The sequence below is a fragment of the Chitinophaga sp. genome, from assembly GCF_039596155.1.
Classification (GTDB): Bacteria; Bacteroidota; Bacteroidia; order Chitinophagales; family Chitinophagaceae; genus Chitinophaga.
In genome coordinates, this window is record NZ_JBCNKF010000001.1 from 230686 (window position 1) to 346028 (window position 115343).

General features: G+C 45.4%; 95 protein-coding genes (2 of these 95 only partly in view). 56 read left to right on the forward strand and 39 right to left on the reverse strand.

Annotation, left to right across the window (positions count from 1 at the left end; translation table 11 throughout):
- Positions 1-174, reverse strand: the beginning of a protein-coding gene (pyk, locus tag ABDW33_RS00845) for a pyruvate kinase (RefSeq protein ID WP_343688171.1). The gene continues 1266 nt to the left of window position 1, outside the view; 174 of the gene's 1440 nt are visible here — the first part of the coding sequence; the start codon lies at positions 172-174; its stop codon lies beyond the left edge, outside the window.
- A 10-nt stretch (positions 175-184) separates the two neighbouring features.
- Positions 185-1165: a 6-phosphofructokinase gene (gene pfkA / locus ABDW33_RS00850; protein WP_343688172.1), complete on the reverse strand. Its 981-nt coding sequence runs from the start codon at positions 1163-1165 to the stop codon at positions 185-187.
- 384 nt (positions 1166-1549) lie between these two features.
- On the opposite strand from pfkA, the gene ABDW33_RS00855 reads away from it, so the two are divergent.
- Together ABDW33_RS00855 and ABDW33_RS00860 are read left to right on the forward strand one after the other, a co-directional pair.
- The gene (locus tag ABDW33_RS00855; RefSeq protein ID WP_343688173.1) at positions 1550-3634 is read left to right on the forward strand and encodes a prolyl oligopeptidase family serine peptidase; all 2085 of its coding nucleotides are present in this window, start codon (positions 1550-1552) and stop codon (positions 3632-3634) included.
- Positions 3635-3723: 89 nt separating this feature from the next.
- Positions 3724-4617, forward strand: a complete 894-nt coding sequence (locus ABDW33_RS00860) for an SDR family oxidoreductase (protein ID WP_343688174.1) — start codon at positions 3724-3726, stop codon at positions 4615-4617.
- Between the two features lie 4 nt (positions 4618-4621).
- On the opposite strand, the gene ABDW33_RS00865 is transcribed toward ABDW33_RS00860, so the two are convergent.
- The 3 genes from ABDW33_RS00865 to ABDW33_RS00875 form a co-directional block, all read right to left on the reverse strand.
- Positions 4622-5626, reverse strand: a complete 1005-nt coding sequence (locus tag ABDW33_RS00865) for a hypothetical protein (RefSeq protein ID WP_343688175.1) — start codon at positions 5624-5626, stop codon at positions 4622-4624.
- Between the two features lie 111 nt (positions 5627-5737).
- Entirely contained in the window at positions 5738-7372 is a 1635-nt protein-coding gene (locus ABDW33_RS00870) for a hypothetical protein (protein WP_343688176.1), read from the reverse strand.
- Between the two features lie 20 nt (positions 7373-7392).
- Positions 7393-10464 (reverse strand): tetratricopeptide repeat protein, encoded by a 3072-nt coding sequence (locus ABDW33_RS00875; protein ID WP_343688177.1) that lies wholly within the window; start codon positions 10462-10464, stop codon positions 7393-7395.
- Between the two features lie 263 nt (positions 10465-10727).
- Here ABDW33_RS00875 and ABDW33_RS00880 point away from each other — a divergent pair, with 263 nt between their 5' ends.
- The 4 genes from ABDW33_RS00880 (at position 10728) to ABDW33_RS00895 (ending at position 14515) form a co-directional block, all read left to right on the forward strand.
- Entirely contained in the window at positions 10728-11138 is a 411-nt protein-coding gene (locus ABDW33_RS00880) for a DoxX family protein (RefSeq protein ID WP_343688178.1), read from the forward strand.
- Between the two features lie 124 nt (positions 11139-11262).
- The gene (locus ABDW33_RS00885; protein WP_183285876.1) at positions 11263-11673 is read left to right on the forward strand and encodes a thioesterase family protein; all 411 of its coding nucleotides are present in this window, start codon (positions 11263-11265) and stop codon (positions 11671-11673) included.
- A gap of 21 nt (positions 11674-11694) precedes the next feature.
- Positions 11695-12945 carry a CinA family nicotinamide mononucleotide deamidase-related protein gene (locus tag ABDW33_RS00890; protein WP_343688179.1) on the forward strand — a complete coding sequence of 417 codons (1251 nt, stop codon included), beginning with the start codon at positions 11695-11697 and terminating at the stop codon, positions 12943-12945.
- Positions 12946-13117: 172 nt separating this feature from the next.
- Positions 13118-14515 carry a dihydrolipoamide acetyltransferase family protein gene (locus tag ABDW33_RS00895; protein WP_343688180.1) on the forward strand — a complete coding sequence of 466 codons (1398 nt, stop codon included), beginning with the start codon at positions 13118-13120 and terminating at the stop codon, positions 14513-14515.
- Positions 14516-14931: 416 nt separating this feature from the next.
- On the opposite strand, the gene ABDW33_RS00900 is transcribed toward ABDW33_RS00895, so the two are convergent.
- Complete coding sequence (locus tag ABDW33_RS00900) at positions 14932-15261, reverse strand: RNA-binding protein (RefSeq protein ID WP_072361796.1); 330 nt, start codon at positions 15259-15261, stop codon at positions 14932-14934.
- A gap of 206 nt (positions 15262-15467) precedes the next feature.
- Here ABDW33_RS00900 and ABDW33_RS00905 point away from each other — a divergent pair, with 206 nt between their 5' ends.
- Positions 15468-16187 carry a hypothetical protein gene (locus ABDW33_RS00905; RefSeq protein WP_343688181.1) on the forward strand — a complete coding sequence of 240 codons (720 nt, stop codon included), beginning with the start codon at positions 15468-15470 and terminating at the stop codon, positions 16185-16187.
- A gap of 166 nt (positions 16188-16353) precedes the next feature.
- Here ABDW33_RS00905 and ABDW33_RS00910 read toward each other — a convergent pair whose 3' ends face one another.
- A complete protein-coding gene (locus tag ABDW33_RS00910; protein WP_343688182.1) occupies positions 16354-16968 on the reverse strand; it encodes a DUF4230 domain-containing protein in 615 nt (204 codons plus the stop codon).
- Between the two features lie 105 nt (positions 16969-17073).
- On the opposite strand from ABDW33_RS00910, the gene ABDW33_RS00915 reads away from it, so the two are divergent.
- Entirely contained in the window at positions 17074-17406 is a 333-nt protein-coding gene (locus tag ABDW33_RS00915; protein ID WP_343688183.1) for a hypothetical protein, read from the forward strand.
- A gap of 113 nt (positions 17407-17519) precedes the next feature.
- Here ABDW33_RS00915 and ABDW33_RS00920 read toward each other — a convergent pair whose 3' ends face one another.
- The 3 genes from ABDW33_RS00920 to ABDW33_RS00930 all read right to left on the reverse strand — a co-directional run bounded on the left by ABDW33_RS00920 (position 17520) and on the right by ABDW33_RS00930 (position 22086).
- Complete coding sequence (locus tag ABDW33_RS00920) at positions 17520-18038, reverse strand: cupin domain-containing protein (protein WP_343688184.1); 519 nt, start codon at positions 18036-18038, stop codon at positions 17520-17522.
- A gap of 239 nt (positions 18039-18277) precedes the next feature.
- Positions 18278-19084 (reverse strand): DUF6597 domain-containing transcriptional factor, encoded by an 807-nt coding sequence (locus tag ABDW33_RS00925; RefSeq protein ID WP_343688185.1) that lies wholly within the window; start codon positions 19082-19084, stop codon positions 18278-18280.
- A gap of 248 nt (positions 19085-19332) precedes the next feature.
- The gene (locus ABDW33_RS00930) at positions 19333-22086 is read right to left on the reverse strand and encodes a prolyl oligopeptidase family serine peptidase (protein ID WP_343688186.1); all 2754 of its coding nucleotides are present in this window, start codon (positions 22084-22086) and stop codon (positions 19333-19335) included.
- Between the two features lie 419 nt (positions 22087-22505).
- Here ABDW33_RS00930 and ABDW33_RS00935 point away from each other — a divergent pair, with 419 nt between their 5' ends.
- Genes ABDW33_RS00935 through ABDW33_RS00945 form a run of 3 tightly spaced genes read left to right on the forward strand, consistent with a single transcriptional unit; the run spans position 22506 to position 28028 of the window.
- The gene (locus tag ABDW33_RS00935; protein ID WP_343688187.1) at positions 22506-25610 is read left to right on the forward strand and encodes a SusC/RagA family TonB-linked outer membrane protein; all 3105 of its coding nucleotides are present in this window, start codon (positions 22506-22508) and stop codon (positions 25608-25610) included.
- A 16-nt stretch (positions 25611-25626) separates the two neighbouring features.
- Positions 25627-27255 (forward strand): SusD/RagB family nutrient-binding outer membrane lipoprotein, encoded by a 1629-nt coding sequence (locus ABDW33_RS00940; protein ID WP_343688188.1) that lies wholly within the window; start codon positions 25627-25629, stop codon positions 27253-27255.
- An 11-nt stretch (positions 27256-27266) separates the two neighbouring features.
- Entirely contained in the window at positions 27267-28028 is a 762-nt protein-coding gene (locus ABDW33_RS00945) for a DUF4397 domain-containing protein (RefSeq protein ID WP_343688189.1), read from the forward strand.
- A 103-nt stretch (positions 28029-28131) separates the two neighbouring features.
- On the opposite strand, the gene ABDW33_RS00950 is transcribed toward ABDW33_RS00945, so the two are convergent.
- From ABDW33_RS00950 to ABDW33_RS00965, 4 genes are all read right to left on the reverse strand, one after another.
- Positions 28132-28998, reverse strand: coding sequence for a DMT family transporter (locus ABDW33_RS00950; RefSeq protein ID WP_343688190.1), 867 nt, complete (start codon positions 28996-28998; stop codon positions 28132-28134).
- A gap of 53 nt (positions 28999-29051) precedes the next feature.
- Positions 29052-29816 carry a polyprenol monophosphomannose synthase gene (locus ABDW33_RS00955; RefSeq protein WP_343688191.1) on the reverse strand — a complete coding sequence of 255 codons (765 nt, stop codon included), beginning with the start codon at positions 29814-29816 and terminating at the stop codon, positions 29052-29054.
- A gap of 69 nt (positions 29817-29885) precedes the next feature.
- Positions 29886-30659 (reverse strand): 3'-5' exonuclease, encoded by a 774-nt coding sequence (locus ABDW33_RS00960; protein WP_343688192.1) that lies wholly within the window; start codon positions 30657-30659, stop codon positions 29886-29888.
- 9 nt (positions 30660-30668) lie between these two features.
- Positions 30669-32021: a Mur ligase family protein gene (locus tag ABDW33_RS00965; protein ID WP_343688193.1), complete on the reverse strand. Its 1353-nt coding sequence runs from the start codon at positions 32019-32021 to the stop codon at positions 30669-30671.
- Between the two features lie 330 nt (positions 32022-32351).
- Here ABDW33_RS00965 and ytxJ point away from each other — a divergent pair, with 330 nt between their 5' ends.
- From ytxJ to aroQ, 3 genes are all read left to right on the forward strand, one after another.
- Positions 32352-32681 carry a bacillithiol system redox-active protein YtxJ gene (gene ytxJ / locus ABDW33_RS00970; RefSeq protein WP_343688194.1) on the forward strand — a complete coding sequence of 110 codons (330 nt, stop codon included), beginning with the start codon at positions 32352-32354 and terminating at the stop codon, positions 32679-32681.
- A 135-nt stretch (positions 32682-32816) separates the two neighbouring features.
- Entirely contained in the window at positions 32817-33380 is a 564-nt protein-coding gene (locus ABDW33_RS00975) for a UbiX family flavin prenyltransferase (RefSeq protein WP_343688195.1), read from the forward strand.
- 17 nt (positions 33381-33397) lie between these two features.
- Positions 33398-33811, forward strand: a complete 414-nt coding sequence (aroQ, locus tag ABDW33_RS00980) for a type II 3-dehydroquinate dehydratase (RefSeq protein ID WP_343688196.1) — start codon at positions 33398-33400, stop codon at positions 33809-33811.
- 66 nt (positions 33812-33877) lie between these two features.
- Here aroQ and bioB read toward each other — a convergent pair whose 3' ends face one another.
- From bioB to ABDW33_RS01005, 5 genes are all read right to left on the reverse strand, one after another.
- Positions 33878-34870, reverse strand: coding sequence for a biotin synthase BioB (gene bioB, locus ABDW33_RS00985; protein WP_343688197.1), 993 nt, complete (start codon positions 34868-34870; stop codon positions 33878-33880).
- Between the two features lie 90 nt (positions 34871-34960).
- Positions 34961-36061: a M42 family metallopeptidase gene (locus ABDW33_RS00990; RefSeq protein WP_343688198.1), complete on the reverse strand. Its 1101-nt coding sequence runs from the start codon at positions 36059-36061 to the stop codon at positions 34961-34963.
- A 135-nt stretch (positions 36062-36196) separates the two neighbouring features.
- The gene (locus ABDW33_RS00995; RefSeq protein ID WP_343688199.1) at positions 36197-37024 is read right to left on the reverse strand and encodes a UbiA family prenyltransferase; all 828 of its coding nucleotides are present in this window, start codon (positions 37022-37024) and stop codon (positions 36197-36199) included.
- Positions 37025-37121: 97 nt separating this feature from the next.
- The gene (locus tag ABDW33_RS01000) at positions 37122-38660 is read right to left on the reverse strand and encodes an acyl-CoA carboxylase subunit beta (protein WP_343688200.1); all 1539 of its coding nucleotides are present in this window, start codon (positions 38658-38660) and stop codon (positions 37122-37124) included.
- Between the two features lie 115 nt (positions 38661-38775).
- A complete protein-coding gene (locus ABDW33_RS01005; protein ID WP_343688201.1) occupies positions 38776-39216 on the reverse strand; it encodes a hypothetical protein in 441 nt (146 codons plus the stop codon).
- Positions 39217-39443: 227 nt separating this feature from the next.
- Here ABDW33_RS01005 and ABDW33_RS01010 point away from each other — a divergent pair, with 227 nt between their 5' ends.
- Positions 39444-40427, forward strand: a complete 984-nt coding sequence (locus tag ABDW33_RS01010) for an acyl transferase (RefSeq protein WP_343688202.1) — start codon at positions 39444-39446, stop codon at positions 40425-40427.
- On the opposite strand, the gene ABDW33_RS01015 is transcribed toward ABDW33_RS01010, so the two are convergent.
- A complete protein-coding gene (locus tag ABDW33_RS01015; RefSeq protein ID WP_343688203.1) occupies positions 40424-41122 on the reverse strand; it encodes a hypothetical protein in 699 nt (232 codons plus the stop codon). The two genes, ABDW33_RS01010 and ABDW33_RS01015, sit on opposite strands and share 4 nt — an antisense overlap.
- Before the next feature lie 672 nt (positions 41123-41794).
- Between ABDW33_RS01015 and ABDW33_RS01020 the strand changes: the two genes are divergently transcribed.
- Positions 41795-43390 carry a gliding motility-associated C-terminal domain-containing protein gene (locus ABDW33_RS01020; protein ID WP_343688204.1) on the forward strand — a complete coding sequence of 532 codons (1596 nt, stop codon included), beginning with the start codon at positions 41795-41797 and terminating at the stop codon, positions 43388-43390.
- Here ABDW33_RS01020 and ABDW33_RS01025 read toward each other — a convergent pair.
- Together ABDW33_RS01025 and ABDW33_RS01030 are read right to left on the reverse strand one after the other, a co-directional pair.
- Positions 43362-43754 carry a response regulator gene (locus tag ABDW33_RS01025; RefSeq protein WP_343688205.1) on the reverse strand — a complete coding sequence of 131 codons (393 nt, stop codon included), beginning with the start codon at positions 43752-43754 and terminating at the stop codon, positions 43362-43364. The two genes, ABDW33_RS01020 and ABDW33_RS01025, sit on opposite strands and share 29 nt — an antisense overlap.
- A gap of 9 nt (positions 43755-43763) precedes the next feature.
- The gene (locus tag ABDW33_RS01030; protein WP_343688206.1) at positions 43764-44507 is read right to left on the reverse strand and encodes a HAMP domain-containing sensor histidine kinase; all 744 of its coding nucleotides are present in this window, start codon (positions 44505-44507) and stop codon (positions 43764-43766) included.
- 429 nt (positions 44508-44936) lie between these two features.
- Between ABDW33_RS01030 and ABDW33_RS01035 the strand changes: the two genes are divergently transcribed.
- The 24 genes from ABDW33_RS01035 to ABDW33_RS01150 all read left to right on the forward strand — a co-directional run bounded on the left by ABDW33_RS01035 (position 44937) and on the right by ABDW33_RS01150 (position 72084).
- Positions 44937-45626: a response regulator transcription factor gene (locus ABDW33_RS01035; protein ID WP_343688207.1), complete on the forward strand. Its 690-nt coding sequence runs from the start codon at positions 44937-44939 to the stop codon at positions 45624-45626.
- A 220-nt stretch (positions 45627-45846) separates the two neighbouring features.
- Positions 45847-46578: a polysaccharide biosynthesis/export family protein gene (locus ABDW33_RS01040; RefSeq protein WP_343688208.1), complete on the forward strand. Its 732-nt coding sequence runs from the start codon at positions 45847-45849 to the stop codon at positions 46576-46578.
- Positions 46579-46699: 121 nt separating this feature from the next.
- Positions 46700-49072: a polysaccharide biosynthesis tyrosine autokinase gene (locus ABDW33_RS01045; RefSeq protein ID WP_343688209.1), complete on the forward strand. Its 2373-nt coding sequence runs from the start codon at positions 46700-46702 to the stop codon at positions 49070-49072.
- A 184-nt stretch (positions 49073-49256) separates the two neighbouring features.
- On the forward strand, positions 49257-49799 hold the full coding sequence (locus ABDW33_RS01050) for a UpxY family transcription antiterminator (protein ID WP_343688210.1): 543 nt from the start codon (positions 49257-49259) through the stop codon (positions 49797-49799).
- 13 nt (positions 49800-49812) lie between these two features.
- Positions 49813-50832 (forward strand): sugar phosphate nucleotidyltransferase, encoded by a 1020-nt coding sequence (locus tag ABDW33_RS01055; protein ID WP_343688211.1) that lies wholly within the window; start codon positions 49813-49815, stop codon positions 50830-50832.
- Between the two features lie 9 nt (positions 50833-50841).
- On the forward strand, positions 50842-51783 hold the full coding sequence (locus ABDW33_RS01060; RefSeq protein WP_343688212.1) for a GDP-L-fucose synthase: 942 nt from the start codon (positions 50842-50844) through the stop codon (positions 51781-51783).
- A 38-nt stretch (positions 51784-51821) separates the two neighbouring features.
- Positions 51822-53156, forward strand: a complete 1335-nt coding sequence (locus ABDW33_RS01065) for a UDP-glucose/GDP-mannose dehydrogenase family protein (RefSeq protein WP_343688213.1) — start codon at positions 51822-51824, stop codon at positions 53154-53156.
- 58 nt (positions 53157-53214) lie between these two features.
- A complete protein-coding gene (gene gmd, locus ABDW33_RS01070) occupies positions 53215-54312 on the forward strand; it encodes a GDP-mannose 4,6-dehydratase (RefSeq protein WP_343688214.1) in 1098 nt (365 codons plus the stop codon).
- A gap of 342 nt (positions 54313-54654) precedes the next feature.
- A complete protein-coding gene (locus ABDW33_RS01075; RefSeq protein ID WP_343688215.1) occupies positions 54655-55659 on the forward strand; it encodes a polysaccharide pyruvyl transferase family protein in 1005 nt (334 codons plus the stop codon).
- A gap of 2 nt (positions 55660-55661) precedes the next feature.
- Entirely contained in the window at positions 55662-57152 is a 1491-nt protein-coding gene (locus ABDW33_RS01080) for an oligosaccharide flippase family protein (protein ID WP_343688216.1), read from the forward strand.
- 7 nt (positions 57153-57159) lie between these two features.
- Complete coding sequence (locus ABDW33_RS01085; protein ID WP_343688217.1) at positions 57160-58398, forward strand: glycosyltransferase family 4 protein; 1239 nt, start codon at positions 57160-57162, stop codon at positions 58396-58398.
- On the forward strand, positions 58395-59675 hold the full coding sequence (locus tag ABDW33_RS01090) for a hypothetical protein (RefSeq protein ID WP_343688218.1): 1281 nt from the start codon (positions 58395-58397) through the stop codon (positions 59673-59675). Before ABDW33_RS01085 ends, ABDW33_RS01090 begins: the two co-directional genes overlap by 4 nt.
- Positions 59638-60774, forward strand: a complete 1137-nt coding sequence (locus ABDW33_RS01095) for a glycosyltransferase family 4 protein (RefSeq protein ID WP_343688219.1) — start codon at positions 59638-59640, stop codon at positions 60772-60774. The genes ABDW33_RS01090 and ABDW33_RS01095 overlap by 38 nt, the downstream gene beginning before the upstream one ends.
- Positions 60767-62152 carry a hypothetical protein gene (locus ABDW33_RS01100; protein WP_343688220.1) on the forward strand — a complete coding sequence of 462 codons (1386 nt, stop codon included), beginning with the start codon at positions 60767-60769 and terminating at the stop codon, positions 62150-62152. The genes ABDW33_RS01095 and ABDW33_RS01100 overlap by 8 nt, the downstream gene beginning before the upstream one ends.
- 53 nt (positions 62153-62205) lie before the next feature.
- Positions 62206-63312 (forward strand): glycosyltransferase, encoded by a 1107-nt coding sequence (locus tag ABDW33_RS01105; RefSeq protein ID WP_343688221.1) that lies wholly within the window; start codon positions 62206-62208, stop codon positions 63310-63312.
- Positions 63296-64369, forward strand: a complete 1074-nt coding sequence (locus ABDW33_RS01110; protein WP_343688222.1) for an acyltransferase — start codon at positions 63296-63298, stop codon at positions 64367-64369. Before ABDW33_RS01105 ends, ABDW33_RS01110 begins: the two co-directional genes overlap by 17 nt.
- The gene (locus ABDW33_RS01115) at positions 64369-65517 is read left to right on the forward strand and encodes a glycosyltransferase (protein ID WP_343688223.1); all 1149 of its coding nucleotides are present in this window, start codon (positions 64369-64371) and stop codon (positions 65515-65517) included. Before ABDW33_RS01110 ends, ABDW33_RS01115 begins: the two co-directional genes overlap by 1 nt.
- A gap of 1 nt (position 65518) precedes the next feature.
- A complete protein-coding gene (locus ABDW33_RS01120; RefSeq protein WP_343688224.1) occupies positions 65519-66427 on the forward strand; it encodes a glycosyltransferase family 2 protein in 909 nt (302 codons plus the stop codon).
- Between the two features lie 5 nt (positions 66428-66432).
- Positions 66433-66879: a VanZ family protein gene (locus tag ABDW33_RS01125; protein WP_343688225.1), complete on the forward strand. Its 447-nt coding sequence runs from the start codon at positions 66433-66435 to the stop codon at positions 66877-66879.
- Positions 66876-67424, forward strand: a complete 549-nt coding sequence (locus tag ABDW33_RS01130) for a WcaF family extracellular polysaccharide biosynthesis acetyltransferase (protein ID WP_343688226.1) — start codon at positions 66876-66878, stop codon at positions 67422-67424. Before ABDW33_RS01125 ends, ABDW33_RS01130 begins: the two co-directional genes overlap by 4 nt.
- Positions 67425-67426: 2 nt before the next feature.
- Positions 67427-68656 carry a WcaI family glycosyltransferase gene (locus tag ABDW33_RS01135; RefSeq protein WP_343688227.1) on the forward strand — a complete coding sequence of 410 codons (1230 nt, stop codon included), beginning with the start codon at positions 67427-67429 and terminating at the stop codon, positions 68654-68656.
- 11 nt (positions 68657-68667) lie between these two features.
- On the forward strand, positions 68668-70053 hold the full coding sequence (locus ABDW33_RS01140) for an undecaprenyl-phosphate glucose phosphotransferase (RefSeq protein WP_343688228.1): 1386 nt from the start codon (positions 68668-68670) through the stop codon (positions 70051-70053).
- A 208-nt stretch (positions 70054-70261) separates the two neighbouring features.
- Positions 70262-70936 (forward strand): hypothetical protein, encoded by a 675-nt coding sequence (locus ABDW33_RS01145; RefSeq protein ID WP_343688229.1) that lies wholly within the window; start codon positions 70262-70264, stop codon positions 70934-70936.
- A gap of 101 nt (positions 70937-71037) precedes the next feature.
- On the forward strand, positions 71038-72084 hold the full coding sequence (locus tag ABDW33_RS01150) for an acyltransferase family protein (protein ID WP_343688230.1): 1047 nt from the start codon (positions 71038-71040) through the stop codon (positions 72082-72084).
- A gap of 138 nt (positions 72085-72222) precedes the next feature.
- Here ABDW33_RS01150 and ABDW33_RS01155 read toward each other — a convergent pair whose 3' ends face one another.
- The 7 genes from ABDW33_RS01155 to nirB all read right to left on the reverse strand — a co-directional run bounded on the left by ABDW33_RS01155 (position 72223) and on the right by nirB (position 84390).
- The gene (locus tag ABDW33_RS01155) at positions 72223-73737 is read right to left on the reverse strand and encodes a malate:quinone oxidoreductase (RefSeq protein ID WP_343688231.1); all 1515 of its coding nucleotides are present in this window, start codon (positions 73735-73737) and stop codon (positions 72223-72225) included.
- A 163-nt stretch (positions 73738-73900) separates the two neighbouring features.
- Complete coding sequence (locus tag ABDW33_RS01160) at positions 73901-75271, reverse strand: rubredoxin (protein WP_343688232.1); 1371 nt, start codon at positions 75269-75271, stop codon at positions 73901-73903.
- Positions 75265-78753 (reverse strand): molybdopterin-dependent oxidoreductase, encoded by a 3489-nt coding sequence (locus ABDW33_RS01165; RefSeq protein ID WP_343688233.1) that lies wholly within the window; start codon positions 78751-78753, stop codon positions 75265-75267. Before ABDW33_RS01165 ends, ABDW33_RS01160 begins: the two co-directional genes overlap by 7 nt.
- Positions 78714-80012 (reverse strand): MFS transporter, encoded by a 1299-nt coding sequence (locus tag ABDW33_RS01170; RefSeq protein WP_343688234.1) that lies wholly within the window; start codon positions 80010-80012, stop codon positions 78714-78716. Before ABDW33_RS01170 ends, ABDW33_RS01165 begins: the two co-directional genes overlap by 40 nt.
- A gap of 96 nt (positions 80013-80108) precedes the next feature.
- Complete coding sequence (locus ABDW33_RS01175) at positions 80109-81464, reverse strand: alginate export family protein (RefSeq protein WP_343688235.1); 1356 nt, start codon at positions 81462-81464, stop codon at positions 80109-80111.
- 77 nt (positions 81465-81541) lie between these two features.
- On the reverse strand, positions 81542-81913 hold the full coding sequence (gene nirD / locus ABDW33_RS01180; protein WP_343688236.1) for a nitrite reductase small subunit NirD: 372 nt from the start codon (positions 81911-81913) through the stop codon (positions 81542-81544).
- Positions 81904-84390, reverse strand: a complete 2487-nt coding sequence (nirB, locus tag ABDW33_RS01185) for a nitrite reductase large subunit NirB (RefSeq protein WP_343688237.1) — start codon at positions 84388-84390, stop codon at positions 81904-81906. The genes nirD and nirB overlap by 10 nt, the downstream gene beginning before the upstream one ends.
- 182 nt (positions 84391-84572) lie before the next feature.
- On the opposite strand from nirB, the gene cobA reads away from it, so the two are divergent.
- Positions 84573-85337, forward strand: coding sequence for a uroporphyrinogen-III C-methyltransferase (cobA, locus tag ABDW33_RS01190; RefSeq protein WP_343688238.1), 765 nt, complete (start codon positions 84573-84575; stop codon positions 85335-85337).
- Positions 85324-86013, forward strand: a complete 690-nt coding sequence (locus ABDW33_RS01195; RefSeq protein WP_343688239.1) for a Crp/Fnr family transcriptional regulator — start codon at positions 85324-85326, stop codon at positions 86011-86013. The genes cobA and ABDW33_RS01195 overlap by 14 nt, the downstream gene beginning before the upstream one ends.
- Here ABDW33_RS01195 and ABDW33_RS01200 read toward each other — a convergent pair.
- From ABDW33_RS01200 to ABDW33_RS01215, 4 genes are all read right to left on the reverse strand, one after another.
- Complete coding sequence (locus tag ABDW33_RS01200) at positions 86005-86631, reverse strand: response regulator transcription factor (protein WP_343688240.1); 627 nt, start codon at positions 86629-86631, stop codon at positions 86005-86007. The genes ABDW33_RS01195 and ABDW33_RS01200 overlap by 9 nt on opposite strands.
- Complete coding sequence (locus ABDW33_RS01205) at positions 86628-88673, reverse strand: sensor histidine kinase (protein ID WP_343688241.1); 2046 nt, start codon at positions 88671-88673, stop codon at positions 86628-86630. The genes ABDW33_RS01200 and ABDW33_RS01205 overlap by 4 nt, the downstream gene beginning before the upstream one ends.
- Positions 88674-89049: 376 nt before the next feature.
- Positions 89050-89475 carry a DUF983 domain-containing protein gene (locus tag ABDW33_RS01210; RefSeq protein WP_343688242.1) on the reverse strand — a complete coding sequence of 142 codons (426 nt, stop codon included), beginning with the start codon at positions 89473-89475 and terminating at the stop codon, positions 89050-89052.
- A gap of 1 nt (position 89476) precedes the next feature.
- The gene (locus ABDW33_RS01215) at positions 89477-90361 is read right to left on the reverse strand and encodes a helix-turn-helix transcriptional regulator (protein WP_343688243.1); all 885 of its coding nucleotides are present in this window, start codon (positions 90359-90361) and stop codon (positions 89477-89479) included.
- Between the two features lie 224 nt (positions 90362-90585).
- On the opposite strand from ABDW33_RS01215, the gene ABDW33_RS01220 reads away from it, so the two are divergent.
- From ABDW33_RS01220 to ABDW33_RS01230, 3 genes are all read left to right on the forward strand, one after another.
- The gene (locus ABDW33_RS01220) at positions 90586-93810 is read left to right on the forward strand and encodes an AsmA-like C-terminal region-containing protein (RefSeq protein ID WP_343688244.1); all 3225 of its coding nucleotides are present in this window, start codon (positions 90586-90588) and stop codon (positions 93808-93810) included.
- 2 nt (positions 93811-93812) lie between these two features.
- Positions 93813-94535 carry a ThuA domain-containing protein gene (locus ABDW33_RS01225; RefSeq protein ID WP_343688245.1) on the forward strand — a complete coding sequence of 241 codons (723 nt, stop codon included), beginning with the start codon at positions 93813-93815 and terminating at the stop codon, positions 94533-94535.
- Positions 94536-94600: 65 nt separating this feature from the next.
- Complete coding sequence (locus tag ABDW33_RS01230) at positions 94601-95173, forward strand: GNAT family N-acetyltransferase (RefSeq protein WP_343688246.1); 573 nt, start codon at positions 94601-94603, stop codon at positions 95171-95173.
- A gap of 41 nt (positions 95174-95214) precedes the next feature.
- Here ABDW33_RS01230 and ABDW33_RS01235 read toward each other — a convergent pair whose 3' ends face one another.
- On the reverse strand, positions 95215-96330 hold the full coding sequence (locus ABDW33_RS01235; protein ID WP_343688247.1) for a hypothetical protein: 1116 nt from the start codon (positions 96328-96330) through the stop codon (positions 95215-95217).
- A 580-nt stretch (positions 96331-96910) separates the two neighbouring features.
- Here ABDW33_RS01235 and ABDW33_RS01240 point away from each other — a divergent pair.
- Genes ABDW33_RS01240 through ABDW33_RS01285 form a run of 10 tightly spaced genes read left to right on the forward strand, consistent with a single transcriptional unit; the run spans position 96911 to position 108002 of the window.
- Complete coding sequence (locus ABDW33_RS01240; RefSeq protein WP_343688248.1) at positions 96911-98137, forward strand: aminotransferase class I/II-fold pyridoxal phosphate-dependent enzyme; 1227 nt, start codon at positions 96911-96913, stop codon at positions 98135-98137.
- A 26-nt stretch (positions 98138-98163) separates the two neighbouring features.
- Positions 98164-99342 carry a hypothetical protein gene (locus ABDW33_RS01245; RefSeq protein WP_343688249.1) on the forward strand — a complete coding sequence of 393 codons (1179 nt, stop codon included), beginning with the start codon at positions 98164-98166 and terminating at the stop codon, positions 99340-99342.
- Positions 99339-100319: an NAD(P)-dependent oxidoreductase gene (locus ABDW33_RS01250; protein ID WP_343688250.1), complete on the forward strand. Its 981-nt coding sequence runs from the start codon at positions 99339-99341 to the stop codon at positions 100317-100319. Before ABDW33_RS01245 ends, ABDW33_RS01250 begins: the two co-directional genes overlap by 4 nt.
- A 41-nt stretch (positions 100320-100360) precedes the next feature.
- Positions 100361-101686 (forward strand): inositol-3-phosphate synthase, encoded by a 1326-nt coding sequence (locus tag ABDW33_RS01255; RefSeq protein ID WP_343688251.1) that lies wholly within the window; start codon positions 100361-100363, stop codon positions 101684-101686.
- Entirely contained in the window at positions 101683-102135 is a 453-nt protein-coding gene (locus ABDW33_RS01260; protein ID WP_343688252.1) for a phosphatidylglycerophosphatase A, read from the forward strand. Before ABDW33_RS01255 ends, ABDW33_RS01260 begins: the two co-directional genes overlap by 4 nt.
- A gap of 37 nt (positions 102136-102172) precedes the next feature.
- Positions 102173-102541: a GtrA family protein gene (locus ABDW33_RS01265; protein ID WP_343688253.1), complete on the forward strand. Its 369-nt coding sequence runs from the start codon at positions 102173-102175 to the stop codon at positions 102539-102541.
- A 9-nt stretch (positions 102542-102550) separates the two neighbouring features.
- The gene (locus ABDW33_RS01270; protein ID WP_343688254.1) at positions 102551-105106 is read left to right on the forward strand and encodes a DUF5686 family protein; all 2556 of its coding nucleotides are present in this window, start codon (positions 102551-102553) and stop codon (positions 105104-105106) included.
- 23 nt (positions 105107-105129) lie between these two features.
- Positions 105130-106392 carry a DUF4833 domain-containing protein gene (locus tag ABDW33_RS01275; protein WP_343688255.1) on the forward strand — a complete coding sequence of 421 codons (1263 nt, stop codon included), beginning with the start codon at positions 105130-105132 and terminating at the stop codon, positions 106390-106392.
- Between the two features lie 36 nt (positions 106393-106428).
- A complete protein-coding gene (locus ABDW33_RS01280) occupies positions 106429-107061 on the forward strand; it encodes a sterol desaturase family protein (protein ID WP_343688256.1) in 633 nt (210 codons plus the stop codon).
- 5 nt (positions 107062-107066) lie between these two features.
- Complete coding sequence (locus ABDW33_RS01285) at positions 107067-108002, forward strand: phosphatase PAP2 family protein (protein ID WP_343688257.1); 936 nt, start codon at positions 107067-107069, stop codon at positions 108000-108002.
- Here ABDW33_RS01285 and ABDW33_RS01290 read toward each other — a convergent pair.
- The 5 genes from ABDW33_RS01290 to ABDW33_RS01310 all read right to left on the reverse strand — a co-directional run bounded on the left by ABDW33_RS01290 (position 107979) and on the right by ABDW33_RS01310 (position 114886).
- Positions 107979-109175 carry a tetratricopeptide repeat protein gene (locus ABDW33_RS01290; protein WP_343688258.1) on the reverse strand — a complete coding sequence of 399 codons (1197 nt, stop codon included), beginning with the start codon at positions 109173-109175 and terminating at the stop codon, positions 107979-107981. The genes ABDW33_RS01285 and ABDW33_RS01290 overlap by 24 nt on opposite strands.
- A 58-nt stretch (positions 109176-109233) precedes the next feature.
- Positions 109234-111426 carry a B12-binding domain-containing radical SAM protein gene (locus tag ABDW33_RS01295; RefSeq protein ID WP_343688259.1) on the reverse strand — a complete coding sequence of 731 codons (2193 nt, stop codon included), beginning with the start codon at positions 111424-111426 and terminating at the stop codon, positions 109234-109236.
- Between the two features lie 68 nt (positions 111427-111494).
- On the reverse strand, positions 111495-112409 hold the full coding sequence (locus ABDW33_RS01300; protein ID WP_343688260.1) for a hypothetical protein: 915 nt from the start codon (positions 112407-112409) through the stop codon (positions 111495-111497).
- Positions 112410-112577: 168 nt separating this feature from the next.
- Positions 112578-113942: a DNA/RNA non-specific endonuclease gene (locus ABDW33_RS01305; protein WP_343688261.1), complete on the reverse strand. Its 1365-nt coding sequence runs from the start codon at positions 113940-113942 to the stop codon at positions 112578-112580.
- 104 nt (positions 113943-114046) lie between these two features.
- Complete coding sequence (locus ABDW33_RS01310; RefSeq protein ID WP_343688262.1) at positions 114047-114886, reverse strand: SDR family oxidoreductase; 840 nt, start codon at positions 114884-114886, stop codon at positions 114047-114049.
- Between the two features lie 140 nt (positions 114887-115026).
- Here ABDW33_RS01310 and ABDW33_RS01315 point away from each other — a divergent pair, with 140 nt between their 5' ends.
- A protein-coding gene (locus ABDW33_RS01315) for a serine hydrolase domain-containing protein (RefSeq protein ID WP_343688263.1) crosses the window boundary here: on the forward strand, positions 115027-115343 show its 5' end (the start). The gene runs 718 nt beyond the window's last position; the window shows 317 of its 1035 coding nt (coding positions 1-317); the start codon lies at positions 115027-115029; the stop codon falls past the right edge of the window.

Genomic DNA, 115343 nt, shown 5'->3' on the forward strand with positions numbered 1-115343 from the left:
ACGAATGTGCTCAATAATGCGCAGCTTGTCTTCGTGAGAGCCATGTGAAAAGTTCAGGCGGAACACATTTACGCCGGCTTTTACCAAGGCCAGTAATTTTTCGTAAGTGTCGCATGCCGGTCCTACTGTGGCAACTATCTTCGTTTTGTGTTTAGATATATCTTGTGTACTCATAGCTCTTATTTTAACTCGCAAGTATTTTTACAATTTTAAACCATTCTGGATCGATATGTTCTTTGGCTTTGATGGCCTGTTCCAGAGGTGTATAATGGATTTTGTTGTTTACAATTCCTACCATAACATTGGAAGTGCCAGTCAACAGCGCATCTACAGCTGCGTAACCCATACGGCTGGCCAGGATACGGTCCTGACAGCTAGGGGTACCACCACGCTGGATGTGTCCGAGAATGGTTACGCGGGTATCCAGTTGAGGGCATTGTTCCTTAATCTGGCGTGCCACGGCTTCTGCACCACCTGCAGCAGATCCTTCTGCTACTACGATGATATTAACTAATTTCTTGCGGCGTTCATTTGCCTGCAGATCCAAGATAATGTCCTGCACATCAATAGTGTGCTCAGGAGTCATAATGTGCTCAGCACCAGTAGCAATACCACTGTGAAGGGCTATATAACCAGCATCACGGCCCATTACTTCTATAATAAATAAACGGTCATGCGCATCAGCTGTATCACGGATCTTGTCAATCGCGTCTACTGCAGTGTTCACAGCCGTATCAAATCCAATAGTAAAGTCAGATCCAGCAATGTCTTTATCAATTGTACCAGGTAAACCAATACAAGGGATATCAAACTCCTGGCTCAATTTGCAGGCTCCATTGAAAGAACCGTCGCCTCCGATCACCACTATACCGTCAATGTTGTGCTTCTTTAAATTCTCGTAAGCTTTTTTGCGGCCTTCGGCTTCGTAAAACTCTTTACAACGGGCTGTCTTTAAGATAGTTCCACCCCGCTGTATGATGTTGGCAACAGATTTAGACTCCAAAGGAAAGATTTCGTTCTTCAACATTCCCCTGTAACCATACATGACGCCAAAAACATTCAGCTGATTGTAAATTCCCGCTCTTACAACCGCACGAACGGCAGCATTCATGCCCGGCGCGTCTCCGCCTGATGTAAGGACCGCAATGTTGTTAACTTTTTTCATAGTTATGTTATATTTCCCTCTCTACGTTGTTTTATGTGGGAATTTCCCGACGTTGAATCTGTGATGCCCGGTTTATACCCCAAATGTGTCATAGTGGTATACCCCGAAATTCTAACAATCTCTTTCCGCATGTCCGCTTCTTTTCCTGATTATCACATTCCTTATGCATAAATTGCCGGAAAAATATTTAATTGGCGCACAAAAATAACATTTTGGATATTCTTTCTAATAGTATTCTGATGAATTAAAGAAAATTTTCAATTTCAGTTAACCAATACAGTATTTTTTTAAAAAAATATACATATGTATAATTTAAATGCAATAATGCGACGTCTACCTGCTTTAATCTTTACTTTTATTAATTCCTCATTGCTTCTTACCACTATGTCTACAGCGCAAGCGCAATCCAAACAGCCCGGCATTACTTATCCGCAAACACGGAAGACCGAAATCACTGATAATTACCATGGCACCACCATTGCCGACCCATACCGCTGGCTGGAGGACGATAATAGTCCCGAAACCAAAGCATGGGTAAAGGAGCAAAATGCAGTTACCCAGAATTATCTTGCAAAGATACCTTTCCGCGACTCCATAAAAAATCGTCTGGAAGTGTTATGGAATTATCCAAAAACCAGTGCACCGGATCGTAGAGGTAACTATTTATACTTCTATAAAAACGATGGCTTACAGAACCAGGCTGTACTGTACAGGCAGTCCACCTCCCCCGGTGCCACCCCCGAAGTATTCATCGACCCGAACAAATTGTCCGCCGATGGTACTACCGCTTTAGGCTCCGTGCAGTTCTCAAAAGACGGGAAATATGCTGCTTATCTGATTGCTAAGGCTGGTTCTGACTGGCAGCAGGCCTTCGTGATGGACGTTGCTACCAAAACTTTGCTCCCCGACAGCCTGAACTGGCTCAAATTCACAGGTCTTTCCTGGAGAGGCGACGGATTTTACTATAGCCGCTATGATGCACCTACCGAAGCCACCAAACTCTCCAAAAAGAACGAATTCCATAAAGTTTACTACCACAAGGTAGGCACTTCTCAGGATAAGGATGTACTGATTCACGCTGATTCAGATCACCCACTTCGCAATTTTTCAGCAAGTGTGACCGAGGATGAACGTTTCGTGCTCCTGGACGCATCAGAAGGGACTTCCGGCAATGAGATCTGGTTCTGGGACATGAAAAATCCTGACCAAAAGGAGTTTAAATTACTGATCAAAGGGTTCGATTATGAGCCAAACGTAATAGACAATGACGGCGATAAGCTGCTCGTGATCACCAACGAAGGCGCTCCGAACTATAAGGTTGAACTGATCGATACCAAAAATCCACAGGGACCCCGCACACTCATCATTCCTGAACGCAAGGAGACCCTCGTTCATGTGAATAATGGTGGCGGCAAACTGTTTGCCGTTTACCTGCAGGATGCCGCTAACCGCGTTTACCAGCTGGACTACACCGGTCACCTGGAAAGGGAGATCAAACTGCCAGGTATCGGCACCGCAGCAGGATTTGGGGGTAAAAAAGAAGACAAGGAATTCTATTACACCTTTAATTCCTACGTGACGCCGGCAATGGTATATAAATATGACATCAACTCCGGTAAGTCCTCCCTCTACTTTAAACCCGAACTGAAATTCGATCCTACCCAGTACGAAACCAAACAGGTCTTCTTTAATAGTAAAGATGGTACCCGCATCCCCATGTTCCTTTCATATAAGAAAGGTATCAAACTGAATGGCAACAACCCGGTATTCCTGTATGGATATGGTGGATTCAATATTCCGCTCACCCCTTCATTCAGCGTATCTAACCTGTTCTTCATGGAGCAGGGCGGCATCTTTGCCCAGGTAACCCTGCGTGGCGGTGCGGAGTATGGCGAAGAATGGCACAAAGCCGGTATGTTTGAAAAGAAACAGAATGTATTCGATGACTTTATCGGCGCCGCAGAATACCTCATTAAGGAGAAATATACCAATACTTCCAAATTGGCAATACACGGCCGTTCCAATGGTGGCCTGCTCATAGGCGCCGTAATGACCCAGCGCCCGGACCTGTTCAAGGTAGCAATACCTACCGTTGGCGTATTGGATATGCTACGCTACCAGCACTTTACCATCGGGTGGGCATGGGGCGTGGAATATGGCACCAGCGACAAGGAAGACCAGTTCAGATACCTGATCAAATACTCACCATTGCATAATCTGAAGCCAGGTACCTCTTATCCTGCAACCATGGTTACTACAGGTGATCATGATGACAGGGTTGTACCCGCACACTCATTCAAATTTGCCGCTACATTGCAGGCAGATAATGCCGGGCCTAACCCAACGCTTATACGTATCGACACCCAGGCCGGCCACGGAGCCGGTAAGCCAACAGGCAAGCTGATAGAAGAATCAGCAGACATCTGGGCCTTCGTAATGTATAACCTGGGCATGCATTTTAAAAACTAAAAACCCATAAAAAAACGCTGATGCCACAGGCGTCAGCGTTTTTTTTAAACCAAACTCTTTTCTTCGTAATTTTAGCAAAAGGCATAATTATGAAGGTATTAATCACAGGCAGTAACGGATTATTGGGCCAGCACCTCATCCCCATCTTCTTACAGGATTCCCGCTACGAAGTCATCGCTACCGGCAGAGGAGCCAATCGCCTCCCCAACCAGGATGGCTACCTCTACGAGGCGGCAAACCTGAGAGACTCCTCCAGCGTAAATCAGTTACTACAGAAGCATCAGCCAGATATCGTTATCCACGCGGCCGCCATGACCCAGGTAGACGACTGCGAAAGAAACAAAGATGCCTGTTGGGACTGTAATGTCAATGCGACCCGTTACCTCCTTCAGGCCGCAGAAAAAAGCAAGAGCTTTTTCATCTTCCTCTCTACAGACTTCGTATTCGATGGCTTACAGGGCCCTTATGCCGAAGAAGATGCTGTCAACCCACTTAGCTACTATGGTGCTACCAAAGTAGCGGCAGAAAGGCTTGTCCAGAATAGCCATTTATCCTGGTCTATTGTACGTACTGTATTGGTATACGGCATAGCCGCAGATCCCAAACGCAGCAATATCATTACCTGGGTAAAAACCAACCTGGAACAGGGTAAGAAATTAAAAGTCGTAGATGATCAATGGCGTACTCCCACACTGGTGCAGGACCTCGCCGCAGGTTGTAAACTGGTAGCCGATAAAAAGGCAACAGGTATTTTCCACATCTCAGGTAGTGAAACATTAACCCCTTATCAGATGGCCGTTCAGACAGCCGGCTACTTCCAGTTAAACCCTCAGTTATTAGAGAAAGTAGATGCGAAAACTTTTACTCAGCCGGCAAAACGCCCTGCCAGAACAGGTTTCGTTATCAGCAAAGCAGTACAGGAACTGGGCTATCAACCGCACAGTTTTGCAGAAGGATTACAGATAGTGGCAAAAGAAATATAGGCCCTTAGAATACAATGTGACGTTTGGGCACTCCAAAGAACTTTTGAATCGAATCGTTTGCCTTAGTCGTATCAGCCAATGGGGCCGTGACAGGAACTAACAATCGATAAAAGCTGGTATCAGTCGCATCTGCTCGCAGCGTTACGTACTCCCGCCCGTTTTTATGATGAAAGTTTAGCTTTTTAGTCGCATCCTTGCGGTTGTGATATTCACCAACCACTACATAATAGGTTTTATCGCCAGGTACAGTGGCAGATGCCGCTGCCTGTTGCAGGCTGGTGTCTGAACGGGTAGTGGAATCCTGCACTTTCATGGTATCAGCTACGGCAGGTGCACTTCTGTCCGCACTGATCACAGGCTCCTGATTATTACGCTGCTGGTTGGAGATCAGCCACCATACCAACCCGGCTGCCATTACAGCGGCTACAGGTACTGCTACCCACCACCAGCGGAAGGAAGATCCCTGCTCCTCCGGATAAGGAGGATAGTCTGTAGTGGTTGTATATTCTGCATTGGGCTTCGCATTTTCTGAAGAAGCAGACAGATGGTTGACTACCTGGTTATTCACAAACTCTTTATCACCAATGGTCACCCGGTGACTGACGTCTGTCCTGATCACAGGCTGTACCATCAAGGTTTCCAGCTCAATTGGCAGGTATTCTGCAATAAACGTGACCTGCCCGGCAATATCGGCTTTCAGTTGCCCTACACCGGGAATGCTAAAGGTCTGACCCGACTTAAGCAGTGTATGTACTTCTTCCACATATTTCTCCATCTTCATCCGGGCAATGTTATCGACCAGATGCTCCCGCTGGGAAATCCATTTCACCAGTTGCTCCTCATCCCCCCACGTATCCTCAAACCGGATCACCTCCTGCGGAGGCTCCAGTGTTTTGGTAGTCACATTATAACGCGCTGGAATATGTTGCACCGTAAAGATGCCAATTTTGGGGAGAATACAAGGTTCCTTCCGGAACAAAGTGTCCTGTATGTATTGCTGTAGTACCAATGTTTATATAAAATATACCTTAGTAAAATGACTCTCTATCAATAAATATGCCTGTGTTTGCTATCCTTCCCATGTGAGAAGGATAGCCTCACAGAATGCAATGGTACGATTTTAAAATTTAACCATTACGCCACCTACTACATTGAAACCGTACGTGTTGTAACCATACCAGCGCTGATAGCGGGTATTGAAGATATTATTCGCGTTCACCCACAGGTTGAAGTTCTTGCCGATATCATAGCTGGCGCCCGCATTCAGGTCCCAGCCACTCTTCGTCTTCCGGAAATCGCCGTTTGCCAGGTAATAACTGCTGCCCAGGAAGAATGCGTTCGCATTCAGGTGCAGTTTTTTAGCCAGTGTGTAAGTGGCAAAGGCTTCGGTTTGGAATGGCACCAGTCCCCATGGTTTCACTTCTGTTTTCTGTTTGGTATAATTGAACCAGTCTACCGTAAAGCGCAACTGGAACTTTTCTTCCTGTATGTAACCTACTTCCCCATGCAGGTTGAAAGCACGCAGCTCCGCTTCATTCCGGGTGTAGAAGGTCTTACCATCCAGGCTATCATTTACGAACAGTGGCATGTTGTACCAGGTCACTGCTGCAAACTTGGTGTTGTAGTTGAAATGGCTACCCAGGGTACCTTTGATACCAGTGTACTTCTCTTCTACACGGGTATTCAGTATACCACTGCCATAGCTGGTGAAGAACGGATTCGTGTTGGTCATGGCGCGGAAGCTGTTCTTATTGATATAAGAGATCCAGCCACTGCTCAGGATGACTTTCTTGTAAATAATGTGTGATTCGTTCACGATGTCTGGCAACAGGTAGAACTTACTGTTGGTCCAGGTGGGGTTCACGCCGGCATGCAATACAAACCTTGGTTTGATGATCTCCAGTGCCGGGTGGATCGCTACTACATTGTTATTAAACTGTGCGCTATCTTTTGCTTTGAAAGAAGAGAGGTCGAAGTTACCTTCCACACGGAGGAAGATGTCTTCAAACAACTGCTTGCTCACAGGTGCTTTCAGGATCACGGTCGGCTCCTTCCGGTTGTAAGCATCGCTATAGTAAATAAACTTCGCAGAAGGCTGGAACATAAAGGCCCAGTCATTCTGAGGCCTGTTCTTTACACCCACCTGTGCGGTGAACTGGTTGAAAGCCTGCTTTACATCTCCTTTGCTATAGTCATACAGATTATGGTCGTAACCGTAATAGTGCAGCTGGTTACGGTCATATCCTACACTACCATTGATCTCCAGGATCGGGGAGAGGTAAGTACCGGATGCCAGTACATTGAGTGTACTATAATCCTGGTTCTTGATGTTCCCTTTGGAAGACGTGTAGTTACCATAGATCCCGAAGTTGTACTTATCCTGCCTGCCACTACCAAACCCTGCCTGGATGAGCGGTGTGCTCAGGTTACCATAACCGGCTTTGATAAAGTTGTTCTGCAGGGTTTGCAAGGTATCCTTACCCAGGGCCAGTGGTTTCAGGGGCACTGGTTGATAGAGGAATGAAAGGTTCAGCGCAGGTACCTGGTACTGGTATTTAGGACGGGTGGTATCAGAAGCCGGCAGCGAAGCTGTCAGGTTCAGTTTGGCCGCATCCCGCAGTTTCGGGCGGTAATTTGAGATGATATCAATCGTTTCCTGTTTCAGGTTTTTGTCCTGGGCAATACCCTGCTGTGCCAGCATTACTGCTCCTGTAACTGTTAAAACCCGTTGAATATGTTTGATATATGCGTTCATGCTATGGTCGTAGTTCGTAATTATTTATTGGATTTGATCTTTGATGCAGCTTTCTCTTCCGCCTCCGTCTTTGCCAGCTTATCTTTTGCTTCTGCTTTCAGCTCAGCGATAGAGCTGTTTTCAGCAATACTCTGGTAGGTCGCCTTGGCATTGAAATAGTCTTTCTGACGGGCATAGATATCACCCAGCAGAATGTAGGATTTAGCTACCCACATCTCGTAACCCGGTGTATTTTTAATTACATCAAAACCTGCTTTTTCAGCAGCCGCCAGGTCGTTCCTTGCAAACAGGCAAACCGCAATATTATACCTCGCTTCCGCACCGGTTTCTGATTTGGTCAGACCAGCAGCGATTTTCAGTTCTTTTATAGCTTCGTCGTACTGCCCCTGTTCCTGCTGAGATCTACCCAGGTAAAAGTGACCGATGATCTGGTCATCAGTACTGATATTGGAGCTGGACAATAATACTTCGGAATAGTTACCAACTTCATCCCAGTGTTTTAGCTGGTAGTTGGTGCGAATCAACCCTCTTGTAGCAGTAAAGGTATTTTCCTTGGTAGTAGAGAGGTCCTGGAGCTGCAGGTAGTAAGTACGTGCCTTCTCATAGTTTTTTGACTGGTAGTAGTTGATGTTGGCAGCCTGCAGTGCAGCACGTTCTGCATAAAGGCTCGCATTTTTAGACAATACAAACTCATAACCAGGCAGTGCACCGGCGTAGTCCTTATTGTTATAAGCACATTCTGATTTGAAGAACTGAGCAGGCAGAATGAACTGACCGTCAGGATAACGCTGAATGTAGCTGTTGAAAGCAGCAGTGGCACCGGTGCAATCGCCGGTGCTGAACTTAGCTTCGGCAGCGGCATATGCCAGGGAGTCTTCTGCATTGGTAGAAATGGTACGACCGGTTGATTTCAGTAAGGCAATGTATGCATCGGTTTTACCCTGACCTACATAGATGTCTTTGATAGCAGCCAGTGCGTCACCCGCTTCAGGCGCATTCGGATACTTCTCTACCACCTGGCGGTAATAGGAGAGGGCCTTGTTCTCATCATCCCGGTTAAAGTAGCAGAGACCCAGTTTCAACATCGCTCTGGGGGCATTCGGGCCATTCGGTTGTTTGTTCAGCACATTCTCCAGGTAAGGAATGGCTTCATTATATTTTTCATCCGCCAGGTAAGTATTGGCGATTTCAAGATCAGCATCGTTACCAAAACCAGAAGAAGGGAATTTATCACCCAGTTGTTTCAGCAGGGCCACTTTCTCATTGGCTTTACCCTGGATACCAAGGATGATACTCTTCTGGTAAGTAGCATAGTCAGAACCTGGCTGGTTGCCCGAAATGATGCGGTCATACAATGCCAGTGCTCTTGTATAATCTTTCAGCATGTAGTAACAGTCAGCTGCACGGAGGGCTGCATCGTTGGTGATACGGGCAGCGTTCGGACCACTGGTGCGTTGTGCCGCTTCAAAGTGCTTGAGGGCATTGGTATAATCTTCTCTTTTGAGGAGGGCATAACCCATGTTGTAGCTCGCAGTCTGAGGATTGGCTTCACCGGAAGAAGGAGCACTGCTGGTCAGGTAAGTGTTCAGGTGATTAATAGCGCCATCGATATTGCTTTGACGCATGGCTATTTCTGCTTTCCAGAAGTGCGCCAGTTGAACGGTGTTATTATCGTAAGGATTCTTGATGGCAATGTCCAGCAGTTTGTCTGCATCCTGCAGTTGCTGGTCATTGATCAGTTCTACAGCGCGGCCGTAAGCGATCTTCTGGTACGCTTTCAGCACGGTAGGGTTCTTATCAGGGATCTGATCTACTACCGCCATCGCATCCTTGTAGTTGTTTGTGTTGAGGAAGGCGCTTACCAGTACTTCTCTTGCTTCGTTCCTGTAAGCAGAATTAGGGTAAGTGCTCAGGAAGCTGGTGAGCTCAGAGATCGCTACGTCACCATAACCGAGTTCATAGGAGAGCTTACCATAGTTGAAGCGGGAGATCTCCTGCTGACCAGGGTTGGCACTGTTGCGTGCGCAGAAGGCAAAGGCATTACGTGCATTGGCTTTCTGACCGGTTTTCAGGTAGCAATCACCCAGCAGGTACATAGAGTTCTGTCCCAGGGAGTCTTTCTCGCTGCTCAGTTGTTTGAAACCATTGATCGCTTTTGCATAGTTACCAGTTTGGTAGTAACTGTAAGAAAGCTGATAAATATCTTCTTTGCGTACTTCTTCGGCGTTGTCCTGGTATTCCTGCAGGTAAGGCAGTGCCTTTGCATAGTTACCCTTTTCGAAGTAGGTCTGACCCAGTAATTGTTTCAGTTCTGCTTCGTAGTATTGGCCGCCCTGCTGAATGAGTGGTTCAACATAGGCGATCACCTGGTCAGGTTTACGCTGGAAGTAATATATTTCGGCAATATAATAAGGTACGACAGTACTGTATTTAGGTTCTTTTACTACACGCTGGAAGCTGGTGAGCGCTTCAGCGTACTGGTGGTTGTAATAAGCAATGAATCCGTAGTAGTAATTGGCGGGAATGTAGTATTTGCCAGGCAGTTCCTTGATCGATTGAAACAGGGGTTGTGCCTTTTTGAAATCTTTTACGTTGAAGTAGCAATAGGCCAGTTCAAACTTCGCTTCAGCAATTTCGTTGTTGGACAGGTTCTCGATGCTTGCTTTTTCGTACAGGGGAATGGCTTCCTTCAGTTTGTTCTGGTGAAAGTAGTATTTAGCCAGCTGATAGCTCACCAGTTCTTCCCTGGCGTTGTTATTGTAGGTAGCGAGGTATTCCAGCGCTACTTTTTCTGCGTTGGCGTTGCCCAGTTTAAGGGCGCAAACGGTATAATAGTATTGAGCGTCTGTTTTTACCAGGCTACGGTTGGTCTCCTGGAAATAATTGATGTTATCAAGTGTTTGCTTGAACAATTGCATAGACACCGCGTATTTTTCCTGTTGGAAAAGTTGCTGGGCGTCTTTGAAGACTTTATCCGGCTCTGTGTAGATGCGGGTTTGCTGGGCATTGGCAACCGAAGTAGCCAGGATACAGCAAGTGGCCAGATAGAGAAACAAATGTCCGGGAACAAGAAACTTTTTTATGAATTGCATGCTTTTAACCTGTTATAAACTTTAATATGCGTTTTAAACGAATCCTTTACAGTTATTATTTTCTGTTCAGGATCAATAAATAATGCTTTCAGGGAAACTAAAACAGGGACAAATATAGTTATTGCTTTTAATTAATAAACTGCGCAATCCTCGCAGATTACAACATGGATCGGGTGCTCTCGGATTCTCCTCCCCGCCAAAATCATACACTATCAAAAAATCAAAGATTTATATTTGTGCAAAGATCAAACCATTTTTGACATATGAGCAAACTGTTTTCTTCTAAAGCATCCAATGGTGCAATCAATTTCTCGCTTTTACTACTGCGTATCACCTTTGGCGGCCTGTTATTAATGAACCATGGTCTGGGAAAATTAAAAGGTTTTTCATCCATGAAAGACTCATTTCCTGATCCATTGCACATAGGTCATCCTATCTCCCTGGGCCTGGCAGTATTTGCTGAGGTGTTTTGTGCAGGGTTGATCATACTGGGCCTGGTAACCCGCTTAGCCACTGTACCTGTGATAGTTATGATGGGGGTGGCACTGTTTATGATTCATGGTCATCAGTCATTGAAGGAGCAGGAACCGGCTATATTGTATATGATTCCTTTCCTGGTGATCCTGCTTGCCGGACCGGGAAAAGTGAGTCTGGACAATGCCATTGGGAAATAATAAAAGTTGTTCATTTTCAGCCATTTAAATAGCTGTCAGCCATCGTTAAATAGGAGGTTTACTGCCTGCAAAAAAGGCTTACCTTGCAGCCGGGCATTGTAAATGAGAAAGTTAAAGCAAAGATATGTTCATAGAAACAACACAGATCAGGGTACGATATGGAGAGACAGACCAGATGGGGTACCTTTATTACGGGAATTATGCTTTATATTATGAAGTAGGTCGTGCGGAAGCCATCCGGAAACTGGGTTTTACCTACGCACAACTGGAAAAAGAGGGTGTGATCATGCCGGTGGCAGAACTGAATGTAAAGTACATCCGCCCAGCCTACTATGATGACCTGATAACCGTAAAGACTATACTGAAAGAGATGCCGGTTGATCATAAGATCCGCTTCCACTCAGAATTGTACAATGAAAAAGGGGAGTTACTGAACGTAGGTGTAACGACCCTCGTATTTTTACATGCAGATACCAAACTGAAATATGGCCTGCCTCCGGTAATGCGGGAGGCCTTAGCGCCTTTTTTTGAATAGCCTGAAATAACAATAAATATCATGGAAGGGCAAAAGGTAGTAGCCAGTATCATCACCATTGGCGATGAATTACTGATTGGGCAGACGATAGATACGAATTCTGCATGGATGGCACAGCAACTCAATGCAATGGGTATATGGGTGCACCGCCGCGTGGCGATAGGCGATGTAAAGGAAGCCATCGTTAAGGCATTGGACGATGAAAGTGCCGTGTCGCCCATTATATTGATCACAGGAGGCCTGGGTCCTACAGCAGACGATATTACCAAACCCACGCTGGCGCAATATTTTGGAGGCACGCTGGTAAGGGATGAAGCCACCTTTAAGCAGGTGATGGAGTTTTTTGAAAGCCGTGGCCTGCCGCCATTGCAGCGTAATATGGATCAGGCACTGGTGCCCGATGTTTGTAAAGTGCTGCACAATAAGAGAGGAACCGCACCTGGAATGTGGTTTGAAAAGGACGGAAAAGTGTTTGTGTCCATGCCGGGGGTTCCTTATGAGATGAAAGGGTTGATGGAAGATCATGTGTTGCCACGTTTGAAGGAGTATTTCCAGACGCCGGTGGTCGTACATCAGACACTGATCATAGCAGGTATGGGTGAATCCTTTGTAGCAGAGCGTTTAATTGATTTCGAGGCACAGTTGCCGGCAAATATCAAACTGGCATACCTGCCTTCATTAGGTACCATCAAATTACGACTGACTGCACACGGAAAAGATAAGTTATCAACAGCTGCTTCACTGTCCATGCAGTTCCACCAGCTGAAGGAGATCCTGGCAGACATTGTGGTGGCGGAACACGACCTGCCAATGGCGGAGGTGATTGGTCAGTTGCTGGCAGCAAAAGGCAAAACGGTCGGTACCGCTGAAAGTTGTACCGGTGGGTTCATTGCCCATAGTATCACATTGGTACCGGGTAGTTCGGCATGGTATAGAGGTAGTGTGATCAGCTATGCGAATGAGATCAAGACCCGTATACTGGGTGTGCAACCAGCTACACTGGCGGCACATGGCGCAGTAAGTGAAGCGGTAGTAAAGGAAATGGTCCGTGGTGCGCTGGCTCATCTACAGACGGATTATGTGATAGCGGTATCCGGGATAATGGGACCGGATGGTGGCACACCGGAGAAGCCTGTAGGAACAGTGTGGGTAGGTGTAGGGAGTGCTACGGAGACGGTAGCCGCAAAATTCCAGTTAAGATATGACAGGTATCTGAATATACAGATGACAGCGGCATATGCGATGAATGAGTTACGGAAGATCATCCGGTAACTGCATATGGCGGTTTAGATGTAAAAAACACGATCCTGCAAAATGAATGACCTGCGGAAGATCATTTCAAAAAATGATGTTCATCAGAATGAGTGTAAGCAGCTTCCCTGTTCCTGATTATTAGTATTTAATTCATACTTTTGTTTTCTATCAAATAGTTAAACGCAATCTTATGGCCATTGTAGAACTGGTAATGCCCAAGATGGGAGAAAGTATTATGGAAGCCACCATATTACGCTGGCATAAAAAACCAGGAGATCAGGTGAAATCTGATGAAACTATCCTGGAAATTGCCACAGATAAGGTGGATAGCGAAGTACCTTCTATCGCCGATGGCGAAATTACCGAGATACTCTACGCAGAAAATGATGTAGTTCCGGTAGGTGCAGTAATAGCACGTATCAATACGAATGTGGAAGCAGCAGCAGCTGCCCCTGTGACCGCTCCTGAAGCACCTGTACAGCAACAGCAATCACAGGCAGAAGTGGAGGTGGTAAAGCCACAGGAGGAAGTACATGAGCCGCAGTTTACAACAGCTGCCGGGCCTCGTTTTTATTCTCCGCTGGTGCTGACCATCGCACAACAGGAGGGTATTGGTTTTGCCGAACTGGAGAAAATTCCGGGTACGGGCAACGAGGGGCGTGTGACTAAGAAAGATATACTCAACTACGTTGAATCCAAGGCGAAGGGTTTTGTACATACCGCTACACCAATGCCGGCAAAAGCAGCAGAAGTACCTGTAGCTGCAGAGCAACCAAAGCCACAACCACAGGTACAACCACAACCACAGCCACAGGTGCAGGTAACGGTACAGCCACAAACACAGACCAGTTCGAATGGTCACAGTGTATCCTACACAGGTGCTGCTGAGATTATTGAAATGGATCGGATGCGTAAGCTGATCGCTGACCACATGGTGAGAAGCGTGCAAACCAGCCCGCACGTGACCAGCTTTGCAGAGGCAGATGTAACGAATATAGTAAGATGGAGAGACCAGGAGAAGAAAGTGTTTGAGAAGAGAGAAGGAGAGAAGATCACTTTCACCCCGCTTTTCATTGAAGCATTGGTAAAATGTATCAAGAAGTATCCATTATTGAATAGCTCTCTGGAAGGTGATAAGATCATCATGAAGAAAGATATCAATGTGGGTATGGCGACCGCGCTGCCTACCGGCAACCTGATCGTACCGGTGATCCGCAATGCGGACATGCTGAATCTGGTGGGTTTAACCAAGCAGGTCAACCAGCTGGCGACCGCTGCACGTAACAATAAACTGAAGCCGGATGATACCCAGAATGGAACCATTACACTCACGAACGTGGGCACTTTTGGTAGCCTGGCGGGTACACCTATTATCAACCAGCCGCAGGTAGCCATCCTGGCGGTAGGTACTATAAAGAAGCGTCCGGTAGTGATCGAGACAGAGCATGGAGATACTATTGCGATCAGGCATATGATGTACCTGTCTATGTCTTACGACCACAGGATTATTGATGGCGCATTGGGATCAACTTTCCTGAGTGCCGTGGTACATGAGTTGGAGAACTTTGATATTCACAGAGAGTATTAGCAGATAATCAGATCGCTGTAATACAGCCGATATTAATTGGTTGGCCACGGCTTCAATTGCCCGTCGTTGGCGAACCTTGTTAACAAATAGCGCTTTCACCTGGTGTGGAAGCGCTTTTTTTGTATCATGGTCACTTCCATTGGTAAATACCCGCTTCCCGAATATTCCCGGGGAGAATCAGGGGGCAGTTAGGAGGTCTAATTAATAATAGTTTTGATGCCTAACTAATTTATAATTACCAGGAATAAAGGGCTGGAAGCAGGAAGAACTTTTGTGGCGATCACCTGGTCTGATGGCCAGTACTTTTTGCCGGAAGGAAGGTCAGCTTTTACACAGCAGGGCATAAAAAAAGCCCCCAATTGGAATTGGGAGCCTTTAATTTCTTGACCGAAATAAGCTTTGGGCCAACAGAATAATTAGTAACGGCCACGGCCACCGCCGCCACCATATCCGCCACCACCGCGGTTTCCACCAAATCCACCACCTCTTGAATTATTATTCGGTTGTTTAGGTCTTGCTTCGTTTACCATCAGTTGTTTGCCTTCGATTTCAGTACCGTTCAAACTATCCATAGCCTTGCTACCTTCTTCCTGGTTTGGCATTTCCACAAAACCGAAACCGCGTGAACGGCCAGTCTCATGGTCCTTGATAATTTTTGCAGAAGTTACCTCGCCAAATTCGCTGAATATCTGGTGAAGGTCCGCATCGTTCAACCTGTAGTGCAGGTTGGCTACGTAAATGTTCATGACTAAAAAATTAAAAAAATGAAAAATAATACTGAAGTTAAAGAAATAAGTTCAATAAATACATCCAGCTCAAAAATTATTTCCTGACCGGCTTTTTTGGACCATTATTTAACCCTCAAATCCCCTCGGATAGCACCAAAGTGGAGTATGGAATATGCATTTTTTTTTGTAAATTAAGACTGATAGTCCATTAAATTTTGTTTAATATGAAGAGCCTGAGCGAAACCTGGTTTGCAGACGGTTATATAGATTTTGAGTCGAAAAAGTACTCTTTACTGGCTTATCTGCAACAAATCAACGGTTATTTTAATGAAAACAAGCTGTATCCGCAGCTGGGAGACCTGATCTTTCACTACAACAATCTGGTGTCTTTCCGGGACAACAAGCAGTACCTGCAACAGCAATTCCCGAAAAGACTGACAGCTGTGAATCTGGAGCGTCTCCAATTACTGTACGAGCAGATCATCGCAGACGATGAGCTGATGAAGGAACTGGAAAGTATTATTCAGTTCGCCCTGTTTAAGATGAATACCGCTATCAAAGACGGGACAGAAATTTATGAGTTCGTGGAAGACAGCCTCACAATTTCTCCGGTTGGCCTGATTCCACTGGATTCCCAGGAAGGGTATTTTTTTCTTTGTGACGGAAGGCAAAAAGAAACACTGGTGTATGAGTACCGCTTAAGCATCTTTGAACGGCATGACGAGCGATATAGGGGGATTCATACCGAATACCTGGAGTCTTTCACGAAGGACCTGGTTCATTCCTGTGAGCATATTAAAACGACGTTGATCAGGAAACGGAAGAAACTACCGAACCCCGCCGTGTATCGGGTGGAAACGAAGCTGGCTTTTCCTGTCAATGAAACGTTATTACCGATTGCTAAAAGATCATTGGTAAAATACATAGCTAATCACGCTGCCTAAAACCATTACTATCAAACTACTGTAAAGTACGTAATGTATACCAGGGAGCTTGTTTTGCATGTTGTAAAGCACAAAACCTCTCTCCCACAAAAAAGCCGCGTTTGCCTCAGGCAAACGCGGCTTTTTCACTTTCCCATTTCTTACTTTCGGGCTTTTCGCCAGTTAGTTAGTTAAGCGCCGGTGTTTTCGTACCACCAAACTCCACTACCAATTCATGGTCCTTCAGCCACGGTTTATAATATTCTCTTAAAATCTTCTCTATCTTCTGCCTGCTCTGATTCCTGTACAATACATTTCCTTCCAATTGTCCCCTTGACTCTTTATACAACTTCTTCTGCACATCTGTATAGGTCTCATCATCTGCCGCCAGGAACATACCTTTTTTATTCGCTGTCTCCATCTTATCCACCCTCAATTCATAACTTAATAACTTGGGCTCAGGCAAGCTCACCACTATCTTTTTATCACTGACGGTTAACTTAAAATTCTGACTATCTACATCAATTCCATACTTCGCTACATAAGGGATCGTCACCCAAATAGTATTCTCTATAAATACCTTCTTCATATTGCTCATCCAGGTCCCGTCATTCTCTACATTACTCCTCTTGATTGTCGCATTTCCCTGCACTTCCAAACTTGCCAGCTCCGCAATATCCTTCACGATCAGACTATTCGACAGAATCTCCTGATTCACATTCTTACTTCCGTACTGCTTCCCCAGCCAGAAAAGTAGCAAGGCAAAACCTATTAATATCAAAAACAGTAAAAAATTTTTCATATTGGCAATCATAAATTATTTATTGACAGTCACAATTGCTGGTTAATTCAGTAACATGTCTACCTCTGTTATCTGCTAATTTAGCAATCATCTTTCTCCTGTTATTTGCTCAATCACTTATTCATCATCACGTCAGCAGTTATCCACTCCCTCACTGCTCATCTTCTCACTTATTCATCATCACGTCAGCAGTTATCCACTCCCTCACTGCTCATCTTCTCACTCACCAATCATCACGTCAGTAATTACCCACTCCCTCACTGCTCATCTTCTCACTCACCAATCATCACGTCAGTAATTACCCACTCCCTCACTGCTCATCTGCTCACTCACCAATCATCGCGTCAGCAGTTATCCGCTCCTTCATTAACAATCTCTTCACCTGTTATTTTCTCCCTCCCTCATCATCACATCACCAGTTATCCACTCCCTCACTAACAATCTCTTCCCCTGTTATTGACTCACACACTATCATCCTTTCACCTGTTATCCACTCATTTTAACCACATTACCAATACCAGCTTTCGCCCAATTATCGCCCATTCCTGCAACTATCTCGTCAATTCCGCAATAATCCCACTATGTGCCGGATATTCCTTCTGCAACACACCTCTGTCCCCCAACTCAAAATCCGCAAAATCAAATCCCGGTGCCACCGTACATCCCACCAATGTATACCCATCCTCCACCTCAACCCTCGATGCAAACCAACTCCCCGCCGTAATCACCAGCTGCGGCCTTTCCCCCAGATGCACATGCTTCCCCAACTGATGCACTACCAGCGCTCCTTCCGGCTTAATCTCATAGATCGTCAATGTATACCCATCATAAAAATGCCACATCTCATCCGCGGCAATCCTGTGAAAAGCAGAAAAATCTCCATACTCCAGCAAAAAATAAATCCCGGTAGCCACATTGCGCTCCCCTTTAAAAGCCGAAGGCAATACAGACGTAGGTACTTTCAGTGCCGCCCGGTAGGTTTCCCTGAAAGATCCGCCTTCTACATGTGATGCCAGTTGCAAATGTTCCCGCCAATATTCGGCATTATGGTTCTGCTGGTTGAGTATCATAGAGATCAATATAACTAAGAATGAAACACAAAGATTGCACTACAAAGAAAGCAAAAAAGGTGCCTTGATGAAGACACCTTTTTCATTCTATAGTAAAAATTATCTGCCATGCATATTCCCCCATCACCTCTTCGTCGCTTCCGGCGTAGAGCACCCACTACTTCTCCACACCTTCGTCCTCCGCAAAAGAGCACCCAGTAGCCCTTTTCTCCATTACCCCCTAAAAGCACATGCCACCACTACGCCACCGCCATTGTCTGTGACACCGGCATCCGTGCAATCGTCGACTCCGATCCCTTAAAAAACTGAAAATCCTGGTTAAACAAATCCTGGTTATAACGCTCACTCTTCGTAATAAACGACTGCCACTGCTCCACGTTCATCTGCTGCATATGCCGCATCGCATCTCTGAATCGCAGCATCCTCGCATATAACTGCGGCGTTATGCCCACCACTTCCATAAACTTCCGCTCCAGCGTAGGACGTGAAATCTTAAACTTACGCACCAACCTGTCAATATTCACATGTCCCTGATGACGCAACATATAATCCGCTACCTCATCCATCTGCTTCAATGAATGATCCTGTGTCGACATCATATCCATAAAAGCCTTATCCAGAATTGTATCCAGCTGCATATAATCAGTCGTACCATGAATCGCCTCTACCAAATGCTGCCACTGCCCATTATCCTGCTTCAGCAAATCACGATAATAATTGTTGAACGAAGACATATTCAGCCCGGCCAGTTTATAACAACCATACGCATTCAATTGCACCACTGTCATCTTTACAGGGCCCTGTACCTTAATCGTATGATGGCAGGTAAAATGACCTACAACAGCAGCTTTCGGCAATGTAAATGCAGCATGTTGCTCCGGCTGAAACGTTACCTCACCTTCCTGCAGGAAAACCATATACAGGTCTCCTAAAGAAAATAAATTCTGAGGAAGATGGAGCAAACCATCATTGGCATTCTGTAAATGATAATAATGCTTAACATAAGGGGCAAGCGATGCTGCCGGAGAATAGATACGGAAGTTCATAGGATCAGCATTAGGTGGTTAGTTCGGTTCTTTCACACTCCAATCAGGGTCTCATTCTGATACAAACATAGAGATTAGTAAGTATATAAAAAAAATTAATTTGAGTAGGTTGAGACCCAATACTTTATACACGCAAAATCTGTTCAAATGCAATAAGGGCCGCTATTTGCGACCCTTATTTATGTATGAATCATATCCCTGAATTCAGCCAGTTGCTGTCAAATTCAATAGCTTATCACAAGTAAATATCAGTTCGTCTGCTCCTGATCCCACCCCCAGTTTCTTCCTTTATCTACCGCCGGTACTCCCCTGGATAGCCACTCCGGAGCTGGTGCTCCCTTCAGAAAATGATCAAAGAACTGCTGCTCTCTGCGTGATATATCCTTCCTGTTCTGGCGCTGTATCAGGTTATGCGCTTCATTGTTATAATTCAACATCCACACTCGTTTCCCCAGCCTGCGCATCGCTGTAAACAATTCAATCCCCTGGTACCAGGGCACAGCACCGTCTGCATCATTCGCCATGATCGCCAGTGGTGTCGTCACATTCGGTAAATGGAACAAGGGTGAGTTCTCTATATACAACGCCGGTTGTTCCCACAACGTAGCACCAATACGACTTTGACTTCGCTCATACTGGAACTGCCTGTTCATACCACTTTCCCATCTTATACCCCCATACGCACTCGTCATATTCGCTACCGGTGCTCCTGCCCAGGCTGCACTAAACAATTGAGTAGCAGTGATCAGGTAAGATACCTGGTAACCGCCCCAGCTCTGTCCCTGGATACCCATCTTCGTACTATCTGCCCACGGATGCGCTGCCAATGCCCGCGCACCACTCACCACATAATCATACGCACTCTTGCCCGGATGCCCCCGCTCATAATGAATGTCAGGTACCAATACAAGGTAACCCCTGCTTACAAAATAAGAAATGTTCAACCTGGAAGGCGTCGGCGCAGGTGGAATATACCAGTATAATTGCTCTGACAATTTCTCGTAGAAGTACATCAGCACAGGGTAAGACTTCGTACTATCAAAATCTTCCGGCTTATACAAAATACCTTCAGCAGGCTGACCATTGTAGGCCGTCCATTTGAAGAGTGTAGCCGTACCCCAGTTGTACTGCGCCTGTTGCGGATTGAGATGCGTCAGTTGCACAGCACGCGGAATATCACTACCTCCATATATATCAGGAGATTGCTGATAATTTTCTTTCGAATATAAATAGTAATTCGCAGCAGCTGCCTTTACCAGTTTGGTATAATTGAAACCACCCATCACCACCAATTTCAGCTTGCTCTTTGTACTCTCAGTTGTATAATAACCATTCTCTTTTGTACTATCATTGTATGCCTGCAATACCAGCTCCTGGCCTGCCTTCAGGAAGCGTTCGTCTTTTGCCAGTTTGATATAGCGGAATACCACGTGCTGCTGTCTGCCCATACCACCAGTGATCATAACCGGTGCCTGCTTTCCGGATGGATCTACTTTCCATATATCATAACGATCATAGATATACACTGCTGCGTCATGCTCCAGCCATGCTGCAATACCATAACTACCCGGTAGTTCCGGTTGATCATCCTCCTCATCATACATAGGTACAGCAATGCCGGACGTGATATTGCGGGTAATACCGGTAGCCGTTTCGTAAGTAAAATAATGCTTTTGATGCAGGTCATACCAGATCACATATTTTCCATCAGGAGATATGTAAGAAGTACTATCCAGGTCCTTCATGATTAGCTTACGCGATGCATCTGTTACCCGCAACAAATACGAAGTCTTCAACGTACCGCCTGTCCATTGTACAGCTACTCTCTGGTCTTTATCTGTATAAGCGATGGCGTAGTCACTATTCCCTTCATCTGCTACGCTTACATTATCCACATCCTTATCGGCCAGCTGCAAGACTTTTTTATTACCAGGAAAATAGACTGCAAGAAAATTCTTCTGTAAGTCTTTGTCCAGATTTTTCAACTGCATCGGCTGCAGGTAATCATCAAGGTAATTCCACACATCTACTTTCGCTACTTCGAAATCTACAATATTAGTATCCTTTGCAGGTGGAATAGGTGCTGTACCAAAAAATAACCTTTCACCATTCCGGCTAAACCATACTTTTCCATGCTGGCTCACAGACCAGCCGGCGGGGAAGGCTTTGCTCATTTTGTCTGCCACAATGCTGCCTGTATCCTGGCCCGCTGTATAATAATATAATTCATAAAATTGCTGTAACGCTTTTGCACTGTCCCTGGTATTGACCCAGGCTGCCTGTTTGCCTGATTCATCAAAGGCCAGTTGTGTTCTGTTACCTGCACCTCTGCTCAGCGTGTCTGCTTTTCTGGCCGCAACATCCCAGCGCAGTAAAGCATCGTGCGTAGTTGAATCTTTTTTGTCAGCGACCAGTTCTATCAGTAAATAGTTCCCCGTTTTGCTGATTATATAATCCTGCACATTTTTGACGGTGTCCTGCTGTTGCTTGTTGAGAGACACAATGACAAGGTTGCCACTGGTGGTATCCACCTGTTTTTTCTCCAGCAGATAAGCGAGTACACCACTGCCTTTCTCAGGCGTTTTGAAGCTGCGGATTAACCCGGTTTTGTACACGGTATCTGCACCGGGATATAAAATACCCAGTGAGTCTTTGGGCATTTCCGCAGGCTTTTTCTTTTTGATTTTTGCCTGCCTTACGCTGGCAAAAGGGGGTTTGATCGCGAAGACGACAAATTTATTGTCTTCCGTGATCACGGGCGCATTACCGCGCGGTACCGATAACTGTTTCTTTGATTTTGTGTCATAGATCACCAGCGTAGCATCACCTTCCTGTGGTGTAATAGTGTACGCAACTAATTGCCCATTGTTGCTGATGACTTTGGTGCCAATGCTTTGCCAACCATCGTACACACTTTGATCGAGTGGCTTTTTAGCGGGTTGTTGCGCAAAGGAGAGGAGAGAAAAGCCGCAAAGAACGGCGGTAACCATCATTTTTTTCATAAGAACAGCAAAATACTATTTATCGGTGTGCTGAGTCAGGGGAATTTGATGAAAGGCGTGCTTCTGTGTGCAGTTGGCCTAATATTATTTTCTCATTATTGCTGCTTTATGCATGTATACGCAAACATATTTGCATAAATCATCCAAAAAAATGCGGGAATGTGCGGTTTTTTTAGTTGTTTTATGCTGAAGGGAAAAGAACCCATTTATAAGATTTTTTATCAACCAGCTTTAACTATTGAACTTAATTTTTGCATCTGAGCCGTAGTACAGTTGATCGTAAGCTTTAGCACTATGTAGCTACAGGGTATTCATTTACTGAGGTAACCATTTACCATTCAGTTTATTCTGGTTTGTTAAAACTGCGCGATCCCGCGCAGCAGGGAACCTTTTGCCTATTTATTTCTAAAATCATTGCTATGCGAAAATTTGCCGGAATGATGATAGTCCTGCTCCTATCTTCATTATTACAGTCATTTGGCCAGACAGCACCGGTAACAGGTACCGTATTGGCTGAAGACGGAAAAAGCCCGTTAATCGGGGTGACCGTAGTCAACGCAACGACAAAAAAAGGTACACAGACTGATGCCAGCGGTCACTTTTCCATCGCTGCCGAAAAAGGACAGCAACTCGTTTTCTCTTACATCGGCTATGGCATCGTCAGGGTCAATGCCGGTGACGCATCGAGAGTCGTGATGAAACCCAGCAATGGTGAACTCGGCGAAGTCGTTGTCACCGCTATGGACATCAAGCGCAATGCCCGTGAACTTGGTTACTCCGTTCAGCGTGTGAGTGGTGATGAAATTGCAGCTACCCAACGTGAGAATTTCGTGAACGCCCTGCAGGGCAGGGTAGCAGGTGTTACCATCACACCCACCACTGGTCAGGCAGGCTCCGGTTCCTCTATCGTACTCAGAGGCTTCAATTCCCTCTCATTGAGCAACCAGCCACTGTTCGTCGTAGATGGTATCATCGTAGACAACCAGACACTAAATCAAAGCTCCAATGGCGGTGCCGGTATCGGTCTCGTATCCGACATGGCGAACAAAAACAGTGACTATACCAATCGCGCAGCAGATATTAATCCTGCAGATATCGCAAGCATCACTGTACTCAAAGGCCCTGAAGCCACTGCATTGTATGGTAGCCAGGCCAGCTCCGGTGCTATCGTGATCACCACCAAAAGAAGCAAAGGTAAAGGCATACATGTAAGCTATGACAACAGTTTCCGCACACAGAAAATTACCCGTTTTAATAAAGTGACCAATGCCTACAATACCGGTACCGATGGTGTGTATACTTCCATCTTCCAGTCTGGCAGCGGTACTTTCTTTGGGCCTAAATACAGCGATACCACCAAACTGTATGATAACGTACACAACTTTTTCAGAAACGGTTTCACCCAAAGTCACAACCTTGGTGTAGACTTCGGTTTGAAGAATTCCGGCTTCCGTTTCTCTGCATCCTATATCAACCAGGATGGTGTAATCCCTAACAATAATTATAAAAAGCTCAACCTGCGTTTATCTAATACCACCAAAATCGGGAAGTATGTAGAAATCACGCCCAGCTTTTCTGTGATCAATAGTGTGAATAACAAACCGCTCAGAGGTGCCGGCGGTTACCTGCTGGACTTATACCTCTGGCCTACCGATCATGACATTCATGACTGGCAGGATTCCGTAGGTCGCAAAGCTACACTCGTTGCGGGCAACTCTCCGAATGCTGAAGTAGACAACCCGGTATTCAGTGTACAGCGCAACCTGAGCCAGGATAAAAACAACCGCTATATTGCTACCCTCGGTGTTAATATCAATCCTTTTCCATGGTTGTCAGTGGCAGGCCGGTTTGGTTACGATGCCTATCGCACAGATGGCTACATGTTGTATAACCGCGACTCGTACAATGTAACTGCTGCACAGAATGGCGCACTGGAAAACTACTACCTGAAATACTGGAGCTATAACCACACCATCACTGCTACTGCCACCAAAACCTATAAAAAGTTCAACGGCAGAATTATGATCGGTACCATGTGGCAGGACAATGAAACAGGTATGTATGCTGTAAGAGGAACCAACCTCACCGACCCTATGGGCACTGATAGCAGCAATACGGACCCTGCTACCCGTACCCGTTTGCTCAGGAATGCGAAAGGTGCGTACAACATGAGTATCAACAGGAATATCGCCTACTTTGGCGAAGCAGCCATTGGCTACAGCGATCTCGCATTTGTAAGTTTCACACAACGTTTCGAAACCACAAGCATTATGCCTGCTGCCTCCCGTAACTATAATTACCCCGGCATCAGCGCCAGCTTCATTCCAAGTGAAGTAATTCCGGGTATGAAAACCAGTAAAGTGCTGAGCTATTGGAAGATCCGTGCTTCTATGGCAGCTACCGCACGCCTCTCCGATCCATACGCCAACCAGTCCGTTTTTGTAAATAACCTGGCCAGTGGCGGGGGATATGCATATGGTTATACAAATGCTAATCCGAACCTGAAACCTGAAAGACAAAAGACCTATGAAATAGGTACTGAACTGAGAATGTTTGACGGTAGAATCAATGCGGAAGTATCTTACTACAATACATTGGTGAAGGATCAGATTGCACAGGCCTTCCGCGCCAGTTACGCGACCGGGTTTATCCTCAATACCATGAATGCAGCATCTACCCGCAACAAAGGTATCGAGGCCATGATTACCGCTTCGCCCATTCGCAAAACGGACTTTGGATGGGATCTGTCCCTGAATTTTAATAAGATGTACAATAAGGTACTGGCAATTCCACAGGCCCTTACCGAATACTACATCGGCGATACCTGGATCTATGGCAATGCCAGGGGAGGCCTGCTGCGCGGAGGCTCTACTACAACCATCACAGGCTATCACTATTCACGTAACAACAAGGGAAATATCCTCATTAATCCGCTGACAGGTTTGCCTGTAATTGATGCCACCTTCGGAGTGATCGGAGATCGTAACCCGGATTTTACACTAGGTATTAACAATACCCTGCGCTATAAAAAATGGACATTGAGTTTCCTCTGGGACCTGAAAGTAGGCGGCGATGTGTTTGATGCAACAGATATGTACCTGACCGTACAGGGGAAAGGTATCAGGACTGCTGACAGAGAAACACCCCGTGTAATCAAAGGTGTATTGAATGATGGTTTACAGAATACAGAAAAGCCAACTGAAAATAACATCATCGTGACACCTTATCGCCAGCAGGCATATTATACCAATATGCCGGAAGAAGAATTCATTCAGAAAGATGTAAACTGGTTCCGCCTCAGAGACCTCACCATCGGTTATAACTTCGGCAAGTGGAAAGGCATCAGCAACATCGGTGCATTTGCCACCTTCAATGACCTGGTCCTGATCACCAATTACAGAGGGGCAGACCCGGTGAGCAATGGTAACACTTCGGCCAACAAAGGCGTAGGTGGTTTTGGATTTGACTATGGCAACCTGCCTGCTCCGGTGAGTGCCAACTTTGGTTTAAGGGTTTCATTTTAATTAAAAAACTACAGGTATGATTAAGTATAAATTATTGAAATATGCCTGCTTCGGCGCTATCATCTGTGTGCTGGGAACGGGGTGTAAAAAACTGATTGATGATGCCTACACCAATCCGAATGCGGATGTGGAACAACCTATTGAAACACTGTTGCCAAACCTTATTTCTAATATGGTAAACAGCTATACAGCCAATGGTACGAACTATGGTACCGTGGTAGATAACTATTACATAGGACGTTACATACAATACTGGTGCGCAAATGCCAATGGCAATCAATACGATAAAATGGGAGGTGCTACCGGTTCCAGTGATATCATGGGCAACATGTGGGCTGCTCACTATTATGGTATGGGGCAGAACCTGAACAAGGTCGTACAGTGGGGAATTGAACAGAAGAAATGGGATTACGTTGGTGTTGCCTGGGCACTCCGTGCCTGGGGCTGGCTGAGCCTCACAGATCAATATGGAGAAGTTGTATTGAAAGAAGCTTTCAATACAAGCCGTGATCAGTTTGATTACGATTCACAGGCAGAAGTGTATGATACCGTACGTGCCGTTGCTTTTCGTGCACTGACCTATCTGAATATGACGGGTGATAATGTAAGTGCCACCAATCTCGCCAAAGGAGATGCATACCTGTACAACGGAGATGTGAATAAGTGGAAGAAATTTGTATATGGTGTGCTTGCACGTTCTTATAATCATTTGTCTAACAAAGCTGCATACCAGCCGGATTCTGTGATTAAGTATGCGGACCTGGCCATGAGCAGCAATGAGGATAACGCAGTATACAAGGTGCAAAATGCATCTACCAGTGCCACCAAAAACTACTTTGGTCCATTCCGTGCAAACATCGGTTCATTGGTACAGGGCGAATTTATCGCCAATCTCGAAAGTGGCAACAACACTGTATTCCCGGTTGCTGATCCACGTGCTTACTACCTCATTCGCGAAAACTTCAATGGTACGTTCAAAGGTATCAGGCCTAACTACGGAGCTACCGGCAGCACCGGCCTGGATACTGCTGATCTGCCCCGCAACTACTGGGGTGGTCAGTATAGTTCTTCCAAATCACTAAACCCCCGTTACCTCTATGCGGATGATTCTCCATGGCCGGTGATGACTGCTACTGAAATGCAATTCATGAAAGCAGAAGCAGCTTATCGTAAAGGGGATAAAGCCACTGCTTTACTTGCATATACCAATGCTATTTCTCTCAGTATGGATATGATGTACGATTATCCTAACAATATTCCTGCAGGCAAAGCCATGACTGCTACAGCCAAAGCCACGTATATGTCCAATACAAGCGTAGTGCCTGCCAGCGCGGCCAACCTGACCCTTACACAGATCATGCTGCAGAAGTACATTGCGCTCTATTGCTTTGGGGTGAGTGAAACCTGGGTAGACATGCGCCGTTTCCACTACACCGATCAGGATCCTGCTACGGGTGCACAGGTATACGCAGGATGGACACCACTGAGTGCCGCTGATCTGTACCTCAATAACAACCAGAAGCTGGTGTACCGCTGCCGGCCAAGGTATAATTCAGAGTACCTGTACAACATCCCTGCACTGACTGCACTGGGCGCACTGGAGCTGGATTATCACACGAAGGAATGCTGGTTTTCACAACAATAAAAATATTCGATATGCGTCAATTCATAATAGCAGGAATGGCCCTGATGATGGGGATAACAGCCTGTAAAAAAGAATTCACAATACACTCTACCGAGGAAAGTACTACCGGCAAAGCCTATTTGAAAATAGTACATGCGTCTACTAACCTGGATACGTTCAACTTATATGTAGGAGGTACGAAAGTGAATGGTGCAGCCATCACCTACAACGGGATCTATCCTGTATCGGGTGTTAATTCTTATCTCACTATCGATCCGGGTACACAAACCGTCGAACTGTTTAAGCCAGGTACTTTGGTGGGAGACAGCATTAGTTTACGCAGCTTTAGCGACAACTTCGAAGCCGGTAAATACTATACTTTTATTTTGACCAGTGCAGGACAGATCTTTACCGCAGATGCATTTCCTGTACCTGATACCGGTTCGATCGATATCCGCTTTATCCACACGGTATTGAACGATACCACCGGCAAAACAGTAGATCTCATTTCAGCAAAACATGGTGTCATCGCAGCTGGTTTAAACCCAGGTGAATTGAGTGAATTTACCCGGGTGCCATACAGCGTCAATGTAAAGGATACGCTCTATGTGACCCGTTCGGCAGCTGCTGCCACACCGCTGTCGGGGAGAGTCGTATTTGCGACGATGGCACTGACCACGGGCAATATTGCGAACCTTACTGTTCAGCGCAGTTATACCGTTATTTTTAAAGGTAGTATAACTGTGACCTCAGGCACAAAGGCCCGCGGTATGATCGGGTATGTGCATTATTAACAGAAAGCCGCAGCCGGGATCCAGGTGCATTCCGGCTGCGGTTCCCAATAAAAAAGCCTGTATCTCAATGCAGATACAGGCTTCTCTTATTCTCTTTTTTTCTTTATACTGTCCGCGCCACTCTTCGCATCTGCAAAAACACCGAAAGAATAATACACCCCAATCCTGCATAAAACGCCCAACTCAATTGCTTATTCTCGTGAAACAAAATAAAGGCGATGATAATACTATACACCGGCTCCAGGTTAAAAGTCAGGTTTGTCGTAAATGAACTCACCCTCTTCAACGCCGCCATCAGCAACATATACATACACACCGTACATGCCCAGCTCAGCACCAGTAAGTAAATCAGGTCTGTAGCAGAAGGTAAAAGGAAATGCTGGTTCAGCACACCCAGGTACATGGGCATAAACATCGACAACACCAGGAACCCTACCAGCAACTCATAGAACGTAATCGAAGGAGAATCATACTGCGTTAGCAATTGCTTATTGACAATGGTGAACAACGCGGCAAAAATGGAAGAAATAATGCCCATTACAATGCCAGTGTGATATTGTGAATCGAAATGGAAAATCAAGACAATACCTAATAATGTGATCCCGCTCAAAAACAGCTCTCTCACATCAAACCGCCGCCTGCTGATGATCGGGTCCAATACAGCTGTAAACAAACTCGTCAATGAAAAGCAAACGACCCCAATACTCACATTCGAGTACTTGATGCTCCCATAGAAGAACAGCCAGTGCATGGCAATAGCGACACCATTCAGGCCAATAGGAACCAGTTGTCTAAACGACAGTTTCGACAACATACCCTTCCAGCGAAATAAAATAAAAAGAGAAATAACGGTAAATAATAATCGGTACCAGACAAGCAATCCTTCGTTGAGGGAAATCAGTTTTCCCAGGATGCCCGTAAAACCTGCCAGGAAGACTGACAGGTGTAATTGCAGCAAAGGTTTTTTCATTTTATATCAGTCCGCTGCCAAAAAGGCTGTGACAGCGATAATCAGCATGCTCTCTATTGTTCCTGTTCCTGTAACTGTTCTTTCCGCACTCTTCGCTCATACTTCTTAAACAGGCTCTCCCATTGTATCTTAAGTACTCCTAAAACCCCTTCTTTCACAATACCCTTACTCATCTTGGAGTATCCTTCTTTACGATCTATAAAAGTGATCGGCACTTCTTTTACCTTAAAACCCAGTTTCCAGGCAGTGAACTTCATTTCGATCTGGAATGCATATCCAACAAAGCGGATAGCATCCAGGTTGATGGCTTCCAGTACCTCTCTCTTGTAACATACGAACCCTGCTGTAGCGTCTTTTACACGCATCCAGGTCACGAAACGTACGTATACAGAGGCGCCGTAGGAGAGAACAGCCCTATCCCATGGCCAGTTTTCTGTTCTGCCACCTTTTACATAGCGGGAGCCTACGGCTACATCCCCACCTTCTCTTGCACAGGCATTATAAAGCCTTGGCAGGTCCTTTGGATTATGGGAAAAGTCCGCATCCATCTCGAAAATGTAGCGATATCCTCTTTCCAAAGCCCACTTGAACCCATGAATATAGGCAGTACCCAAGCCTTGTTTGCCGCTTCGCTCCGACAGGAAAAGTTCTCCCGGATGTTGCTGCTGCAAGGACTTTACTATATTCCCGGTTCCATCCGGCGACCCGTCGTCAACGATCAGAACGTGAAAGCCTTCCTGCAGTGAGAATACTGCGTCAATGATCTTTCTTATATTATCCTTCTCGTTGTAGGTCGGAATGATGACAAGCTTTTCCAATCAGCTAAGTGTTGTTTTAGGACTGCGAAATTATAATAATCGGGAAATAACTTCCCTATTTTATAAACATTAAATCTTTTTTAACATCATACTGTGGTAGATGTCTGTGAGTTTCTGCTTGGTATTCAATGGAAAATCAGCTTTCATCATCCAGTCATAATATTGAGGCTCAATCTTCAGCACTTCTCTTACAGCCCTGCCTTTGTATTTACCGAAGTTGAAAGTTTCTACGCCGTTCTGCATGATCATGCGGCGGGCAAAGTCCACATATTCTTCTTCTTTGGTAAATTCTGCCAGGTGTTCTACCTCAGCCTGCAATTGTTCGTAACGACCCAGCTGGGCTTCCAGAATTTCGTAAGTAGCGAGCGCATCGGCTTCTGCGCTGTGTGCATTCTCCAGGTTCTTATCGCAGTAGAATTTGTATGCCGCGCTGAGTGTACGCTTTTCCATCAGGTGGAAGATCTTCTGCACGTCGATGAATTTGCGTCCTTTGACGTCGAATTCCAGCCCGGTACGGAGAAATTCTTCTACCAGCAGCGGTATGTCAAAACGGTTCGAGTTATATCCGGCTATATCGCAATTGTCCATGAACTGTCTCAGTTCATTTGCAGCTTGTTTAAAAGTAGGGCAATCCTTCACATCTTCGTCACTGATGCCATGAATGGCTGTGGTAGCTGGAGGGATCGGCATGCCTGGGTTGATGCGTTTGGTTTTGTGCTGAATGCTCTTGTCGGGCATTACTTTAACAATCGCAATCTCGATAATACGGTCTGTGGCCACGTTGGTACCGGTTGTCTCAAGGTCAATAACGGCCAGGGGCCTTTTAAGTTGCAATGATGGCATGACTTATTTTTATAAATACTTTGTGAGCGAAGGTACGTTCATTCCTTCATAATCTCCTGAACTCATCAGGAGGAGGTTGGCATTCTGGTAGTTTTGTGCATCCAGGAACGCCTGCAGGTGCTCTCTGTTATTAAATACCTGGAGATCATTTCTGCCAAATCCCTGGGCAATGCCTTCCGGCAGCAGGTCAGGCATACGTTTGATTTCCAGTGCGTGACGGCTGTAGAATACAGCAGGAATATCTGCCTTGTCCATAGCACCCTGGTACTGCACCATAAAGGCGGCATTCAGGCTGCTGTAAGTATGTAATTCCAGTACAGCAATGAGTGTACGGTCAGGATATTGCTCCTTCAGGGCTTCGATTGTGGCCTTTACCTTGGAAGGTGCATGGGCAAAATCACGGTAAATGGCACAATGATCATTCTTACCTACCAGTTCCAGGCGTTTCGCTGCGCCCTTAAAGGTAGCGATGGCTGATAGAAACGTGGTGTCATCCACTCCTAATTCATTGCAAACCAGCCGGGCAGCGTGCATGTTCAGCAGGTTGTGGTCGCCAAATACTTCCATGGCCTTCGTTTCGCCGCCAAAAGTGACGCTGGTGATACCATTGCTGATCGTATGTGCAGGTACGCCATAAGGCACCAGTTTCAGGTGACCGCCTTCAGCATTCACCAGTTTTACCAGCTCAGGATCCGTATCGTTATAGATCAGGGTGGCACCCTTCTCCATGGTTTTAATGAAGATGACAAACTGCTCCAGGTAAATCTCGTAGGTAGGGAACACATTAATGTGATCCCAGGCAATACCGGTTAAAACGGCAATTTGCGGATGGAGAAAATGGAACTTGGGCCGTTTTTCAATCACAGAGGCTGGATATTCATCCGCTTCCATGACAATAGTAGGCGCATTGGTGATGTTTACTGACTGTGCAAAACCAGCCAGCCGCGCACCTACCAGGTAGTCAAAATCCTTTCCAGCCTGTTGTAACACATGCATAATCATAGCAGTTGTGGTCGTTTTACCATGACTGCCACCTACTGCAACACGTTTTTTCTGCAGACTTTCCTGGTATATATATTCCGGGAACGAGTAGATCTTAAGGTGCAGGTCCCTGGCTTTCAGGAGCTCAGGATTGTCAGCACGGGCGTGCATACCAAGAATAACAGCGTCCAGATCGGGGGTAATGCGGGAATCATCCCACCCCATAGTAGCAGGTAGTATCCCTGCCTGACGAAGGTTGCTGAGAGCTGGCTCGAAAATCTCGTCGTCGCTCCCGGTCACCTGGTAACCTTTCAACTTCAGCGCAATTGCCAGCTGGTGCATCACGCTACCACCTACAGCAATAAAATGTACTTTTGTCATATGCAATAAAACAGTTGCCGGTATTTTTGCGTTATATTTATGTGAAACGGGAAAAAGGACTGATATTATAGATAAAATTTTTAATATAAATTTTATATTTGCAAAGTAACGTCAAAAAATGGCGATTAAAAAAGTGATATCACCTTTCCCTATGAAATTTCATTTACCACTTAAAAATCCCTTTATGCAAGTATCATTCAAAGTTTTGGGCGGCGCAGCGCTTATTTGTATCTTTGCTACTTTATTTACTTCGTGTGCGTCTCAAAACAAATTAGGCTGTCCGATGAAGATAGGCAAGGTGAGCCATGCGACAAACAGCAAGGATTGTTAATGAACTGGATACCTTTAACTACCGAAGATCAGTTACAAACTATCAAGGAAGCATCTGAAACGAAAACCGTCGTTATTTTTAAGCACAGCACCCGCTGTTCCATCAGTGCGGTAGCCAAGTCAAGGCTCGACAGAGCTGAAGCGCCTGAGAATATGACCTTCTATTATCTGGATCTTATCAAGTATCGGAAAATATCAGATGAAATTGCAGCAACTTATGGTGTAGAACATGAATCTCCCCAGGTGTTGCTGATTAAAAATGGAAAGTGTGTGTATGATGAAAGCCATGGAGGCATATTCATGGATGAGCTGGTATCACATGCAAATTAAAGAAATTAGCTTACAGCTATTTATCCAAAGAAATTAGTACCGGCCTGGTGGCCGGTATTTTTTTTATACAGAAGTGCCAGCGAGCCGGGGGGATACTCTCCTGTGTGACACACTTTTTTACCTAGATTTGCAAACATGAAACACCGTATAGTTGTAGCAGTTACCGGGGCCAGTGGGTCCATTTATGCACGTCAGTTGCTGCAGAAGCTCGAAAAAGCGGCTGCACAGACAGAGCAGGTTGCCATAGTAATGACGGAAAATGCCAGAACGGTGTGGGAAACGGAACTGGGTACGGATGATTACAAGGCCCTGCCATTCAAAACCTATACGCAGCAGGATTTTATGGCACCTTTTGCCAGCGGATCCGGCCGATACGACACCATGGTGATCTGCCCCTGCTCTATGGGCACCCTGGGCCGTATAGCTGGTGGTATCAGCAATGACCTCATTACCCGGGCGGCCGATGTGGTGCTGAAAGAACGCCGCAAACTGATCTGTGTAGTGAGAGAGACACCTTATAATCTCGTCCATATCAGGAATATGCTCACCGTGACAGAGGCCGGTGGAATTATCTGCCCGGCCACGCCCTCTTTTTACAGTGTGCCTAAGAATATGGAGGAAGTGGCAGCGACTGTGGTAGACCGTGTTGTGGACCTGATTGGCATACAGCAGGATACTTATAGATGGGGACAAGAATAAATTAGTAATTTGTGCCAATGAAAATAGCAATCATTAATGGCCCTAACCTGAATTTATTAGGGAAAAGAGAGCCGGGTATCTACGGAAGTGAATCTTTTGAAGATTATTTCTTAAAATTGAAGCAGTTATTTGCGGACGTAGAGCTAGAGTATTTTCAGAATAATTCCGAAGGGAATATCATCGATATTTTACATGAGATAGGATTTACCTACGACGGGATCCTGTTGAATGCAGGTGCATATACACATTATTCAATAGCGATCAGGGATGCCATTGCGGCAATTAAGACACCTGTGCTGGAGATCCATATCAGTAATGTACATGCCCGGGAAGAATTCAGGCATAAGTCAGTTATAGCACCTGTGTGCAAAGGAGTGATTGCCGGCCTGGGAATGAAAGGGTACGCGCTCGGTATTAATTATTTCTTATAAGCCTGCCACAGGCCAAAGCGTGCAAAAAGAATCGCCTCAACCGAAGGTTGAGGCGATTCTTTTTTACTAAAATATTGCTTCCTGAATTTCCTGATTCTTGAATGCCTCTCTTGGCTTCAATCCCAGTAATTCAAACATCATATGATCCTCTTCAAATGACGGATTAGCAGTTGTGAGCAACTTCTCTCCCGTAAAGATAGAATTCGCACCCGCCATAAAACACAGCGCCTGCTCAGACATACTCATCTCCGCACGACCCGCACTCAAACGTACCATTGCCTTCGGCATCAAAATACGTGTAGTTGCAATCATGCGAACCATATCCCAGAACTCCACCTTTGGCATATTCTCCAGCGGCGTTCCTTTCACCCTTGTCAAGGCATTGATAGGCACTGAATCCGGATGCACAGGCAAATTGCTCAGCGTATGTACCATTGCAATACGATCTTCATGACTCTCACCAAGACCGATAATACCTCCACAGCATACACTCACACCCGCCTTACGTACATTATCCAACGTCTTCAGACGATCATCATAAGTTCTGGTCGTAATGATCTGCTCATAATACTCACCAGAAGTATCCAGGTTGTGGTTGTAAGCATACAAGCCTGCATCCGCCAGCTTCTGCGCCTGTTCTTCTGTCAGCATACCGAGCGTACAGCATACTTCCATTCCCATTTCATTTACACCTTTCACCATATCAAGTACGCGATCGAAGTCGCGGTTATCACGTACCTCTCTCCATGCAGCTCCCATACAGAAACGGGTAGAACCAGCTTCACGCGCCTTCTGCGCATAAGCCAGTACCGCATCTTTCTGCATCAGGCCATGTACTTTAATATCGGTATTATAGCGCGCTGCCTGAGGGCAGTAAGCACAGTCTTCGGTACAACCACCGGTTTTGATGGAGAGCAAAGTACATACCTGTACTTCTGCCGTATCCTGCGTCTGCCTGTGAACAGATGCCGCACGGAAAACCAGCTCCAGTAAGGGCGTATTGTAGATCTCTTTTATTTCTTCAATAGACCAGTCGTGACGGATCTGCACATCTTGCATAATAATGTAATTTGAGAAGCAAATCTATACATTTAATCTAAACTGCCAAACTAACGGAGTATGAACAGATTAGGTGTCTAAACACTTAAATTAAAGGTATAGGAAGTTTGTTTTTGGTGTGATATTTAATAATGTGTTGTAAATCAACAGGATAGTATTCTCAATATCGTCTTTCTTCACCATTTCTACGGTCGTGTGCATATAGCGCAGCGGTAAGCTGATCAATGCAGATGGTGTACCATCGTTCGCATACGCAAATGCATCGGTATCAGTACCGGTACTACGGCTTACAGCATGCAGCTGATGCGGGATATCATTCTTCTTCGCCGTCTTGATGATCAGGTCACGCAGAATGTTGTGTACCGCAGGACCATAAGTGATGCTTGGACCCGCCCCACACCTGATCTCTCCTTCTATGTTCTTGTTGATCATAGGAGTGGTGGTATCGTGTGTAACGTCTGTAATGATGGCAACATTCGGCTTGATGCGCTTTGCAATCATCTCAGCACCTCTCAGCCCTACTTCTTCCTGTACTGCATTCACGATATACAATCCGAAAGGCAGCTCCTGCTTCTTTTCTTTCAGCATACGTGCTACTTCTGCGATCATAAATCCACCAATACGATTGTCGATCGCACGACATACATAGTAATCATGTGACAGCTCTTCGAAACCGTCTTCGAAAGTGACTACACAACCTACGTGAATACCCAGTTCTTCCACTTCTTTACGGCTACGCGCACCGCAATCCAGGAAGATGTTGTCTACCTTTGGTTGTGGCTCTTTCCCTTCCGTACTACGCATGCGGGTATGAATAGCCGGCCATCCGAACACGGCCTTTACCGGGCCATTTTCTGTATGAATATTTACCCGCTTGGAAGGAGCGATCTGCTGATCGGAACCCCCATTACGGATCACATAGATCAATCCTTCAGGAGAAATGTAATTTACAAACCAGGAAATTTCGTCGGCATGTGCTTCAATCACCACTTTGAACGGTGCTTTGGGATTGATCACTCCCACCGCAGAACCATATGCATCTACAAAGTGTTCATCAATGTAAGGCTTCAGATATTCCAGCCACAGTTTCTGTCCTTCCTTCTCAAAACCAGTAGGGGAGGGATTATTCAGGTAATTCCGCAGGAACGTAAGCGCGTCCTTGCTCAATACGGACTTTTGCTTTTTTGACATGCTGTTAAGGTAATTTATGGGACAAAAGTAATGAAAAGCTATTAGGTGTAAAGACCATAATTACCAGGCAACCACGGCTATATGTAATGCTCAGTTTGTATTTTATGTAGGATGGCTGGGGGCCGGCTTCAAAAATTAAATCTGCGCTACATAATGTAAGAAAGCCGACAACATCACCAGCCCATCCAGTACAAAATAATAATAATAGTCTGACCTGGTGTGAAGGGTATATTTAGTAAGTATGCCTGTAATTGCAATAGGAATGATCAGGTAAAAGGTAACCAGGTCCCTGCTTACCAGGCATGCAAACACAGTTGACAATATCAAAGAACAGAAGTATAACCGCATGAGCGCTGGCTTACTCAGCCAGGTGATCAGCGAACGGATACCTTCCTTCTTATCTGACTCCAGATCCCGGTGATCAAAAAGTATACATAATGCATAAATGATAAAGAACCTGTGCAGGATGTAAAATATAGCCTGTGACGTAAACGGTGTGCCACTCAGAAAGATGGGCAGTACATTCGTGACGTATACCCACACCGCGGTCAGGAAAATAGTTTTACCAATCGCGATTTTGCGTAGCCAGGTGAAAGGTGCAACAGGGATCTTGGGTGCTGAATACAGGAAGGTCAGAAAGGCGGCGCCACTGAGTTCCAGCCAGTAGGCTTTCAGGTCCAGGAAGTAAATCATCGCGCCCAGGGCACCGGCGATTGTGAAGACAAGTTGCAGGTTTTTATGTCTTACTCCCCATTGCAACCGGGGTGAACCAGCATATGCGGCAGGTGTAAGGTACCAGTGAAAATTATAACTGCAGATGGTCGAGAAGAATGCAAACTTATAATAGTCGAAATTGACCGGATGTATATTCAATAAAGTGTTTGTTTGCCATATGAGTAATATGGCACAGAGCGAGACGTATATCGACGAGAATAATAAGAAATTTGTAAATGCCCTGAACATAGTGAGGTGCAATTTACAGGAATAGTTTGCTTTTGCCTACGCGGAAGCAAACTATTCCTGAGCCTGGCCTGCGGTCCGCCTGCATACCCTTTTATATTTACAGTGGGATGTTGCCATGTTTTTTGCGGGGTAGTGTCACTACTTTATTTTCCAGCATCGCATATCCTTTGATCAGCTTGATCCTGGTCTGGTCAGGTTCTATCACTTCGTCTATATATCCTTTTTCCGCGGCCAGGTACGGGTTGGCATAGCGTTCTGTATATTCCGCTACCAGTTCATTCATTCTTGCTTCAGGATCTGGCGCGGTATCAATCTCTTTCTTGTAAATAATTTCAACTGCACCCTTAGGCCCCATTACTGCAATCTCCGCCTGTGGAAATGCAAAGTTGAGATCAGCGCCGATATGCTTGGAATTCATGACACAATAGGCGCCACCGTAAGCTTTACGGGTAGTGACCGTGATCTTTGGCACAGTTGCCTCGCTCAGTGCAAAGAGCAGTTTGGCGCCATTGGTAATGATCCCGTTCCATTCCTGGTCCGTTCCCGGCAGGAACCCGGGCACATCTACCAGTACCAGCAGTGGTATATTAAATGCATCGCAAAAGCGGGTAAAACGGGCCCCCTTTACAGAGGCCTTAATGTCTAACACCCCTGCCAGGTGAGCCGGCTGATTAGCCACAATACCAATACTTCTGCCTGCAATCCGGGCAAAGCCTACAATAATATTTTCTGCATAGTTGGCATGTACTTCAAAGAAACTTTCCGGGTCTGTCAACTCGGCAATCACTTCCTTCATGTCATAAGGTTGGTTGCTGTTCGCCGGAATAATGGTATTCAGCGTTTTCCTTTGTTCATCCGCAGGTGTATAGGGGTACCTGGGCGCATCTTCTTCACAGTTCTGAGGTACATACGTGAGCAACTGCCGGATGTTTTGAATGCATTCCACCTCATTGGCGCAGCTAAAGTGCGTAACCCCGCTTTTGGAGGCATGTGTATGTGCACCACCCAGTTCCTCAGACGTCACTTCTTCATGCGTGACTGTTTTTACCACATTCGGTCCTGTTACAAACATGTAGGAGGTTTGTTCCACCATCAGGATAAAATCAGTAATAGCAGGGGAGTAGACTGCACCACCTGCGCAGGGGCCCATAATAGCAGAGATCTGTGGTATCACGCCGGAGGCCCGGGTATTGCGGTAAAAGATATCAGCATACCCGCCCAGGCTGACCACCCCTTCCTGTATACGTGCTCCTCCGCTATCATTCAAACCGATGACGGGTGCACCGTTCTGCATAGCCAGGTCCATGATCTTGCAGATCTTGCGGGCATGGGGCTCAGAAAGACTTCCGCCGTAGACGGTAAAGTCCTGCGAAAAAACATAGACAAGACGGTCATTGATAGTGCCAAAACCGGTGACTACGCCATCCCCCGGATATTGTTCCTGGTCGGCCGTCATTCCACGGTTACGGTTATGTACAAACATATCCAGTTCCTCAAAAGAACCTTCATCCATGAGTAATTGTAATCTTTCACGAGCAGTCAGTTTTCCTTTCTTGTGCTGCGAGGCGATGCGGGCTTCGCCGCCGCCGAGCATAGCTTCGGCTATTCTGTTTTGGAGTTCCGTGGTCTTATCCATTGTATCAAGGTGTTAAATAACGCGCGAACATTAAATATCGGGGAAAAAAACATAAAAAAACGCTTTTGCCATCGGCAAAAGCGTTTTTTTAAAAAGGTATATAACAATAATTAAATTAATTGTAGCGCACCTGCAGTTTAGGTGTCACGATGGTATCACTTCTATTGCCCGCATCATCCACAATAAATACCAGGTAGTGTACACTATCTTTGTCAACCGGGTTGGTACCAATCTGGGGGAAGTCCGTATCGATCAGGTGAAGGACTACTTCGGCTGTTACTTTTGAACCTTTGTGGGCATCGAGACCGGGCATCGGGCGGGATTCAAAAGCAGTATCTGTAGGCGCAACATCGTAAATAGCTGCGAAATTGAACGTGTTTTCAATGTCCCCATCTCCGTCAGATACGTCAAATGTCACGTCCATTCCGGTATTGGCAAAGACAGGGGAAGAAGAATAAGATTTAAAAGCGATCACCGGTTTTGTACCCAATGAATCCTTCTTACAGGCGCCAACCGCCAGTAAGGAGAAAAGGGATAAAAAAGCTATTTTCTTCATATAACAAACCTACATTATTTTTTTAACTCTATCTATTTTAACTCTTTCTGATAAACGAATTACCCATGCTGACATTCAGCCCTTTTGTGGCCCCCCGGGCAAAACGTCTGCTCATCCAACTGTCTTCCGGACAGGTCGCCAGCGCGCCTGCATCCTAATAACGTTGAATTCGTATTTTTTGTTACGTCTTTACCCCTAACTTTGTACGGTTTTACTAATCAGTGTTTATGAGCGGCATTTCTACAGCAGCAATATTTTCTTCAGACGGGTCGGACCTGGAAGCATTGTCCCTTGAGACCTTTCGTTTTCAGTATCGTGAAAATGTATTATATCGTGCTTATACAGATGCCCTGCGCATTCAGCCGGACAAAGTCCGTTCCCTGGCGCAGATTCCTTTTCTACCTATTCAGTTCTTCAAAACTCACCAGGTTACCTGTGGCAATTTTACGCCTCAGCTGGTCTTTGAAAGCAGTGGTACCACCCAGACGATCAATAGCCGTCACCTGGTAAAAGAAGCTGCTGTCTATGAAGAAAGTTTCCTGACTGCTTTTGAACGTTTTTATGGTCCTGTGACGGACTTTGTAATAGTGGGGTTATTGCCTTCCTACCTGGAAAGACAACATTCTTCCCTCGTTTATATGGTGCAGGACATGGTACAGCGGAGTGGTCATCCGGCCAGTGGCTTTTACCTGTACGAGCACGACAAACTTTATCACCAGCTGCTGGAACTGGAAGCACGTGGCCAGAAAACACTGCTGATCGGGGTGACTTTCGGCCTGCTGGATTTCGCAGAGCAATATGCCCTGGAGCTCAGGCATACCATTGTGATGGAAACCGGTGGCATGAAGGGCAGGAGAGAAGAATGGACACGCAACCAGGTACATGACTTCCTGAAGGAAAGACTGGGTTGCGCCCAGATCCATGCAGAGTACGGTATGACCGAGTTGCTCTCCCAGGCATACAGTTACGGACAGGGCTTATTTAACACCCCACCCTGGATGAAGGTACTGGTCAGGGACGAAAACGACCCATTCCAGCTTTACATGGAAAAAGCTGCCGGTGTAATCAACGTAGTTGACCTCGCTAATGTATATTCCTGTTCCTTCATTGCCACTGAGGACATAGGTCGGTTACATGAGCACGGTACTTTCGAAGTATTAGGCAGACTTGATAATTCAGCGTTAAGAGGATGTAGTCTGATGGTAAGTTAAGTCGTGATTAACTGCGCTTTTTTCAATATCGTTATTATTCCTTGTGTGGTGAGTTCCTGCATGTATGGGAAACTCTCATGGTCCATTCCAAATTTTTTCATCAGGTACCGGTCTATTTGATTGATTGAGGGATGTTGTGATGCTGATTGTACGAGAAACTCCTTAAAATCCTGCAATTCATGGTCTGGTAGTAAGGTTAAGGCAACTTTCTGCTGTGTAGGCGATGAGCCGGTATACTCCAGAATTTCCAATACCTGCTTGCACATGTAAGGCGAGAAAATATCTTCATTGGCTGGCAGAAAGTCCAGGCAAAAATACTCTACAATAAAGTCTTCAAAAATACCCGCACTCAGTTGGTCGTCGTCGAGGCTGTACCAGAGCGCCCATTCCTTAAATTCTTCCAGTGTAATTCTTTCTGCCAGTAAGGCGTTGAGATGGTGGATCAGGCCTTTGCGCGTAGGAGTAGTGTCCGCATCATAATTGATGTGAGTAACAATTTCTGTGTAAAAATCTTCATTCATTTCCCTGGCAATGGTTGTTAGCAGACACGTAACATCAGTATTCTCGATCCTGGATAACTGCAAAACATCTGCAGTCGATAAGATGATTTCAGTTCGTGTCCTTGTACCCTGTAACCATGATTTGATCAGGGAGATAAAGTATGTACTTGTTATGAAATGCGTACGTCTTTTCATACTCACTTTTAGGGCTGATTTTACAGACCCGGCATAGGTTAAACTGCTGTAAGGTATTTAAAATAAAGTGAAGCAAAAAGTTAAAGAATTGATATAACATCAACTTCATATTCACCGGTCAATATTACCGGTAAACCCACATGGCGACCTCACCCGGTTTTGTAAATTTCAAACAGGATTAATTGAACAAAGTGTAAACCTATTCCAGGATCAGACCAGCCCGACGCTTCTTTGGAGATATTCCGCCTATAACCCGCAGATAACCCGCCTATAACCCGCAGATATTCCGCATCTATAAAGAGGCGGGTTATCTGCGGGTTATTAGCCTATTATATACCGGTTATTTACAGGACAGCTGCATCTTTAAAATATTTACAATAGTTTTTATCACAGTGAAATCTGCGCTGTTATTGTAGGATTACTAGAATGAGGGAAGCTGCTACAACCTCGTCAATACAAGAAAATCATTCATTAACATATATTGTATTTAATTATATTGTATCTTCGTCTTACCTGAGAATGCAATAAGCCAATAAACCTTATCGGGGTGCAGCAATTGGAAGTACGACCATTTGCCTGCGTTCCAGCCTATGAAAATGAATCATTCCATGCTCCAGTACTTCGGGCATAGTATGTTGTTGGCTTTATATCATTTTATTTAAAAAATATCCTATGTTAAAGCCTGTATTTGCAAGAATACGGGTGATGCACCGCTATATCTATATGGCGCGTGTGTTGATCCGTATTTTGTGTATGCTGACAGTGAACGTTTTTCTATTCCAGGTTGCCGGTGCGCAAGTAATTGCACTGACTAATCCTTCGATGGAAGGGAATATTGGAAGGGACAGTGTACCCACTGGCTGGGTAGCGGCCTCTAATACGCCTGATGTGTTGCCTGGACCACTCAACATTTTTAAGCGACCCTCAGATGGTAAAGCTTATGCCGGCCTGCATAGCGGTCCTGGTTATCGGGAGGGACTGGCCCAGAAGCTGGTATCTCCGCTGGAGAAGGGGTTGGCATATGCTATTTCGGTGGACCTTGCGTATTCGCCAAAATACCTGCAGGCGGCCTGTTATGGTCATCTTACCATTTATGGAGGAAATAGTCCCAAAGATACAGCACAGCGGCTGTGGTCTTCCGGGCCCTTTACTGATACAACCTGGAAGCGTTATTATGCCATACTTGAGCCTGCTGTAGATTATAAATACATTTCAATCTGGGCAGATCCATCGCTACCCTGCAGTTTAAGTAATTACGGCGCAGCTGTCCTGATTGATAATTTTTCCAATATACGTCAGGTGATTAAAATGAGTTTATCGGCTATACCAAGTTGTAATAATGCCAGCACGGGAACGGTACAGGTCACCCCCGTTGATTATCACACTAGTTATACTTACCGCTGGACACCAGGTAATTATACCACATCTCGCGTAGATCACCTGCCACCTGGTGAATACACAGTAGAAGTCACTGCCGCTAATGGTGCAACAGGCAGTGGTACGATTACTGTGGGTGTATCCAGTCTCGCCAGTACACTCTCTACGATTCCGAATATATGTGCAGGAAAAAGCAATGCTGAAATTCATATAGACGTTACAGGTGGTATACCTCCCTATTCATTTGTACTGGACGACAGTATACAGGTGAACGAACCTGTATTTTACGGATTAAGAGAAGGCAGGCACCGGGTGTATGTAAGGGATGCACAGGTTTGTACTGATACGTTGACCGCATTGTTGTACGATCCGGCACCGCTTGCGCTGGAACAGGCAATAATAAAACCCTGCAGTTGTAGTGAAATGCAGGATGGGAAAGTAGATTTACAAATTACCGGGGGAACACCTCCATATAAATATCGGATTGAAAGCGGGCCGTGGCAAACAGATAGTACATTTCAACCATTAAAATCAGGCCACTATATTTATGAAGTAGCAGATATGAACGGTTGTAATATAGCCGGTAACGTTAGTATGACTTCTCCATTTCAGAATTGTACGGTTGTACTACCTACGGCATTCAGTCCGAACGGAGATGGAAACAATGATGTATTCAGGCCGAAGCTTTTTGCTCCGGTCACCAACTATGATATGAGTGTATATAACAGGTGGGGTGGATTAGTATTTCATTCCCGCGATCCACAGGCAGGTTGGGATGGCACTGTGAAGGGAGTGTTACTTGATCCGCAGGTTTTTGTCTACATCTGTACATTCTACGACAGCAATAATGATCACAAAGCACTTAATGGTTCAGTGTTGCTGTTCCGCTAGTATGTAGCAGTTCGCGGATATTAGCATTCAGATTTGCAAAGAGGAAAGGCTTGTTTATATATGCTGCTGCACCTTTCTCCAGGGCAAGGGTGATCTCTTCCCTGGCAGATCTGGCGCTCAGGATAATAACGGGTATATTCCGGAGTTTTTCATGTGCCTGAAATGCTTCCAGCAGCTGATACCCGTTTAATACAGGCATATAAATATCACTGATCACCAGGTTGGGTAAATGTGCTGTGGCAAGTTGGATACCTTCCTGGCCGTTAGCGGCAGTGATCACCTGGTAATGATGTAATTCCAACAGGCTTTGTAACGTGTCTCTTAAGCCTGTTTTATCTTCAATTAATAAGATAGTATATTGCATAGTTCTTCTTTATCGGGAATCGGCATGATATGGAAAGGATAGTGTAAAGATACTGCCTTCACCAACTATACTATCCACAGTGATGGTACCATTATGTTCGGTTACAAAGGTTTTAACAATTGATAACCCCAGTCCGGTACCTGCTATCTCATCTACATTACTTGCCCGGAAAAATGGTTGAAACAGGTATTGCAGATCTTCAGCCGGTATACCTATACCATCATCAATAATCCGGATGATTACTTTCTCCGTTTCAAAATTCAATTCAACTAACGGGAGCTTTTCTCTTGAAAATTTAAAGGCATTGCCTACAAGGTTCATGAATATTCTGGTCAACTGATTCTGGTCAGCATATATATCACGTGGAGTACCTGTTATACTGAGTTCAAAGGTGCGTGTATCTTCCGGATCTGCAAAATAATTAGCACGTAGTGTACTGAGTAGCTGAACGACATCTGTCAATTGTTTGTTCAGAGACATTCGTCCGGACATAATGCTATTAATTGTAAGCATTTCATCCAGCATACTATTGAGCCGGAAAATTTCAGTAGTGATGCGGGAAAGGTTTTTCTCATAAAAAGCGTCCATCTGCTGGTTATTAGACAACCTTGCCGCTAGTAATTCTACCGCCGCTGATATGGCAGTCAGCGGTGTTTTAAATTCATGCGATGTAATAGCAATGATATTGCTGGCGTTATTTAATAAGTTCACAGCGTCCTGTGATAATACGGTAGTATGCTCTTCTTGTTTCATTTGTCAGCTATTAAAAAGCGCGCATGTGGCAAAATGGGTATGCACGACTTGTAGAGAATATTTCACATAAAAAATAATGTTATATTAATTACAGTTTTGCGAGTGTAAGAAATAAAAACTACAAAAACAAGGTAGGTAATTACCCCCTAATTTTAAGATGAAATTGTGTTATAAGCGGGAATAATTTTAATTTGCTCAGAAATAAGAATGAACATTTTTTTAATCGAGATGTTATTAAAATAGACACATAGAATTTTTTATAATAGCCATTTTAAGATAGGAGTTAATTTAAGGTAATGTGTAACCTATTGCGGATTTGTTAATTATAAATTCATACTGGAAAGAGGGTTTCTGGAATCATTTTTGTTCCTTCAAAAAATATTGAAGCCATATCATATTGAAAAAAATAACCAAGTCAATTATTCACCTATGATCAACATTGGAATAATAGAGGATAACTATTTTCAATTAAATAATTACCGGGAATTTCTCGAAGATTTTCAGGAGTGTAAAGTTGTCTTTGCCTGCAAATCAATGGAGGAATTCAGAGAGCTTTCTTTGAAAGATGTAGATGTCAATGTCATTCTTTTAGATATCTCTTTGCCAGGTGAATCTGGTATACAAGGTATGCATGAATTGCGGAATGTATATCCCTCAGCTAAAATCATTGTTTTATCCGGGCACGATGGTAAGCATTACGTGATTGAATCAATACGTAACGGTGCAAATGGATATATTATTAAGACAAGCAGGCTAATGGAAATCTATCATTCCATATTAGATGCTATCAGTGAGGGTGGAACACTATCCCCTAAGGCAGCGCATCTGCTCATTAATCATATTAATAAGGACCCGCTGGAAAATGTAAAACATAAGCTGACTAAGAGAGAATATGAGCTGCTTGGGCTGCTCAAAGAAGGCTACTCATATAAGGAGATGGCAGATAAGTTATATGTTACAGTATTTACAGTCAACCAACATCTGAAAAAAGTATACCAGAAATTAAATGTTGCTTCAAAATCAGAATTGATATCAAAAATCTGGTCCAATAGTTTGTGCGCAGCCTTATTATTTGCGGGTTTTGCAGGACTTTATTCAGTTCATTATTTTATTGCATAATGTGAGTTGTCCAAACCGGCTTACTATATTAAGTATGCACGTTTATGCTATAACGCTGATTTATACTCTTGTGAGTAATAGTGTTTGAGTAAATGATCAACTAATATTGTATACGGAAAGCACGGAAGAAAAAACCTTCAAATAATAAATAGGAACAATGTTTTTAAGTAAGGATTATTTACCCCGGTTTGTTTTTCCGGTCCTTCTCTGCTGTTTCTTTATGTCTTGTGTTAGTACGAAGCAGTCGGTGTATTTTCATGACTTGCCGGATACTGTATTGGCACCCATACAAGGAAATTTTGAGCCGGTTATACAGAAAAATGACGTTCTTCAGATTACAGTCAGTTCGATGAATGTGGAAGATGTGGTTATTTACAACACACCAAGCATGGCGACTGTAGGCGGCGTTGCAAGTGCCGGACCCCAGGCAACAGGATTTTTAGTAGACGATTCAGGGTATATACAATATCCTGTTTTAGGTCAGGTGAAAGTAACGGGACTTACCAAGTCACAACTTTCCAAATCGATACGGGAACAGCTTACAGCGCGCAAATTACTTATAGATCCCGTGGTAAGTGTAAGGTTCCTCAACTATCGTGTTACTGTTATTGGTGAAGTCACCAGGCCACAGGTTGTAAACATCGGTAGTGACAGGGTTACAATTCTCGAAGCACTGGGTTTAGCCGGCGATATCACTGCATTCGGTAAGAAAGATAACGTCATGCTGATACGTGAGAGTGAAGATGGAACCAGAACAGTGAAAAGGCTTAACCTGAATGACAGATCACTGTTATCATCGCCTTATTATTACCTGCGCTCTAATGATGTTGTTTATGTTGAACCAAATAAGGCAAAGGTGGCAAGCACCAATACGACCCGACAGGTATTACCACTTATTCTGAGTGGTCTCTCAATACTGGTAATTGTTATAGATAGGTTAGTGGTTCATTAGCATATATAGATTTTAAACTTACGAAGAAACCATGTGGCAAGATTGTATCGGTCTTGTGGAGTGCTATGCTTGTTATTGATTTATTTTACCCCATTCTTTATTAAATCGTTGGCTGAATTACATGCAAAAAAGTAAAACAGATATTCGTAAACAACAGGACGATCAGACGGATGTGTTAGATCTGCTCAGGAGCCGTTACCAGCCTTATTGGCCATTATTTGTGCTCGCAGGCCTGATTGCTTTTGCTGCTGCTTTTGTATATCTGAGATATGCAACGCCGGTGTACAGGATCACAGCAGAATTGCTCATCAAAGATGATGCAAAAGGTATGGATGGTTCAATCCTTTCTTCTCTGGACCTTTTCGGATCAGGTAAGCAAATAGATAACGAAATTGAAATATTGAAGTCCAAAACACTTGCCAGGCAGGTTATCAGGGATCTGAACCTGTATGGTGAAGTAGTGGAAGACGGAAAAATAAGAGATGTTGTAGTCTACCAGCAGACACCGTTAAAAATGTTGTTCCTGGAGCCCGATCATATACTGCCACTTGAAAATAAAGAGTTACCAATTCGCATAAACGAATCGGGTCAGCAAGTGTCTATAGGTAGTACTACCTATCATATGGGTGATACCGTTCAAACTCAATGGGGGCGCATGGTTTTCCTACCTGGTAATGTGAAAGTGGATAGCAGGCACAACTATTTTTTGCACATCTCCGGAGAGAAAATACTTACTTTGCAGATGACAGCAAATCTCAAGGTAGGACAAGCTAACAAACAGGCAAATGTAATCAGCCTTGAGTATAACGATGTCGTTCCTGCAAGAGGTGAAGCAGTGCTCAATGAACTCATGAAAGTATACGACGCCGCTGCTATCGAAGACAAAAACAAAATGAGTGCAAAGACAATGGCATTCGTAGAGGAACGCCTCAGGATTGTCACCAATGAACTGGGTCAGGTAGAAGGTGAGATCGAAAAGTTCAAAACGAATGAAGGTGTTGTGGATATCGGTGAACAAAGTAAAATGTTTCTGGAAAGCGTAAAGGACAATGATACAAAGTTGACAGAAACGAATATGCAGCTTTCGGTATTAAATTCAATTGAAGACTATGTCAAGGGCAGGAAAGAAGATGAAAATATGGTACCAGCTACTTTGGGATTAACAGATCCTGTATTGCTGGAACTGGTGAACCGGCTTTCCGAAACTGAAATGCAGCTCATCCGCCTGAAAAAAACGACAGGTGAAAATAGTCCTTTGCTGTCCAGCCTGCAGGAACAGAAAAAGAAACTCACTCCCGCCATCCTGGAAAATGTGCGCAGTTTGCGTGCTAACCTGGAAGCCGGTAAGCAAAAGCTGATGATGGATAATGCAAAATATAGCAGCATCCTCAGATCTGTGCCAAGTAAAGAAAGAGCACTCTTGTCCATCAGCCGTCAACAGGCGATTAAAAACAACATTTATACCTTCCTGCTGGAAAAGAGAGAAGAGACAGCCCTGCAATATGCAGCAGCTATTTCCGATAGCCGTATAGTAGATGCGGCAGAAGCAGATACGGCTCCTTTCAGTCCAAGAAGGTCCATGATATTAGGTCTTTCAGTATTAGGCGGCCTGGCATTGGTAGCCGGGTTTATAGCCCTGAAAGATATGTTGAACCGGGAAGTAATGTTCCGTGCGGATATTGAAAGGGCTACCAGTGCCCCTATTGTGGCCGAGGTCATCGAGGGAGACCCTACTCATCCGATTGCTATCACAGACGGTCGTCGTACAGCAGTAGCGGAACAATTCCGGGCTATGCGTACCTCTCTTAGCTATATTGGCATTAATGGGTCAAATAAGACCGTTATGGTCACTTCTTCGATATCTGGTGAAGGGAAGAGCTATATTTCCATTAACCTGGCTATAAGCCTCTCTTTGATGAAAAAGAAGGTGGTGCTGCTGGAATTTGACCTGCGCAAGCCGAGAGTAAGTAAAATGCTGGGGGTAGCTCATACACCTGGTATCAGCAACTACCTGATTGGGCAGGCGGTATTAGGCGAGATCCTGAAGAAACCCATCGAGGGGAATGATCATTTTTACCTGCTGCCATCAGGTGTGATCCCTCCAAACCCGACAGAACTGATTTCAAATGGCCGGCTTGAACATTTATTAGCATCATTGTCCGCCACTTTTGATTATATCATCATAGATACCGCTCCGGTAGGCCCGGTAACAGATGCCCGCCTGCTGGCGCCATTTACAGATGCCACTCTTTTCGTGGTACGACATCAGCATACACCTAAGTTCCATCTTCGTATGATCGACCAACTATATCATTCACAGGAACTCGGAAAAATAAATATCGTATTCAATGGTATCAAAATGCGTGGTATACCGGGATATTCTTACGGTTATGCCAACGGTTATGGTTACGGCAATGGATATGGATATGGCTATACCGATGAACATCAGAACGGCACTGTTAAAAAGAAAGGATTAAACCGCCTTTTTAAGTAAGCCAGATTGCAGCACACCGCAAAAAAGTTTTGATTTTACATTTCAGCATTTAAAGAATCATTAAGACACTCATGGGACTGAGGAGGCGAAGCTATGCCTTCTGGTCACCAACCTTGCCCGCCTGTCTTTGTAAATTCCACTACATCGCATTCCGATTGATTAATTAACCGTTAAAACCATTCCCATGGAAAAGAATCAGAATTTCTGGTATGCAGTGTATACCAAACCAAGGTGGGAAAAGAAAGTCGCAGAGTCATTAATTCGTAAACAGGTCGAAACCTATTGTCCCATCAACAGAGTCACCCATCAGTGGAGCGATCGTAAAAAAGTAGTGGAAGAGCCGCTATTTAAATCTTATGTATTTGTTCGCATCCCGGAAGGTATGAAAACAGTCGTACGTGAAACAAACGGTATCGTCAACTTCGTATACTGGCTGGGGAAACCCGCTCGTATTCCTGAACATGAAATTGACCTGATCAAACGTTTCCTTCATGAGTACGATAATGTTGAAGTGGAAAGTTTTCCTATTCAGCAGAATGACCTTATCCAGATCACTGCCGGTCCGCTCATGCACCATCGCGGAAAGGTACTGGAAACAGGGAAAAATACCGTCAGAGCTGTATTATACAGCATGGGATTCGCGCTGACTGCTACCGTGAAGAGAAGCGAACTGGTTCTCCTGAACAGCTCTCAGTTCAGTCAACAACGTTCAAACGTTTCGCTCTAACCCCCCGCTTTACATGCAACATATACTCCTTTGTGGCGGGTCAGGAACCCGCCTCTGGCCGCTGTCTAATAAACAGACGCCTAAACAGCTATTGCCTTTATTTGACGGTCAGAGCTTACTGCAGCTTACCTGGCAGCGAAATGCCTTTGCATGCGACAGCCTGCTGGCTATTGTAAATGAACAGCAATTGACTACCGTCGCCGCGCAACTCCGGGAGTGCGGTGCTGAACATGCCCGCTGGATTGCTGAACCTGTTGGCCGGAATACGGCCGCTGCTATTGCGCTGGCCGCATTCATCGCTGATCCTGAAACGATCCTCCTCATTACCCCGGCAGATCATCTCATTGGCACGCCAGATATCTACGCGCAAACAATTTTTACAGCAGAGAAACTCGCCGCAAATAATCAGCTTGTCACCATCGGACTGCAACCAACCTATCCTGAAACAGGTTACGGATACATTCAGCATGATGGCTATGATGTCGTACGCTTTACCGAAAAGCCGGATATCATTACTGCAGAAGCTATGCTCAACAGTGGTGATTACCTCTGGAACAGTGGCATCTTCTGTGGCAAAGCAAAGGTATTGCTCCAGCAGCTGCAACAGTATGCACCTGCTATTTATACTGCTGCGGCCGTTGCTGCACAGGAGTACCTGACAACAGGTGCAATCCGGCTGCCTACCATGGAGGCTATTCCCGCTGATAGTATCGACTACGCAGTATTAGAGAAGAGCCACATTGTGAAAGTCGTACCCAGCAAAATGGAATGGAGTGATGTGGGAGGGTATGAGGCACTGGCCGATGCACTCGCTAAGCATTATCAGTATAGCAATAACCAGGCTGTCTTTATTCAAAGTGACCCTGTCAACAGCATGGTGCTGGGCAAAGATAAACTGGTTGCATTGGTAGGGGTGGAGAATGTGGTAGTGGTCAATACACCCGATGCCTTACTCATTTTACAAAAAGGAAAAGGACAGGAAGTGAAACACCTGCATCAATGGGTAAAAGAAAACAGACCTGAATTACTTTAAAATGTCACTATGCAAGTAAATGATAAAATTTATATAGCAGGTCACCGCGGTATGGTAGGCGGTGCCATCGGAAAGAGATTACAAACGTTAGGGTATAACAATCTGCTGGTGCGTAGTTCTGCTGATTTAGATCTGCGTAACCAGGCTGCCGTTGATGAATTTTTTGCCAGTGAACAACCCGATTACGTATTTCTCGCAGCCGCCAAAGTAGGTGGCATTCATGCTAATAATACCTACCGTGCAGAGTTCCTGTATGATAATCTCATGATAGAGAGCAACATCATTCATGCTGCTTACAAACACGGTGTTAAAAAACTCATGTTCCTGGGAAGCTCCTGCATTTATCCCAAAATGGCTCCACAGCCACTTACCGAAGATAGTCTGCTGACAGGACCATTGGAAATGACCAATGAACCTTATGCGATCGCAAAAATCGCCGGCATCAAACTCTGCGAAGCTTACCGGGATCAATACGGTTGCAATTTTATCAGTGTTATGCCAACGAACCTTTATGGTATCGGTGATAATTATCATCCTGAAAATTCACATGTATTACCTGCACTGATCCGCCGTTTCCATGAAGCAAAGGAGGCAGGTAAACCCAGCGTAACGGTATGGGGTAGTGGTACACCACGCCGTGAATTTTTGTTTGCCGGCGACCTTGCAGCTGCCTGTGTTTACCTCATGCTCCACTACGACGGCAAAGAACTCGTAAATATTGGCACCGGCGAGGACCTGAGCATCAGAGAACTGGCCGAGACAGTGAAAGACGTGGTATGTTATGACGGCAAAATTGTATTTGACCCGTCAAAGCCAGATGGAACGCCGCGTAAACTGATGGATGTTTCCAAACTGCATAGCCTCGGATGGAAACACACTACCGGCTTGAAAGAAGGATTAGTACAGGCGTATGCGGATTTTCTGAAGAAACGTCATATGGCCGTTAGCTGAGTTTTTTCTATTGCTCATATTGTTAATTAAATAAACTGATGAAAGTAATTGTAATAGGTACCGGATATGTCGGCCTGGTTACCGGTGCATGTCTTGCTGAAGTGGGAACTGAAGTTGTTTGTGTAGATGTAAATGAAACCAAGATCAGGAACCTTGAGCAGGGCATTCTTCCCATTTATGAACCCGGGCTGGAAGAAATCGTGACCCGCAATACTTCCAATGGCAGACTCTCTTTCAGCACAAACCTGGGAGCTGTTATTCCTGGTGCAGCGATCGCTTTCATTGCTGTAGGAACGCCTCCGGGCGAAGACGGTAGTGCGGATTTACAATACGTATTGCAGGTAGCCAGAGAGATTGGTCAAACCATGACCGACTATCTGGTGGTGGTAACTAAATCTACTGTACCCGTAGGTACGGCTGTGAAGGTAAACAGGGAGATTAAACAGGCTGTTATGCAGCGCGATGAATTGCTTGATTACGACGTGGCTTCCAATCCTGAATTCCTGAAAGAAGGTGCTGCCGTGCATGACTTTCTAAAACCTGACAGGATCGTAGTAGGTGTAAACAGCGGCAAGAGTAAAGAAGTGCTCGAACAGCTGTACAGGCCTTTTGTGCTCAACGGGCGTCCTATTATTTTTATGGATATCGCATCTGCAGAAATGACTAAGTATGCAGCCAATGCCATGCTGGCAACAAAGATCTCTTTTATCAATGATATCGCTAACCTCTGTGACCTGGTGGGGGCTGATGTGAATATGGTAAGAAAAGGGATTGGCTCTGATGCACGCATTGGTACCAGCTTTATCTATCCGGGTATTGGTTATGGTGGCAGCTGCTTCCCTAAAGATGTAAAGGCCCTGGTAAAAACCGGTAAGGAATACGGACATACCCTGCGCATACTCGAAGCTGTGGAAGCAGTGAATAATGATCAGAAATTAGTCATGTTTGATAAGATCAATAGTCATTACGATGGCGAGTTGTCCGGAATCACTTTTGGGATCTGGGGCTTATCATTTAAACCAGGTACGGATGATATGAGGGAGGCTGCAAGCCTGGTGCTGATCAATGCACTGCTCACTGCGGGTGCTTCGGTGAGGGTGTTTGATCCGGTAGCGATGGAAGAAGCGAAGAAGACACTGGGAGATACGGTGGTATGGTGTGAGGATATGTATCATGCGGTAGAAGGGGCAGATGCGGTCGTATTGGTAACGGAATGGAACGATTTCAGGTTGCCTGACTGGAACAGGATGAAAGGAATTGTGGTGTTTGACGGAAGGAATATCTACGACCTGCCTTATCTGAAAAGAAAAGGTATCGTGGCTTATGGTATAGGTACAACACAGCCAACAGAGATCGACGTATTAACTAAATAATAAGAAGGGCCTCCGGTGGGAGGTAAAATCAATTGTTAATTTTTAAAAACGATATAATATGAAAGTGGCCTTAATAACCGGTGTTAACGGACAGGACGGCGCCTACCTGTCAGAACTTTTATTGGAAAAGGGATACATGGTTCATGGTGTAAAACGCCGTGCTTCCCTCATTAATACCGATAGGATTGACCACCTCTATCAGGATCCTCATGATCCGAATGTGCGTTTCAAGCTGCACTACGGCGATATGACGGACAGCACGAACCTGATCCGCATCATCCAGGAAACACAGCCTGATGAAATATATAACCTGGCAGCGATGAGCCATGTAAAAGTAAGTTTTGATACCCCTGAATATACTGCCAACGCGGATGGTATCGGTACGCTTCGCATCCTTGAAGCGCTCCGCATCCTGAAGCTGGAAAAAAAGACCCGCGTGTACCAGGCCAGCACCTCAGAATTGTATGGTTTGGTGCAGGAAGTGCCGCAGCGTGAAACCACTCCTTTCTACCCACGTAGTCCATATGCTGTTGCAAAACTGTATGCTTACTGGATTACGGTTAACTATCGTGAGGCATACGGCATGTTTGCCTGCAATGGTATTCTTTTTAACCATGAAAGCCCGCTCCGTGGTGAAACATTTGTGACACGCAAGATCACCCGTGGTGTAGCAGCGATTGCACTGGGCCTGCAGGACAAGCTGTTCCTCGGTAACCTGGATGCACGTCGTGACTGGGGACATGCCAAAGATTATGTAGAAGCCATGTGGAAAATTCTGCAACAGGATACTGCAGAAGATTATGTGATCGCAACCGGTATCACTACACCTGTTCGCGACTTCGTAAGAATGGCATTTAACGAACTCGGAATTGAACTGGCCTTTACCGGCAAGGGTGAAAAAGAAGTAGCAATCGTTACCGCCTGCCGTAATAAAGAGTTTGTGTTGCCAATTGGTAAAGAAGTGGTAGCAGTGGATCCTGCTTATTTCCGTCCTACAGAAGTTGAACTGCTGATTGGTGATCCGACCAAATCAAAAACTAAACTTGACTGGCAGCCTAAATATGACCTGCCTGAACTGGTGAAAGAAATGGTGGCAGCTGATGTGGAACTATTCCGTAAAGAATCAGTAGCACAATTTGAACATCTCATTGGATAAAGTAAAAATACGGCAAAGCTATTGCCGGTTAAAGCCACTCTTTTATCTCTCAACAGCCTTTGCGGACTGGCAGCCCTGTAATATATACAGGGCATGCCCGCCGGCTGCCTTCTATCTCATCCATATCCCCATACTGGTTGTAGCGAACGGCCTGCTCCTTCGCGTCATCAACCATGAACTTTCCTCAATAGTTCTGTTTGTTTCCCGGCAGTTTTTTTTGTTTCGCTGCTGGCATTTGCTATACACTACGTCCTTGAAAAACCTTTTACATCAACCTGGAATTGCGTTCTAACCATTCCGCCGGAAGTCATGCCAGCGATGGGAAAAATAATATCTATCTGTATGAAGATTTTAGTGGAAAATTCGACCTGGAATAATATTGGAGACGGGTTTTATCAAAGTGCACTTTTTGTATTAATTAAAAAATTGTATCCGGAAGCTAATGTATTAATGGAAGAGGGGCCTATCCTCAGGGCATTTCGGCCCAGACGTGAATGGCAGAAGAAAAACGTTCTTCATATGATGAATTATCAATTTGCAGATCTGCATATTTTTTCCGGACCTGTCATTCGCCAGATACTGACGAATTACAAAGAAAAAATTCAACAGATCAGGGAAAGAGGAGAGCAATATGCACTGATCAGTGTATCAAGTGCAGGCATCTCCGATTCTTTGCGCATTGAAACAGGCGAATTTTTTCAGAAATATCCTCCGTTGTTATTTTCATCACGTGACCAGGACACATACCTGAAGTTCAAAGATTACGTGAAGAACTCCTATAATGGTATCTGTACGGCTTTTCTTGTAGATAAGATGTTGCCTGTTGATACACTTGATAAAGATTTTAAGTTTTTTATAAGCAGCTTTTACAAGGAACTGGAACCTTTTTACCGGGTAAATGGAGAAGTGGAAATAAGTCATGTAGAGCTGGAGCGTAAAAGGACATTCTTTGGACTGAGCCACCGTTTCAGTCGTCATCTCAACTGGTTAAGACCTGTGCAGGAAGCTGTGAACGGCCATAAAATTGTGAGGGTTAATCAGGAGCTGTCCACGCGGTTTAATCATATCAATTTTGCATTACCTAATTCGTTTTTAAGTTATAACCTGCTTTCTTACCTGGCCTTATATAAATCAGCAGATTTTACTGTGTCAGACAGGGTTCATTCCTGTGCAGTGAGTCTTGCTTTTGGTAAGCCTGCCCGTCTGCTGACAAATAGTCCAAGGGCTGGTATTTTCAGCCGGCTTGGACATGATTATAAGAAGGATCGTGGTATCATGTATCCTAATCTTGACATCATTGAATCAGAAGCGGAGAAACTATCTTCTTTCATAAAGTCATCTATTTAGTTTTGAGCAAAAAGAATCTTTCCGGAACACATGTGTTTAACAGTATCACCTGGATGTTGATGCAAACAGGTGCCACGAAGTTAACCTCTATCCTAGGCCAGATTGTACTGGCATGGTTGCTGGAGCCTGCGCAGTTTGGTCTTATCAGCCTGGTGTATACTGTGACCAGCATTGGTCTGATTATTCAGCAATTTGGATTGAACGATGTATTGATACGGCGGCAGAAAGCTTTCAACAACTGGCTTCCTTTATCATTCGGCATCTCCTGGGTATTTGGATTTGTGTCCTGTATTTTCCTGTTGATATTGGGTTATACAGGTAGCATATTGTATAAGGATCATAATATTTTCATCCTGGTTTCTTTCTATGCACTGACTACACCGCTGGATGCACTGAGTGTGATTCCGTTGACCAAGCTTCGGATCGAGTTGGATTTTAAAACGCTTTCTGTGATCCGGATCATGGAGACCGTGTTGACGATGGTGATGACGGTGGTGCTGGCTTACATGGGTTTTGGAGTATATAGTTTTGTTATACCCCCACTCATTGTTTCAGTTGTATCACTGATTGTAAAATACCGGGTGACCCATCTGAAAATTCATTTCAATATACACCTGCGCCGGTGGAAATACCTGACTGTCAGCAGTTCCTGGTCACTGGTCAATTCTATTGTGCAGCGTGTGATGGACCAGGCGGACTACATTACGCTGGGACTGTTGGTCAGTAAGACCATTGTGGGTATTTATTATATGGCCTTCAGCTTGTCGATACAGGTAATCGGCTTCGTGGCCAATAACCTGCCCAGTGTGTTATTCCCAAGCCTTGCATCTATTAAAGATGGCCAGCGGGCCAAGGATATGTTCAAGAAGAGTGTCACTTACCTGTCTGTATTTGGTGCAGCATTCGCCATCTGGCAGGGTGCAACGGCTTACTGGATCGTTCGGGTGTTCCTGTCTGCTAAATGGGTAGAGACCATCGTACTGGTGGAGATACTGTCTGTCGGCATGGCTTTTCGTGCAGTGGCATGGCTCTGGTCCACCCCCTACCGGTTAAAAGGCAGATTTGCCGGTATGGCTAAACAATCATTTTATGGATTGATCATGATGGTGATCCTGATCCTGCCGGGCACAATGCTCTGGGGAGTGTATGGCACAGCTGCAGGTGTTTCACTTTTTTATGTATTGATCAGTCCTTTCTGGTTATATAACGGATTTAAGCTCCTGGGAGGCACCTGGAAAGAAACGATACAGGTATTTGTTATACCCATTCCTTTAGCCTTGCTTTGTTACGGCAGTTGCTGGTACTTCTTCCGCTTTCTTTACCTGGGAGCTAATCCAATCACGGCTATGGTCCTGATCTCAGTAATTGGTTCGTGCCTCTATGTGGGTTGTATATACATCGCTATGCCAGATACATTCGCAGATATCAAGAGATTACTATTAGACAAATTTCCCGTCGCCAACGGAGTTAAACGTATGCTCACAAGGAACTAAACCAACTATGAAGAGTATTATTTCAACAGGACAAGGCAGGTTACACCTGATACAGTCCGCTATCGCCATCAAAGAGCAGGGAGTAGACGTGGAAGTGATTACGGGCTGGGTACCCGGTAAGCACTTTCCTGACAAATTTATTAATGCTATGGGAAAGCTGGTCGGCCGGAGCAACCTGGCGTACGGCTTGCGCAAACGCTCTCCTAAAGGATTCCCGAGAGAGCAGATCCGTACCTGTAGCTTCTCTGAATTTTATATACAGTTCCTTTTTATCCTTACCGGAAAGAAATTCCTTACCAGAGACAAAGCGGCAAGAATGGGATGGAAAGCTTTTGGTACCGAATCCAGGAAGTACATCCGCAACAGCCAGATCTTTCATGTACGCAGCGGTGCAGGCCGCGCAGGTGCAATAAAAAAAGCCCGCGCACAAGGCATGAAAGTAATCGTGGATCACAGCATTGCACACCCCAGTGAAATCAAGCGGCAACTTGATAAACTGCTGAGTGAGAGCAAAGAATCAAAATATATCAATATCTCGGATGGCTTTTGGAACGATGTATTGAAAGATTGTGAAGAGGCAGATATGGTGCTGGTAAATTCAGACTATGTGAAAGATACTTTCGTGGCCCAGGGATTTCCCGCAGAAAAGATCAAAGTGATACACCTGGGTATAGATGAGAGCTTTCATTCACTGAAGAAATCTTACGAGTCAGATACCATCCGCCTTGTCTTCACCGGCAACTTCGGCGTTCGGAAAGGTGCTCACCTGATTGTAGCAGCTATCGAACAGTTACAGGAGAAAGATTTCCCTTTTACCCTCGATGTGATCGGCAATGTGTCGAATGAATTTGAAATTCCTGACTGGTTTAGAAATCATCCGCGCATCACGCTGCATGGTTCTATGCCACAGGATCAGCTGAAAAAGTTCCTTGCCGAAAGTGACCTCTATATTTTCCCAACTTATGTAGAGGGTGCTGCACAGTCTGTGAAAGAAGCGATGGCCGCAGGATTGCCGGTGATCACGACAGTGAATAGCGGGGCACCTGTTAAGCACCTGGAAAATGGATTTCTGATTCCGGATGATAATGCAGCAGCGCTGGCCGACGCTATTCAGCAACTGACTGCCGACCTGGCACTAAGAAAGGAAATGGGACTTAAAGCAGCAGAAACAATTCGTACAGGTCATACATGGCAGCGATATGCACAGGAAGTAACTGAATTGTATAAAAACATGATCAACGCATGAATTTATTCAGAAACAAGTCGAATATAAGGATCGTATTGTACTCTCTGCTCAGCTCTGTGCAGATGTCATTTGTGGGTACGCTTATATTAAGTGAAGTGTATGCAGGTCTCTTCTCACTTAATTTCCGTCGTATCAAACAACTTCAGTTGAATAATCCTGATGTGAAGCGGATACAAAAGGCGTTGTTTATATTCCTGTTAATCCAGATGCTCAGTGATGTGCTAAATCATAACAGCATGAACAATATGCTGAGAGGTTGGGCGGCCATTGCAGTATCGCTGGTAGTGTTCACATTCATGTTCAGGATGTTCGACGATACTCCCAGGATCATCCTTGCATTTATGTGTGCGGAAATAGTGAGGTTGATCCTCTTTGGCGATTCGAATTTTGAGCAGGATACTTCTTCCGTAATGGAAGACTATTCGCTTTTTAAGTTCAAGATTGCACCGATTACAAACTATATTACTTACCTCATTACCTTTTATACTTATAATAAACGAAAGGATAAACTCACGGTGGCCATCCTCATTTTGTATGGTCTTATCAGTGTGGGACTGGATTACCGTTCCAATGGACTGTTCTTTATATTTGGCGGATTGATCATTCACTTCCGCAAGGTACTGATGAACATGACCCTTGCCAGGAAGATTGGGATAACCATTTTTGTGGCCATCCTTTTTCAGATCCTGTACATGTTTTATGTGAACGCAGTATTGTCTGGTGAGTTTGGTGGCAAGCATGCCGGTGATCAGCTATCAGAGACGGGCAATCCTTATAATCCTTTCTCATTGATAGGACAGGGACGCGGAGAATTCTTTGTCGCGATAGAGGCAATAAAAGATGCACCCTGGCTGGGACATGGCTCGTGGGCAGTAGATGAAGGCAACCATTACCGCAGCCTGATGTTCAAAGACCTTGATAAAGACAGGAGTCGCATGCTGGCAATGAGTAGCAGTGGTGTAATACCAAGTCATTCTGTGTTGCTGGGCGCCTGGTTATATGGAGGTGTCATTGCGTTTCTCTGTATTTTCTACATCTTCTGGCTGACAATGAAGCGGGCCTTTTCACTTATCGTGAATGAGCGGGCTATGGAGACACCGTACTATCCGATTATCGTATTGTTTACCATTCAGCTGCTCTGGATATTCCCATTTTCCCCTTTGCCACATATCAGGAGTTTGCTGCCACTCATGATCGGTTTTATACTAACCATTTACCATTCAATACAAAACGAAGAAGATGATGAAGAAGAAGATCTGCTTCCTGACAACGGGTGATATCACTACCATAGCTACGATGAAGCGAGCCCTGGGTATGGCCAATCCGCTGGCTGATCTGGGATGGGATGTATCTATTATTGCGATGGACTGTGCTGAGAATAGGGAAAGGGCTGGCATAGAATGTGGTCCTGATGTGGCTGTACATTATTACAAGCCAGCGGGTATGAATGCTGAGGTACAACAAAAGATCGCATTACTGAAAGAGATCCGTCCCGATTTTATTTATTTCTGCTCTTTTGGATTCCGTAACTGGATACGGAAGAGTGCCCTGGGTTTCAGCCCGCAAATGGTGATTGAACATTCCGAACTGCAATCAGGTATTCCGGATAATAAAGGATTGAAGAAGATCATGGCACACTTTATTGAATCATTATCTGTGGTCTATGCAGATAAACTGATCTGTGCCAGCCGCTATCTCGAGACTTTCTATCGTAAGAAATCAAAGCAGTTCATGCGTCGCAATATGTCTGTACTGTATTCTCCCTATGCCTATAGCACAGAGGTGATCGATGCACCGAAGCTACACCTCGATGAGTTGCAGGCAAAGTATGCAGGAAAAACGGTGCTCATCTACATGGGTACAATGACCCGGAACTATGGGTTGTTCACCATGATCGATGCTGTCAAAGCAGCCGTGAAAGAGACACCGGATATCAAGCTGTTGCTGCTGGGGAGAGGCCGGCACCTGGATGAAGCGAAAGCCTATGTAGCTGCGAATAAACTGGAAGCATACATAGAGTTCCTGGGCTATGTACCGGAGACGATGCTGAGTTCATATTTCGAACTTGCAGATGCCTTCATTTCCCCATTAAATAATACGGTACAGGATTGGGCGCGTTGTCCCAGCAAAATCTACATGTACATTCCTTTTCATAAACCAGTGTTCACCTGCAATATTGGTGAGCCGAAAGAGATCTTTGGTGAAGAAGGATATTATTTCGACAACGACCAGCCGGGTTCCCTGGCTGAGTTGATTACGGGCCTTGTCCGGCAGCAGCTGGAACGCGTGCCATTGGACGTTGCAGCGCATAGCTGGACAACCCGTTCCCTTGAATTTTCCAACTGGATACTACAAAAAGAACCGATGTATGCATAAAGCGATTTTACTTTCCAAAGGAGAAGGGAATTTTTATTTCGGTTTCCATGACCTGGTGGCATGGAATAAAGCAGGCGATAAACTACTGGCATTAAGAATCGATGACATGCTCACGCCACCCAACCCTGATGTACCATGTGACATCGGGTACCTCGATAAGGACGGGCGATTTCACAAAATGGGAGAGACGTATGCGTACAATTATCCGCAGGGAGCCCGGCAGCAATGGATTGGTCAATCAGACCTGTTCATTGTCAATGACAAGATCAATCATGCATGGCGTTCCAGGATCTATGATACCAGGACCGGAGAATGTACCGCACTGGAATTTCCTACCCATGTAATTACTGATGATGGCTGGGCGTTTGGGTTGGACTATGCACGTTTGTTCAGAGTAGGTGGTTATGGGTATACAGGTTTGCCGGATGCATATGCTGCTGAAGATGCACCTGCCAGTTCGGGTATCGTTAAGCACAATGTATATACCGGCGAACATGAGCTCATCATTTCTGTCGCGGAAGTGGCTAACTACCAGATGAATGCCAACCTGGGTAATAATCATTATTTCACGCATTTATTGCTGAATCCTTCACAGAAGAGAGTCGCCTTTTTACATCGTTATAAACTGAAAGATGGTGGTGAAACGACCCGGCTGATGACGATCAATACTGACGGTTCTGAGTTACATTGCCTGGCTACCGGTTTCCTCAGCCACTTTGACTGGCAGGATGATCAACACATTGCGATCTGGGGTCGTACGGGTAGTAGTGTAGAGAAGCTGCGTGGTTCATTGTTGTATCGTATGCTACCATCTGGCCTGGTAGGAAAGGCAAAGAAGATTATCAAAAAGATCTTATATAAACCTAAACCAGGTGTGAACAGTAATCCGGGTTTCAACTGGTTGTTATTTACAGATGCAGAAGGCGCACCGCATTCCCTGCTGGCGAAAGATGTCATCACAGAAGACGGACACCCGATGTTCTGCCCTGCGAACAGGGACTGGATGATCTGCGATACTTATCCTAACAGCGAAGGTATCCGCACCTTGTTCTTATTCCAATACAGTACACAGCGTCGTGTAGACCTCGGCACTTATAAAATGCTGGATCAGCAGCCTGACCTCAATAAATCTATGCCATTCCTGCAGGGTGTGGATAAGACAGTGTTAAAAGCATTCTCGCCTCAGCAAATGGCCTTTACCCGTAGTGGTTTGCACTGTGATCTGCACCCACGATGGAAAGGAGATGGTACGATGGTGGCGTTTGATTCTATTCATGAGGGCAGCAGGCAGATTTATGGATTCGATGTAAGTGATATTATTAAATCAAAAGACACAACTCCTGCCCATGAACGACAGGCAGCACATTCCGGGGTTTGATGTCTATCGGACCTGTTACCGCCTTTAATGCTATATGCATACAAACTAATATTATGATCGCCATCTTGCAACCTTATATACCTCACTACAGGGAGGAGTTTTTCAACATGCTCAGGGAGCAGTTGCCAATGGACCTGTATTGTTATGAGAAGCAGGCTGATATTGGCAAGCATCATTTCAAGGAAGGAAATACAGGCATCATTCCATTGCGTGCTATTGTGAAAGGTCCATTCGTGTTCTATAATCCATTTACACTGCTGAACCGGAAATATAATGTACTGGTGTTGATGTTGCATTTCGGCCACCTGAGCACCTGGCTGATCCTGTTAATGAAACCTTTCATCAAACAGAAGATCGTGCTGTGGGGACATGGCATTTCTGTAAAGCGGTATGTGAAGGAAGAAAAGAAGCCACACTTATTGCTGCGCTGGATGATCGCCTTGTCTGACGGGGTATGGTTCTATACCAGGAAAGAACTGGAAGTATGGAAAGCATTTATGCCAAAATTGAACGGGCATGCATTGAATAATACTATTTCCGGTGTAGATGCAATCCTTGCACTGGATATACCGGATAAGCAGGCACTGAGGGCCAGTTATGGTATAACACAACAACGGGTGCTCATCTATTGTGCAAGATTTAATGAGCCGGGCAGAAGAGTGGACCTGTTAGTGGAATTGATCGAGACTTTATCTCCTGAAGCATTTGCCTTCGTGATCATTGGTGATGGAAGACTAAAGCCAGATTTCTCTGGTTATCCTCATGTGCACGACTTCGGCGCACTTTACGACCGGAAGGTGAAAGATGAGCTCTTTAGCATGGCGGATATTTATTTTCAGCCGGGATGGGTCGGCTTGTCAATCGTGGAAGCGATGTCGTACGGTAAGCCGGTGTTCACATTCAGACGTTCCGAATCTATCCTGCAATGTGTAGAATATAGCTATATCAGGCATGGTCACAACGGAATGATCTTCGATAACATGAAAGATTGTGTAGATGCACTGGCGTTGACTACAGAACAGGAAATAAACAGTATGGGCGAGAATGCCCGTGCTTATGTAAAGCAGGAATTAACGATGGATACTATGGCGGATAACGCCCTGACTGCCATTCGGCATATTTCTTTACCCAAGCCACAACTACATGAAGACGCAAAATAAATTATGGCCACTGGAGGTCTGCCGGGGACTGGCAGCCTTGTACGTGGTCATGCACCACTCAAGAGAATTGCTACCGGCGCCGATAAGGCCTTTGTTATTGTTTGGCCAGGAAGCGGTGATCCTTTTTTTCCTGCTCAGTGGTTTTGTCATTCATTACAACTACAGCACGAAGTCAACATTTGACAGGAAGGATTTCCTGTGGAAACGCTTCGTACGCATCTATCCCATTTTCATCGTAGTGATGTTACTGACTGTGGGCATTGATCTTGTGATCGGTAGCGGGGATGCTCATACAGACCTGCGCAGCTTTGGGTATAACCTGCTGGGGTTACAGGATTCACAGTTACAGAAACCGGGCATCGGGTATCCGACCTTTGGCGATAATGATCCGCTGTGGAGCCTGGGATATGAAGTGTGGTTTTACCTGTTCTATGCGATTACAGGTGCTGCAATGTTTAACAGGAATTTACTGGCAGTCACCATACTCTCTGTGATAGCTGCGGTGGTGTTTTCTTTCTTTCCCAACAAGGCTTGTCTTACATTATTATATCTCCCTATCTGGTGGCTGGGGGCTGCACTGGCAGAGGCATCACTTTCCAACAGCCAGCTACCTTTCTGGAAAGGTATGGGGAGTTTACTGGTCACACTGGCTGCTTATGTGGCTGCCAGTTACCCGGCGATCAGAACGAGTCATGGTACTATCGGGTTACATCCTTTTATTGAAATCAGGCATTTTATAGCAGCGATTGGTTTTGCTGTGGTGTGGATGGGCGCGGCACGGTTTGTACCAGCGGAGAAATTCCGGTGGATGGAACCGCTGGCGTTTTTAGCACCTATTTCTTATGGCATCTATATCGTACATGTACCGTTGCTGCGGCTGGTAAAGCATTATATGGGCCCTGGTGCACTGACCTGGATCTGTTTTACAGGACTGACTTTAGTGATGGCTTACCTGTTAGAAATACATTTTCAGAAAAGGGTGGCCATACCCTTGTTGATTAAAAAACGTAAGAAAGCAGCTGTTGCCATGCCGGTGATCAGCGCAAAAGCATCATAATGAAAATCTTATTTATTGTTCCTTCTTACAAGCCGGCTTATATATACGGCGGCCCGATTGTAGTGATAGCCAGGCTGGCTGAGAGACTGGTAAGCCTTGGGCATGAGGTGACTGTATACAGTACAACTGCCAATGGTCAACAGGAACTCGACGTACCTGTGAAGACACCTGTACAGGTGGATGGTGTAACGGTATACTACTTCCCGAGAATTACAGGCGATCATACGCATGTATCTCCTTCATTGTGGAAGCATACCTGGAAAACGGCCAGATCATTTGATGTTGTGCATATTCATTCATGGTGGAGTTTCCTGGTATTGGGTGCTTCGCTGATGTGCCGACTGAGAGGCATCAAGCCTGTACTTTCTCCCCATGGCATGTTCTGCGACTATGTGTTGACGGCAAAGAACCAGGCAAAGAAAAAAGTGCTTCACAACGTAATCGGCAAGAGTTTGCTGAAGCATACTTACCTGCATACCTCTTCTCCCATGGAATGGAATGAATGTCTGCGCATCAATAATGGCTGGCAGGGCGCAAAGATCTTTAACCTGGTAGACTTGCCTGTAGTAGAGTTTCCCCGCCGGGAAAACGAGGTGTTTACCATTAGTTTTCTTTCCCGCGTGGATCCCAAGAAGGGATTGGATATTCTGCTCCTGGCCTTATCAAAAGTGACTTTCAGGTACAAACTGCAAATCGCAGGATCTGGTGAAGAAGCTTATGTGGCTACGTTGAAGTCGATGGTAACGACCTTGAATATGGAAGATCATGTAGAGTGGGTAGGATGGAAGAATTCAGAAACAAAGTTTCCTTTCCTGGCAAATACAGATCTGTTTGCACTCACCTCTCATAATGAAAACTTTGCTATCGTGGTGATTGAATCATTGTATGTAGGTACGCCGGTGTTGATCAGTAACAATGTAGGATTGGCCGGTTATGTGGAGCAAAACAGGCTGGGATGGATTACAGGTATCGAGGATATTGAGGAAGTGAGAGCGAAGCTGACAATGGCTTATAATGATAAGCTGGAACGAAACCGCATCACCGCTACTGCGAAGGATATTATCAACAGGGATTTCAACGAGAACAAGCTGGCAGGTGATTATGTCACATTGTATCAAAGTTCAGGAACAGCGAAAAAGGTTATATAATATGGGTCTGGCAGTCATTATTCTTACTTACAATGAAGAGAAACATATCGGCCGCTGCCTGGAGAGTATGCGGCAGGTATCGGATGAGATTTATATCGTAGACGCATTTTCTACCGACAATACGGTAGCAATTGCAGCGCGCTATGGGGCTACAGTGTTCCAGCGAAAATGGGTGAATTATGCACAGCAATTTCAGTGGGGATTGGATAACTGTGGAATCAAAGCCCCCTGGGTGATGCGTATGGATGCCGATGAATACCTGGAACCGGCACTGATCAACGAGATCAATGAAAAAGTGAAGGGACTGCCTGCAGCAGTGAGCGGGGTGTATATCCGCAGAAAGGTGTTATTCAAAGGGAAGTGGATCAGGCATGGCGGGTTCTATCCACACAATTTATTGCGCATCTGGAGAAATGGTATAGGGAGTATAGAGCAGCGCTGGATGGATGAGCATATTGTATTGTCGGAGGGAAAGACAGTACAGTTCAAAGAAAATATCGTGGATTATAACCTGAATGAGATACACTGGTGGGTGAACAAGCATAATAACTATGCCATCCGGGAGATGGTAGACCTGCTGAATATTAAATACCGCCTGCTGGAAGCGGATAAGCGTTTGCTGGAAATGGAGAGCACGCAGGCAAAGAGAAAGCGATTCCTTAAAGAGCGGGTATATTCTTCTTTATCGCCTGGTATGCGGGCCTCTTTCTACTTCCTGTACAGGTATGTGTTGCGGTTGGGTTTTATGGATGGGTACCACGGGTTTGTATTTCACTTTATGCAGGGGTATTGGTACAGGTTGCTGGTCGATGTGAATTTGAAAGAGTTTGAACAGAAGTTGAATGGAGATACAGGTAAGGAAAAGATGCTGGCATTGCTGAAGGAGGATTACAATATTGTGCTTAACTGATGTGGATGAGGAAGAAGATCTTTTTTAGTGCAGGTTATTTCCTGCTTTTGATTTACATCGTGTTCTGGGCACCGTGGAGAACAGGGGTAAAGTTAACGGCAGCAGAACGGTTAAGATTACATCCTATTGTAGATAGTGTGAAGGATTTGGTCAATAATCACGGCGGAACATGGTGGAAACATGCCTTTTATTTCTCCTTAAACTTTTTTGGTAATGTCTTCCTGTTTATTCCATTTTCGTTTGTGATGATGTGGGTATTCGGGATGAAAAGTATGATAAAGATTGCCTTATTAGGTTGTTTGTTAAGCCTGGCCATTGAAATAACACAGTATTATACGGAAACAGGTGTAGCTGATGTAGACGATATATTACTGAATACCATAGGCGCCATAGCCGGGGTTTATTTATGCCGCTTTTTTCAAAACCAAACTAAATATTTCATACGCCGATGAACACCGATCTATCCAGGTTTAACACAGGTAACTATGCAGCCGGACCCAAGTGGAAAATCGGATTATGGTACCTGGTTAACTATTACGTTTTTAACAGTGCTTTGCCATGGCCCTATGGCATGAAAGTAAGGCTATTGCGCTCATTTGGCGCGAAGGTGGGTAAAGGTCTTGTGATCAAGACCAAAGTAAGGATCAAATATCCCTGGAAGTTATCCATAGGCGATCATTGCTGGATTGGGGAGAGTGTGTGGATTGATAATCTTGACGAGGTATACATCGGTAATCACGTGTGTATATCGCAGGGTGCGATGTTGCTGACGGGTAATCATGATTACAAGCGTAGTGATTTCCCTTACAGGCTGGGGGGCATCCGCATAGAAGATGGAGTGTGGATAGGAGCACAGTCGGTAGTTTGTCCAGGTATAGTATGTGGCTCCCATGCGGTGCTGACTGTGAAGTCAGTCGCAGCGAAAGATATGGAAGCCTGGAGTATATATGCAGGGAATCCTGCTATTTCAGTACGTAAAAGAGAGATTCTAGCATAGTTATGTCCAAGCGAATATTACTCATAGGCGGAAATTTTTCACCGGAACCTACCGGCATAGGGAAGTACAATGGTGAGATGATGAAATGGCTGGTCGAAAACGGATATGATTGTACAGTAATGACCAGTTATCCCTATTATCCGGAGTGGAAGGTGCAGCCGCCTTACGACAGGAGAAAAAACTGGTATACCAAAGAAAAAAAGGGCAACCTCACGGTGTACCGGTGCCCACAGTATGTGCCGGCAAAGCCCACGGGCAAGACACGTATCATGCTTGACTTTTCCTTTGCGGTGTCTGCATTTTTTAAGTTGCTGACATTATTGCCGGGAAAGAAGTTTGATGTGGTGATCACGGTAGTGCCACCTTTTCATCTCGGGCTGCTGGCGGTGATTTACAAAAAACTGAGAGGTGCGAAAGTGTTCTATCATATCCAGGATATGCAGATCGAGGCAGCGAGAGATCTGAAGATGATTTCCTCACCAAAGCTGATCAATATTCTCTTCAGAATGGAGCGGTATATTTTCAGACAGGCAGATATGGTGGGCAGTATTTCTGATGGTATGATTAAGAAGATCCAGGAGAAGGCGAAGAAGGAGATTTTCTTTTTCCCGAACTGGGTGGATGTTGACAAGTTTCATCCTATCGAAGAACGGTTGCTGTTGAAAACAGAATATGGATTTTCTGCGACCGACAAGATCGTCCTGTATTCAGGCGCGATAGGAGAGAAGCAGGGGTTGGAATCCATTCTGCATGCAGCCCGGGCATTGCGGGAAGACAAGCATCTGAAGTTTTTGATCTGTGGATCCGGACCCTATAAGGAACGGTTAGTGGCACAGGCAGCGGAGATGAACCTGGAGAATGTGATCTTTTTCCCGTTGCAGCCATTTGAACGGTTTAATCACTTTTTGAACATGGCTGATGTGCACCTGGTGATACAGAAAGCGAATGCCAGTGACCTGGTGATGCCGAGCAAGCTCACTACGATTTTAGCGGTCGGCGGATTAGCCGTCATCACCGCGAATAGTGGTACAAGCCTGCACGACCTGGTCAGTACGCATAACATGGGTATACTGGTAGATGCAGAAGACCAGCAGGCGCTCAATGAAGGCATATTGCGGTCCGTTAATGGAGATGTAAGGGTGATCGCGGGGAACGGAAGGGCGTATGCAGAAAATTACCTGTCAGTCAGTAGGATCATGGGTCGATTCGAAGAACATGTTGTAGTAGGATAAAACTTATTTTTATGTTGAACCGTTATTTAAAAATCTGCAGCATTCAGATCCTGATTATGGATTTCTTTTGCCTGAATGCCTTATTCTTTTTTGTTTCTTACTGGTTACAGCAAAAAGAAGTGCCGGTACGCCTGGATAGAGATACTTTTTTACTCGCTTCAAATATTGCGTGGGTTATTGCGTTGTATACTACAGGTATTTATTTCATGAGTCAGCAGATGAGTTATGAGCGGATAGCCAGGAAAACTGTACAGGGCATATTGCTATACCTTCTTTTGATATTGTTATTTGTATTTTTAAACAAAGAAGCCTTCAACCGTACCTTCATCATTTCGTACTGTATGCTCTTCATCATCATGGTGCTGGCAGACAGGCTGTTCTTTTACATGCTGACACATTACCTGCTGCAGCGAAAGGAGATTGAGCGGAAAGTGGTAATCGTGGGCTATAATGACCTTTCGAAACAGCTGGTGGATAACCTGCTGGGCAGAAAGAGTAACCTCCGTTTTGAGGGGTATTTTGAAGAATACAGCAATGTGCATGAGCTGTCATATTATCCCGTGATCGGCAATCTGCAGGAATGTATCAATTATGCACAGTCAAATAACATCAGGGAGATCTATTCGACGTTGTCGCCGGAACAGTTTCCCTACCTGTATACGCTGGCGCATGAAGCCGAGAAACATTTTATTCGCTTTCGCTTTGTACCTGACTTCAGGATGTTTGTTAACAGGCAGATCTATGTTGATTACCTGGATGATATTCCAATTATTTCTTTAAGATCAGAGCCGCTGGATGACATCGCGAACAGGATCAGGAAGCGTTTCTTCGACATTGTTTTCAGCATGGGAGTAACGATCTTTTTACTGAGCTGGCTTATCCCGTTGCTGGCGCTGCTGGTGAAGCTGGAAAGCAAGGGACCGGTATTCTTTATTCAGCATAGAACGGGGCGCAACAACAAGACGTTCCGCTGTCTGAAGTTCAGGAGCATGTATGTGAACAACGATGCGAACAGTAAGCAGGCAACAAGAAACGACAGGCGGTTTACCAGGTTAGGTAGGTTTATGAGAAAGACGAACCTTGATGAGATGCCACAGTTCCTGAATGTGTTGTGGGGCGATATGTCGATCGTAGGGCCGAGGCCGCACATGCTGAAGCATACGGAAGAATTTTCTGCGATCATCCAGAAGTACATGATCAGGCATTTCTTAAAACCGGGTATTACAGGTTGGGCGCAGGTAAATGGATACAGAGGGGAGATTACAGATGATCTGCACCTGGCAAAGCGTATAGAGCACGATATCTGGTATATGGAAAACTGGTCGGTATACCTGGACCTGAAAATTATATTCCTGACGGTGTTTAATACGATCAGGGGAGATAAAAATGCATTTTAACGTTTCCTTGCCTATGGTAGGCAATTGTTTAATTGTATAATTAATATATTGGGCATGCTAAAATCTTGAGAAAAATCAGCAGATTGGCCATGTTAAACTGGTATAGATAATAATGTTAACAGAAATAACAGGCATTAAGTGTTAGTTTTACACTACATCATTGTTAAACCGACGACCAACTTTAGAGCGCCTGTAAACAGCATAGTAAATGAAAACTTCCGTGTCAGTACAAAATTTCCTTGAGGACAACCGGCTTATCGAAGATATCTTTCATGAGCTGAAATCCATAGTAGCGAGCATACTTTCCAGCGTAGAGCTGATAGCGCTGTACGATGGAAAGATGGTAGAAGGAAGGATAACCCGTCAGACGGAAGCCATTAAATCGCAGGTGATCGAGCTGGACTTCCAACTGCAGAATGTACGTATCGTACAGTTTATGCTAAATAAGCGTTTTGCTTTTAACAGGAAGCATACGAGTCTGCATTTGTTTTTAAATCAGCTGATCCGGGACGAACCGTATGATAAAATATTGCAGCCTGTTACAGAATTACCTGCTGTAAAGAAAGTAATAGATGCATATATCGATGAGTTTGTGGTGCGGCAGCTGATATTGAATTTATATTTCTGGATGAACCGGCATGCTACCAGTCATCAGTTGCCTAAGCTTATATTTAGTTTTGAGGAAAGCTATTTTGAGATAAAAGGCCAGTTTTATGCAAATTATTTCAGGGATACTGATCATGAATTGCTCAACCAGCCGGTGTGCTATTTAATGTCTTATATGGCGGCGTTGCATGAGGGAAGTTTTGATCTGGTGATGGAGCCGGGGAAGAATGTGAGTGTGGTTGTGAGGATACCTTATAAGGCAGGCGGGCTGGCATAAAAAAAGTCTCTTAGAAACAATAAGATAAGGTTAAAACAAAGGGGATATGTCCATATCCCCTATTTTTTTGTGTTTCACATTCATAATTATAATCTGCTCCAATGAAAGTTGAAAAAGTCCAGCGTGACTCTAATATTGAACTATTGCGTATTGTGCTTATGTTTATGATCATCATGCATCATTTGGTGACAAGGGGATTAAGATTGAGAGAGCTGGGTACGGGAGGGTATATACCTACTTCTTCTACCGGGTTCCAGTTATTACTGAATAGTTTTCTGATTGTGGCTGTGAACACTTATGTTTTTATCTCCGGCTATTTTCAGATCAGGTTCAAAGTAAAATCATTCTTCACAGTATTCTTCCAGGCACTGGTATATTCTGTTGTATTGTACCTGTTGTTCGTCGTTACAGGGCTGGCACATTTTGATAAGGTCACTTTTATTACCACCTTCTTTTTTATTTATAAGGGATGGTGGTTTGTTCCGGTGTTCTTAGTATTGTATGCTATATCGCCGATATTGAACAAAGGGTTGAATGCGATGAATAAAGGGCAGCTGATATGGATACTGCTCATCCTGCTGGTTTTCTGTAATATTAAATACATTCCGGGAAACTTCGTTTCCGAGCGGGGATATGGGATCTGTAATTTCATCTTTATTTATATACTGGCTTATTTTTGTCGTTATTATGTACCGGTAATCAGGCTGCCCTGGTTGTGGTATGTTCTGTGCTGCCTTATTACTTTTGCACTGGCTTATGCCGCATTCAGAATGGGAAAATACAGTACGGCATGGAATGTATATAACTACAATAGTCCGTTCATTATCCTGGCGTCGGTATTCCTGTTTTATACATTCAGGGATATATCTATCAGGAGTGGATTTATTAATTCAATCGCGACGCTGGTGTTTGGAACATATCTGATACATGAGCAGAGCAATGTCAGTTTTGTACTAAGGGACTTTGTGGTGATGCTGAACGGTGTTATACATAATGATGTGGAATTGTTCAGCGTTTTGCTGGGCGTAGGGATCGTTGTGTTTGTGGTGGGTATCAGTATAGAGAAGTTGCGGCAATTGTTATGTGATCCGATAGTAGATGCGATATTCAGGATACCTGTTGTGCAGAAGATATCAGCAGTATGGTAGGGATTTTTTGACTGAATGCATAAAAGGAGGCATCTCCCCTGCGATAAAAAAATCAGGGAATTCGACAACTTCGGACATGGTAGTTACGATTTATCGTTTTCGTCCTCGTTGCTGAATTCCCTGTTTAGTATGATAGTTTTATTTCAATTCTAACACATTGTTTGCCCAGGATCTTACCTGTTCCAGCATTTCAGGTTCATCCGCCAGTTTCTTACCATAAGACGGAATCATCTGCAATAACTTATTTCTCCATGCCTCAGTGGCTAACTCCTTCCTGAAGCATTTGTTCAGCAATTCCAACATAATGGACACTGCTGTACTTGCACCGGGGGAAGCACCCAACAATGCAGCGATACTTCCATCTGCTGCACTTACCACTTCAGTACCAAATTCGAGTATACCGCCATGCTCGGGATCTTTCTTAATCACCTGCACACGTTGTCCTGCTATTTCCAGTTCCCAATCTTCCATCCTGGCACCTGGCAGGAAATCGCGCAATGCTTCCAGTCTTTCTTCGGGAGACTGACGTACCTGGTCAATCAGGTATTTCGTGAGCGGCAGGTTATCAAGACCAGCCGCCAGCATAGGACGGATATTATTAAACTTGATAGAGCGGGGGAGATCCAGCCATGAGCCTTTTTTGAGGAACTTGGTGGAGAAGCCGGCATAAGGTCCGAACAACAACGCTTTCTTACCATCGATCATACGTGTATCGAGGTGAGGTACAGACATTGGCGGAGCACCTACAGAAGCTTTACCATATACCTTGGCGGCGTGTCTTTCAACGATCTCCTGGTTTTTACAGATCAGCCACTGACCACTTACCGGGAAACCACCGAAGCCTTTACCTTCAGAGATACCGGATTTTTCCAGTAGTGGTAAGGAACCACCACCTGCACCGATGAATACAAATTTCGCCTGTAATGTTCTTTTTTTACCATTTTTCAGGTCCTTCACTTTCAGTCTCCACCTGCCATCTTCGCTCTGGTCCAGGTCTCTTACTTCGTGTTCGAGGTGAAGATGTACACCAGGTTGTTGTTGCAGGTAGGCAATGAGAGAACGGGTGAGGGCGCCGAAGTTGATGTCGGTACCGGCATCCATACGGGTAGCTGCTACTTTCTCGTTCGGGTCACGGCCTTCCATCACCAGCGGGATCCATTTTTTGATCACCTCCGGGTCGTCGGAATATTCCATGCCTTTGAAGAGATTATTTGCAGAAAGCGCCTGTTGACGTTTCCTGAGATATTCTACGTTATTCTCTCCCCATACAAAGCTCATGTGAGGAACGCTCTGTATAAAGTTGCCCGGCGAGTTTACGCAACCTGCCTGTACGAGGAATGACCAGAACTCTTTTGAGATTTCAAAAGATTCCGCAATTTTAATCGCTTTTCCGATGTCGATAGATCCATCCTTCTTTTCCGGCGTGTAGTTCAGCTCACAGAAAGCAGAGTGGCCTGTACCAGCATTGTTCCAGGCATCCGAGCTCTCTCCGGCGATCACGTCGAGTCGTTCGAAGATTTCTATTGTCAGCTCCGGTTGTAATTCTTTCAGCAATACGCCTAGCGTTGCACTCATTATGCCCGCACCGATCAATACGATGTCAGGCGCCGATTTAGGAGACATATTATTTTTTTTACGCGATTTGCAGCGCAAAAATAATACTTAATGATCGGATTTTGTAGTGAAATCACCGTTTTTTGACTGTTTTTATAAGGCAAAAAGGATGAGAATGGTGTAGAAAGTAGTGGTGTACACGGTATTGCAAAAATGCAAATGTATTGTTAAAGCCAATAGCAGGGAGAGGAAGCCGCTGTTTTTATACAATAAGTGTGGAATATACGACCCGGTTAAAAGTACCTGCAGGCGCTTCACAAAGCGGGCAATGATAGTGGTCAGTTATTTGCTCAAATGGTGTATTTGGTGTGATAGACTGATCAGGATCCCCTACCTGTTCATCGTAAATACTCAGGCATGCGGGACACTGATACACCTGTTTTTCCACTGCCGGTACGGGTGATGTATGCGCTGCAACATAACCCTGTAGCGGATCGTCCGTACTGTGTCTTTCGTAGAAAGATTTGCAGAGTGATGTGATGTATGGCCCGAGGTGTTCTTTTGCTACACCAGACCGGTAGTTGATCAGGGTACCTGAATTGGGGTTGAAGTCCGGTGTGTAGCTGATATCATAGCGAAGCTGGCCTTTAAGTGCGGTCTTATATTTCGACTCCTGTTGTGTGATCACGATCCCGCCAAAACAATGATGTCCCACACTGAAACAAAGTCCATAGGTGCGTACATCTGCATTATCGAAGTACCGGATGATATGGCGTTTTAGCACCAGTGCATCTTCGTTGTTATCAGGGATCTGCCAGTTCAGTTCATTGGCGGCATGCCTGACATTGATACCATACTTGCCTAAAAGATAGTCCCACAGCGGGCGGTGCTCCTGTTCAATGTTCCTGATGATCAATGATTTCCAGGGTGTGGCATAGAGTTGTCCGGTCTTTGTTTCAAGACAGATATGGCAAAGCCCTTTTAGAAATGAGACAGGAAAGTATTCATTGCGCCTGTAAATACCTAACCAGTAATACTGATCATATTTATTGAAACCTTCGTAGTAGGGTAGGTGAAAGTCAGGCAGTTTCAGCTCTTTTTCTACTGGTACGCCAGTGACGGGTTCATTGTTGAGCAACTGTGTTTCCAGTTGCCTGCTCAGTTCTCCTATATGGTTGGTATACAACAGTTCCGGCCATGCAAAGAGGTGGTTACTCTTTGGATATCGGATCACCAGGTGCCAGTAATTGGGCTGTGCGCCGGCAATCCAGTTCAGGTGGCCGGTAAAGAAGGGCGTAAAGGTATTCCGGCTATCACACACATTGATCTTCAGTTTCGGCTCCCAGTTCAGCATTTCGAATACATCTTTATAGATCCCTTCAGAAAGCCAGCTGTTTGAAATGAAAATGCCATTAGCCGGATAGGAGCTTATTATATTAGGTGTCGTACTGACATGATCCGCAAATAACGGGACTGTTCCGGCAGATACTTCTATGAGCAATTGTTGCCGCTGTCCGAACCGGACTTCCGAAACTTTTGCAGCTTCTGCGATCTCCAGTATAGACAGCAGGTAACCGGGAGAGATGATGCCCCCCGGGAAATTGATCTGTATAGTTTGTGTTTTCTTCAGCATGGTTGTAACATGTTTTCAAGGATCGCCTTTACCTCCGGTCTGCAGCTACCACAGCCCGACCCCGCACCTGTGGCCTGGCATATGCCTTCCAGTGTATGCACACCTTCTTTGATCTTCTCTTTTATATTGCCGTCTCCTACACTCCCACAACTGCAGATCAATTTGCCAACGACAGGTGTTGCCTTCCTGTTGGATCGCAACAGCGCGAGGCGTTTCTCTGACAATTCAATTTTGTTCGCTATCAGGTCTCTGAACTCCAGGAACTCTGACTTATCACCGATTAATATGGCACCAATAAGGCGGTCATTGTGAATGACACACTTTTTATAATAACGTTTTGACTTATCAATGAACACCACTTCCTCAAAGGCAGGATCATTCGGTGTCTCTACAGTACCCATGGCGCAGAGGTCTGTACCATGCATCTTCAGGATGTTCATGAAGAGTGACCCCTGGTAATAAGTACTGATATCCCCGTTCAGGAACTTTGCAACAACGGCGGCCTGTTGCTCTGCCGCGGCCGTGATTCCATAGAGTGTGCCTTTGAATTCTGCGATTTCGCCAATGGCAAATATGTCGGGATCACTGGTTTGCAGGTAATCATTTACGACTACGCCCCTGTTGCAGGTAAGCTGCGAAGCCTGTGCCAGCTCTATATTTGGAGTGGTACCTATGGACAGCACGACTGCCTGGCAGGGTACATGGCGACCACTCTTTAAGCGGATCCCGTCTAGTTGTTTTATCCCGGTAAAGCGTTCTATCTCATCATTGTATAATATTTCAATACCTCTGTCAGTCAGTTCTTCGTAAAGCAACTGGCTACCTAATTTGTCTAGTTGTGCAGACATGAGGCGGGAGGTACGTTGTAATACGCCGACTTCTATACCAATTTCTCTCAGCGATGCAGCGAGTTCTATGCCTAACAGGCCACCGCCTGCGATCATCACTTTCCCCTTTGCAGGATCAATATGTTTGATAAATGCATCTGCATCTAAGCGGTTACGCATGGTGAACACCCCTGGTAATGGGGGAACACCTTTGAGCATGGCAGCTCTTGAGCCCATGGCGAGTATGAGAATATCATATTGATGTTCATTGCCTTTACTATCAGTGACCGTCTTATTCCGGCGGTCAATATCTACGATGCTGATACCTCTTAGCAGGTTGATATTCAGTGCTGCTTCTTCTTCGTCAGACATCTTTATGAGTTGCTGCCATTGCTGGGTACCGCTGATATAGTCAGGAAGCATGACCCGGTTGTAGAAAGGAAAGTTCTCTTTGCTGAATACGGTTATTTCATCCGTTGTATTCATTGCGCGATAGGACTTTACAAATCCACAGGCACCTGCACCTGCGCCGATAATAATAATACGCTGTGCAGGTTTTTGAAAGCGACGTACCTGCACAGCACTATATTTAAGGTCAGGTTGTTTTGAGATGGGATCTACCAGTGCATGGGTCAGGTTATTGGCCCTGTTCAGGTCACTGTTCAGGGTTTTGCCCCAGTGCATCGGGAGGAACACAACGCCTTTTTTGATGTTGGCACTCAACAGCGCTTTCACACGCACGTTGCCGTTATTGTTGTAAATCTCAACAATATCATCTGCATTGATGTTCCTTGCTGCTGCATCGTCCGGATGAATTTCCAGCAGTGGTGCGGGTATGTGTTGTTTTAGTTTGCTTACTTTACCTGTCTTACTCATGGTATGCCACTGGTCGCGGATGCGGCCTGTAGTGAGAATGAGCGGCAGCTCAGGATCGGGAGGTGTGGAATGATTACCATCCGGGAAGGAATGGATAACAGCCCTGCCGGTTTTAGTGTAGAAATGATGATCAGTGAACAGGCGTGGTGTACCCTCGCCGCTGGCTCCCTGGGGATAAGGCCATTGTACGGTACGTTTTTCCTGTAAGGTAGTATAGTTCAGGCCACTTATATCGATGTTGGTACCGGCGGTCAGGCGGCAGTGTTCAGCATAGATAGCGGCTGCATTTTCGTAGTCAAAGCCATGGAAGCCCATTTTGCGTGCAAAGCGACAGATGATCTCTGCATCAGGCAGTGCTTCGCCGGGGGGCGTGGTCAATTTTTGCAGATAACTGATACGGCGTTCTGCATTCGTCATGGTACCTTCCTTTTCCGTCCAGGCTGCGGCAGGAAGAATGACGTCTGCATATTGCAGGGTTTCAGGGCGATTGGATATTTCCTGTACCACTACAAATTTCGCTTTTTTTAACGCAGCTTCTGCCAGTCGCGCATCAGGTAAGCTCACGAGTGGATTGGTGCACATGATCCAGATAGCTTTAAGTTTCCCGTCATTCAGTGCTGTGAACATCTCGGTGGCGGTGAGGCCTGGTTTCTCAGAGAGCGGTACGCCGCCCCAGAACGCCTGTACTTCTTTACGATGTGCAGGATTGTCTAATACGCGGTGAGCGGGCAGCAGATTGGAGAGGCCACCTACTTCACGGCCGCCCATCGCATTCGGTTGGCCTGTGAGTGAAAAGGGGCCAGCCCCGGGTTTGCCGATTTGCCCGGTGATGAGGTGCAGGTTGATCAGACTAAGATTTTTACGTACACCTACCACGCTTTGGTTGAGGCCCATCGTCCAGAGGGTCATGAAGCCTGTGGCATGGCCGATAAGGGCAGCCGCCTCATAGATAGCTGCTTCGGGTATATCACAGATGGCAGCAGCACTGGCAATGCTGCGTTCCATTACGATGTTCCTGTATTGCTGAAAACCTTCGGTATGATCGCGGATGAATAACGGATCGACATGACCCTGTTCTATTAATATGCGGCCAATGGCGTGATGTAATACGATATCGGTACCGGGATGGATCTGTAAGTGCAGGTCTGCGATAGCGCAACTCTGCGTTACACGGGGGTCGCTGACAATGATCTTCAGATCCGGGTTGGCGGCTTTTGCAGCTTCCACGCGTCGCCAGAGGATCGGATGACACCATGCAGGATTTGCACCGGCTACAAAGATACAGTCAGCCTGCTCAAGATCATCATAAGCACCAGGTACACTATCTTCCCCCAATGCCATTTTGTAGGCAGCCACAGCACTGCTCATACAGAGACGTGAGTTGGTGTCTATGTTGTTACTCCCAATAAAGCCTTTGATGAGTTTATTGACAACGTAGTACTCTTCGGTAAGGCATTGCCCGGATGCGTAGAAAGCTACAGCATCCGGGCCATATTGTTGAATAAGTTGCGTAAACACGGCAGCGGTGCGGTCCAGGGCCTGATTCCATGAGACACGTTGTCTGGGTGAATGACGATTATAGCGCATTTCAGGATAGTGTAAACGATCGCTGGTGTCCATCACGGTATAGTGCAGGTTCATGCCTTTGGAGCAGAGCATGCCCCTGTTTACAGGATGATCTTTATCACCTTCTACCTGGATTTTTCCCTGCCGGTCCTGGTGTACGACGATGCCACAGCCTACTCCGCAATAGCAACAGGTTGTTTTATATGAAGCCATGATTTCGCTGGTTTACTGATAAATCTTGTGAGCATCACGATGAGCGACACACCGATTACGATATAGCCGATGTAGGTGAATGCCTGTACATAGGTGATAGATTCAGATTTAAACAGGAAGCCGAAGAGCATACCGCCCAGGTTACCACCTGCACCTACAATACCGCTTACCAGTCCGATGTTTTTATCATTGATAAAGGGTACGATACCATAGGTAGCACCATTTGCCATCTTTAGGAAGAGCGCGAAAGAGAGCATGGATATGATGGCGAGTGTAAGATTGCCCGCCTGTGCGAAGAACAGCAGGCCGATACCTTCGAGTAATAATACGATGGCGAGCAGGCGTCCTTTTCCTTTCAGTCCGAAGCGGGCACCTACCTTATCCGAGATGATGCCACCCATGGCACGGGCAAAGAGGTTCATAAAACCAAACACACCTGCCCAGAAGCCGGCGCTGCTCTGTGATAAGTGAAAGGTATCTACAAAGTGCAGGCTGGCGACGTTGTCAAAGGTGATCTCCATACCAAAGCACATGGCATAGGCGAGTGTTAACGCCCAGATGCGCCAGTCAGCAAGGATGGTATAATCAGTTTTGGTTTTGCTGGCATGATGACCGATCTCATCGAAGTTACCATTCGGTGTATCTTTTGTAAAGCGGGCGTACAGAAAGGCGACAATGAGCATCAGGATACCCGGGATGATCATAGCGTACCGCCATGCTTCAGACTTTGTAAACCCAAAGCCTACAATTGTTGCAAAAATGACAGGCATCACCATGTTGGTCACGCCACCACCTAAATTACCCCAGCCACCGGTTACAGCATTGGCAGTGCCTTTGATATTGGCTGCAAACATCATGGAAGTATGATATTGCGTTACTACAAAGGAGGCGCCTATTACACTGATGGCTAAGCGAAAGATCAGGAAGGAGGTGTAATCCCTGCTCAGGCCCACCAGGAATACAGGGAGTGAACCTGCAATCAGTAAGCGGGTCGCTGTTTTACGGGGGCCCCAGGTGTCACATAGTTTCCCGATAATGAGACGGGCAAGTATGGTACCGGATACAGAGGCAATGATAATATTGCCTACCTGTGCTTTTGAGAGGCCGAGGTCTTCGCGGATGGTGGGCATGAGCGGTGCAAGGCCGAACCAGCCGAAGAAACAAACAAAGAACATGAGCCACGTAATGTGAAAAGTGCGCATGTTAATGCTATTCAGTGAGAATAGCGGAAGTGTCGTGAGCTGGTTGTTTTGCGACATAGTGTAATGAGTTTTTTTGGTTGAGTAATGGCATGGCGGTACCGTTTAGCTGAAGGGTGATTTCAGCTATGGCTGGCGAACGGTTATCTTAATTCTTTACTTGAAAATAAAATCCGGTTTGATGATGATCATTAAGTACGCCCAGTTACTATTGCTTTTAGCGTTTGCAACATTTTTAACGCCTGCGGATGTTAATGCATTGGTGCTCCAGAAGTGGCTGTAACCACCTTCAAAGCTGACTACTTTGGTCAGGGCCAGGGTGCCTACGATATCGAGTTCTTCTCCAAAGCGACGGGTGTCGTATCCGGGAATTTCACTGCTGGCGAGGAATTCATGGATATCGCCGGTGAGTGTCCATTTTGTATTTGGTTTGAACTTTGTTTTGATATAGTAGTCCTGCAAGCCCCTGTTGCCAAATGGGCTGCCTACATAGAAGTAGTCCATATAGCCCCAGTATTTATGTGGGGTGCCATACAGGAAGTCAAAAGCATTGCTGGTTTTGCCATCTCTGGATGTACCGCCTGTGGCGAAGTCAAGACCTGCACCAGCACTGAATGGTTTGGATACCTGGTACATGAAGTTTGCATTCAGGGTAGCGGCATTCAGTTTCAGGCCGGTAGCACCTTTACCAAACTGGTAATAACCGGATCCTGTTACTGTCCACCTGTCGAATGTGTTGGTATAAAACAGTCCGGTGGTCATACGGGTGTATGTAGCCTGTTCATACACTTTGGTTGCTACACCAGCTACAGTATCGATGTGATATTTGGAAAACTGGTCAGCAAAGAAGAGGAATGACATATTGCCCTTCCTGAATTTTTTGCCGGCATAAAGGAATTCCATGCCTTTGTACATGGTACCTGCGTTGGTAGTAGCGGTATAGTTGCCCGGAGGCGTTTCGTTATAGATGGTACCAGTGGCGTTTTCCTTGTTCTGGTTAAAGCCGCCTCCCAGGTGTAACTGGAAAGGGCCTGTCTCATACTTGAGGATGGCAGCATCGTGGCGACGACCTTGTTGCAGCCAATCCAGGTTACCCAGTAACCGCATGTCGTCGTAGGCAATTTCCTGTCGGCCGACTTTGAGGTTCAGGGTTTTGTTTTTGTACACTGTATCCAGCAACATGACTTCTGCCCAGGCTTCGTGCACCATGAGGCCGTTAAGGTCCTGGGTGGTGGTTCTGTTAATGAGGGATACATCTTGTCCCCATACTCTTACATCCTGAATAGTGGCGCCCAGTTTGAAGCGGTAACCGGTGAACCCGGCCATGAGACGGGTGCGCTGGGATGTAAAGACAGCAGGATTCGCCCCGTGTGGAAGTGGTGCACCTTGTCCATCCCGGTACTCGGTACGCGTTCTTAATTGTGCCCCGATAGAAAATTGCGCATCTGCATGGAGATAGGAGATAGCGCTAAGTAAGATGGAGAATGCTCCGGCGCGGAACAGTAGCTTCATAAATCTTGGTTGAGTGGTGTTAGTTACGATTATTGTTACACTGTTGTCATTCAGTACATGACAGATCTAATCGTAAATTACATGATCGTCGCCGGATTATACACGCCTATATATACATTATTTTCCACCACTTTCACGGGATAGGTCGTGATGTTACATTCATGCTCATCAGTAAGGCAGCGGCCATCTTTCAGCGAGAAGGTCTTTTTGTGGAAAGGGCAGGCAACCTTAGGTTCTCCTTCCTGGGTGCCGGTCATGCCCCGGCTCAGTGCCATCTGCTGGCGGTGGGGGCAAAGGTTTTGCGTGGCATACCATTCGTTCCTGCGGGCAAAGCGGAATAGTGCGATCTGTTCATCGCCCAGTTTTACACATACGCCACCGTTAGCAGGGACGTCGGAGGTATGGCAGGCCAGTACCCATGCAGTCTGTGTGTCTGTTGTTATTTCCATTCGGCAGCTTTTTTTTGTTCTCTGAGATGATCAAATTTTATGGTAGGATCTTTTTCGCCGGGGGCGTTTACGAAGTGATTGAAGCGTTTGCGCAATTCAGGATTGTCAACCACCTCTTTCCATTCGCATTTGTACCTGTCTACGAGTGATTGCATGTCTGCTTCCAGTTGGCTGGCGATCCCCAGACTATCGTTCACGACAACATTGCGGAGGTAGGTGATGCCACCATCCAGTTTGTTGAGCCATGTGGCGGTACGGGTAAGGGGGTCGGCGGTTTTGATATAAAACATAAGGAAGCGGTCGATATAGCGGATGCAGGTGTCGCTATCGAGGTCAGCTGCCAGCAGGATGGCGTGTTGTGGTTTGGAGCCACCGTTTCCGCCTACATAGAGGTTCCAGCCTTTTTCGGTAGCGATGATGCCGAAGTCTTTGCTCTGGGCTTCTGCGCATTCGCGGATACAACCTGAAACGGCAGACTTAATCTTGTGAGGAGCGCGTAAGCCACGGTAGCGTTCTTCGATCTGAATCGCGAAGCTCACACTGTCGTGCAGGCCAAAGCGGCACCAGGTAGACCCCACACAGCTTTTGACAGTGCGGAGTGCTTTGCCGTAAGCATGGCCGCTCTCGAAGCCCGCAGCGATCAGTTCTTCCCAGATGGAAGGCAGATCGCTGAGGTGAGCTCCGAAGAGGTCTATACGCTGACCACCGGTGATTTTGGTGTAGAGATTGTATTTGAGCGCCACTTCTGCGATGACCAATAATTTGGCAGGTGTGATTTCGCCACCGGGAATGCGGGGTACTACGGAATAGGTACCACCTTTTTGTATATTGGCGAGGAAGCGGTCGTTTGAATCCTGAACGGTATCATTGCCTTTGTCGAGAATGAGTTCATTCCAGAGGCTGGCGAGGATAGAGGCGACTACAGGTTTGCAGGTTTCGCAGCCGTCACCATGACCGTAGGTATCCAACACTTCGTCGAAAGTATATAAGTTCTTTACTTTGATCAGGTCGTATAGTTCCTGGCGGGAATAGCTGAAGTGTTCGCAGAGTACGTTACGGATGTATTTGCCCTGTGCCTTCATGGTAGAGGTGATCAGGTCTTTGACCATCGGAACACAGCCACCACAGCAGGTACCGGCTTTGGTACATTTCTTTACATCATTAAGTGATTCATGACCAGCTTCTACAGCCTGGCAGATGGCGGCTTTGGAGACACTTTCACAGCTACAGATGATTGCATCGTCGGGTAGGCCTAATACACCCGGACCTGCTTCAGTAGCACCTCCGCGGGCACCGAGCAGTACGTCTTCCGGATTGGGAGGCAGCACTACTTTATTTTTGGCGGTTTGCAGGAGCATGTTGTAGGCTTCAGCTTCTCCTACGAGGATTCCGCCCAGGAGTTGTTTGCCATCGTCAGAAACATTGATACGTTTGTAGATACCTTTCATGGTGTCTTCGTAAACGATAGGGCGGCCGGTAAAGGGATCCCCGAAGCTGGCCACATCTACGCCAATGAGCTTGAGTTTGGTACTCATGTCGTAGCTGGTAAAGGTTTTATTGCCTCCGGTCAGGTTGGTGGCAACAACTTCTGCCATTTCGTACCCGGGAGCTACGAGGCCATAGACCATACCGTTATGCAGGGCACATTCACCGATGGCAAAAATCGCAGGGTCAGTGGTTTGCAGGTGGTCGTTTACAACAATGCCGCCTCTGTGGCCGGTATCCAGTCCGCAAAGTTTTGCGAGTTCATCTCTGGGTTTAATACCGGCAGAGATGACGAGCATATCTGCATCGAGCTGGGTGTCGTCGGCAAATTGTAATCCGGTGATGGCATCGTCACCTAATATAATAGAGGTGTTCTTATTGGTATGGATTTCCAGGCCCAGCTGGTTAAGTTTGGATTGCAGGATGCGGGAGCCGGCATCATCGATCTGGCGGGGCATGAGCCGGGGTGCAAATTCGATGACATGGGTATCGGGAATACCCAGATCCAGGAGGGCTTTAGCCGCTTCCAGGCCCAGGAGACCGCCACCGATCACAACGCCACGCTTCGCTTTCGGGGCATAATCCCGCATAAGCTCCAGGTCTTCAATGGTGCGGTAGATAAAAACGCCTTTTTTATCTACACCGGGGATGGGAGGAACAAAAGCAGCTGAACCTGTGGCGAATATGAGATATTCATAAGATTCGTTGATACCTTTGTAGGAGTGGACGGTCTTATTTTCGCGGTCAATATGTTGAACAGGGTCTCCGAGGTGTAGTTGTATATTATGATCGCTGTACCAGGAGGAAGGAGCGAGGAGGAGATCATCGGCGGTTTTGCCTGCGAAGAACCCGCTCAGGTGCACCCGGTCGTATGCCGGGCGTGGCTCTTCACCAAATATTGTGATCTGAGGTGGTGTAGTGTGTGTCTTTGAGAGAATCTTCTCACAAAACTTATAACTCACCATTCCATTGCCAATGATTACTATTTTCATGGTTGATAAGAAGCAGAAGGTTATTTATTATGAAATAGTTAATATGATAACTTTTTCCTTTCTGGATGTCTTTTTTATTCCTTTTTCTATGACTTGCATCATGAAATTAAGAATAACTAATGTATTTTTATAGTGATTAGTATGATTTATATCACATAAAATTATTTATAATATATTTAAGTATGGCAAAATTATCCCTGGTAGGTGCTGGTCCGGGTGATCCGGAACTAATTACGCTGAAGGCAATAAATGTTTTGAAACAGGCAGATGTGATTCTGTATGATGCTTTGGTGAATGAAGTCTTGCTGAAATATGCGAAGCCGGGGGCGGTCGTGCAGTTTGTAGGAAAAAGATATGGATGTCATTCATTGTCCCAGCAGGAGATCAACCACCTGATTGTGGAGTATGCATATAGTCATGGGCATGTGGTAAGACTGAAAGGGGGGGATCCATTTGTATTTGGCCGTGCAGGAGAAGAAATAGCAGCAGCTAATGCTGCCGGTATGGAAGTAGAGGTTATTCCGGGTATTTCCAGTGCCCTGGCAGCGGCGGAGTCACAGATGATACCATTGACCAGCAGGGGAGTTACGGAGAGCTTTTGGGTAACGACGGGTACTACGCTGACTGGTGATATTTCAGGTGATATAGCGCTGGCAGCGCGTTCTACAGCTACTGTTATTATATTAATGGCAATGAGCAAGCTGGAGGAGATCATGGAGATTTTTGCCCAACATGGAAAGAGGGATCTGCCGGTGGCCATCATCCAGGAGGCGACCACGGGCCGGGACAAAATGGTCATCGGGACAGTAAAGGACATCTATTATAAAGCGCAACATGAAGGATTGGCAAATCCTGCTGTGATAGTAGTAGGAGAAGTAGTACGTTTGCGTAATATAGCTGCCGAAGTGCAGGCATTGATCAAAAAAAAGAACAATGAAGAAAGATAAGCCAGGTTGCGATAATGCCACCTGTATGTTCTGCCGGCTTTGTGTACCCGAATGGAAACCCGCTATACAGGCACACAAGCAAACCTATGCTGTCAAAAAAGGCGGGCTGTTATTTAAGGAGGGAGATCCTGTACAGGGTATCTTTTTTTTATATAGTGGTTCTGTGAAAGTACATAAGCACTGGGGGGAAGAGAAGGAACTGATTGTCCGTTTTGCAAGGAAAGGAGACATTGTGGGCCACAGGGGTGTAGGTAACACCCAGTTTTATCCCGTATCGGCCACGGCTTTAGAGCCGGTAGAAGTTTGTTTTATTCCGCTCGGTTTTTTCCAGGCGACGCTGAAAGTGAATCATGACTTTCTCTATGCGATGATGCTTTTTTATGCCACTGAATTGCAGGAGTCAGAGCAGAAGATGCGGAACCTGGTGAATATGCCGGTAAAGGGAAGAATTGCGTATGCGTTATTGTTGTTGTCAGAGAAGTTTGGGCAGGACGAAGAGGGGAATATCGACCTGATACTGAGCAGGCAGGATTTGGCTTCCTATACAGGTACCACGTATGAAACTGCTTTCAGAACGATGAGTGACCTGATCCAGGAGCAGGCGATCGCTGTATCCGGCAAGAGCATAGCCGTGACAGATACAGCGAAGCTGCAGGCATATTCGCAGTTACAATAGTTTGTATTCAGCGGCGAGTTTTACAACCGAAGTCGTATTGTTCACACCGAATTTTTCCATCAGATTTTTACGATGGCTTTCTACTGTATGGGTACTGATAAATAATTGTTCCGCTATTTGAATAGTGGTGAGGCCTTTGCCGATGAGCTGGAGAATTTCCTTTTCGCGGCGTGTGATGCGAGGGATGGCCTTGAGCAGGTCCTGGTCAGCGCTTTTCAGTGCTTCGCGGGTACTGGTACACAGGTATTCTTCCCCGTCCATCACAGTATTGATGGCTTTAATGATTTCATTGCCCAATGCATTTTTCAACACATATCCACTGGCTCCATTCTGGAGCATACTGTGAATAACAGGTTGTTCATCGTGTACGCTGAGGGCGATGATCCTGATATCTTCATATTTCTTTTTGATTTCAGTGGTCAGGTTGATGCCACTTACATCCGGAAGATTAACATCCATAAGGATGACATCCGGGTGCTCTTTTTCTTCTAATGCCTGTAGTACGCTTTTTCCATTGCCATAATCCCCGATCACATCAATGGTCAGATCAGTACGCAGTATGTTCTTCAGTCCTTCCACCATAATGGGGTGGTCTTCTACAACTATAACCTTTATCATGCATCATTTTTTTCGCTTGTTGCACATTCGATTGTGATGGTGGTTCCTGTTCCAATTTCTGATTGAATTTCCATTTTCCCACCAAGGAAGTCTACACGGGCCTGTATATTGGCGAGGCCGGCGCCTTTCAGTTTATTACCCTGTGTGGTGTCGAAACCAGCACCATCATCTTCAATAGTGAGGAAGATAGTGTCGCCGGTTTGCTGCAGGAGTACCAGGATCTGGGAGGCGGCGGCATGCTTGATAGCATTATTGACCAGCTCCTGCATAATTCTATACAGTACTACCTGACGGGTATGTTTCATACTATCAGTATGGAAGTTGTATACCTGGCAGACGATATTATTTACCCCGGTCTTTTTGAGGCCACGGCAGTATTCTACGGTTGCTTCGCCCAGTCCATATTTGATCAGTATTTCAGGCATCATGCTGCGGGCTATGCGGCGTAGCTCATCCATGGCGCCATCCAGCCGCTGAAGTGTGTTATTTACTTTGTCATGCTTAATGGCTATATCGTCTATAGTAGGAATTGTAGATAGCTCAAGTTTGATACCAGATAATAATCCGCCTAATCCATCATGGAGGTCCCTGGCCAGCCGGGTACGCTCCTGCTCCTGTCCTTCCAGCATAGCGCTCAGGAGAGAGATGTGGTGTTCCTGGCGGATACGGTCTACTTCGAACTGGTGCAGTTGTTCCTGTTGTGTGAGCAACTTGCGGCCATTTCGATAGAATAAATAACTTAAACCTGCTACGACGAGCAATGAGATCATGATAACGATCATCAGTGAAATCAACAACCTGTTTTTCTGCAGGGCAAATTCCTGTCTTTCGTTTTCATGTTGCAGCTGGAGGATCCGTCTTTCCTTTTCGGACGTCTGGAACTGGGTTTCCAGTTCATGCAGTTTGGCGGTCACTTCCTGTTCCTGCATACTATCGGAGAGGGTGATATATTCCCGCAGGAACCGGTAACCCTGGTCTGAATTACTTTGTTTGTAAGCGATATCCGCCATGAGGTCCAGCGCCGGCATGTGCAGGGGATAATCCCTGAGTGAGGAAGCCAGTGCTTTATATTCATTCATGAAAGACATGGCGATATCGTACTGACCCAGGCGGTTATGCAGTTTGGCCAGGGAGTACAGATTCTGACAAATGGCGGTATTGTCCTGGTAGCGACGGGCGATAGACAGTCCACTGTTGAACATGGTCGTAGCATGTACATACATCTGGTGCTTCTGATCCAGCTGTCCCTGGTAGTCGAACCAGGAAGCCCATAGGATGGAAGAGTCGCCAGGCATGGAGTCCAACTTCTTTTTTGCATCTGCAAGGTGTTGCTGCATCTGTTGCAGGCTATCCAGGAAAAACATACAGCTGGACAGGTTCAGGTGGCGGCTGATGATGTCGGAGGTGAATTCTGCCGAGTCTGCATAGGTATCCAGGCTCTTATTATAATATGTAGTGGCAGTTTTGTATTGTGCCTTATTAAAGAAGATGTCTCCCAGGCTTTGATAGGTAGCCCCCAGTATTTTGGGTTCATTGAGTTGTTCAAGTATGGGGATAGCCTTCAGGTATTCTTCTACCTGTAGCTGGGCGTAGCCTTTATCGCCCATGACCATGGCGAGATTAATTCTTGTCATGGCCATGAGCTTGCGGCTTTCCCTGGCGGTGTCCTTTTTGAGGGCCTCTTTGGCCAGGATCAGGAACTTCTCTGCTTCCTGTGGATCATGGTACGTGCGGTACCATTCACCCAGCGCAAGGTGAGCACTGGCGATTCCGAGCTTGTTGCCCCGTTTTTCTTCCAGTTTAAGTGCCTGTTGTATATAAGAGAAGGCTAAAGCACTGTCGGTAGTCTGCAATTTTTTCGCGAGCCGGAGAAATAATTCCACCCTGGCAGCTTCGTCGGGGACCCTGCGGATAGCGTTCTGGAGGCTATCGAGGTAGGTCGGTTTGGACCTGGAGCAGCTGGTGATAAAGACGCTGTTAGCAATTAACAGCATGATAATGAGTATGCTTAATACCCGTCTGTAAGTAAATGTTGTTCCCATCCGGATGGAAATATATAAAATATTTTATAAATATAGCTAATTGGTTGAGATTATTGGATTTAGATTGTTTTTAATATGATCAGGTAAGAAAACCCCTGTTTTCCGGGATTTTTTTCAGGGAGAACAGGCTGTACTTTTGTGATGTCGAAAGGGAAATGTGAAAGCGAAATATGCCGAAAGGCCACAAACATGACGATAACCTTATCAAAAATATTCACGAGGCCATAGATTTTATTGAACAAACCCCAGAGATGACAAGGCAGCGGGATTCGTACACCCGCTGCCTGTATTTAAAAAACGATTTTCTCTTTATCTTATTGTTCCCGCAACCGTTTTATATTTCATATTCTGAGCTGACCAAGGGACCTGTCGCACATTAGTGTTGATAGTGTCCTGTTTTTATTTCAGGATTATACCCGACAAAGAAGGCCAGCCAGATGGTTCTGGATATGCGCATAATAGGTGGCTGGAGCAGGATCAGTAATACTGCATTCACGCCAATCCACCAGAAAATTCTGTTATCATAGAGGGAGAAACCCAGCAGCACCCACCAGGCCACAAAGGTGGCCACACTGATAGCTACGGTAAGTGCATAGCTTACATAGCCGGTGCCGAAGTAAAATCCGATTTCCCGTTGCAGGTCCTCTCCACATACAGGACATTTATCGTTCATTTCTGTGAAGTGCTTCAGGTCATAGGCATTGTCCGTTTTAAAAAGTTTTCCTTTCCGGCAGGCGGGGCATCTGTTTTTCCAGATACTAAGGAACAGGTTAGGCCGTTTTTCGATTTTTTCTGCACACATATTATTGAGTAATGAATTTCTTCCTGAATTCTTCGGGAGTGATCCCTTCATAATTTCTGAAGAAACGGGTGAAGTAAGAGTTGTCTTTAAAATTGAGATCGTAGGCGATTTCGAGAATACTCATATCCGCATTGGTTAGCAATCGCTTAGCTTCAAGCAGTATTCTGTCACGGATTACATCGCCGGCTGTTTTGCCCAGCAATTCCCTGCACAATGCATTGAGGTGGTTGGGCGTTATGTACAGCATAGCGGCATAATCTTTCGGCAGTCTTTTAGTACGGAAGTACTGATTAATCAGCTGTTGGAAGTTGCGAAGCTGCATAGAAGTATGTCCTGTCAAAGCAGCGGTTCCCGGTCTGGTGGTATGGCGCTCTACAGTGATGAAGAGTTCCAGCAGTCGCAGGCAGATCATGTCCATGTTGAGCAGGGGATGCTGATTCGCTTCCCGCAGCAGTCTTTCAAACAGTTCGGTTACTTCAGGTTGAATATAGGCCGGTAGCTGGCAAACGGATTGCTGGCTATTGCCGCTGAAGAAACTAAACTGGTCCAGGTAATTTGGATTGAGCAGGAAGGAACGGAAGAAGTCGGTGGCGAAATGAATGATATATCCGTCGGTACGGCTTTTAAAGTCCCAGCTGTGCACCTGGCCAGGTGCCATAAAGTAGATCTGGAAGGGTTGGACTTCGAACTTAACGAAGTCGATAGTGTGGGATCCGCTACCTTTTGTGAACATCACCAGGTGATAGAAGGCATGCCTGTGGGGGTGATGCCTTGCCTGGTAGTGTTTGTCGAGGTAACCGGCGAAGTCCTCGACCATGAGGTGTAACGGTTGCCCGTTTTTGTCGATGGTACAGACGTCGTATACCGGTATTGTAGCGCGAGCCATTGTGCTGTTGTTATTGATTGTACAAAATTACCGGATTTTATGGGTATCTGATGGTAGAATAAGGGGGTGTTGTGGTACTTTTTACTGATTCGGTAAATAGTTAGGGGTAAGATACCCTGGGAAGCGTCTTATATACATATAAAATATTTTTATTTTATAGGGTTCTGGTTAATTTTGCGATAATTACCAGATAAACAAGTCTCAACTACATCATTAAAGAAAGCATGAAGACACGGAAACGTATTTTTCGTATCCTGTATATCGTATTGGGTGCTATGCTGACGCTATTAGGGATTGCCTCTCTCATTCTGTATACTCAGCAGGAACGATTGACACAGATGGCACTAAGGGAGCTGAATAAACAATTGCCCGGTGACCTGGTCGTGGGTGGTAGTGATATCGCACCCTTTGAAAATTTCCCTTACGTATCTATCGGGCTCAAAAATGTGACATTTTATGCTGACAAACAGCATACAGGTAAACCTTTATACCAGGTAGAGCGGTTGTTTATCGGATTCAGTTTACCCGACATCATTCGCCAGAAATATAATGTCAAGGTCCTGGTTGTGAAAAAGGGTTACCTGCATCTGGTAAAATCACAGAACGGAAAAATTGATATTGTGGAAGCGAACCGCATCCAATCGGATTCTGTCGTTACCCCGACTGGGGCCTCTTCGCCCATGAACCTGGATATCAAGAAGATTATTCTGAGAGATCTGGATATTTCATATACAGATAAGGTAATGGGATCACATATTGCTACGCATATCGATAAGATCAAGACGTCTTTCAAAATGGAAGGGGATCTGATCAATGCCACCATGGAGGGTAAGCAACTGATAGACTATACCACGCCTGGGGATACTGTATTGTTCAGGCGGAAACATATTGAGACAGATCTGAAACTGAGTTACGATAGCCGGAAACAGTTACTGAACCTGCCTGTGGGCAAACTAAAACTGGAACAGGCCAGCTTTAATGTAACCGGGTACCTTGATATGTCGAATGGCAACCTGGTAGACGTAAAACTGGAGGGGGATAAGCCAGATATCAACCTGTTGTTATCTTTTGCGCCTGCAAGTGTAACTGAACAGCTGAATCATTTTAAATATGATGGCCGCATTTCTTTTAAAGGTATGATGAAGGGAAAACTGGGGGATGGCAAGATGCCATATATCTCTGTGAACTTCGGTTGTGAGAATGCGTACTTCCTGAACCCCGATGCAAATAAGAAAGTAGACAGTCTGAGTTTCAAAGGGTATTACACCAATGGTGCGGAGCATTCACTGAAAACCTCTGAGCTGCATATTCTGAATATGAGTGCGCTACCTGAAAAGGGTTTGTTCAAAGGCAATTTTGTGATGCGGGACTTCACGGATCCTAAGATTGTGATGCAGGTAAATTCCGAACTGGAGCTGGAATTTATTGGTGCATTCTTAGGTATCAAAGACCTGCAGAAAGTGACAGGGCATATCAGTCTGAATATGAACTTTAATGAACTGGTAGATATGCAACTGCCGGAAGCATCGCTGGGTAAGCTGAAAGAAGGCATTCAGAGTGAGCTGACGGTAAGTAATCTGACCTTCCGGATTCCGGGGTACCCGAGTATGGTCCGCAATATGAACCTGCATGCCAACATGAAGAATGGACAGGTAACATTGGATAGTCTCGCATTGCGCGTAGGGCATTCAGATATTGTGCTGGGTGGTTCACTGAGCGACCTGCCTGCAGTGTTCCATAAACACCAGCAGCCTGTGAAAGTGACCCTGCATGCACATAGTAACAAGGTATTGATGAGTGATGTACTGGCTTTTGATACAGCAAAAGCAAAATTAGCGAAAGAGGAGATCAATGGTTTTAACATCGCATTGTCTTTTGAAACTTCCGTTCATCAGTTGCTGCATGCTGCACCATTACCAAAAGGGACGTTCAGGATGGAGAAACTGAATGCTTCATTTAAATACTATCCACATGCCTTTCATGATTTCGCGGCCGAAGTGGCTATTAATGATACGGCATTGCTGATGCGTAACTTTGGTGGACTGATTGATAGTACGGATCTGAAACTGAGTGCCAGGGTGATCAATTACCAGTTGTGGTTTGACAATGTGAAAAGGGGAAAAACCCAGATTGCATTTGACCTGAAATCACAACACCTGGCCATGAATGATCTGTTGGGAAAGATCAGCAGGAACTATGTGCCGAAAGATTATCAGCATGAGGTAGCAAGCAATCTCTGGTTGCGTGCGAAGTGTGATATGAAGTACGATTCTATATTCAAATTTGCGAAACTGCATATTGCGAATGTATCCGGATCATTGAAAGTACATCCGATCAGCCTGGAGAAGATCAATGGTACGATTATGTATGGGAACAACCGTTTTATCCGCATTGATACACTGACGGGTAAGATTGGGAACAGTGACTTTGATATCAGTGGCCGGCTGTTCTATGGAAAGGATACGACGCTAAAGAAGAAGCCCAATTTCCTGACCTTTAAGTCTGAAAAACTGGATGTGGATCAGTTGACGAATTATAAGTTCTCCGGTGTGGAAGAGGAAGATGACAAACCTTTGGTAGCACCCACGATGGTGAGAAATACGGTCACTGATTCTATTCATAAGAGTGCGTTCAATATCTTTAATGTTCCATTTACAGATATCACGGTAGATGCGGTAGTTGGCAAGGTGAAATATCATCATCTGTGGATAAAGGACTTTACAACAAAGATGCGTATGCAGGCGAATCATCACTTATATGTCGATACGCTGGGAATGCATATTGCAGAAGGCACCATTGGACTGAGGGGGCATTTTGACGGATCAGATCCGGCGAAGATTATGTTCAGAAGCAGAACCCGTTTCAATGATGTGAATATTGAAAAGATGATGTTAAAGCTGGATTACTTTGGACAGGATTATGTGATCAATAAAAATGTGAAAGGAAGATTGTTTGGGCAGGTAAGATGCCGGGTATTGATGCATCCGGATCTGACACCCAGGCTGGAAGATTCAGAAGCTGTACTGGATGTGGATATCAGGAATGGTAGTCTGGTGAACTTCACGCCTATGCAGGCAATGGCTAGTTATTTTAAAGATAAGAATCTAAACAAGATCAACTTTGATACGTTGAGGAATAAGCTGACCTTAAAGAACGGGGTATTGGAGATCCCGAATATGAACATTAATTCGTCGCTTGGGTTTATAGAAATATCAGGTAAGCAGGGATTGGATTTTAGTATGGAATATTACCTGAGGGTGCCGATGAAAGTGGTAACAAGTGCGGGATGGCAGGGATTATTTGGCAGAAAGAAGGAAGAAGTGGATCCGGATCAGGAAGATGCGATTGAATACAGAGACAGGAACAAGACGATCCGGTTTATGAATATTAAAGTAACTGGTACGCCGGATAAGTTCAAAGTCGGACTTGGGAAGGCGAAAAAAGCTTAGCTATGACGAAAGCGATCATGATACTATTATTTTTTTGCAGTACTGTGCAGGCGCAGCGATTTCGCGTGCTTGCGCTGGCAGAGAACGGAGGGCATCATATTGCTTACAGTACAAGGGCAAAAGTGTGGCTGGATCAGCTGGCCAGGGACAGCAATTTTGTGATCGATTATATAGAGAATACCGATAAAATTGATGTGGACTTTTTAGCGAAGTATCGGCTGTTTATACAGCTGGATTATGCGCCTTACGCCTGGAAGCCGGCAGCGGCCAGTGCATTTGAAGCATATATCACAAAAGGGAAGGGGGGCTGGATTGGATTTCATCATGCCACGCTGCTCGGTGAGTTCGACGGGTACCCGATGTGGGATTGGTTCCATCGATTTATGGGTAACATCAGGTGGAAGGATTACATCCCGGATTTTGCGGATGGAGAGGTGGTGGTAGAGGACAATAAACATCCGGTAATGCAGGGTATACCTGATTCATTTTTAGTGAGGAAGGAGGAGTGGTATTCTTATGATAGGAGTCCGAGGCCGGATGTACATGTATTGGCACATGTGAATACGATCCTGCAGGGTGATCATCCGGTGATATGGACCAATCCCAGGGTAAAAGCCCGGAATGTCTACATATTCATGGGGCATTCGCCTGCATTGTTCGATAACCCTACCTATGTTTTATTATTCAGGAATGCTATCAGCTGGGCAGCGGGTGTTGGAAAATAAATTCCATTTTTGAGCAGCCGGTAATGTTGAATTGTTATAGCTTGCTATTTTTAACCCATTCTACTATGACGCAACAATTACCTGCTTTTTTAAGTGCAGATAGCAGCACCTCTTTTTCTTCCGGAGCGTTTTATTTACGGCCATTGGTATTAGATACAGATATTCCGTTGATTCATGATTGGGTGAACAGGGAGTATGCTGTATACTGGCAATTACAGAATAGTACGATAGAGCAGGTGAGGAAGATGTATGCGGATCTGATTGCTTTGCCGCATGTACAGCCATTTCTGGGATTTTATAATGACAGACCTTCTTTTCTGGTGGAGTTTTACAAAGCCCGGGAGGACAGGATAGGAGCTTACTATGATGCGCAACCGGGTGATTACGGATTTCATATCCTGATGGCACCGGTGGAGAAGCGGATCCCTGATTTTACATTTCAGGTATTTCAGGTGATTATGTCATTTTTATTTAGTGATGCAAGGGTAGAAAGGCTGATCGTAGAACCGGATGCGAGGAATGAGAAGATCCATGTGTTGAATAAGAGAGCGGGGTTTGAGTACCAGGGATTGGTAGAGTTGCCGGAAAAGACGGCGTACCTGGCGTTTTGTAAGAGAAAAGAACAGGCAGTTTCCTGAGAGAAACTGCCTGTGAGATAATATGTTATTAACCTGAAGTATTAATTTCTTGCAGCGCGACCTCCGCGGCCGCCACCATTGTTATAGGTTCTGCCACCGCCATATCCGCCACCGGATTGTCTGGAACCACCATTGTTATTGCCAACAGCAGTTCTGTTTCCGCCGCCGTTGTAAGTACGGCCAGGCTGGTAGTTATTGTTTCCACCGCCATAGTTGCCGGTTCTGCCACCTGAGTTATAAGTGCGGCTGGGTTGATAGTTCCCGTTGTTATATCTTCCGCCGTCATTATAAGTTCTGTTAGGTGCATAGCCACCACCTCTGTTACCGCCGTAGTTACTTTGACGGTCGTCCATGCGGTAACCACCGCGGTTATCGAGGCGGCCGTTGCGATAGTTATTTACCACTATTCTGTTACGCTGGATCACGGTGACAGACGTTACGCGTGTAGGTCTGTACATGAAGCGTGCGGGTGGGATTCTGCGGGTGGGCACTACTACATAACGCGTGTTGTAATGAACGCAGTATGGGCGGTACTCATAATAAGGCATTGGACGCCATGGACGCCACCATACAGGGTGAGCAACCCATGTAAACGGAGAAACCCATACGGTATAAGCAGGTGCGTATACAAAGCGAACACATGGCCAGAACCATACATTTACGATGATCCCATCAGGGCTTGAAACGGAAGGACCGTGAGAAGCGGGGCTGTCATTAAATGCATTTTCTGCTTCAGGTAATGGCTCGGCGATGGTAGATTCTCCATAGATGTCAGCATCACCTTCAATCTGGATCACGGCATTATTTTCGGCAGTTTTTTCGAGGGAGATGACAGCAACGTCCTGGCTTTCATTGGCAGAAACGAGGGCCTGCAATACAAAGATCTGTACATTGTCCTGTTTTTTACCTGTAACGCGCACATAATCAATCTGTCCGTCGCCATTAAGGTCCAGATTATTCACTTTATTATCCTGTGAGTTTAATAATTTTTCGAATTCTTCGGGTGAGCCTGCTTTTTTAAACAAATCCAAAGCTCCCTGTAAACTGAAATTGTCCCCGGGCAAACCGGTAGAATCCGCCTGTTGTTCCTGTGCGCTTGCGCTGACTGCCATAGTAATAGACAGCAGGAGGGCAGAGATGGTTTTTGAAAGGTGCATACGACGTTGTTTAGATCGTTAGGGATGTGAATTTACAAATAGTTTAATTGTATTATATAAAAACTGTGCCAATCGGACGGGGTTGATTTTTTCGGGGTGTAACTAGTTGATAATTAGTATTAAAAAACTTGAACGTATGAGTGTTTTTTCTTTGTCTATCTGATTGTAATGCTGGATGATTTAGATTTTTTTTGATTTTAATTCAATTTTTATTCCTAATTTTGATCCCGTCAATCATAGCGTCCGGGCTTCCGGGTAGACTACTTAAACCGCAACTTGCATACTGTTTTGGGCCACCAAACTAGGACATTGTTTGATGATAATAAGTCACCGTTTTGTTTTCAAACATCGTTAATATTAACTGTTTACGATTTTTCGTGAACTGTGCTTAAACCGCAACTCGCATACTGCTTTTGGACCTTTTTTTTAACGCTGCATTCAGTGGTGTGATACCGACATCGGGTCTGTATTCACAATAATTAGTACTGTCAATTATGACCTGAAAAAGGTGCAGGTCATAAAACACGGTATCTGAAATTGCACAGGTATGGTGTTATAACAACCGATTTAGAGCAAAAAGATGAGTAAAATGTTACGTGCGAAGATGGCGGGCAATCCCCGGGTAGAAACTGCAAAAGAAAGAGGGATCTGGCCGTATTTCCGGCCCATCTCTTCCGGTCAGGACACTGAGGTAGAAATTGAGGGCAGGAAAGTATTGATGTTTGGATCGAACTCCTATTTAGGGTTGACAAACCATCCTCAGGTAATAGCAGCCGCTGTCAGGGCAACAGAAAAATACGGTACCGGATGTGCGGGGTCCCGTTTCCTGAATGGAACGCTGGATTTGCATCTGGAATTAGAAGCGAGGCTGGCAAAATTTGTAGGCAAGGAGAATGCAATCGTATTCAGCACTGGTTTTCAAGCCAATCTGGGTGCTTTATCAAGTCTGACAGGCCGTAATGACTATATCCTGCTCGATGAACTGGATCATGCTTCCATTATTGATGGTAGCCGTTTGTCTTTTTCAAAAGTGGTCAAGTACAAGCACAATGATATGGACAGCCTGGAAGCTAAATTGCAGGCGTTGCCTTCAACAGCGGTACGCCTGATTGCAGTGGATGGGGTATTCAGTATGGAAGGAGATCTTGCTAAACTACCTGATATTGTATCACTGGCTGATACTTATGGTGCAAACATCATGGTGGATGATGCACATGGTCTGGGTATCTTAGGTATGAATGGTACCGGTACAGCAGCTCACTTTGGATTGACTGACAAGGTAGACGTGATCATGGGTACTTTCAGCAAGTCATTTGCATCGCTGGGTGGATTCATTGCTGCTGACAATACCATTATTGAGTACCTGAAACATACAGCCCGCGCGCTGATCTTCAGCGCCAGCATGACTCCTGCTGCCGTGGCAAGTGTGCTGGCTACCCTGGATATTATAGAATCAGAACCAGAACATATCAAGCGACTGTGGGATAATACAGAGTATGCCCGGAAGTTGCTGGACGAAGCAGGTTTTGATACCGGTGAAGTATCTGAGACGCCAATTATTCCAATTTACATCCGCAATGAGGAAGGGGTATTTACCATTACCAGGCGATTACAGGAACTGGGGGTCTTCGTGAACCCTGTAGTACCCCCTGCTGTACCTCCTGATGCAACATTGATCCGTTTTTCATTGATGGCGACACATACTTTCGCACAGATTGAACATGCGGTAGAAATGTTGATCAAAGCATTCAAAGAAGAGGGCATTCCTTTAAAGGAAAAACAGAAGGGAAACATAGTGCTGCAATAAGCCTGTAACAATTAAAGCAAATAATAATGGACACAATACAGATACCTTCCGTTTCCGCCACAACCACCCTGGTCAGGGGGAGCGCTCCTGTTATTGAACAGGTGAGCACTAAGCAGCAAATGAAGTCATTCATAGACTTTCCGCATGACCTATACAGCAATGATCCGTTTTATGTGCCCGAGTTGTTTATTGCACAACGTGACCTTTTAACGCCGGGCAAACATCCTTTCCACGAACATTCACAAATACAACTGTTTCTCGCTTTACGTGACAAGAAAGTAGTAGGCCGTATCGCGGCTATCAATAATCGCAATCACAATGCTTTCAATGGCACCAACGATGGTTTCTTTGGCTTTTTTGAATGTATCCCTGATATAACCGTGAGCAACGCCTTGTTCAATGAGGCTGCAGAATGGTTGAAAAAGCAGGGCTTATCTACCATCATTGGGCCGGTGAACTTCTCTACCAATGAAACCTGTGGTTTACTGATCGAAGGATTTGACAGTGCGCCCGTCGTGATGATGCCTTACAACCGCCCATATTATATAGACCTGATCAGGGCGGCTGAGATGAAGGAGAACGTGACACTGATTGCATGGCAGGTAACCGCCGATGCAGTAGAAGACAAACCACTGCGTATGATGCAGCTGCTGGAGAACAGGCTTGCCCAACGCAATATTGTTGTACGCAAGATCAACCTGAAGAGGTTTGACGAAGAGGTAGTGAAGATCCGTGAGATATATAATAAAGCCTGGGACAAGAATCTTGGATTCGTTCCCATGACAGACAATGAATTCGCGTATCTGGCAAAGGACCTGAAAATGATACTGGATCCTGATTTTTGTATCGTCGCAGAAAAGGATGGACAGGCAATTGGCTTTGCCCTGGCTGTACCTGATCTGAACCAGGTACTGATTAAGATTCGCAAAGGACGATTATTACCTACCGGTATTTTTAAACTGCTGCTTGGTAAGAGTAAGATCAAAGGGGTACGTGTATTGGCCCTGGGTGTACTTGAGCCATTCCGCAAGCTGGGAGTAGAGGCAGTATTTTATGGCCAGATCATCAGAGACTGCCGTAAGAAGGGTATTAACGTAGCCGAAGCCTCCTGGATACTGGAACACAATGACCTGATGAACAGTGCTATCCAGGCTGTAAATGGGCAACCATACAAGCGATATAGGATTTACGAGAAAGCGATATGAGGAAAGTATTGATAACAGGTGCAAGCGGATTTCTAGGCTTTCATTTAATAGAAGCCGCGCTGGCAGAAGGAATGGAAGTGCACGCAGGGATAAGGCCCTCCAGTGATGTAGCACATTTACAGCATCTGGAGATCTCTTTCGTGCACCTTGATTTCCGCGATGTACCTGGAATGGCAGCCTTGCTACAGGAGCAGCAATACAGTGATATCATTCATGCAGCTGGTGCTACCCGTGCAAAAAATGAAGCGGCTTTCAACGCCGTGAATGCAGGTTATACTGAGAACCTGCTAAAGGCGGTCATCCAGTCAGGCATTAAGCTGAACAGGTTTGTGTATATCAGCAGCCTGGCAGCCGTAGGGCCAAAGGCTTATGAAGATACATGGCCTGAACAGGATGAGGTCTCACCTTCACCGGTAACGTTGTATGGAAAAAGTAAGCTGCTGGCAGAACGAATCCTGAAACAATACGCACAGATTCCCTGGGTAGTATTGCGTCCGACAGCCATTTATGGTCCGAGGGATAAGGATCTGTTCGTGTTATTCAAAACGTACGGTTGGCGACTGGAACCATATATGGGAAGAGGCCCCCAGCAATTGAGTTTTGTCTATGTAAAAGATGTGGCACAGGCTGCCATTCGCGCATTGAACGGACAGATTATACATACCTGTTATGATGTTTCAGATGGGAATAGTTATGACCGGTATGCTTTGGCGAAAGTGACAAAAGGTTTGTTAGGCATCAGGACGTTACGTATTCACATGCCATTAACAGTGATCCGCTGGATTGCCAGAATAGCTGAGGCAACAAGTTCGGGCATGCCGTTGTTAAATAGGGACCGGTTAAACGAGCTGACTGCCCAAAACTGGAACTGTAGCATAATACGTATACAAAAAGAACTTGGATACCAACCAGACTTCAACCTTGAAAAAGGGATGAGGGAAACCCTGGATTGGTATACCGGGAACCACTGGTTATAACAAATGTTCACTAATTGAAAAACAAAGAGGCAAAAGTTATTATGAAACATCAAATTAAAGACGCAAATGGAAAGTTAGGCGTACTGATGCCAGGCCTTGGCGCGGTAGCGACTACTTTCATCGCAGGAGTGTTAGCTGTTACCAAGGGCTTTTCCAAGCCTATCGGATCTGTAACACAGATGGGACATATTCGTCTGGGTAAGAGAACAGACAATCGGAATCCACTGATCAAAGATTTTGTTCCCCTGGCTAAGCTGGAAGACATCGTATTCGGCGGCTGGGATGTTTATGAAGATAATGTGTATACAGCAGCAGTAAAAGCTGAAGTACTGGATAGGTTTCAGATCGAAGCAATAAAACCTGAGCTGGAAGCCATCGTGCCGATGAAGGCAGCATTTGATAAAAACTTTGTTAAAAATCTGGATGGCACACATGTGAAGGATTTTAAGACGCGTTATGATCTGGCACAAATGGTGATGGAAGATATCAGGACCTTTCAGGAGAAAAATAAAGTAGAGCGGGTGGTAATGGTTTGGTGTGGTTCCACAGAAATTTATCATGAAGCGGCAGAGATACACAACTCACTGGCAGCATTTGAGCAGGCATTGAAAGACAATGATGCGAGAATTGCCCCGAGTATGATCTATGCTTACGCGGCGCTGAAGCTGGGCGTACCTTTTGCAAACGGTGCACCTAACCTGACCTGTGATATCCCGGCATTGGTTGAGCTGGCTCACCAGACCAGGACCCCGATTGCAGGTAAGGATTTTAAAACCGGTCAGACCCTGATGAAGACAATTCTGGCACCGGGACTGCAGGCAAGAGCACTGGGTATGGACGGCTGGTTTAGTACAAATATCCTCGGAAACCGCGATGGATGGGTGTTAGACGATCCTGACAACTTCAAAACCAAGGAAGTTTCCAAACTTGGCGTTTTGGAAGATATTTTAAGTCCGGAAGAATATCCTGATCTTTACGGTGACCTTTACCACAAAATTCGTATTAACTATTATCCGCCGCGCAAGGATAATAAGGAAAGCTGGGATAATATTGACATCTTCGGCTGGTTAGGTTATAAAATGCAGATTAAAGTAAACTTCCTGTGCCGTGATTCAATTCTGGCCGCACCGATTGTACTGGACCTCGCATTATTTATTGACTTTGCAAAGCGTGCAGGCATGAGTGGCGTACAGGAATGGCTTTCATTCTATCTGAAATCTCCTCAAACTGCTCCTGGCTTACGTCCTGAACATGATATTTTCAAGCAATTGATCAAGTTGCAGAATACCCTGCGCTACCTGATGGGGGAGGATCTGATCACACATCTGGGACTGGACTATTACGAAGGAATTTTTGATACTGAATGATAAGAATACACAAATTAATCGCTACCAGCCTGGGCATAGGCTACATAGGCAAGGGAGGAGGAACGGTTGCAGCAGCAGTCGCCGCACTGGTTTGGTACCTTGTTCTGGCTGGTAGCAATCCTGCCCACTTTGGGCCATTACTGATAACAGTGGCCATTACATTACTGGGGATCTGGTCAGGTACGAAAGTAGAGCCCTATTGGGGCAAAGACGACAAGAAGGTCGTAATAGATGAAGTAGCCGGGATGATGGTAAGCGTACTCTTTGTACCTGTCACTCCGGCATATATATTGGCTGGATTGGTTTTATTTCGTTTTTTTGATATAGTAAAACCTTTATATGTCAGGCGCACAGAGGCTCTTCCGGGGGGGATAGGCGTGATGATGGACGATATTGTAGCCGGAATCTATTCCAATTTATTGTTGCAACTGGTGATTCATTTGATTTAGCGTTATTGGGTACGCGTTTTGCACAATTGTAGACCATATGCGTTTTATTAAAGCACAAGCTTCGGCACTGGTAGCGACCGGAGTTCAATTTTCAGTATCCTTTTTACTATTACACATGTGGGAAGGATATGGTGTAGCTGCCAATGTGACAGGAGTAGCCTGTGGTGGTATTACCAACTTCATGATTAATAGGAAATGGGTATACCAGAAGGGAGACGACACATGGAACTGGCAAGCCATTAAATATATTATTGTCTGGTTCGGAAACCTGATAGTCAATACCGTCTGCTTTTGGGTATTGACCAATTATACCGCTATCGATCAGCGTGTGGCTGTGGTTATGGCATCGGTAATCACCGCTGTTGGGTATAACTATGGAATGCAAAAGCGGTTTGTTTTTAAATGATTTTGGTTAATGAATGGATTTAGAAATATAGTATCCGGAATTCTTTTATTGCTCGTCTCAGGCTTTAGCTCGGTAATCGCACAAACGACCACCACCGTTAAAGGGCTTATTACAGATAGCCGCACCGGGGCCCCCTTACCTTTTGTCAACGTCTTTATTCCAGGCACTAGTATAGGTACTGGAACGGATGCAGATGGTAAATACCAGCTGGATGTTTCTATCACCAGGGATAGCATTCGTTTTGCTTATATGGGATATAAGAGTGTCACCAGGAAGATCAATCCTGGTGTAGTTCAAACCATTAATATTCAACTGGAAAGTACTGCAAAAACACTCAACGAGTTCGTTGTTAAAAAGAAAAAAGAGCGTTATCGTAACAAGGATAACCCAGCTGTGGAGCTGATCCGCCTCGTGATTGAGAACAGGGATAAAAACCGGATGACGCACTACGACTATGCGCAATACAACCAGTACGAAAAACTGGAATTCGCACTGAGTAACCTCTCTGAAAAGATTAGCAGCGGGCGACTGACCCGCAAGTATAAATTCATTTTTGAGAACCAGGATACCACCAAGTTCGCCGGCAAATCTATTCTGCCGATCTACCTGGAGGAAAAACTGGCCGATGTATACTATCGCCGCGATCCGGAGAAGAAGAAGACAATCGTGACAGGCGAGAAGAAAGTAAGCTTCGAGAACTTCATTGATAACAGGGGCCTTAGCCAATACCTGAACCACATCTATCAGGACGTGGATATCTATGATAATCAGATGATGCTGTTCACCAACCAGTTCCTGAGCCCGATAGCTAACTCTGCGCCTACTTTTTATAAGTTCTATATCGCTGATACCATCGTAGCACCAGATAGCACCAAGCTGATTAAACTGGAATTCTATCCACGTAACAAGAGCGACCTGTTGCTGGAAGGGGAGCTGTTTATCACCCTGGATGGCAACTATGCTGTTCAGAAAGCAGATATGACGGCAAACAAGGATATCAACCTGAACTGGGTAAGAGATTTCCACCTGTACTTTGACTTTGAAAAAACTGCAGACGGCCGCTACTATACCAACAAGCAAACGTTGATGGCCGATTTCGGGATCTTTAAAGGAAGTAGCGGGATCTATGGTGAACGTACTGTATCCATCAAGGATATGACCATCAATCAACCCAAACCGGCAGAGTTTTACAACGGTGCCTCCGTGGTGGAAAATGAGAAAACAGTGCAGCATGGAGACGACTTCTGGGTGCAGAACAGACACGATTCCCTGTCAGCAGCAGAATCAAAAGTATATTCCAATATTGATAGCCTGCAACATATGAAATCCTTCAAGCGTACAGCTGACATCCTCACGCTGGTGCTGGCTGGTTACAAGCAGGCAGGTCCTTATTTTGAAATAGGCCCCGTTAATACATTCTATAGCTTCAACCCGGTTGAAGGTTTCCGCCCCCGTCTTGGTGGCAGGACCACGCCCAGACTGAGTAATAGCCTGTATTTTGAAGGTTATGGTGCCTACGGTTTAAAGGATGAGAAGTGGAAGTATTACTTCGGTGGTGCTTACGCCTTTAACCATAAGTCTATTTACGACTGGCCGGTAGTAGCCCTGAAGGCCAACTATCAGCACGAAACCAAGATTCCTGGTCAGGAATTGCAGTTCGTACAGGAAGATAACTTCCTGCTGTCATTCAAGCGTGGTAACAACGATAAGTGGCTGTATAATAAGATCTTTAACCTGACCTTCATTCAGGAGTTCACCAACCACTTCAGTTATCAGGTAGGATTCAAACATTGGATCCAGACACCTGCAGGTAGTCTGGCATATTATAAAGGATCAGAACCGAATACACCTGTTACTGACCTGACTACGGCCGAATTTAGTACTGAACTTCGCTGGGCACCCAACGAAAAGTTCTACCAGGGTAAGAGCTTCCGTATTCCGCTGCCGAACAGGTATCCGATCTTTACCCTGAGGGGTATTGCAGGTGTAAAAGGTATTGCCAACAGCCAGTACAACTATCAGAACCTCAGCCTGAACATTTACAAGATGTGTTACCTGGGAGTACTGGGATATAGCGAGGTAGTACTGGAAGGCAGCAACATTTTCGGTAGTCACCTGCCTTATCCGTTGTTGTCAATCCACAGAGCGAACCAGACATATGCTTATCAGCTGGAGAGTTACAACCTCATGAACTTCCTGGAGTTTGTGAGTGATCACTATATAGGATTAAACATTGACCATAACTTTAATGGGTTTATCTTTAACAAAATTCCGCTCTTTAAGAAATTGAAATGGCGTGAAGTGCTTGCTGGAAAAATCTTATATGGGGGCTTACGTTCGGAAAATAATCCTGCGAACAATCCTGATCTGATTCAGTTTTCAAAATATACTGACGGTTCATCATTTACATACACACTGGGCAGAGAGCCTTATATAGAGGGTAGTGTGGGCATTTCTAACATTTTTAAACTGGTGCGTGTTGACCTCGTAAGAAGGTTTACTTACCTGAATAATCCTGGAGTTGCCAACTGGGGTATCAGAACACGTGTACGGTTCGATTTTTAACAGCGAGGTTAAAAAGTCTGAGTATGAAAAAGTCATTGAGAGACAAGTTACAACAACTGATCTATCTGATTATCAATCCAATAGTGAAAGGGTTGATCAAGATAGGCTTTACACCGAATATAGTGACCCTGGTAGGGTTTCTGCTGAACATTGGGGTAGTGATTATCTTTGTGACCGGTGTGCAGAAAGGTAACAGGGGAGACCTGTCGTATGTGGGATGGGCGGGTGCATTGACCCTCTTTGCAGGTCTGTTTGACATGCTCGACGGGCAGGTGGCCAGACTGGGTAACATGGGTTCCAGGTTTGGTGCGTTCTTCGATTCCGTACTGGACAGGTATAGCGAGATGGTGTTATTCCTGGGGATCTGTTATTACCTGGTAGGGCATCATTACTTCCTGAGTTCAATGGCAGCATTTGTTGCCATGATCGGTTCTATGATGGTGAGTTATACCCGTGCAAGAGCTGAAGGGCTGGGCATTGAGTGTAAAGGCGGATTAATGCAGCGGCCGGAGCGTATTGTTGTAATCTCAGTATCTGCGATCGCCTGTGGCGTAACGGCTCACTTTATCGGGGGTGATTACAAACTGTTTGTACCCGGTATTCCTTTTCATATTTTTGAAACCATTTCTATCTTTACATTCCCGCTGTTTATCATGGCTGTGATGACAAACATTACTGCGATCGGAAGAATGCGCGATGCGAAGATAGCGTTGGATAAGCAGGACCAGGTGACGAGAGTGATCAGAGGTGCGGCTACCACCGTAAAAGCTTTACTGGTAGCAGCAGTGGTTATCCTGCCTACCATGGCTTTCACTTCAGGTGAGCCTAACTTCCCGGTTCCCAATGTACCACGGCAGTTATTCTATATTCAGCGTACGCCAAACAGCAATACGATTGTATACGACCTGAATATAAAAGATGGTCAACTGGATACTGAAGAGCCGGTGAATGTTTACTGGATCCGTTATGCAGATGGTGGAGAAAAGAAGCCGCTGAACTTTATACAACGTAAATTTGCCTACGGAATTAAGGTAAAGGACCTGGGACAGGGAAAATATGAATTACATTCCGTAGCTTATGCGAAAAAAGACCTGTACCTGATGAAGCCTACCGGACAATCCGATTACCATGTATATGCTAAGATCGGAAATGCTATGGCTGTGCTGGACCGTATTTACATAGAGATCGATGGAGGTACATTCTGGCATCCAAACGTACTGTACATCGAGCTGAAAGGTAAGGATATGGCTACCGGCAAAGAGGTAAGGGAACAAATCAAACCTTAACGCAATAGAAACCACCACACATAATAGAATAGAGTGATGAAAAAGCAATATGTTTCCAATTCAACAGAGTCGGTACCCATGTTTAAGAATGGGCTTATGGAGGCATTATCCAAGGTACATTTTAGTGTGCCCCTGATCCTGTATATTCCCGTGATCAGTTATGTATGTTATTATGGACTGACCCATACCGACGCAAGCGTACCAGTGTTGCTGTTGTCAGCATTGGCTGGTCTGTTCTTCTGGACACTGACCGAGTATGTGTTACACAGATTTGTATTTCACTTTGTGCCTAAATCCAAATGGGGACTGAGGCTGCATTTTATATTTCACGGTGTACATCACGATTATCCAAATGATGCGCTGAGACTGGTGTTGCCACCTTCAGTAAGCATTCCGCTGGCAATCGGCTTTTTCTTCCTGTTTAAAGCGATCATACCTGTGACTTACCTCTATGGTTTCTTTGCCGGCTTCATGGCGGGATATCTGTTTTATGATATTTCCCATTATGCATTACATCATCTGAATTTTAAAAATGCCTTCTGGAAGAAACTGAAGAAACACCATATGAAACACCACTATCAGAATGCCGACAAAGGTTATGGTGTAAGTTCTGCTATCTGGGATAAGGTGTTCGGATCAGATTTTCCTCATAAAGAAGAACATCAATAAGGGAAGTGGAAGCGAATAGTAAGACACGATTTGGACGAAAAGATATCATATTTACTACACTTGCAAGTATAGCCTACCTGTTACTTTCTGCCCTCCTGGTTGGCTTCAAAACCGACCAGGTGTGGCTGATTGCCATTTTTAACGGTTGTTATTATGGTTCCTGGATCAGTCGTAGGTTCATTATAGCCTTTTCCATTTTTTTAGTTTACTGGATCTTATTCGACTATATGAAAGCCTTTCCGAACTTCATGTTCTTCAAGGTGCATATAGCCGATATTTATGAGTTCGAGAAACACCTGTTTGGCATTCATGAAGGAAGTAAAATACTTACTCCCAATGAATATTGGTTGACGCATTCTCAGTCATGGATCGATGTAATCACAGGGATCTTTTACCTGTGCTGGGTACCGGTACCACTCATGTTTGCCGTGTACCTGTTTTTCACAGACAGGTTAGCATTACTACATTTTGCTGCTACGTTCTTTTTTGTCAACCTGCTGGGATTTGTGATTTACTATACATTTCCTGCTGCGCCACCCTGGTATGTGCAATTACATGGATTTGAGTTTATTCCAGGCACACCGGGCAACACAGCAGGATTGGCCCGCTTTGACGCTTTCTTTCACGCGGATATTTTCCACTCTATTTATAGCAAAGGCTCAAACGTTTTTGCAGCAATGCCTTCCCTGCATTCTGCTTATCCACTGATTGTGCTGTACTATTCCAGGCACCATGTAAACCGGTTTTTCCAGGTTGTATTTGCAACCGTAACACTAGGGATCTGGTTTGCTGCGGTATACCTGAGTCACCATTATGTAGTTGATGTACTGGCGGGTATTACTACAGCTGTCGTTGGCATTTTCATTTACAGGAAATACCTGATGAAAGCACGCTTCTATGACAGGGGGATACAGTGGTTATACAGTTTCGTACGCGGGTAATTTGCGCAGCAACTCATCTACTTCATTACCATATTTACGGTTAAAATAGTAGCGCTTGGCGGTAAGGAGCATGTCTCTCGCCGCCGCGATATTCTTTTGTTTGGTATACAGGATGCCCAGATTTCTGTAGGCGTAAGCATTGCCTTTGTTATATTGTAGTGATCTGTACATCAGTTCTTCTGCCTGTACAGGATGCCCGAGACGCATAAGCACATAGCCTTTATTGTTATACGCAAATGCGCATGCTTCGTCGTAAGCAATGGCCTGATCAAAATACGAAATAGCTTCTACATACAATTGCATATGAATGCAGGTGAACCCAAGACTATTCAGTAACTCAGACGATCCCGGGTTGAGTGAAAGTGCATAATCATAGAGTTGCAGCGCACGATGATGATTGCCCATTTCGCTATAGCAATGTGCGACCTCGGCAATCACGCCTGTATGTGCACTATGCTTCTCCAATACTTTCTCATAGTAGGGAAGTGCCTGTACAAAATTTCGCTCAGCTCTGAAAGATACGCCCATCAGCCAGATGGTATTTACATGCGCCGGATCAATGTGCAGGATGTGCTGGCACAGTATACGGCACTTTTTCCCTTCATTGTATTGCAGACAGGATTGTGCTTCCCGAAAGTATTTTTCAACGATTTGTTTCTTCTTTTTAGCACTGTACAGCCAGTGGAGAACAGGATAATACCGGGCTGATAATGGGAGCCTGATGCTGGGGCTGTGCAGGGGAATATCTTCCTGTATATTTCTTTCCGCTTTCAGGATGTCTATATACGAGGCATAAACAATTCCTAAAGATTGCAATTTATACTGACAGCGGTTTTCTATCGTTAAAATTGAAAGAATGATGTGGTGTGGACCTAAGTGCTTGTCTGCTAGTCGTTTCTGATAGAAGACGGCATTTTCCAGCATCCGTTCTGCTTCCGCAGTGAGGGGGAGTGTCTCCTTGTTAGGTTTTTCCTCGCCTTTTTCCCAGGAAAGGGTTTTGAGCCAGAAGATCATTTTTTCGCGGTCGGAGGTATCGATCGCAATATCGCTGGTGCAGGTTTCAAGGATACCTAGAAGGAGCAATTGACTATCAATGTAATAGAGATTCCGTTCCAGAGAAAACTTTCTGGCATAGGCAAACACGGCTGATAATTCATAGGACGGCGCAAGCATTCATTCAACTTTGAGTACATATCAAATTTAAAATAAATGAGCCATATTACGAACCGCTTTATAATTGCAGCAAACCGTACTTATATAAGGTATTAATTGGCTTATTGTCCCAGAACAATTCAAAGTCTTCCAGCCCGGCAGCAGTATAGTTGTCCATCACTTCCTTCAGCGTATACGTCCTGTTATTGCGTACAGATAACTGTTCCAGCATACCTGCCAGCCACTGGCCTTTGTCCGGCTCTATGCTGATCGTATGTTTTTCCTTCCTGCTCTGGAAAGTCAGGAGCGCAACTTCCCAGGTAGCCCCTTTTTTTGATTTGGTAATCGTTTCTACAGCTGGTGTTCTGCCCAGCCATACTATTTTGGCGGTTGGTTTAGCGGCAGACATTTCACCTTCTTCCAGCGACTTTACAATGTAATCGGGTGCAACTCTTGTCTTGGGTACTTTGAACTCAAACCATTTCTGCAACGGATCATTCAGGCAAATGCCATGCATGTAGTTCAGCAGGGATTTTTTCAAACCATAACTAAAGGCCTCGTGTTCTGCACCCGATTCGTCGATATGTACAATATCGTTATTGGCAAAAGAGCCGATTATATCGCTTTCTTTTTTTACACTGAATTTCTCTGGCTCCAGGCCTACAGGACTATGGGCTGTCATCGTAAACTGGTGCCAGAAAGCTGACTGTAAGATGCCCGCCTGGAACATCTGCCGCACCATTTCCAGTGAGTCGATGGTTTCCTGTGCAGTTTGCGTAGGAAAGCCGTACATGAGATAAGCATGGACCATCACGCCTGCTTCAGTAAAATGTTTATTTACCTGTGCTACCTGCGCAACGGTGATACCCTTCTGAATAAGTGCCAGCAATCTGTCAGAAGCGACCTCTAATCCCCCTGAAACGGCGATTAAACCACTTTCTTTGAGTAGTTGACATAGATCCCGGGTAAAGCTTTTCTCAAAGCGGATATTTGTCCACCAGCTTACATTCATTTTCCTTTTGATGATCTCCAGTGCCAGTGCACGCATCAGTGCGGGCGGTGCCGCTTCATCTACAAAGTGAAAACCGTTTTGCCCCGTCTGTGCTATGATCTCTTCCATACGGTCACACAGCAGTGAGGCTGCAATAGGTTCATACACACGAATATAATCAAGCGAAATATCGCAGAAGGTACATTTACCCCAATAGCAGCCATGTGCCATGGTGAGCTTGTTCCAGCGGCCATCGCTCCACATGCGGTGCATGGGATTGACGACTTCAATTGCCGAAATGTATTGGTCTAACAGGAAGTCGCTGTAATCCGGCGTACCTACCTGAGATTGTTTGTAGTCCTTACAGCTGGCGTTGTTAATATACGTGACCTTGTCATCAACCAGCGTGAAAGTGCGTTTCAGCTCACTACCCGGTGTACCATTGATATGTGCAATGAGTTGCTCGATAGGCGCCTCGCCATCATCGAGTGAGACGAAGTCGTAAAATTCAAATACCCTTGGATCGGAGAGAGAACGAAGTTCTGTATTGGCAAAGCCACCACCCATTGCCACCTTTACCTGCGGGTAGTGCTGTTTAACCCATTGTCCACAACGAAGACTGGTATAAAGGTTGCCGGGGAACGGAACCGAAATGGCTACCAGTTGTGGTTGTTCCCTTTCCATATGTTTGCTGAGCAGATCGATCAGGATGTGATCGATATAGGTATATTCCTGTTGGAGGGTGGTGTAGAGCTCGTCGAAACTGTTAGCCGATCGGCCCAGTTTTTCAGCATAGCGGCTAAAGCCAAAGTGTTCATCCACGCACTCCATGATAATATCGGAAAGGTCTTCAAGGTAAAGGGTTGCCAGGTGTTTGGCTTTATCCTGATTCCCCATAGAGCCAAATGCCCAGTCGAGATCTTCGAGTTGTGAGAAACGGCCGGCTTCCGGAAGGAAATCCCTTTTGCAGATCCGATGGGCGAGTGTAGGATTTTTACCTTGCAGAAAGGCGATCACTTCATCAATCGTCGTGATGTAGTCGTCCTGCAGGGCAATGATGCGGCTGATATTTTCTGCATGCGCCACTTCCAGCTGGTTGATATGCGCAAAGAGCTTCTCCAGACCTTGTTTGGAAAATAAGGCAAGGGTAACTTCTATGCCAAGGTCAGCCTGAAAGGAGGAGATCCCCTTTGTGTTTAGGAAGCCTTTCAGATAAGCTGTGGCCGGATAGGGCGTGTTCAGCTGTGTGAAAGGAGGTGTAATCAGAAAAACAGCACTCATTTGAGTGCGAAATTAGGGAAACCCTGGGAAAAAACGCTGCTACCAGCAGATAGCAGCGTTTGAATGGCTTATTGCAATGCCCTGAAAACCGTATTTGTATAGGAAGAATCTACATTTCCTGCGAACACCATAATACCAGCTTTCACCCCGGAAGAAGGTAACCATTGCGCAGCTGCCACCGCATTGCTCAGTGAATTGTAAGATTTTGCCACGCCGATCATCGTCCTGGAACCTCCAATTACATTGGCCCAACGGTTAAACCTGGTGGTGTTATTCTGGAAGTAACCCATGTCTTCTACAAAATTCATGTACCTGGCCACCGAAGTATCCTGACCAATGGCATAGCCGGCAGCAGGCGTACTATAAATAGCGGCGGTATACACCGTTGTAGCAGGACTGGAAGATAGCGGACCAAAGTATTTACCAAATTCCTTTACCAGGTTTTTGAAATTGGCGTTGGCTGGCGTACTTCCCATATGTTCTACGTCAAGCGCAATACCGTCTAGGTGGAGGGAATCAACTACCATTCTTTTTACAAAGGCGGCAAACTGTGTATAACTCAATCCTGTACCATTGTAAGTGGTAAACGGCGTCGTTGTATTCCATGAATTCGCGTCGTCAATATTGTACAATACTTTCACGCCCCTGGCCTGTAAAATATGAACATGATCCATGATAGACTTGTAGGAATGATAGTTAGGGTTCACCGTTAGAATGTAACTACTGCTGCTGCCATAATGTGTTGAGTCGGCAATTTCGTACGGTGTTCCTTCAAAGAGTACAACTACGTTCGCTTCGTTGGCAAAATTTGTAAGTGGAAGCAGGTTAGGAGTAGCATCGTACGCGTAGTAGGCTACTTTAAAGTGAGTGGGTAGTGAAGATGTTACGACAGCTTCGGTGTCCGGCTTTTTTACGGGTTCTGCGTCTTTCTTACAGGCAACAACGGCTACCGACAGTGCTACTGCATAGAATAATTGTTTCATAAAAGAAGTGATTTGGGTTTTTAACGTGGTGTGCGGTGCGATAGCAAGGTAGGGGATTCTGCGAAGAAAAATTTCACAGAACTAGATAGGACAAAAAATAAAGCCCGCCCTTATACATGAACGGGCTTTAATAAAATATCAGCAATAAATCATCTTTCTCTAAAGAGCTTACTGGTTATCTACCTGCGCTTCAATACTAGCCTGTATGGTGGTAGATACTGCAGAAAGCAGGTCATACCCCGTAGCCGCTTCGATCGCATCTACACTGGTGCGGTAGCTTTTCCAGTCACTGCCAATGGAGTTATTATTCGGCGTATTAATGGCAATTACTCTGGTAGATGTGGTGATACGACTTAAGTCACTGTTACCATTTGAAAGCACAACCACTACTTTCCACACATTGCTTGGCACAGTTACATTCCCGCCGTCGATGGTAGATGCCGCGCCATTACTACCGGTACCGCCCGTACCATAGCTACCCATGATGATGTAGCACTCGTTACCGGCGCTTACAAGCGATCTGACATAAGACTCAAAACCTTCCCACGTCACCTGGTTATTATTCGGTGCCTGCGGAATCATGTTTGTCATCAGGAAAGTGGAGGAGTTAGCCGAAACAGAAGCTGTTCTGTCGCCGGAAGGGCAGTTATGCCCGCGGTCAAAACCACTGCCTGAATAGCTTGTACCACCTACCTCGTACCAACCGGAAGGCAGGTCGGTATTATTCCGGAAATCATTCTGACGGGAAGCACTGCCGATGTCAGCACTGTTCAGGTGCCAGCTTACCCAGTTAGGTGTACCTCTTACACTGTTGTAAGATTCGATGTAATAAGTAGCATCGTACAGGTAGTTAGTCGTGAACACTGAGCTGGCTACAGCACCACTCGGATTACCCAACAGCAGGTGGCTGTTATCGCCGGTAGTACCACCAGTACCACCACCACCGGTAGAAGTGCCAGTTGTAACAACGATATCATCGATGTTGATGCGGTTGCTACCTCCGGATATTTTACGGATGGAGAGACGGTAACTTCCCGTAACGGCCACTGTAAAAGTAGCAGTAGACAGGGTGGAGGAAGAACTGGTAACGGTACTGCCTACCTGTGAATACGAGCTACCATTGTCGGTAGAGATCCAGAGTTGCCATGTACTGCTGCCATCAGTGCCAAATGCAGCGTGTGCAATGGTAATAGTGGTAGCGCCGCCGGTAGCATCAAAGTTCATATTGAGGGTACCGGTGTTGCGGATGCGAACGGACTTAGAACCGTTCTTAGCATCAGTGGAGAGATCGCCAAGAAGTGCATCCGTCAGGCTCCAGCTACCGCTGCTAAGCGTAACGTTGCCTGCTGCATAGGAGGTTTTAGTACCTGACTCGAAAGATTCGCTTAACGTAGTGGTCGTAGCTGCGGTCGTAGCAGCCACCGTTTTTTCCTTGTTAGCGATAGGTGCAGGAGCTTGGTCTTTCTGACAGGATGCGACAATAAGTGCTGCTGCTATAATGTATAGCAGCCTGGACGACAGATGGGCTTTCATGCGTTGGGTTTTTATAAGGGTTTTTCTAAAGTGGAAATTTACGTTATTTAACGGGCAGGCGGTGTTGAGCAGCAGGTTATTATTTTGTTACTAAAAAAGCCGGTTTATTTAAAAACCGGCGCATAATCTCTTGCAAAGGAGGCAAAATCTCCCGGAGGACGTCCGGTTACATCTTCAATCACTGTGCTCACCAGCGCGGCTTCTCCTCTGGCATAATGTGCATAATCTTCCAGCAACCCATCTGCCTGCCACTCCGGAAAGCCAGCCTGTATCAATCCAGGTCGCATCGCCTGTGCGGGTACATCTACAAAGGAAATAGATTGCCCGGTAGCTGCAGATAAATATTGTGCCATCTGCGCATGTGTAATGGCAGCAGGACCGGTCAGATCATAGATCTTATTTTCATGCCCGGGTTGGGACAGTGCAATCGTTGCTACAGCTGCAATATCCCTGACGTCCACTGCACTGATAGCAGCATCGCCGATCGCAGCATAAAACTGCCGGGTATGTTTGATAAGGTCGGCAAAGCCCAATAATCCCTGCATAAATAAGTTAGGCCTTAAGAATGTGTAGGCTATTCCGGATTGTATTATCTTTTCTTCGATCGCTGCATGGTATCTCATAAAGCGTAAAGGTGAGTTTTTCGCTGCTGCAAATTGAGATAGTTTTACAATGTGCTTTACACCGGCTGCTACAGCTGCATCTACAAAGTTACTTTGTAATTGTTCTGCTTCTTCACTTGAATGGGTCAATAGAAATGCCTTTTCTACACCCTCTAATGCTTTTATAAGACTCTTTTTATCCCCCAGATCTCCGATAACGGTTGTTGCACCCTCGATATGTTTGGGTGTTCTTACCAATGCACGAAATGGAATGCCCTGTGCCGCCAGTTGCTTTGTGAGTTCAGTACCGAAATTGCCGGTTGCGCCTGTAATTAAGATCATAATGTTTGTATTTTTATAACTCAAAATTCGACCTTTGGCCGGAGACGGTATTGTAAGAAAACGAAATTTCAGGGTGGAATTTAACAGCTTCACGGAGAAAGGGGAAAGAGGAATTTTCAACATCATGTACCTTCAATACTATGAGTAAGATCCTAATCACACTATTATGCTTTTACAGCACTATTGTATATGGGCAACGGTACGATTTCTCCGCTGTCGATAAATTCATCGAGGACCATGCCTCCGCATACGACGATGGTGTTGCTGTATTGGTGACCCAGCACGGAAAGGTAATCTATAAGAAGGAACTGGACTTACGTGTAGATGATAAAAGACTGGTCGCCTCCTGTTCCAAATGGTTATCTGGTGCAGTGATCATGTCATTGGTTGATGAAGGGAAATTGTCACTGACAGATACGATTGGTAAATTTCTCCCCATCTTTACACAATACCATAA

Bases quoted from the DNA above. Each gene is read 5' to 3' on its own strand.
- ABDW33_RS01145 (WP_343688229.1), top strand. From the start codon at position 70,262: ATGAAAACTTCCGTGTCAGTACAAAATTTCCTTGAGGACAACCGGCTT.
- ABDW33_RS01025 (WP_343688205.1), bottom strand. From the start codon at position 43,754: ATGCAATATACTATCTTATTAATTGAAGATAAAACAGGCTTAAGAGAC.
- aroQ (WP_343688196.1), top strand. From the start codon at position 33,398: ATGAAAATAGCAATCATTAATGGCCCTAACCTGAATTTATTAGGGAAA.
- ABDW33_RS01110 (WP_343688222.1), top strand. From the start codon at position 63,296: ATGAAGACGCAAAATAAATTATGGCCACTGGAGGTCTGCCGGGGACTG.
- nirD (WP_343688236.1), bottom strand. From the start codon at position 81,913: ATGGAAATAACAACAGACACACAGACTGCATGGGTACTGGCCTGCCAT.
- ABDW33_RS01075 (WP_343688215.1), top strand. From the start codon at position 54,655: ATGAAGATTTTAGTGGAAAATTCGACCTGGAATAATATTGGAGACGGG.
- ABDW33_RS00910 (WP_343688182.1), bottom strand. From the start codon at position 16,968: ATGAAAAATTTTTTACTGTTTTTGATATTAATAGGTTTTGCCTTGCTA.
- ABDW33_RS01115 (WP_343688223.1), top strand. From the start codon at position 64,369: ATGAAAATCTTATTTATTGTTCCTTCTTACAAGCCGGCTTATATATAC.
- ABDW33_RS00960 (WP_343688192.1), bottom strand. From the start codon at position 30,659: ATGCCATCATTGCAACTTAAAAGGCCCCTGGCCGTTATTGACCTTGAG.
- ABDW33_RS00885 (WP_183285876.1), top strand. From the start codon at position 11,263: ATGTTCATAGAAACAACACAGATCAGGGTACGATATGGAGAGACAGAC.
- ABDW33_RS01140 (WP_343688228.1), top strand. From the start codon at position 68,668: ATGTTGAACCGTTATTTAAAAATCTGCAGCATTCAGATCCTGATTATG.
- ytxJ (WP_343688194.1), top strand. From the start codon at position 32,352: ATGAACTGGATACCTTTAACTACCGAAGATCAGTTACAAACTATCAAG.
- ABDW33_RS01105 (WP_343688221.1), top strand. From the start codon at position 62,206: ATGATCGCCATCTTGCAACCTTATATACCTCACTACAGGGAGGAGTTT.
- gmd (WP_343688214.1), top strand. From the start codon at position 53,215: ATGAAAGTGGCCTTAATAACCGGTGTTAACGGACAGGACGGCGCCTAC.
- ABDW33_RS01195 (WP_343688239.1), top strand. From the start codon at position 85,324: ATGAAGAAAGATAAGCCAGGTTGCGATAATGCCACCTGTATGTTCTGC.
- ABDW33_RS00855 (WP_343688173.1), top strand. From the start codon at position 1,550: ATGTCTACAGCGCAAGCGCAATCCAAACAGCCCGGCATTACTTATCCG.
- ABDW33_RS01220 (WP_343688244.1), top strand. From the start codon at position 90,586: ATGAAGACACGGAAACGTATTTTTCGTATCCTGTATATCGTATTGGGT.
- ABDW33_RS01175 (WP_343688235.1), bottom strand. From the start codon at position 81,464: ATGAAGCTACTGTTCCGCGCCGGAGCATTCTCCATCTTACTTAGCGCT.
- ABDW33_RS00905 (WP_343688181.1), top strand. From the start codon at position 15,468: ATGAAGAGCCTGAGCGAAACCTGGTTTGCAGACGGTTATATAGATTTT.
- ABDW33_RS00860 (WP_343688174.1), top strand. From the start codon at position 3,724: ATGAAGGTATTAATCACAGGCAGTAACGGATTATTGGGCCAGCACCTC.
- ABDW33_RS00920 (WP_343688184.1), bottom strand. From the start codon at position 18,038: ATGATACTCAACCAGCAGAACCATAATGCCGAATATTGGCGGGAACAT.
- pfkA (WP_343688172.1), bottom strand. From the start codon at position 1,165: ATGAAAAAAGTTAACAACATTGCGGTCCTTACATCAGGCGGAGACGCG.
- ABDW33_RS01120 (WP_343688224.1), top strand. From the start codon at position 65,519: ATGGGTCTGGCAGTCATTATTCTTACTTACAATGAAGAGAAACATATC.
- ABDW33_RS01255 (WP_343688251.1), top strand. From the start codon at position 100,361: ATGAAACATCAAATTAAAGACGCAAATGGAAAGTTAGGCGTACTGATG.
- ABDW33_RS01165 (WP_343688233.1), bottom strand. From the start codon at position 78,753: ATGGCTTCATATAAAACAACCTGTTGCTATTGCGGAGTAGGCTGTGGC.
- ABDW33_RS00945 (WP_343688189.1), top strand. From the start codon at position 27,267: ATGCGTCAATTCATAATAGCAGGAATGGCCCTGATGATGGGGATAACA.
- ABDW33_RS00995 (WP_343688199.1), bottom strand. From the start codon at position 37,024: ATGTTCAGGGCATTTACAAATTTCTTATTATTCTCGTCGATATACGTC.
- ABDW33_RS00930 (WP_343688186.1), bottom strand. From the start codon at position 22,086: ATGAAAAAAATGATGGTTACCGCCGTTCTTTGCGGCTTTTCTCTCCTC.
- ABDW33_RS01130 (WP_343688226.1), top strand. From the start codon at position 66,876: ATGAACACCGATCTATCCAGGTTTAACACAGGTAACTATGCAGCCGGA.
- ABDW33_RS01270 (WP_343688254.1), top strand. From the start codon at position 102,551: ATGAATGGATTTAGAAATATAGTATCCGGAATTCTTTTATTGCTCGTC.
- ABDW33_RS01005 (WP_343688201.1), bottom strand. From the start codon at position 39,216: ATGAAGAAAATAGCTTTTTTATCCCTTTTCTCCTTACTGGCGGTTGGC.
- ABDW33_RS01015 (WP_343688203.1), bottom strand. From the start codon at position 41,122: ATGAAAAGACGTACGCATTTCATAACAAGTACATACTTTATCTCCCTG.
- ABDW33_RS01090 (WP_343688218.1), top strand. From the start codon at position 58,395: ATGAATTTATTCAGAAACAAGTCGAATATAAGGATCGTATTGTACTCT.
- ABDW33_RS01205 (WP_343688241.1), bottom strand. From the start codon at position 88,673: ATGGGAACAACATTTACTTACAGACGGGTATTAAGCATACTCATTATC.
- ABDW33_RS01035 (WP_343688207.1), top strand. From the start codon at position 44,937: ATGATCAACATTGGAATAATAGAGGATAACTATTTTCAATTAAATAAT.
- bioB (WP_343688197.1), bottom strand. From the start codon at position 34,870: ATGCAAGATGTGCAGATCCGTCACGACTGGTCTATTGAAGAAATAAAA.
- ABDW33_RS01100 (WP_343688220.1), top strand. From the start codon at position 60,767: ATGCATAAAGCGATTTTACTTTCCAAAGGAGAAGGGAATTTTTATTTC.
- ABDW33_RS01050 (WP_343688210.1), top strand. From the start codon at position 49,257: ATGGAAAAGAATCAGAATTTCTGGTATGCAGTGTATACCAAACCAAGG.
- ABDW33_RS00950 (WP_343688190.1), bottom strand. From the start codon at position 28,998: ATGAAAAAACCTTTGCTGCAATTACACCTGTCAGTCTTCCTGGCAGGT.
- ABDW33_RS01275 (WP_343688255.1), top strand. From the start codon at position 105,130: ATGAAAAAGTCATTGAGAGACAAGTTACAACAACTGATCTATCTGATT.
- ABDW33_RS01295 (WP_343688259.1), bottom strand. From the start codon at position 111,426: ATGAGTGCTGTTTTTCTGATTACACCTCCTTTCACACAGCTGAACACG.
- ABDW33_RS01225 (WP_343688245.1), top strand. From the start codon at position 93,813: ATGACGAAAGCGATCATGATACTATTATTTTTTTGCAGTACTGTGCAG.
- ABDW33_RS01000 (WP_343688200.1), bottom strand. From the start codon at position 38,660: ATGGATAAGACCACGGAACTCCAAAACAGAATAGCCGAAGCTATGCTC.
- ABDW33_RS01235 (WP_343688247.1), bottom strand. From the start codon at position 96,330: ATGCACCTTTCAAAAACCATCTCTGCCCTCCTGCTGTCTATTACTATG.
- ABDW33_RS00965 (WP_343688193.1), bottom strand. From the start codon at position 32,021: ATGACAAAAGTACATTTTATTGCTGTAGGTGGTAGCGTGATGCACCAG.
- ABDW33_RS01065 (WP_343688213.1), top strand. From the start codon at position 51,822: ATGAAAGTAATTGTAATAGGTACCGGATATGTCGGCCTGGTTACCGGT.
- ABDW33_RS01305 (WP_343688261.1), bottom strand. From the start codon at position 113,942: ATGAAAGCCCATCTGTCGTCCAGGCTGCTATACATTATAGCAGCAGCA.
- ABDW33_RS01280 (WP_343688256.1), top strand. From the start codon at position 106,429: ATGAAAAAGCAATATGTTTCCAATTCAACAGAGTCGGTACCCATGTTT.
- ABDW33_RS00935 (WP_343688187.1), top strand. From the start codon at position 22,506: ATGCGAAAATTTGCCGGAATGATGATAGTCCTGCTCCTATCTTCATTA.
- ABDW33_RS01095 (WP_343688219.1), top strand. From the start codon at position 59,638: ATGATGAAGAAGAAGATCTGCTTCCTGACAACGGGTGATATCACTACC.
- ABDW33_RS00990 (WP_343688198.1), bottom strand. From the start codon at position 36,061: ATGTCAAAAAAGCAAAAGTCCGTATTGAGCAAGGACGCGCTTACGTTC.
- ABDW33_RS01020 (WP_343688204.1), top strand. From the start codon at position 41,795: ATGTTAAAGCCTGTATTTGCAAGAATACGGGTGATGCACCGCTATATC.
- ABDW33_RS01265 (WP_343688253.1), top strand. From the start codon at position 102,173: ATGCGTTTTATTAAAGCACAAGCTTCGGCACTGGTAGCGACCGGAGTT.
- ABDW33_RS01135 (WP_343688227.1), top strand. From the start codon at position 67,427: ATGTCCAAGCGAATATTACTCATAGGCGGAAATTTTTCACCGGAACCT.
- ABDW33_RS01210 (WP_343688242.1), bottom strand. From the start codon at position 89,475: ATGTGTGCAGAAAAAATCGAAAAACGGCCTAACCTGTTCCTTAGTATC.
- ABDW33_RS01045 (WP_343688209.1), top strand. From the start codon at position 46,700: ATGCAAAAAAGTAAAACAGATATTCGTAAACAACAGGACGATCAGACG.
- ABDW33_RS00875 (WP_343688177.1), bottom strand. From the start codon at position 10,464: ATGCAATTCATAAAAAAGTTTCTTGTTCCCGGACATTTGTTTCTCTAT.
- ABDW33_RS01200 (WP_343688240.1), bottom strand. From the start codon at position 86,631: ATGATAAAGGTTATAGTTGTAGAAGACCACCCCATTATGGTGGAAGGA.
- ABDW33_RS00890 (WP_343688179.1), top strand. From the start codon at position 11,695: ATGGAAGGGCAAAAGGTAGTAGCCAGTATCATCACCATTGGCGATGAA.
- ABDW33_RS01125 (WP_343688225.1), top strand. From the start codon at position 66,433: ATGAGGAAGAAGATCTTTTTTAGTGCAGGTTATTTCCTGCTTTTGATT.
- ABDW33_RS01060 (WP_343688212.1), top strand. From the start codon at position 50,842: ATGCAAGTAAATGATAAAATTTATATAGCAGGTCACCGCGGTATGGTA.
- ABDW33_RS00900 (WP_072361796.1), bottom strand. From the start codon at position 15,261: ATGAACATTTACGTAGCCAACCTGCACTACAGGTTGAACGATGCGGAC.
- ABDW33_RS00975 (WP_343688195.1), top strand. From the start codon at position 32,817: ATGAAACACCGTATAGTTGTAGCAGTTACCGGGGCCAGTGGGTCCATT.
- ABDW33_RS01230 (WP_343688246.1), top strand. From the start codon at position 94,601: ATGACGCAACAATTACCTGCTTTTTTAAGTGCAGATAGCAGCACCTCT.
- ABDW33_RS01260 (WP_343688252.1), top strand. From the start codon at position 101,683: ATGATAAGAATACACAAATTAATCGCTACCAGCCTGGGCATAGGCTAC.
- nirB (WP_343688237.1), bottom strand. From the start codon at position 84,390: ATGAAAATAGTAATCATTGGCAATGGAATGGTGAGTTATAAGTTTTGT.
- ABDW33_RS01310 (WP_343688262.1), bottom strand. From the start codon at position 114,886: ATGATCTTAATTACAGGCGCAACCGGCAATTTCGGTACTGAACTCACA.
- ABDW33_RS01245 (WP_343688249.1), top strand. From the start codon at position 98,164: ATGGACACAATACAGATACCTTCCGTTTCCGCCACAACCACCCTGGTC.
- ABDW33_RS00895 (WP_343688180.1), top strand. From the start codon at position 13,118: ATGGCCATTGTAGAACTGGTAATGCCCAAGATGGGAGAAAGTATTATG.
- cobA (WP_343688238.1), top strand. From the start codon at position 84,573: ATGGCAAAATTATCCCTGGTAGGTGCTGGTCCGGGTGATCCGGAACTA.
- ABDW33_RS01160 (WP_343688232.1), bottom strand. From the start codon at position 75,271: ATGCTGAAGAAAACACAAACTATACAGATCAATTTCCCGGGGGGCATC.
- ABDW33_RS01010 (WP_343688202.1), top strand. From the start codon at position 39,444: ATGAGCGGCATTTCTACAGCAGCAATATTTTCTTCAGACGGGTCGGAC.
- ABDW33_RS01250 (WP_343688250.1), top strand. From the start codon at position 99,339: ATGAGGAAAGTATTGATAACAGGTGCAAGCGGATTTCTAGGCTTTCAT.
- ABDW33_RS01215 (WP_343688243.1), bottom strand. From the start codon at position 90,361: ATGGCTCGCGCTACAATACCGGTATACGACGTCTGTACCATCGACAAA.
- ABDW33_RS01150 (WP_343688230.1), top strand. From the start codon at position 71,038: ATGAAAGTTGAAAAAGTCCAGCGTGACTCTAATATTGAACTATTGCGT.
- ABDW33_RS01040 (WP_343688208.1), top strand. From the start codon at position 45,847: ATGTCTTGTGTTAGTACGAAGCAGTCGGTGTATTTTCATGACTTGCCG.
- ABDW33_RS00940 (WP_343688188.1), top strand. From the start codon at position 25,627: ATGATTAAGTATAAATTATTGAAATATGCCTGCTTCGGCGCTATCATC.
- ABDW33_RS00925 (WP_343688185.1), bottom strand. From the start codon at position 19,084: ATGAACTTCCGTATCTATTCTCCGGCAGCATCGCTTGCCCCTTATGTT.
- ABDW33_RS00880 (WP_343688178.1), top strand. From the start codon at position 10,728: ATGAGCAAACTGTTTTCTTCTAAAGCATCCAATGGTGCAATCAATTTC.
- ABDW33_RS01240 (WP_343688248.1), top strand. From the start codon at position 96,911: ATGAGTAAAATGTTACGTGCGAAGATGGCGGGCAATCCCCGGGTAGAA.
- ABDW33_RS01030 (WP_343688206.1), bottom strand. From the start codon at position 44,507: ATGAAACAAGAAGAGCATACTACCGTATTATCACAGGACGCTGTGAAC.
- ABDW33_RS01170 (WP_343688234.1), bottom strand. From the start codon at position 80,012: ATGTCGCAAAACAACCAGCTCACGACACTTCCGCTATTCTCACTGAAT.
- ABDW33_RS01055 (WP_343688211.1), top strand. From the start codon at position 49,813: ATGCAACATATACTCCTTTGTGGCGGGTCAGGAACCCGCCTCTGGCCG.
- ABDW33_RS01290 (WP_343688258.1), bottom strand. From the start codon at position 109,175: ATGCTTGCGCCGTCCTATGAATTATCAGCCGTGTTTGCCTATGCCAGA.
- ABDW33_RS01085 (WP_343688217.1), top strand. From the start codon at position 57,160: ATGAAGAGTATTATTTCAACAGGACAAGGCAGGTTACACCTGATACAG.
- ABDW33_RS01300 (WP_343688260.1), bottom strand. From the start codon at position 112,409: ATGAAACAATTATTCTATGCAGTAGCACTGTCGGTAGCCGTTGTTGCC.
- ABDW33_RS00870 (WP_343688176.1), bottom strand. From the start codon at position 7,372: ATGAACGCATATATCAAACATATTCAACGGGTTTTAACAGTTACAGGA.